Below are 95076 nucleotides of genomic sequence, written 5' to 3'. Positions count from 1 at the left end.
GGCCTTCTCCGCGGAGTCCCGGTAGGGGAGGTCGCGCTCGGCGAGCCACTCCGACACCCACCTCGCCGCCTCGGCGAGGTGGGCCAGCAGGAGTGAATGACCCCTGCCTTGATCGGAGGGGCTACGGGAGCGGGAGGATGTGGCGGAGGGCTTCGACGGCGTCGGGGGCGCCGTCGGCGGTGAGGGTGGTGCGGGCGCCGCGGCCGTAGACGAAGAGGACCAGCTCGCCCGGCTCGCCGGTGAGGCGGACGGTGGGGGCGCCGGCGGGGCCGACGGTGAGGGAGCGGCCGTCGGGGCGCTCCAGGACGAGGCGGACGGGGGAGCGGCGGCCGGCCTCGAAGCGGGCGATCATCGGCAGGCGGCGCCAGAGCGCGTCGGCGCGGCCGGGCGGCACCGGGCGGGCGGTCCACTCCTCGCCCGCGCGCGCGACGTCCTCGGCGTGCACGAAGTACTCGACGGTGTTGGCGGCCTCGTCCGCGCCGGGCAGGGCGAACAGGGAGAGCAGCGGCGGGCCGGCGCGGAACGTGCGCACCAACTCCTCGTACGGGCGCCCGGCGTAGTCGTCCTGCACCCGCCGGGTCCAGTCGGCGAGCGCGCCGATCCGGATGCCGGCCGCCGCGTCGGCCCGGCGCTCGCGGATCACCAGGTGGGCGGCGAGGTCCCGGGTGGTCCACCCGGCGCAGAGGGTGGGGGCGTCAGGCCCGGCGGCGGCCAGGAGTTCGGCGAGACGGTGGCGCTCGGCGAGGGCGTGGTTCGACATGCCGCCAGCCTACGGCGTGGACAGGTCAGCGCAGGGCGCCGGTGAGCTTGGGCCCGCCCTGCTTGTTGCTGAGGGTCAGGGTGCAGGTGTAGTCCCGCCAGCCCTGCTGGTAGTTGGTGCCGGCGGGGCCGAACTGGCGCCCGTAGTACGTCTTTCCGTCGTTCTGGCGGGCCTTGGCGGCGGCCTCGGCCTCCTTGCAGCCCTCCCGCATGGCGAGCGCGATCGGGATCTCGCCGGCCAGTCCGTCGGCCAGTTTGAGGTCGGCGATGACCTGGCCGTCGTGCTCGCCGGTGCAGGGGCGTTCCTCGGCCTTGGTGATCACCGGGCTCAGCTGCGGGTGGTCGAAGCAGGCGCCGACCGGGAAGAAGGCGTACGGCGGGGTCTTCGTCGGGGCGGGGGTCGGTGTCGGGGTGGGCGTGGGGGTCGGGGTGGCCGTGGGGGTGGGCGGGGGCGGCGCGGCGGCGGCGGGCTTCCGCTCCTCCGGCCAGAGCAGGACGGTGGCCACCACCGCGAGCAGCACGGCCAGGACCGCCGCGACGGTGAGGACCAGGCCCCGGGACGGGCGGGATTCGGCGGCTGCGGGCGGCTGCTGCTCGGAGGTCATGGCCACGAGGATGGCCCACCGGGGGCCCGCCCGGCAGGAGGTTGGCCGAAATCGTCCCGGTACCGAGCGTCCGCGTGCCGTCGGATAGGCTCCCGGCGGCACGACACGAGTCCCGGGAGCTGGGAATGCGCGTCGGAATCACCGGTCACCAGGGTCTGTCGGGCGGCATCACGGAGATGCTGGTCCGCGGGGACCTCTGGCAGCTGGTCACCACCTTCGGCCCGTACGAACTGGTCGTCGTCAGTTGCGTCGAGGAGGGGCCGGAGAGCTGGTTCGCCCGCTCCGTCCTGGAGCACGGCGGCAAACTGGAGGTGATCGTCCCCGCGAGCGCCCCCGCGGTCGGCCGTGCCGACGACGGGCACCGGGCCACCCGGCTGCGCCTGTTGAACGAGGCCAACGCCGTCCACCGGCTGGCCGCCGTGGAGCGCGGCGGACTCGGCGACGACACCGGGCGCGCCCTGGTCGGCATGATCGACGAGCTGATCGCGGTCTGGGACGGCGAACCCGGCGGCGAACCCGCCCGGATCGCCGGACTGGCCGAGGCCGCCGGGCTGTTCGTCCACCGGATCTGGCCGTCCGGCTGCGAACGCGAGGCGTCGTAGGGCGTGTCCGGCAGGTGTCGGGGGCCGGTCCGGCACGTGCCGGGGGCCGGGTCCGGACTGCAACAATGGCCCCATGTCCACCACACCCGCCGCCCCCGGCACCACCGCCCTGGCCCCCGAGATCGCCGCCCGCCTCAAGCGGACCGAGGACGGCCTGCTCCCGGCCATCGCGCAGCAGTACGACACCGGTGAGGTGCTGATGCTCGGCTGGATGGACGACGAGGCGCTGCACCGCACGCTCACCACCGGCCGCTGCACCTACTGGAGCCGCAGCCGCAGCGAGTACTGGGTGAAGGGCGACACCTCCGGCCACGTCCAGGCGGTCAAGTCGGTGGCGCTGGACTGCGACGGCGACACGCTGCTGGTCAGGGTCGACCAGACCGGCGCGGCCTGCCACACCGGGGACCGCACCTGCTTCGACGCCGACGTGCTCCCGCTCTCCTGAACCTCGCGTCCCCCCGACCGAACCCCGCGTCCCCCGACCCCGACCGGAACTCCAGAAGGTGCCGCCCGCCATGGAACTCGAAGCCTTCCGCAAGCTCGCCGTCGACACCCGGGTCATCCCGGTCACCCGCAGGCTCCTCGCGGACGGTCTCACCCCGATCGGCCTGTACCGCAGCCTCGCCGCCGAGCGACCCGGCACCTTCCTGCTGGAGTCCGCCGAGCAGGGGCGCAGCTGGTCGCGCTACTCCTTCGTCGGCGTGCGCAGCGCCGCCGTGCTCACCGCCGGCCCGGACGGCGACGCCCGCTGGCTGGGCACCCCGCCGGTCGGCATCCCCACCACGGGGGACCCGCTGCAGGTGCTGCGCGCCGCCCTGGAGGCGCTGCACACCCCGCGGCACACCGACGACGGCCTGCCGCCGCTCACCGGCGGCCTGGTCGGCTACCTCGGCTACGACGTGGTCCGCCGGCTGGAGAAGCTGCCCGACCTCAACCCGGACGACCTGAAGCTGCCCGAGCTGACCATGCTGCTCGCCACCGACCTCGCCGTGCTCGACCACGCCGACGGCACGGTGCTGCTGATCGCCAACGCCGTCAACCACAACGACCTGGCCAGCGGCGTGGACGAGGCCCACGCGGACGCGGTGGCCCGGCTCGACGCCATGGAGGCCGACCTGCTCAAGCCGGTCGACCCGGGCCTGGCCACCTTCACCCCCTCCGGCCCCGGCGAGGCCCGCTCCCCGTTCGGCGGCGCGCCGTACCGGGCGGCCGTCGAGGAGGTCAAGGAGCGGATCCGGGCCGGCGAGGCCTTCCAGGTCGTCCCCTCGCAGCGCTTCGAGGCCCCCTGCCCGGCCTCCGCGCTGGACGTCTACCGCGTCCTGCGCACCACCAACCCCAGCCCGTACATGTACCTGTTCCGCTTCCCCGGGCCGGACGGCGGTGCCGAGGGCGGCTTCGACGTGGTCGGCTCCAGCCCGGAGGCGCTGGTCAAGGTCACCGAGGGCGAGGCGATGCTGCACCCGATCGCCGGCACCCGGCACCGCGGCGCCACCCCGCACGAGGACGCGGCGCTGGCCGCCGAGCTGCTCGCCGACCCCAAGGAGCGGGCCGAGCACCTGATGCTGGTCGACCTCGGCCGCAACGACCTGGGGCGGGTCTGTGAGCCGGGCAGCGTGGAGGTGGTCGACTTCATGCAGATCGAGCGCTACAGCCACGTGATGCACATCGTCTCCACCGTCACCGGCACGGTCGCACCCGGGCGGACCGCCTTCGACGTGCTGACCGCCTGCTTCCCCGCCGGCACCCTCTCCGGTGCGCCCAAGCCGCGGGCGATGCGGATCATCGAGGAGCTGGAGCCCACCCGCCGCGGCCTCTACGGCGGCTGCGTCGGCTACCTGGACTTCGCCGGGGACTCCGACACCGCGATCGCCATCCGCACCGCCGTGCTGCGCGACGGCACCGCCTACGTGCAGGCCGGGGCGGGTGTCGTCGCCGACTCCGACCCGCACGGGGAGGACACCGAGTGCCGCAACAAGGCGGCCGCCGTGCTGCGGGCCGTCGCCACCGCCAATACGCTGCGGACGCCGGAGATGTCGTAGGACGCCGCAACCGTCGAGGGGCGTCGAGAGAGGCGGCCGGGATGACCGAGGAGCCGCAGGGCGGGCCGGGGCGCGCGGCCCTGCACAGTGCCGCCGCCCAGATCGGCGAACAGCTGGCGGGCCGCGGCCGGGTGCTGCGCGGGGTGGTGGTCGACGCCCCGGGGGCGTCCGGCGGCGGCCTCACCGCCGACCTGGCCGTCGTCGCCCCGGACGCCCGGCCCGACGACCGCGGCCGCCACCCGGGCGCCGGTGTCGAGGCGGTGCTGGAGGCGGCCGGGCCGCACCCGGCCGGGACGGCACGGGCGTACGCGCTCGGCGGGATCCCGCTGTACGTGGTGGTCGACACGGCGGCCGCGGTCTGCACCGTGCACACCGCGCCGTCCGCCGACGGCGCCTACCGGGAGGCCGAGCGGGTGCCGTTCGGCAACGACCTGTTCCTGCCGCTCGGCGGGCGCACGGTCGTGCTGCGCACCGACGAGTTCCCGACCGGGCCGCCCACCCCGGGTTCGGTGTGACGCGTCGGGCGGGGGATAGTGGACGGGTGACCGCTCCTGACCAGACCCCCGCCCCCGCCGCCCCGGCCCCCTCCGCGGGCCGCCGGACGCTCGGCGTGATGCTGCTGCTGACCGTGCTGAGCGCCGTCCTGGTGCTGACCGCCGTCGGCCGGGTCTGGGCGGAGGGCCGGGCCGGCACCCTGGCGGTGTCCGTCACCGGCGGCGCGATCTCCGAACTGCCCGGCGGGCTGGCCCTGGTGGGCCTCGCGGCGGCCGTGGCGGTGTTCGCGGTGCGCGGCGCAGGCCGGCTCGCGGTGGGCGCGCTGACCCTGCTGGCGGGTCTCGGCGCGGCCGCCGCCTCCGCCGCGGGCGCCGGCGACACCGCCGCGCTGGACGCCGAGGCGGCCCGCAAGCTGGCCCTGACCGGCTCGGCGGCCACCGGGGTCGGCCACACCGGCTGGCCGTGGGTGGCCCTGGTCGGCGGACTGCTGCTGGCCGTCGCCGGGCTGCTCACCCTCCGCTACGGCCGCGGCTGGCCGGCGATGGGCAGCCGGTACGAGGCGCCGACCCGCAAGGCCCCGGCGCGGAGCGAGACCCCGGCGGACCTGTGGAAGGCCCTGGACCGCGGCGAGGACCCGACGTCCGGCTGACCGGCACGCGTGTGACGCGATAGACCCGGCACCCGCTTTGGGGAGCCGGTGTGTGGCCCGGCACAATGGAGGTCGTCAACCCGCCGGCGGCCCCGCAGGCCCGGCCGGGCCCCGAGAGGCTAGGAGCACCATCAGATGGCAGCAGCAGCACACGGTCACACCCCCGCCGCCTGGACCGGCGTGACCATCTCCTTCATCGGTTCCGGGATCGCGGGGGTCGCGATGATCCTCCCGTCGGTGCTGCTGGTCTGGGCCGGCCTGGCGGTCGTCCTGGCCGGTGGCGTGGTCGGCAAGGCCATGTCGATGGCGGGCATGGGCAAGCAGCCCAGCACCAACGTCTACGCCTCGCGCGAGGAGCAGGCCGAGGCCCACGCGGCCCGCGCCGCCCTCGCCGCCGCCACCGCCTGACGACGGACCTTCCGCGGACGACGGAACGGCGGGCGCGGCGCGCCCGCCGTTCCGTTCCGTCCGGGCCCGACACGGGCACAATCGGGGCGTGAACGCCGCCCCCACCGCCTCCGCCCCGCCGCCCGTCCTGCGCCGGCTGGGCCCGCCGCTGGCCGCGCTGGCGGCGGTGGCCGTCCCCACCGCCTTCGTCGCCGTGGTGGACCCGAACTCCCCCGGGCACTACCCCGACTGCCCGTTCCTGACCGCCACCGGCTGGTGGTGCCCCGGCTGCGGGGGGCTGCGCTGCGTGCACGCGCTGACCCACGGCGACCTGACCGGAGCCCTGCACGACAACGCGGTGGCCGTGCTGCTCCTCGGCGTGCTGGCGCTGCTCTGGCTGCGCTGGGGCTGGGCCGCGCTGACCGGCGGCCCGCGCCCCCGGCTCGTGGTCGGCGGCCGGCGCTGGGTGCTGATCGCGCTGCTGGTCCTGGTGTTCACCGTGGTGCGCAACCTGCCGGTCGGCGCGGGACTGGCCCCGCCGCTGGTCTGAGCGGCGGGCACCGGTCCACATGGTGGGCCGGTGATCGGTCCACTCGATCCACCGGGGGCTTCGAGGACCGGTGGACGTCCGGTGAAACCGCAGTTGAGAGCCGCTCCAGGGGGCGTCCGGTCCGCGAGACGCGCCCCGGGCGGATGCGCCCCGCGCCCCCCGGTGCCGATACCATCGAAGAGCCACCGGGTCCGTCCCGGTCGGCTCGTCGCTAGCGAACTAGCAGAAATGATGGGGGCACTTCGCGTGAGCGAGCGATGGGGGTACCTCCAGCCGCAGGCTGGGGGAGAGCGAACCATTGACAGGTGCGTGTTGCGCGCAGCGCCTGCCGAGCGAAGCGAGGTGGGCGCATGAGTGTGCTCGACACGATCATCGAGGGGGTCCGCGAGGACCTCGCCGAACGCCAGGCCCGGGTCTCCCTGGACGAGCTCAAGGAGCGCGCCGCCAAGGCCCCCGAGGCCAAGGACGGCGTCGCCGCCCTGAAGGGCGACGGGGTCCGGGTGATCTGCGAGGTGAAGCGCTCCAGCCCGTCCAAGGGCGCGCTGGCCGCGATCGCCGACCCGGCCGCACTGGCGGGCGACTACGCGGCCGGCGGAGCCGCCGCGATCAGCGTGCTGACCGAGCAGCGCCGCTTCGGCGGGTCGCTGGCCGACCTGGACGCCGTCCGCGCCGCGGTGGACACCCCGCTGCTGCGCAAGGACTTCATCGTCACCGCGTACCAGCTGTGGGAGGCTCGGGCGCACGGCGCCGACCTCGCGCTGCTGATCGTCGCCGCCCTCGAGCAGCCGGCCCTGGTGTCGCTGATCGAGCGCGCCGAGTCGATCGGCCTCACCCCGCTGGTCGAGGTGCACGACGAGGAGGAGATCAAGCGCGCGGTGGACGCCGGGGCGCGGATCATCGGCGTCAACGCCCGCAACCTCAAGACCCTCGAGGTGGACCGCAACACCTTCGGCAACGTGGTCCACGCCATCCCGGACAGCGTCGTCAAGGTCGCCGAGTCCGGCGTGCGCGGCCCGCTGGACGTGATCTCCTACGCCAACCTGGGCGCCGACGCGGTGCTCGTGGGCGAGTCCCTGGTGACCGGCAAGGACCCGCGCGCCGCGGTCGCCGACCTGGTCGCCGCCGGGGCCCACCCCGCCGTCCGGCACAAGGACTGACCGGCCGACATGAAGATCGCCACCCGCCTCGCCCCCGGTTGCCGCCCGCGCGGCTGCCGCGCGCCCGCACGCCGGGTGCTGGGGCGGCGGGTGCGGTACGTGATCGGCTGCGAGCCCGGGCAGGTGCCGGGCCGCCGATGGCGGCGGACGTTCGGCCGGTCCCGGCCAGAAGACGTCACTGTCGTCATCTCCCCCTAAGGACTTCCACCATGTCCGACAAGTCCGCGAAGGACTACCTCCCCGGCGCCCAGGTGCCGGACGCCCGGGGCTACTTCGGCGCCTACGGCGGCCGTTTCATCCCGGAGGCGCTGGTCGCCGCCGTCGAGCAGGTCGCCGAGGAGTACGAGAAGGCCAAGTCCGACCCGGCCTTCACCGCCGAGCTGGACGCCCTGCTCAAGGACTACACCGGCCGGCCGAGCCCGCTGACCGACGTGCACCGCTTCTCCGCCGAGGCGGGCGGCGCGCGCGTCCTGCTCAAGCGCGAGGACCTCAACCACACCGGCTCGCACAAGATCAACAACGTGCTGGGCCAGGCCCTCCTCACCCGGCGGATGGGCAAGACCCGGATCATCGCCGAGACCGGCGCCGGCCAGCACGGCGTGGCCACCGCGACCGCCTGCGCGCTGTTCGGCTTCGACTGCACCATCTACATGGGCGAGGTCGACACCCAGCGCCAGGCGCTGAACGTCGCCCGGATGCGGATGCTGGGCGCCGAGGTGGTGTCCGTCACCTCCGGCAGCCGCACCCTCAAGGACGCCATCAACGAGGCGTTCCGCGACTGGGTCGCCAACGTGGACTCCACCCACTACCTGTTCGGCACCGTCGCCGGCCCGCACCCCTTCCCGATGATGGTCCGCGACTTCCACCGGGTCATCGGCGTCGAGGCGCGCCAGCAGGTCCTCGACCGCACCGGGCGGCTGCCCGACGCCGTCGTCGCCTGCGTCGGCGGCGGCTCCAACGCGATGGGCATCTTCCACGAGTTCATCCCCGACGCCGGCGTGCGCCTGATCGGCTGCGAGGCCGCCGGCGAGGGCGCCGAGACCCCCCGGCACGCCGCCACCCTCACCAAGGGCGACCCCGGCGTGCTGCACGGCTCGCGCACCTACGTCCTGCAGGACGAGGACGGCCAGACCATCGAGTCGCACTCCATCTCGGCCGGCCTCGACTACCCGGGCGTCGGCCCGGAGCACGCCTGGCTGAAGGACTCCGGCCGGGCCGAGTACCGCCCCGTCACCGACGACGCCGCCATGCAGGCGCTGCGGCTGCTGTCCCGCACCGAGGGCATCATCCCGGCCATCGAGAGCGCCCACGCGCTCGCCGGGGCCCTCGAACTGGGCCGTGAACTCGGGCCCGAGGCCACCATCCTGGTCTCGCTCTCCGGGCGCGGCGACAAGGACATGCACACCGCGGCCGAGTACTTCGGCCTGTACGACGAGCCGGCCGGCGACGCGGCCCACGACTCGGCCCACGGGGGTAAGTGACCATGGCATCGAAGCTCAGCGGCATCCTGGCCGCCGCCAAGGCGGAGAACCGCGCCGCGCTGATCGGCTACCTGCCGGCCGGCTTCCCGACCGTCGACGGCGGCATCCGGGCGGTCAACGCCCTGATCGAGGGCGGCTGCGACGTCGTCGAAGTCGGCCTGCCGCACTCCGACCCGGTCCTGGACGGCGCCGTCATCCAGACCGCCGACGACATCGCGCTGCGCGGCGGCGTGCGGATCAAGGACGTGCTGCGCACCGTCCAGGAGGTCGCCACCGCGCACCCCGAGGCGGCGGTGCTGGTGATGACGTACTGGAACCCGGTCGAGCGCTACGGCACCGCGCGCTTCGCCGCCGACCTCGCCGCCGCGGGCGGCGTCGGCTGCATCCTGCCCGACCTGCCGGTCGAGGAGTCCGAGGAGTGGCGCAAGGCGGCGGAGGAGCACGGCCTGGACACCGTGTTCGTGGTCGCCCCGAGCAGCAAGGACCACCGCCTGGCCGAGGTCACCGCGGCCGGCAGCGGCTTCGTCTACGCCGCCGCCGTGATGGGCGTGACCGGCACCCGCACCCAGGTCGGCTCGCTCGCCGAGGACCTGGTCGCCCGCACCCGGGCCACCACCGACCTCCCGGTCTGCGTGGGCCTCGGGGTCTCCACCGCGGAGCAGGCCGCCGAGGTGGCGGGCTTCGCGGACGGCGTGATCGTGGGCTCCGCGTTCGTGAAGCGGATCCTGGAGGCCGGGGACGACGAGGCGGCCGCGCTGGACGCGGTGCGCGCCGTCGCGGGCGACCTGGCGGCGGGCGTCCGCCGGCGCTGACCCGCACCCGCACCACCCGACGGCCCGCCACCCCCCTCGCGCAGGGGGGTGGCGGGCCGTCGCCCTTCGTGGCCCGCACCCGGACCGCCCGGGGGACGGGTGGCGGGCGTGCGGCGCAGCGGTGCGGCCCCGAACGGGTGAACAGCGCCGGGGACACGCATCAGGCGGGGTTGACCGGCGTTGAGTGGAGGGACGAGTGCACGGGCGACGTGCACGAGGTCGCCGAGCGAACGAAGGGGTGAGCCGGTGCCGGGTCTCCATCGGGCCGTTCTGCTGCGCGCGGCGGCCGCCGCGCTGGCCCTCGGCGCCGCCGTCGGGGCGCACACCGAGGTGGGGCAGGCGCTGGCCAAGCGCGGCGCCGAACGGGCCGTGCGGGACGCGCACGCCTGCGCGGAGGCAGCCCGGTGGGACGCCGCCGAACGGGCCGCCCGCCCGCACCACGCGGGCCGGGCCGACCCGACCGACCCGGTCCGCCCGCCCGGCTGCCACCGGCTCTGAGGCGCGCCGGGCGCCGCCGGACGGGGAACGGGTGTTCGCCGAATACGGACACACCGTCATCAGCCGTCACTCGTCCGGCTTAATTCCTGAATATGGAGGAACCACCCCTCGTCCCTTACGGTTCGTCAGGAAGTGAACGAGTTTCCCAAGGGGGGTTCCCTGATGGCCGGCCCGGCAGCGCAGCCCGGCGACTCGGCGCCCGCACCGGCGGCGCGGCCGTCGGATCCGGCCTGGAGCCTGTGGCTGGGCACCGCCGCCAGGCTCGGCCTCGCGGTGGTCTGGGGCTGGGCGGGCCTCGCCAAGATCGCCGACCCGGCGGAGGCCGCCCAGGCCGTCCGCGCCTACGAGATCCTGCCCGAAGGCCTGGTCAAACCGGTCGGCTACGCCCTGCCCTTCCTGGAGCTGGCGCTCGCCCTGCTGCTGGTGATCGGCCTCGGCGTGCGGATCGTCGCCGGCGTCTCCGCGGTGCTGCTGCTCGCCTTCATCGCCGGGATCGTCTCCGCCTGGGCGCGCGGCATCTCGATCGACTGCGGCTGCTTCGGCGGCGGCGGGCACGTCGACGCCTCGCAGACCGAGTACCTGCAGGAGATCCTGCGCGACACCGGCTTCCTGCTGCTCGCCGGGTGGCTGCTGTGGCGGCCCCGCACCAAGTTCTCGGCGGACGGCTGGCTCGCGAGCTGACCGGCCGGCCCCGCCGCACCCCGACCACCCCACCCCACGAAGGCCCTCCGACTGTGGATGTCAAGGCAATGAGCGAGAAGAACCGAGAAGGCAAGCGCACCGCCCGCGAGCGGATGCAGGCGCAGCGGGCGGCCGAGGAGGCCGCGTCCCGGCGGAAGAAGAAGCTGATCGTGGGCGGCGTGGTGCTCGCGGTGATCGCCGCCGCCGTGGTCACCGGCGTCGTGGTGCAGAACCAGCGCTCCAAGCCGGAGACCCCGACGGCCGCCCCCGCCGGGACCATCGGCGACAAGAACCTGGTCATCCCGGTCGGCTCGGCCAACGCCCCGTCCGTCCTCACCGTCTACGAGGACCCGCGCTGCCCGGCCTGCGGCATCTTCGAGCGCGAGTTCTCGCCGACCGTCGACCAGCTCGAGGACGCCGGCAAGATCTCCACCAACTACCACATCGTGTCGTTCATCGACCGGGCCGTCCCCGGCAAGGGCTCCAAGACCGCGGCCAACGCGCTGGCCTGCGCCCAGGACGCCGGGCACTTCCGGGACTACCACGACGTGCTCTACCGCAACCAGCCGGACGAGACCAGCGACGCCTTCGGGGACAAGGCCGTCCTGCTCAACCTCGCCAAGCAGGTCAACGGCCTCGACACCCCCGCCTTCCAGGCCTGCGTCAACGACAACAAGTTCGGCGGGTGGGTCTCCTCGGTGCAGCAGGACTTCGACAAGTCCAGCTACAAGTCGACCCCGACCGTGCTGCTCAACGGCCAGCCGATCTACCCCAAGAACGGCTCCGAGGAGATCACCCCGGCCAACCTGACGAAGTGGGTCGACGCCGCCAACCAGGGCAAGCAGCTCGGCACCCCCGGCTCCAACGGGCAGACTCCGGCGCCCACCAGCACCGCGTCGGAGGCCAACAACCCGTCCCCCAACGCCGGCTGAGCTCCGGAGCCGGTCCGGCCGCTCCCGCCCGGGCGCACCGGATCCACCGGACGGGCTCCACTCCGCCGGGCGCAGCCGCCGCTCCCTCCCCGTCCGGAGGGGGCGGCGGCGTCGTCGCGTGGCCCGTTGTTCGGTTTCTGTGACCCCGGGGGTGTCCGGCGGGGGCCGCGGACCCTGTAGCGTCGGAACCGCCATGGATATCGCCTACATTCCCAGCCCGTCGCGGGGCGTCCTGTACCTCGGACCCGTCCCGCTGCGCGCCTACGCCTTCTGCATCATCCTCGGTGTCGTCGTGGCCGTCTGGCTCGGCAGCAAGCGCTGGGTCGCCCGGGGCGGTGCCAAGCACACGGTCGGCGACATCGCCGTCTGGGCCGTGCCCTTCGGCCTGGTCGGCGGCCGGCTCTACCACGTGATCACCGACCACCAGCTGTACTTCGACGAGGGCAAGAACCCCTGGAACGCCTTCAAGATCTGGGAGGGCGGCCTCGGGATCTGGGGCGCGATCGCGCTGGGCGCGGTCGGCGCCTGGATCGGCGCCCGCCGCCGGGGCGTGCCGCTGCCCGCCTACGCCGACGCCATCGCGCCGGGCATCGCGCTCGCGCAGGCGCTGGGCCGCTGGGGCAACTACTTCAACCAGGAGCTGTACGGCCGCCCGACCACGCTGCCGTGGGGCCTGGAGATCGACAAGACGCTGCCCGGCGGTGAGGTCGTCAAGGGCGTCTACCACCCGACCTTCCTCTACGAGTCGATCTGGTGCGTCGCCGTCGCGCTGCTGGTGATCTGGGCGGACCGCCGCTTCACCCTGGGCCACGGGCGGGCGTTCGCGCTGTACGTGGCCGCGTACACGGTGGGCCGGTTCTGGACGGAGTGGCTGCGGATCGACGAGGCGCACGTCTACTTCGGCCTGCGGCTGAACGACTGGACCTCGATCCTGGTGTTCCTGGGCGCCGTGGCGTACCTGGTGATCGTCGGGAAGAAGCGGCCCGGCCGGGAGGACCCGGCCACCATCGACCCGGCCGCGCACGAGTCGGAGCCGGAGGCCGCCGAGGCCGCGGACGGGGCCGGCAAGGCCCGCACCGGGGCGGACGAGGAGCCGGCCGACCGGGCGCCGGAGGGTGCCGCCGGGAGGAAACCGTCCCGGTCCGTGGACGGCGAGGAGGCCGGGGAACCGGCCGGCGGAGCCGCCGACGCCACCGGCAAGGACGCCAAGAACCTGACCTGACCTGGGACTTCACCCCGGACCGGCCGCCCCCGCGATGCTCGCGGAGGGCGGCCGTCGCGGTGTTCGGACAGCCTTACTTTGCTGGAAGTGCCCAGGTCAGGGCGGCTACGTTCAAGACAGACGACTTGAACGGAGGGGACGACCGTGAGCGCGACCACCCTGGAGCCCGAGGCCGGGCAGCACCCCCGCATACCCGCGGCGGACCACCACCGGGACGTGAACGGCGGCTGGCTGCGGCCCGCCGTGTTCGGCGCGATGGACGGCCTGGTCTCCAACTTCGCCCTGATGACCGGTGTGGTCGGCGGCGCGGCGTCCAACGGCACGGTCGTGCTGACCGGGCTCGCCGGGCTGGCGGCCGGTGCCTGCTCGATGGCGGCGGGGGAGTACACCTCGGTCGCCTCGCAGGCCGAGCTGGTCCAGGCGGAGATCGAGGTCGAGCGGCTGGAGCTGAGCCGCAACCCGCACGGCGAGCTGGCCGAGCTGGCGCAGCTGTACGTCTCCCGCGGGGTGGAGCCGGAGCTGGCCCACGAGGTCGCCCGGCAGCTGTCGGCCAATCCGGACCAGGCCCTGGAGGTCCACGCCCGGGAGGAGCTGGGCGTCGACCCCAACGACCTGCCGTCGCCGTGGGTGGCCGCCGGGTCCTCGTTCGTCTGCTTCGCGGTGGGTGCGCTGCTGCCGCTGCTGCCGTACCTGCTGGGGGCGACCTCGCTGGTGCCCGCGCTGCTGCTGTCGGCGGCGGGGCTGTTCCTGTGCGGCGCGGTGGTGGCCCGGGTGACGGCGCGCAGCTGGTGGTTCAGCGGGCTGCGGCAGCTGGTGCTGGGCGGGGCGGCGGCGGGGGTGACGTACCTGCTGGGGTGGCTGATCGGCGGCCACGTCGGCTGACCGGGCGGGCCCGCCGACCGGACGGCCGGACGGCCGGACGGCCGGACGGCCGGACCGGAGGGCGGGCCGGGGTGGTGGGGGAGCTCTGTGCGATGCCACAGCGGAGTGCATGACTATGCTGGTCAATGCGTGACGTTCCACACATGGATCCCCGGTACCGCCTGGCCTAGTCTCATCATCCGAGCTCAGGAACCGTGGATTCGCATCCGCGGGCAGAGCCTCGGGATGGAATCGCAGGACGCCATGATCGTCCTGTGTGGCGATCGGGTTTCGCCCCTGTTTCAGGCGGCCGACCGCCGGGCACAATCGTCGGGACGTGCACCGTGGCACGTCCCCCCATTGCCCCCTTGACCTGCGGATCCGTCCGCCATGTGGACCGGATATTCCACTTCCCGGGATCTTGGGCATCATGTAACTTGCACGAAATCGCATCAGGGCCAGCGTCGTCCCTCCTTGCACCACACCGCCGAAAGACGACGACGGGAGAGCCGATGCTGTCTGCATCCATGCACTCCGCCAACGAGCCCCAGGCCGGCGCCTCCCGCCGGCCGTACGCGCTCGTTCCGGATGCGCGACCTACCGCTCAGGGCCTGTACGACCCGCGAAACGAGCACGACGCCTGCGGCGTCGGTTTCGTCGCCACGCTGACCGGCATCGCCGACCACACCATCGTCGAGCAGGCGCTGACCGTCCTGCGCAACCTGGAGCACCGCGGCGCCACCGGCGCCGAGCCCGACTCCGGCGACGGCGCGGGCATCCTCACCCAGGTCCCGGACGCCTTCCTGCGCGGCAAGGTCGACTTCGACCTCCCCGCCGCCGGCGCCTACGCCGTCGGCATCGCCTTCCTGCCCGACCAGGACGACGAGGCCGCCGCCGCCGTCGCGCAGATCGAGGGCATCGCCGCCGAGGAGGGCTTCACCGTCCTCGGCTGGCGCGACGTCCCGGTCACCCCCGACCTGCTCGGCGCCACCGCCCGCTCGGTCATGCCCCGCTTCCGGCAGCTCTTCCTCGGCAAGGACGGCCAGGCCGGCATCGAGCTGGACCGCACCGCCTTCGTCGTCCGCAAGCGCGCCGAGCGCGAGGCCGGGGTCTACTTCCCGTCGCTGTCCGCGCGCACCATCGTCTACAAGGGCATGCTGACCACCGGCCAGCTGGAGCCCTTCTTCCCCGACCTGTCGGACCGCTCCTACGCCTCCGCCATCGGCCTGGTGCACTCGCGCTTCTCCACCAACACCTTCCCGAGCTGGCCGCTCGCCCACCCGTACCGCTTCGTCGCCCACAACGGCGAGATCAACACGGTCAAGGGCAACCGCAACTGGATGAGCGCCCGCGAGTCCCAGCTCGCCACCGACCTGATCCCCGCCAACAGCAAGGGGCAGGGCCTGGAGCGGATCTTCCCGGTCTGCACCCCGGACCACTCCGACTCGGCCTCCTTCGACGAGGTCCTGGAGCTGCTCCACCTCGGCGGCCGCTCGCTCCCGCACTCGGTGCTGATGATGATCCCGGAGGCGTGGGAGAACCACGCCACCATGGACCCGGCCCGCCGCGCGTTCTACCAGTACCACTCCAACCTGATGGAGCCCTGGGACGGCCCGGCCTGCGTCACCTTCACCGACGGCACCCAGGTCGGCGCCGTGCTCGACCGCAACGGCCTGCGCCCGGCCCGCTACTGGATCACCGAGGACGGCCTGGTCGTCCTCTCCTCCGAGGTCGGCGTGCTCGACATCGAGCAGGAGAAGGTCGCCAAGAAGGGCCGCCTGCAGCCCGGCCGGATGTTCCTCGTCGACACCGCCGAGGGCCGCATCGTCGAGGACGAGGAGATCAAGTCCGCCCTCGCCGCCGAGCACCCCTACGCGGACTGGGTCGCCGCCGGGCAGATCCAGCTCGCCAAGCTGCCCGAGCGCGAGCACATCGCCCACACCCACGCCTCGGTCACCCGCCGCCAGCAGACCTTCGGGTACACCGAGGAGGAGCTGCGCGTCATCCTCGCGCCGATGGCCAAGACCGGCGCCGAGGCGCTCGGCTCGATGGGCACCGACTCGCCGATCGCCGCGCTCAGCGAGAAGCCCCGTCTGCTCTTCGACTACTTCGTCCAGCTCTTCGCGCAGGTCACCAACCCGCCGCTGGACGCCATCCGCGAGGAGCTCGTCACCTCGCTGCTCAGCAACCTCGGCCCCGAGGGCAACCTGCTGGCCGCCGAGGCCGCCTCCTGCCGCTCCGTCGGCATCACCTTCCCGGTGATCGACAACGACGAGCTGGCCAAGCTCGTCCACATCAACGCCGACGGCGACCAGCCCGGCCTCAAGGCCGTCACGCTCTCCGGCCTGTACAAGGTCGGTGCCGGCGGCGCGGGCCTGGCCGCCCGGCTGACCGCGATCGCCGCCGAGGCCGACGCCGCGATCGCCGACGGCGCCCGGATCATCGTGCTCTCCGACCGGCACTCCGACGCCGAGCACGCCCCGATCCCCTCGCTGCTGCTCACCTCCGCGATCCACCACCACCTCATCCGCACCAAGCAGCGCACCCAGGTGTCGCTGCTGGTCGAGGCCGGTGACGTCCGCGAGGTGCACCACGTCGCGCTGCTGATCGGCTACGGCGCCGGCGCGGTCAACCCGTACCTGGCCATGGAGTCCGTCGAGGACCTCGTCGCCCAGGGCGTGTTCATCCAGGGCGTCGAGCCCGAGAAGGCCATCAAGAACCTGATCAAGGCGCTCGGCAAGGGCGTGCTCAAGGTCATGTCCAAGATGGGCATCTCCACCGTCGCCTCCTACCGCGGCGCCCAGGTCTTCGAGGCCATCGGCCTCTCCCAGGACCTGGTGGCCGGCTACTTCGCCGGCACCACCACCAAGCTCGGCGGCATCGGCCTGGACGAGATCGCCAAGGAGACCGCCGCCCGCCACGCCAAGGCCTACCCGGCCTCCGGCATCCCCGCCGCGCACCGCGCGCTGGAGATCGGCGGCGAGTACCAGTGGCGCCGCGAGGGCGAGCCGCACCTGTTCGACCCGGACACCGTCTTCCGGCTGCAGCACTCCACCCGCAACCGCCGCTACGACATCTTCAAGCAGTACACGGACCGGGTGAACGAGCAGTCCACCCGCCTGATGACGCTGCGCGGCCTGTTCGAGCTGGACGCCCTCGGCCGGACCCCCGTCCCCGTGGAGGAGGTCGAGCCGGTCTCCGCGATCGTCAAGCGCTTCTCCACCGGCGCGATGTCCTACGGCTCCATCTCCCGCGAGGCCCACGAGACCCTCGCCATCGCGATGAACCGCCTCGGCGGCAAGTCCAACACCGGCGAGGGCGGCGAGGACCCGGACCGCCTGTACGACCCCGAGCGCCGCTCGGCGATCAAGCAGGTCGCCTCCGGCCGCTTCGGCGTCACCTCCGAGTACCTCGTCAACGCCGACGACATCCAGATCAAGATGGCCCAGGGCGCCAAGCCCGGCGAGGGCGGCCAGCTGCCCGGCCACAAGGTCTACCCGTGGGTCGCCAAGACCCGGCACTCCACCCCGGGTGTCGGTCTGATCTCGCCGCCGCCGCACCACGACATCTACTCGATCGAGGACCTGGCGCAGCTGATCCACGACCTCAAGAACGCCAACCCGGCGGCCCGCATCCACGTGAAGCTGGTCTCCGAGGTCGGCGTCGGAACGGTCGCCGCGGGCGTCTCCAAGGCGCACGCGGACGTCGTCCTCGTCTCCGGCCACGACGGCGGAACCGGCGCCTCCCCGCTCACCTCGCTCAAGCACGCCGGCGGCCCCTGGGAGCTCGGCCTCGCCGAGACCCAGCAGACCCTGCTGCTCAACGGCCTGCGCGACCGCATCGTCGTGCAGACCGACGGCCAGCTCAAGACCGGCCGCGACGTCGTCATCGCCGCGCTGCTCGGCGCGGAGGAGTTCGGCTTCGCCACCGCCCCGCTGGTCGTCTCCGGCTGCATCATGATGCGCGTCTGCCACCTGGACACCTGCCCGGTCGGCGTCGCCACCCAGAACCCGGTGCTGCGCGAGCGCTTCTCCGGCAAGCCCGAGTTCGTGGTCAACTTCTTCGAGTTCATCGCCGAGGAGGTCCGGGAGATCCTGGCCTCGCTGGGCTTCCGCTCGATCGAGGAGGCCGTCGGCCACGCCGAGCACATCAACGCCCAGGGCGCGATCGACCACTGGAAGGCCGCCGGGCTCGACCTGGCCCCGCTCTTCCACGTCCCCGCGCTCCCGGACGGCGCGGCGCGCCACTGCACCACCACCCAGGACCACGCCCTGGACAAGGCCCTGGACAACCAGCTGATCACGCTGGCCGAGGACGCCCTGGAGCGCGGCGACGCCGTCCGCATCCAGCTGCCGATCCGCAACGTCAACCGCACGGTCGGCACCATGCTCGGCCACGAGGTGACCAAGCGCTACCGCGGCGAGGGCCTGCCCGAGGGCACCATCGACGTGACCTTCACCGGCTCCGCCGGCCAGTCCTTCGGCGCCTTCGTGCCGCGCGGCGTGACCCTGCGCCTGGAGGGCGACGCCAACGACTACGTCGGCAAGGGCCTCTCCGGCGGCGTCGTGGTCGTCCGCCCCGCCCGCGACGCCGCGGCCATCGGCAACGACGCCCAGAACCACGTCATCGCCGGCAACACCATCGGCTACGGCGCCACCGCCGGGCGGATCCACCTGCGCGGCAAGGCCGGCGAGCGCTTCGCCGTCCGCAACTCCGGCGCCACCCTGGTCGTCGAGGGCGTCGGCGACCACGGCCTGGAGTACATGACCGGCGGCCGGGTCGTCATCCTCGGCGAGACCGGGCGCAACCTCGCGGCCGGCATGTCCGGCGGCATCGCCTACGTGCTGGACCTGCGCCCCGCGAACGTCAACGACGGACTGGTGGGCATCGAGGCCCCCGGCGCCGCCGACCGCGAATGGCTGCGCGAGACCGTGCAGCAGCACTACGAGGAGACCGGCTCCACCGTCGCCGCCGAACTCCTGGCCGACTGGGGCGGCGGGGTGTCCCGCTTCTCCAAGATCATGCCGACCGACTACAAGGCAGTGCTCGCCGCCAAGGACGCCGCTGAGCGCGATGGCCTCTCCGAGGCCGAGACCACTCGCAAGATGATGGAGGCGGCTAATGGCTGACCCCAAGGGCTTCCTGACCACGCCCAAGCAGCTGGCCGAGCGCCGTCCCGTGGACGTCCGTCTGCGGGACTGGAACGAGGTCTACGTCGAGCGCAGCCTCCTGCCGATCATCACCAAGCAGGCCGGCCGCTGCATGGACTGCGGCATCCCGTTCTGCCACAACGGCTGCCCGCTCGGGAACCTCATCCCCGAGTGGAACGACCTCGCCTACCGGGACGACTTCGTCGGCGCGATCGAGCGCCTCCACGCGACGAACAACTTCCCGGAGTTCACCGGCCGCCTCTGCCCGGCGCCCTGCGAGTCGGCCTGCGTGCTCGGCATCAACCAGGACGCGGTGACCATCAAGAACGTCGAGGTCACCATCATCGACAAGGCCTGGGACCGGGGCGGCGTCACCCCGCAGGTCCCCGAGCGCCTCTCCGGCAAGACCGTGGCCGTCGTCGGTTCCGGCCCGGCCGGCCTGGCCGCCGCCCAGCAGCTCACCCGGGCCGGGCACACCGTGGTGGTGTACGAGCGCGCCGACCGCATCGGCGGACTGCTGCGCTACGGCATCCCCGAGTTCAAGATGGAGAAGCGCCACATCAACCGCCGCATCGAGCAGATGCGCGCGGAGGGCACCCGCTTCCGCACCGGCGTCCACGTCGGCGAGGACATCACCGGCCAGCAGCTGCGCGAGCGCTTCGACGCCGTCGTCGTCGCCGCCGGCGCCACCACCGCCCGCGACCTGCCCGTCCCCGGGCGCGAGCTCAAGGGCGTCCACCAGGCCATGGAGTACCTGCCGCTGGCCAACAAGGTGCAGGAGGGCGACTTCGTCGAGTCGCCGATCAGCGCCAAGGGCAAGCACGTCGTCGTCATCGGCGGCGGCGACACCGGCGCCGACTGCGTCGGCACCGCCCACCGCCAGGGCGCGGCCTCCGTCACCCAGCTGGAGATCATGCCCCGCCCCGGCGAGGAGCGCCCCGGCCACCAGCCCTGGCCGACCATGCCGATGACCTACAAGGTCACCTCCGCGCACGAGGAGGGCGGCGAGCGGATCTACTCCGTCAACACCACCCGCTTCACCGGCGACGAGGACGGCAACGTCCAGGAGCTCCACCTCGTCGAGGTCGAGTTCAAGGACGGCAGGTTCGAGCCCGTCCCCGGCACCGAGCGGTCCATCCCGGCCCAGCTCGTCACCCTGGCCATGGGCTTCACCGGGACGGACGTGCGCAACGGCCTGGTCGAGCAGCTGGGAGTGGACCTCGACGCGCGCGGTAACATTGGCCGCGACGGCCGGTTCGCCACCAATGTCGATGGCGTGTACGTCTGCGGAGACGCCGGCCGTGGCCAGTCGCTGATCGTCTGGGCCATCGCGGAAGGCCGCTCGGCCGCCGCCGCCGTGGACAAGCACCTCGGAGGCAAGACCCCGCTGCCCGCCCCGATCCGGCCCACCGACCGCCCCCTGGTGGTCTGACGGCCCGACCGGCCATCCGGTCCCGACCGGTCCCCACCCGGTCCCGACCGACCCCCGAACGCCCGGCGCCGCATCGCCGGGAGCTCAACCCGCTGCCCCCGCCAGCGTCGCCGGGCCAACGCGGTCTCCTGGCGCCCGCCCTCTTCCCCGACCAGTTGGAGGGCGGGCGCCGTCGCGTTCCCGCACGCCGGTGCGCGGCGCTGCGCGCCCGGCGGGGTCCGCGCGTTCCGGTGGGTGGCGTTCCCGTACCCGGCAGGGTTCCCCGCGCCCCGGTCCGAAGCGCTCCGCGCCCGGCGCGCGGCGGACGGGCCGCCCCGCCGCGGGCGCCCCGCGCGAGGCGTCGCTAGCGGCTCCGCCGGTGTCAAGCAGCACCGGCGTTTCCAGGCATTTCCCAGCCACCAGGACTACCGTTGGCGCAGCCCGACGCCGCCCCGGACGGCGTCCCCGGACGGGCTGTTGCTCGTCGGTGCCAGGTGGCAGACTGCCGCCGACGGCCGGGGGGCTGCGCGAGCGCGGAGGTTGAGGCGATGAGCACGACTCAGGCAGGCGGAGGCGCCACGGTACGGCGGCTGATGCTCGGCTCCCAGCTGCGGAAGCTCCGCGAGGCCAGGGGCGTCAGTCGCGAGGAGGCCGGCTACTCGATCCGCGCCTCCGAGTCCAAGATCAGCCGGATGGAGCTCGGCCGGGTCGGCTTCAAGGAACGCGACGTCGCCGACCTGCTCACCCTCTACGGCGTCGACGCCGAACAGGAGCGCGCCACCGTCCTCGGCCTGGTCCGCGACGCCAACGCCACCTCCTGGTGGCACGAGTACGGCGACGTCCTGCCGCCCTGGTTCCAGAACTACGTCGGCCTGGAGGAGGCCGTCGCCGAGATCCGCAGCTACGAGGTCCAGTTCGTCCACGGGCTGCTGCAGACCCCCGACTACGCCCGGGCCGTCATCGCCGCCGGCGGCCACGTCACCGAGCCCGCCGAGATCGAACGCCGGGTCGAGGTCCGGCTCAGGCGCCAGGAACTGCTCACCGGCGACCACGCGCCCCGCCTGCTCGCCGTCCTCGACGAGGCCGCGCTGCGCCGCCCCTGGGGCGGGCCCGAGCTGATGCGCAACCAGATCGACCGGCTGCTGGAACTCGGCGAACTCCCCAACGTCCGGCTGCAGGTGCTGCCGCTCGGCTGCGCCGGGCTGAGCGCCGAGGGCGGCGCCTTCACCGTGCTCGGCTTCGCCGAACCCGAACTCGCCGACGTCGTCTACCTGGAGCAGTTCACCACCGCGCTCTACCTGGACAAACCCGCCGAGGTCAGCGAGTACCGGCACGCCATGGACGGCCTGGCCGCCGACAGCCTCAGCCCGGAGCTGACCCGCGAACTCCTGCACTCCGTACGCCAAGAGCTCTGACGCGCACGTACGATGATGCCTCATCAGGCCGGGCCGGAACGGCTCGTCCCCCGGGACACCCCGGACCGGCACGAGGGGCATCAGATGTCGTACTTCTCCGAGTTGGCGCTGCAGTACATCGACGGCGAGTGGCGCAGCGGTACCGGCTCCTGGGACATCGTCGACGTCGACCCCTACACCGGTGACAAGCTCGCCACCATCACCGTCGCCACCGTCGGAGAGGTCGACCGGGCCTACCGCGCCGCCGCCCGGGCCCAGCAGCAGTGGGCCGCGACCAACCCCTACACCCGCCGGCTCGTCTTCGAGCGGGTGCTGCGGCTGCTGGAGGAGCGCGAGGACGCGATCACCCTCGCCATCATGACCGAACTGGGCGGCACCGCCCTCAAGGCCGGCTTCGAGCTCTCCCTCGTCAAGGACGTGCTCCGGGACTGCCTGCAGCTCTCGCTCAGCCTGGAGGGGCGTCTGCTGCCCTCGACCGCGCCGGGCCGGGAGAACCGGCTCCACCGGCTGCCGGTCGGCGTGGTCGGCGTGATCAGCCCGTTCAACTTCCCGCTGTTCCTGGCGATCAAGGCGCTGGCGCCCGCCCTGGCCCTCGGCAACGGCGTCGTGCTCAAGCCGCACCAGGAGACCCCGGTGGTCGGCGGCACCCTGATCGCCAAGCTCTTCGAGGACGCCGGTCTGCCGCCCGGCCTGCTCAACGTCGTGGTCACCGACATCGCCGAGATCGGCGACGCGTTCCTCGAGCACCCGGTGCCCAAGGTCATCTCCTTCACCGGCTCCGACCGGATCGGCCGGCACGTCGCCACCGTCGCCGCCGCGCACTTCAAGCGGACCGTGCTCGAACTCGGCGGCAACAGCGCGCTGATCGTGCTCGACGACGCCGACCTCGACCTCGCCGTGTCCGCCGCCGTGTTCAGCCGCTTCGCCCACCAGGGCCAGGTCTGCATGGCCGCCAACCGGATCCTGGTCGACCGCGTCGTCGAGGCCGAGTTTACCGAGAAGTTCGTCGCCAGGGTCGCCGCGCTGACCGTCGGCGACCCCAAGGACCCGGCCACCCAGATCGGCCCGCTGATCAACCCCGTCCAGGCCGACGCCCTCACCGCCCAGGTCGACCAGTCCGTCGCAGCGGGCGCCACCGCCCTGCTGCGCGGCACCACCACCGGCAGCCTGATGGAGCCCGTGGTGCTCACCGGCCTCGCCGCGGACGATCCGATCCTCCGGCGCGAACTCTTCGGCCCCGTCGTCCTCGTGCTGCCCTTCGACGGCGAGGACGAGGCCGTCCGGATCGCCAACGACACCCCCTTCGGGCTCAGCGGCGCCGTGCACACCGCCGACGTCGAGCGCGGCGTGCGGATCGCGCACTGGATCGAGGCCGGCATGGTCCACGTCAACGGGGGCACCATCGCCGACGAGCCCGCGGTGCCGTTCGGCGGGGAGAAGAACTCCGGGGTCGGGCGGCTCAACGGGGAGTCGACGGTGGACGCGTTCACGACCGTGAAGTGGATCTCCGTCCAGCGCGAGCGGGCCGTGTTCCCGTTCTGACGGCTTCGCCGCGGCGCGCGGGCCGGGGGCGTCGCGTCCGGGGGTGGGCGGGTCCGGAGCGTCCGGTCCGGCAGTGGCCCGGGGTGGGTCGGGTCCGGGCCCGCAGCGGCCCGGGGTGCGGGTGGGGGTCAGGCGGCGCGGGCCTCCCGGCGGAAGCCGCCGGGCGCCTGGCCGAACTCCCGCTTGAACGCCTTCGCGAAGGCGTACTCCGAGCCGTACCCCGTCTGCGCCGCCACCGCCGTCAGCGGCGCCTCCGACTCGCGCAGCAGCCGGGCCGCCGTGGTCATCCGCCAGCGGGTCAGGTAGGCCATCGGCGGCTCGCCCACCATCGAGGTGAACCGGCGGGCGAACGCCGCCCGGGACAGCCCCGACCGGTCCGCCAGCGACTCCACCGTCCACGGCGAGGCCGGCGCCTCGTGGATCGCCGCCAGCGCCGGGGCCACCCCGGAGTCCCCGAGCGCGGCCGCCCAGCCCGCCGCCGACGCCGCCGGCTGGTCCTCGAACCAGGCCCGCAGGATGTAGAGCAGCAGCGAGTCGATCAGGGCCGGGACGATCCCCGCCGAGCCGATCCGCGGGTTCTCCAGCTCCGCGCCCAACAGCTCCACGGCGGCGGCGAGTTCGGGGTGCCGGCCGTGCCGGGTCGGCAGGTGGATCAGCGCGGGCAGCTGGCGGACCATGGGGTGCGGGCGGCCCTGGTCCAGGTGGTAGTTGCCGCACAGCAGGCTGGTGCGGGCACCGTCGCCGCCCAGGGTCACCGTGCCGATCGGCGCGCTGTCGTCCGCCGGGGCGGACTCGGCGCGCATCGGCGGGGTGTCCGGGTGGTCGGCGAGGACGTGGCCGCGGCCGTCCCGCAGGAACACCACGTCGCCCGGGCTGAGCGCCACCGGCGCGCCGCCGTCCGGGCCCAGGGGGAGCAGCCAGCACGTCCCGTACAGCACCACGTGGAACCCGGCGCCGGCCACCGGCGGCAGCCGCAGGGCCCACGGCGCGCGGCCCTCGGTGCGGACGGAGGCGGGGTGCGCCGTCCGCATCGAGCCCAGTGCCTCGGTCAGGATGTCCAACGCCCGCCCCCTGCGATCTCACTCAACGGTCAGCACGACCTTGCCCTGGACCGTACCCGACGCCACCAGCTCGTGCGCCCGGCCGGCCTCCTCCAGCGGGAAGGTCGCGGCCACGTGCGGGCGGATCCGGCCCTCCTCGACGAGGGCGGCGATCGCCTCCAACGAGGCGTAGTCCGGCTCCACCGAGACGCCCGCGAAGCGCCGCCCGGCGGCCTCGATCGCCGCGGCGAGCTCGGTGTTCCAGTGCTCCATGATGCTCACCAGCACCCCGCCGGGCTTCAGCACCTCCAGGGCGCGGACGTTCTCGGAGGAGGAGTCGAAGACCACGTCGACGTCCGAGACCAGCGCGGTGTAGTCGGCGGTCCGGTAGTCGATCACCTCGTCCGCGCCCAGCTCCCGGAGGAAGCCGTGCTTGGGCTCGCTCGCCAGCGCGATCACGTACGCCCCGCGGGCCTTGGCGATCTGCACGGCGAAGTGGCCGACACCGCCGGCCGCCCTGTGGATCAGCACCCGCGTGCCCGGGCCGACCCCGGCCGCGTCCACCAGGCCCTGCCAGGCGGTCAGCGCCGCCAGCGGCAGCGCCGCCGCCGACACGTGGTCCAGGCCCGCCGGCTTGCGGGCCACCTGGCGCGACGGCACCGCCACGTACTCGGCGTAGCCGGTCGCGGCCCGGGGGAAGAACGGCATCCCGAACACCTCGTCGCCGACCCGGAACCGGGCGCCGGCCCCGGCCTCCTCGACCACCCCGGAGACGTCCCAGCCCACCCCGAACGGCGGCTCGCCCAGCATCGGCAGCAGACCCGAACGCACCGCCACGTCCACCGGGTTCACCCCGCTGGCGCGCACCCGCACCAGCACCTCGCCGGACCGCGGCGTCGGCCGCTCCACCTCGGCCACCTCCAGGACCTCCGGACCGCCGAACGCCTTCTGCACCACCGCACGCATCGAACTCTCCCTACCGGTCATCACCGGCCCCCCGTGGGGCCGTTCTCGATGTCCCCAACGATAGGAAGATCGAACGAGCCGATGAATATCCTCCAGTCTCCGGAAGATGTCCGATCGTCTCGCCGGATGTTCGCTCCGGTGCCATCGGCGCAGCGGTCAGTCGGGATACCGGAGCAAGGCATCGGTCGCCAGCTCGAAACCGAACGGCTCCGGGATCGGCACCAGGTCGCCGAACTTCCCGGTCCACTGCTGGTGGTAGACGCCACCGGAGGGATCCGAGTAGAGCATGATCTCGCCGACGCGCGGGTCGATCACCAGGTACAGCGGGATGTCCATCAACGGGTAGTCGCGGACCTTGCCGACCAGGTCGTTCTCCGGGTTCGAGGGCGAGACGATCTCCACCGCGATCGCGGTCTGCTCGGCAGGCACCTTCGTCCCGCCCGATTCGAGGACGGAGAGGGGGATGTAGGTCAGGTCGGGGTTGCGCAGCTTGCCGACGTTCGGTGACGCGAGGTCGGTGTTCTCGCTCGGCATCATGTCGGCCGGTTCGTGCGCCTCGAACTGCTTGCGGACGAGCAGGAGGTTGCGCTGGTGGATCACCGACGGGCCGGCCATCATGATGATCTCGTCGCCGGAGATCTCGATCTTCCACCCGGCCGGAGGCGTCAGGCTCTGCGCGTACGCCAGCAACCGGGCGTGGCGCTCTGCGATCTGCGACTCGCTCATGGCGCCATTCTTCCACCGTGAACGGACACGAAGGCCGCCGGCGCGGGACGAGCGAATCCCGCGCCGACGGCCTTCGTGGATCGTGCTACTAGAACACCGGCTGGCCGGCGCGGACCAGGCGCCAGGAGTTCGTGAAGAAGTCCGCCGGGTCGATGACGCCCTTGGCCTTCACCCAGGCGATCATCGTGTTGCGGATCTCGTCGGAGTTCGACCAGACCAGCTTCGCCTTCGCCACGTGCGGGAAGTTGCCGCCGCCGTTGGCGCGGTAGTTGTTGACCGCCAGGACGAACTCGGCGGCCGGGTCGATCGGCTTGCCCTGGAACGACAGGTTGACGATCCGCTGGCCCTTCGGCTGCGCGACGTCGATGTCGTAGCTCAGCCCGTAGACCGAGTCGTAGTTGTAGTCCGGCGTGGCCTCCGCGCCGGTCAGCGCGTCCTTGTCGACCGGAGCGCCCGGGGCGAGCTGGTTGTAGTACTTCGCCGAGAACTCCAGGTAGTCCTTCAGCTGCGCACCCGTCAGGACGCGCGCCTCCAGGGTGTTCTCGTAGATGTACAGGCCGGCCGCGTCGCGCAGCTTGACCTGGCCCGCCGGGATCACCGCGGTCCGGTTGAACGGCGCCGCCTGCGCCAGCACCGGCAGGCCGGCGTACTGCCCGCCCGCCAGCGCCGCCTTCACCGCGTCCGCCTGCACCCGGCCGATCAGGTCGATGATCGGGGTCGCCCGGAACCGCGACTCGGCGATCGACAGCTCCGTCTTGCAGGTGCCGATCTGCTGGTTGACGTACGCCACGACCTTCTTGTGCTGCTCGGTGAGCGCGTTGACGATCTCCGGGTCCTCCGGCACGGTGTTGGAGTTCAGCACCCGCGAGGAGACCGAGAGGACCTTCCACGCGCCGTCCGCGAACTCGACCTCGAAGTCGAAGCAGCTCAGCCGCTGGCCCCAGCACAGCGGCTCGGAGAGGACCACGGTCCTGCCGGTCTTCTTGTTGACGATCAGCCGCTGCGCCACCTCCTTGTGGGTGTGGCCCACCAGCACCGCGTCGATGTCGGCGACCGTCTCCGCCATCTCGCCGGAGGCGTCCTCGGGCCAGGGCAGCTGGTCGCCGTAGGTGGTCGCCTCGTCGATGCCGGAGTGCGCCGAGACGACGATCACGTCCGCGCCGGCCGCCTTCATCCGCGGCACGTACTTGGCCGCGGTCTCGACGATGCCCGGGAAGACCATCTGGCCGGAGACGTTGGCCTTGTCCCAGATCGCGATGCCCGGGTTGGTGAGGCCGAGGATGCCGACCTTCAGCGACCGGCCCTCGCCCAGGTGCAGCTCCTTGATGACGTACGGCTTGAAGGCCGGCTTCTCGTTCTTCGCGTGCAGCGCGTTGGCGCCCAGCAGCGGGAACTCCAGCTGGTCCTCGAAGGCCTTCACGGTGGGGATGCCGTAGTTGAACTCGTGGTTGCCGAGCGCGGCGGCGTCGTAGCCCATGAGGTTCATGGCGACGGCCATCGGGTGGTCGGGCACGTTGTCGCCGTCGGTGGCGATCGGCTCGATCCGGGCGTAGTAGTACGTCAGCTGGGTGCCCTGGATGATGTCACCGGAGTCGATCAGCAGGCAGCGGTCCCAGCCCTTCTCCTCGCGGACCTGGTTGGCCAGGGTGGAGATCTTGGCGAGGCCGACCTCGTTGTGCGCCTTGTCGGCGTAGACGGCGTCGGTGAAGTAGTCCCAGTTGAGCACCCGGCCGTGCAGGTCGGTGGTGCCCATGACGGTGAAGGCCTGCTTGCGGCTCTTGCGCTTGCCCTTGGCGGCCGCCGTGTCCGGCTCGGCGGCCGCGGCGGCGGGGGCGGCGGCGAGGGAGGCTCCACCGACCAGGGCGGCGCCGGCGGCGGTGGCGGCGGACCGGGTGACGAAGTCACGGCGGTTCAGGGGCATGGACGACTCTCCCGGGTGGGAACTGACGGCCGGATGGACCGTCAACTGGCGTGCTGAGGATGTGCGGATGGCGTCCGCGAGCGCATTGACGCGCGTAGAGGGACGCGCGTAGAAGTGTGCCGTGCGGGCCCCGGCGATGGATAGCCCTCCGACGTTTCCAACAGGTGAGATCTTGGCGACTCGTTCGTGACGGCGGTGGGCGGGGGGTGAGGTGGTAAGGGCCGTCACCGGAACGCCCCCGACGTCCCCCGCCCCCCGACGCCCCCTCAGCCCGGCTCGTCAGCCCAGCTCGGCGGAGAGCCGCCGCACCTCGCGGCCCAGCTCCGCCTCCGGATCCGGCCCGTCCGCCCCCGCCCACGGCCGCCAGGCCAGCGCCCGCAGGTAGCCCGCCACCGCCACCGGCAGCCCGAACCGGACGATCCCGTCCGCCACCGGCCCCGGCCCCGCCGACCGCAGCGCCTCCAGCAGCCGGTCCACCCCCGCCGAGGCCGGCACCACCACCGTGTCCAGGTACGCCGCCAACGCCACCAGCTCCGGATCCGGCACCGGGGCCGCGACCGGAGCCGGGACCGATCCGGCGCCGGAGGCCGACACCGCCCCGGAACCCTCCGCCGGCTCCGCGGGCGCCGGACGCGGCCGCGGCGCCGAGCCCGTCGGCATCGGCGGCACCTTCGGCACCGGAGGCACCACGACCCGGCGCGCCCCCGGCGTCAACAGCGCACCCGCCCCGTACAGCCCCGCCACCACCCCCGGCCACCACACCCCGCCCAGCCCCGCGAAGTGCAGCCCCAGCCCCACCGCGCCCGCCCCGCAGCCGACCAGGTTCCGGGTCGACTCCAGGTACGCCAGCGCCCGGCGGAGGAACCCGTCACTGGTAGCCACGGATCTCCTCGAACACCCCGTCCAGCGACCCCGACCCGTCGAACAGCTTCCCACCGCTCACGTCCGCGATCCCCTGCAACTGGCCCACCGCCGCCTCCCCGAACCTGATCGGGAACACCGGGATCGCCCGCTGCGCCGGCGACAGCCCCGCGTGGAAGCGCTGGAAGTCGTCCGCCGTCGCCCCCTCGTTGCTCTCCCCGTCCGTCATCAGCACGATCGACGTGAACCGGTCGTCCCCCGCCGCCGACTGCTGCCGCGCGATCACCCGGTACGCCTCCTCCAACGAGGCGTACAGCGCCGTACCCCCCGACGCCGACAACGACTGCACGTCCGCGTCGATCGCCGCCAGCTCCGCCTGCGGACCGGGCTGGCTCCCCGACGCCGGCACCGCGTGCGTCCGCGCCCACTTCACGGTCGACGCGAACGACAGCAGCGTCACCTCCTCGCGGTCCCGGAACCGGCGCACCCCCCGCGTGTCGTCCGCCCCCGTCAACCGGCTCAGCGCCGCCTTCAGCGACGCGATCCGCGGACCCTCCATCGAACCCGAGGTGTCCAGCACGTACACCGTCCGCGACGGCCGCCGCAGCTCGTTCTGGTACGAGGCCAACAGCCCGTCCGCCACCGCCCGGCTCCCCGGGAACGGCAGCTCCCGCCGCCGGTCCGACGGCAGACCCGCGGCCGGCGCCACCCCCGGCGCCACCGGACGGCGCAGCGTCACCTCGGAGATCCGCTTCTGCACGTCCTCCTTCAGCAGGTACGCCGTCAGCCGCTGGAACGAGTCGCGCTCCCGCTGCGCCGACGAGGACAGCAACGACAGCGGGTAGTCCGCCGACACCACCCCGTCCACCGGCCGGACCACCGTCAGCTGCTGCTCCTTCGGCAGCGACCGGTTCACCGACAACAGCACCGACTCGTAGTTCACCAGCGCCCCCACCTTCCCCGGCTCCGCCCGGGAGTAGGCCTGCGCCAACCACCCCGAGGACCCCGACGTCAGCTTCTGCCCGGCGAAGAACCGCTTCAGCTGCGGCGTGGCCTTCTGCACGTCCGCCTCGCTCAGCGCCGACCCGGCGCCGGAGAACGCCGCCGCCACCGCCACCAGCGTCGAGAAGCCCGAGTTCGACCGGGTCGGGTCCGACATCCCGTACGACAGCCGGCCCGCCGCCGCCGCGTCCCCCACCTGTGCCCAGGAGACCTTCGAGCCGTCCCCCCAACCGAGCTCGTCCAGGACCGACGACCGCACCCCCACCGCCACCGGCGACACCATCACCGGCGTCTCCGACAGCACCTTCGACTTCCCGGCGTCGTCCAGCCGCAGGTACTGGTTCGACGGGAACCACACCGCGTCGTACTTGCCGTCCGCCCGGCCCGAGGACACCGCGTCCGCACCGTCCAGCGAACCCGTCCAGGAGAACTGGACCGTCACCCCGGTCGCCTTCCGCGCCTCCTCCAGCACCGGCGCCAGATCCTGCAGCTCACTGCCGGCCAGCACCCGCAGCACCCCCGGCTGCGCCGTCGCCGCCGGCGGATCGGACGGCTTCGGAGCGGGCGGACGCTCCCCGCCCGAGGACGTGCACCCGGTGGCCGCCAACAGGGCCGCCACCGCGGCCGCCAACCAACTTCGCCTGTGCATACGGAAGTTCACTGGGCCTTCCCCTTGGCAGCCTTGATCAGCCTGGTCAGGACATCGGGCACCGGCACCGGCGGCTGATTCACCTTCGCCGCCGCCAGGTTCGGCGCCAGCGCCGGGCTCCTGCCCTTCACCAGCGCCGCGAAGGCATCCGGATCGTCCTGCGGACGGAACCCGTACTGCGCCTCCAGGCGGCGCAGCTCGGCGTTGTCGTGCAACTGCGCGGCCAGCTTCCGGCCCGCCGCGGTGCGGCCGACGATCGTGTGGTCGGTGTAGATCGTGGTGTCCGGGTACAGCACCACCATGTCCCCGGTCTGCTCGCCCTTGAGCACCATCGCGGCCGCCTGGGACTCGTAGGCCAGCACCAGCGGGCTCCCCACCCCCGCCAGGAAGGCCTTGAACGGCTCGTCGCTGCTGCTCTTCTGCCCGCCCTGGACGGCCGTGGCCGTCCGCAGCAGGTCCTTCGTCGCGTCGATGCCCGACTGGTCGAACACCACCTGGCGGTTGTTCGCCAGGTACGACAACAGGGCGATGTGCAGCGCCCCCGACGAGGAGGACTCCGGGTCCGTCGTGGTCAGGAACACCGGACCGCGCAGCTCGGCGTGCTCCGCCGAGCCCTTCAGGTCCGACCAGGTGCGGCCCGCCTTCAGCGCGGCCACGTAGGCGTCCATCCGGAACGTCCACAGCCCCGTCGCCTGGTCCAGCGTCGCCAGGTCGTTCTGCTTCAGCACGTCCGCCACCGGGCGGTGCGCGAGGATCACCAGCGGCGAGTAGAACGGCTGGACCGGCACCTCCTTGATCCCCCACTCCTGGCGGAGCTTGTCCGCCGGCGGCTGGCTCGCCGGGAACGCGAAGTCCTTCGCGTCACCGTCCATCAACCAGGACCCGATGCTCTCCGCGTTCACCTTCAGACCCTGCCTGGCCAACTCGTCGACCACCCGCTGGTCCTGGAAGAAGTCGCGCTTCTCCGAGCCGATCAGACCGGACACGGTGACCGGATCCCCGCCGCCCGGATCGTCCCCCGGAACCAGCGCGTACGTCACCCCGCCCAGCAGGACCAGCGCCGCCAGCACCCCCACCGCACGTCTCATACCGAACGCTCCCCTCGTCCGCCCCGCCGACCGGGTGGACACCCGGGGGTGACGAGCGTCCCGCCGGGCGGGGAGCGGCGGCCGAAGCCACGGTGAACCGGGAGTGAACACCCCTTCACGGAATCGCATCGGCACGCCCCGCGGCCGGAGCGCCCCCGACGGCCCCTCGCACACCGGTCCGAGGGCGTGTCAGATTGTTCAACTCTCCTTACCGCAAAGGTCATCCCGCGGTTCGGACCCGCCTCGTGGTTACGCGCCGGTAATGCCTAGTCTCAGCACTATGCGCCGAGCAAAAATCGTCTGCACCCTCGGGCCGGCCACCGACTCGTACGACCAGATCAAAACCCTGGTCGACGCCGGAATGGACATCGCCCGCCTCAACCTCAGCCACGGCTCCCACGTCGAACACGAGGAGCGCTACCGCCGCGTCCGCAAAGCCGCCGACGAGACCGGCCGCAGCGTCGGCGTCCTCGTCGACCTTCAAGGCCCGAAGATCCGGCTCGACACCTTCGCCCACGGCCCCGTACTTCTCGAACGCGGCGACGAGTTCACGATCTCCACCGACAACGGCGTCGTCGGGGACAAGGACATCTGCGGCACCACCTACCCCGGCCTCGCCGAGGACGTCACCCCCGGCGAACTCATCCTCGTCGACGACGGCCGCGTCACCCTCGAAGTCGCCGAGGTCGACGGACCCCGCGTCCGCTGCCTCGTCCTCGAAGGCGGCCTCGTCTCCGACCACAAGGGCCTCAACCTCCCCGGCGTCGCCGTCTCCGTCCCCGCGCTCAGCGACAAGGACGTCGCCGACCTGCGGTGGGCGCTGCGCACCGGCGCGGACCTCGTCGCGCTGTCCTTCGTCCGCAGCGGACGCGACATCGAGGACGTCCACCGGATCATGGCCGAGGAGGGGCGTCACGTCCCCGTCATCGCCAAGATCGAGAAGCCGCAGGCCGTGGAGAACCTCGAATCCATCGTCGACGCCTTCGACGGCATCATGGTGGCCCGCGGCGACCTGGGCGTGGAGATGCCCCTCGAACAGGTCCCGCTCGTCCAGAAGCGCGCCGTCAAGCTCGCCAGGCGCAACGCCAAGCCGGTCATCGTCGCCACCCAGATGCTCGACTCGATGATCAACGCCTCCCGCCCCACCCGCGCCGAGGCCTCCGACGTCGCCAACGCCGTCCTCGACGGCACCGACGCGGTGATGCTCTCCGGCGAGACCTCCGTCGGCAAGTACCCCGTCGAGACCGTCCGGACCATGGGCCGCATCATCGAGGCCGCCGAGAACGACGTCCTCGCCGAGGGCCTCCCCCCGCTCACCGCCGGCAACAAGCCCCGCACCCAGGGCGGCGCCGTCGCCCGGGCCGCCGCCGAGATCGGCGACTTCCTGCACGCCAAGTACCTCATCGCGTTCACCCAGTCCGGCGACACCGCCCGCCGCCTCACCCGCTACCGCTCGCCCATCCCCGTCCTCGCCTTCACCTACGAACCCGCCGTCCGCAGCCAACTCGCCCTCACCTGGGGCGTCGAGACCTTCCTCGGCCCCTTCGCCCCGACGACCGACCAGATGGTCGAACAGGTCGACGCCGCGCTGCTCTCGCTGGGGCGGTGCCAGAAGGGCGACATCGTCGTCATCACCGCCGGCTCCCCACCCGGCCTCGCCGGCTCCACCAACCTCGTCCGCGTCCACCACGTCGGGGCCCTGGACAACTGACCGGCACCGGCCACCGACGGCGGCGCGGCACCCCCGTGCCGCCGTCAGTGCTTGGGGCCGATGTGGGCGTCCATGAGGGCCACGGAGGCCTTGCGGGCGACGGAGATGTTGATCTGGCCGGTGGAGCGGGGGACCGAGGCCTTCCATTCGACGCCGACGGCGTCGAGGGTGGCGGTGAAGAGGCCGATGATGTCGGTCGAGGTGTTGGCGAAGAAGTACCGCGGGTACTCGTGGCGGCGGACGACGCCGTTGACGGTACGGGTCGCCCAGTTGGTGATCCTGCAGCCGTCCGAGTGGATCAGGCCGCGGAGGAACTCCCAGGGGTGGGCGTCGACGATCTCCTGCTGCCACGGCTCCAGGGCTATGGTGCGCTGGTGCTTCTTGCCGGGGCCGTGCTGGGGGAAGTGGCAGGTCAGGTGGTTCGAGTAGAGCTTGACGTCATGGCAGCCGGCCCGCCGGACCCGGCAGGGCCTGTTCCTCGGGAAGACCAGACGCAGGGAGGCCTCGACGGAGTCCATGATGCCGGGCCACTTGTCGTCGCAGCTGATCTGGATGCTCTGAGTCCTGCGGTACTCGTTGGCGGGCAGGATGTGACCGTCCCCGAGGTAGAGGCCCAGGAGGTGGGCGTACGCGGGGAGGTCCAGCTGGTCCCCGTAGCAGTGCGGGCACGTGGAGCGGGCGCGTCCCGGCAGCGTGCCGTGTTTGGCGCGATCCCGGTGCTTCCACCAGGAGACGGTGCCCTGCGGTACGCGGAGACGGCGGGACACCTCGGCATTGGTCAAGCCTCGACGGAGAAGGTGCACAGCCTGTTCGCGCACGGATTGGTTTCCCATGTGGATCACCATGGGGTGCTTCGTGCCGGGGAGTGGGCGCCTTTGTGGCGATCCACTAGATCAGGTGAATTTCCTGCAGCCTGGGAATACAAGGAATTTCTGGTGCCGAGTGTGGGATTCGAACCCACACGCCCTTTCGGACAATCGCTTTTGAGGCGATCGTGTCTGCCCTTCCACCAACCCGGCAAGATTGCGCCTGTGAAGGATACCCCGTGAGCGCTGTCGGGCGCAGCTAGGTACCCTCGTGCATGCAGTACCCCGCCGGAACTAGGAGCCCCGTGAGCACCGCCGACGAGCAGGCACAGCCGCTTGAGACCGATACGCCCCAGATCACCCGGATCGTGATCGCCGAGGACGAGGCGCTGATCCGCCTCGACCTCAAGGAGATGCTCGAGGAGGAGGGGTACACCGTCGTCGGCGAGGCCGGGGACGGGGCGACGGCGGTGCGGCTCGTCGAGGAGCTGCAGCCGGACCTCGCGATCTTCGACGTGAAGATGCCGGTGCTGGACGGGCTCTCCGCCGCCGAGCAGATCCACGAGAAGCACCTGGCGCCGGTCCTGATGCTGACGGCGTTCTCGCAGCGGGAGCTGGTGGACCGGGCCCGGGACGCGGGCGCGATGGCGTACATCGTGAAGCCGTTCTCCAAGGCGGACCTGGTGCCGGCCATCGAGATGGCGGTGTCGCGGTACACCGAGATGCGGGCGCTGGAGAAGGAGATCGGCGATCTCACCCAGCGGCTGGAGACCCGGAAGCTGGTGGACCGGGCGAAGGGCGTGCTGCAGACGAAGTTCGGGCTGACCGAGCCGGCCGCGTTCCGCTGGATCCAGAAGACGTCGATGGACCGCCGGATGACGATGGCCGCGGTGGCCGAGGCGGTCATCGAGGAGGGCGAGGCCCAGGACCGCAAGAAGGCGGAGGAGGACGCGTCCGAGTAGGACGCCTCCGAGTGGGTGTGGACAACGGGGAGGGCCCGGCGGATCGTGATCCGCCGGGCCCTTCGCCGTGCCGGGGCTCAGTCCTCGCCGAGGTAGGCCTTGCGGACGGACTCGTCGTGGAGGAGGTCCGCCCCGGTGCCGGAGAGGACGATGCGGCCGGTCTCCATGACGTAGCCGCGGTCGGAGAGGGAGAGCGCGGCCTGGGCGTTCTGCTCGACGAGCAGGATGGTCGTCCCGTCGCCCTTGAGCTCGACGATGGTGGCCATGATCTTCTGCATCATCAGCGGCGACAGGCCCATGGAGGGCTCGTCGAGCATGAGCAGCTTGGGCTGGGACATCAGGGCGCGGCCCATGGCGAGCATCTGCTGCTCGCCGCCGGAGAGGGTGCCGGCGGCCTGGCGGCGGCGTTCGCCGAGGATGGGGAAGAGGGTGTAGGCCCGTTCGACGTCGGCGGCGATGCCGGCGGTGTCGGTCCGCAGGAAGGCCCCGAGGAGGAGGTTCTCCTCGATGGTCATGCGGGGGAAGATGTGCCGCCCCTCGGGGGAGTGGGCGAGCCCGAGGGAGACGATCTTGTGGGCGGGGACGGTGGAGAGGTCCTGGCCGTCGAAGGTGATGCGTCCGGCGGTGGGCTTGAGGAGGCCGGAGAGGGTGCGCAGGGTGGTGGTCTTGCCGGCGCCGTTGGTGCCGATGAGGGTGGTGACCTCGCCCTGGTTCACGGTGAAGCTGATGCCCTTGACGGCTTCGATCTTGCCGTAGGAGACGCGGAGGTCTTCGACCTCGAGGAGCGCGGTCACGGGGTGTCCTCCGGTGCTGCGGTGGTGCCTTCGAGCGGGGCGCCGAGGTAGGCGGTGATGACGCGTTCGTCGTTCTGGACGGTCTCGCGGTCACCCTCGACGATCTTCTGGCCCTGGACGAGCACGGCGGTGCGGTCGCAGAGGTTGAAGATGAAGCGCATGTCGTGCTCGATGACGAGGATGGAGATGCCGCGGTCGCGGATGGCGAAGACGAGTTCCTCGGCGGCGCGGGTCTCCTGGGGGTTCATGCCGGCGGTGGGTTCGTCGAGCAGCAGGAGGCCGGGGTCGGAGGCGAGGGCGCGGGCGATCTCGAGCTTGCGCTGCTCGCCGTAGGGGAGGTTGCGGGCGAGGTGGTCGGCCTTGTCCGCGAGGCCGGTGAAGGCGAGGAGCTCCATGGCCTTCTCGCGGCTCTCGGCTTCGGCCCGGTGGTAGGCGGGGCCGCGCAGGATGGCCGAGAAGATGCCCTCCTTGGTGCGGCTGTGGCGGCCGACGAGCACGTTCTCCAGGACGGTCATGTTGGCGAAGAGCCGGATGTTCTGGAAGGTGCGGGCGATGCCGGCCTGGGTGACGAGGTGGGGCTTGGGCGGCAGGAGGGTGTCGCGGTAGCGGACGGCGCCCTCGGTGGGGACGTAGAGGCCGGTGAGGCAGTTGAAGAAGGTGGTCTTGCCGGCGCCGTTGGGGCCGATGAGGCCGATGATCTCGCCCTCGCGGACGGTGAGGCTGACGTCGTTGACGGCGGTGAGGCCGCCGAAGCGCATGGTGACGCCGGTGACTTCGAGCAGGGGTGCGGCGGTGGTGGTCATCTGGGTGGTCACGCCCCTGCCTTGGTGAGTGCGACGTCGTCGCCGGTGGACTGGGCGGGGATGGCGGCCTCGTGGAACTCCAGTCGGCTGCGGCGGTTGGGGATGAGGCCCTCGGGGCGGACGCGCATGAGGACGATGAGGGCGGCGCCGAAGGCGAGCAGCTGGTAGTCGGAGAGGAACTCCAGCTTCTTGGGGATGAGGAAGAGGAGGGTGGCGCCGGCGAGGGGTCCGCTGATGGTGCCCATGCCGCCGAGGATGACGGCGGCGAGCAGGAAGGCGGAGTTCGGCGGCAGCGCCTCGGCGAAGGTGTACTGGTCCGGGGTGACGGTGTAGCTGACGTGGGCCTGGACGGTGCCGGCGAGGCCGGCGAGGCAGGCGCCGAGGGCGAAGGCGAGGAGCTTGAGGCGGAAGCCGTTGATGCCCATGGCCTCGGCGGCGGTCTCGTCCTCGCGGATGGCGACCCAGGCGCGGCCGATGCGGGAGTTGCCGACCCGGGCGAAGACGAGCACGACCAGGGCGGTGACGAGGAGCATCAGCAGGTAGTAGTTGGAGAAGCGGCCGAGTTCGATGCCGGCGACGGTGTGGGGCTTGCCGAGGTCGAAGCCGAAGATCTCCAGGTCCGGGATGCGGGGGATGCCGTTGGAGCCGTTGGTGATCTTGGGGCCGGTGGTGCCGTTCAGGTTGAGCATGGTGATGCGGAAGATCTCGCCGAACCCGAGGGTGACGATGGCGAGGTAGTCGCCGCGCAGCCGCAGGGTCGGGGCGCCGATGAGGACGCCGAAGACCATGGAGACGGCGGCGCCGGTGAGCATCGCGGCCCAGAACGGGAACTGGACGTGGATGGGCGAGGCGGGGGAGCCGGAGACCAGGGCGGCGGCGTAGGCGCCGACGCCGAGGAAGGCGACGTACCCGAGGTCGAGCAGACCGGCGAGGCCGACGACGATGTTGAGGCCGAGGGCGACGGTGGCGAAGATCAGGATGTTGGTGGCGACCGAGGTGTACTGGTCGCTGGTCTGGGTGAACGGGAAGCTGGCCGCGGCGGCGAAGGCGGCGCCCGTGGTGACCGGCCGGTACTTCACGGTGAGGGCGCGCAGCCGGGCGATCAGGCCGGCCTTGGCGAGGGCGGCGACGACCAGGCCGGCGAGCAGCAGGTAGCCGGTGAAGAGCTCGCCGTACTCGGTGTCGATGCCGAAGGTGATCGCGAAGAGCCCGATGCCGAAGGCGGCGACGATGACCAGGATCTCGACCCAGGAGGGGAGTTGGCGGGCCGCGGGGAGCGGGCGCTCGACGGTGCCCAGGCGCAGCCGGCTGTTGGCGAGGTGTCCGAGCTGGAGGAGCAGGACGGCGCCGGTGGCGATGGCGAGGGCGCCGGCGAGGGCGGTCATCACCGGGGCGACGGGCTTGTCGCCGGGGATGGCGTGGGCGGCGAACCAGCCGACGGGGGCGGCGGGGACGAGCAGGAAGAGGCGCTTGTCCAGGACGCGCAGCGGCACGTGGGTGCGGCGGTCCAGGGGGAGGCCGAGGGCGCCGACGACGGAGAGGATGCCGCCGGCGGCGAGGACCCAGCCGCCGGGTTCGAGGTTGGCGAGGCCGCCGAGTTCGACGGAGATCGCGGTGACGGAGAAGGCGCTGATGGCGAGGGCGCCGGTGGCCGCGTAGAGGACGGCGTTGTTGCTGCCGCTGGGGGCGGCCCAGCGCAGGCCGGGGACGCCCTGGGTGGCGAGGAGCAGGGCGAGGGTGAGCAGTCCTGCGGTGAGGGCGAGCCACTGGAGGCCGGCGGGGGAGCCGGTGTAGGTGAGGTCGCCGGGGAAGTCCGGGGTCCAGGTCCAGGAGAGGGCGGCGGAGGCCGCGGTGGCGAGGGCGCCGAGGCCGGTGAGCGCGGTGGCGGCACGGGCCGGGAGGGGGATGACCGGGGTGGTTTCGGTGCTGGTGGTGGTCATGGTGGTCACGCCCTGTCCGCGACGCGCTCGCCGAGCAGGCCCTGGGGCCGGACGAGGAGCACGAGGATGAGGAGTACGAAGGCCCAGACGTCCTTCCAGGCACCGCCGCCGAAGAGGTGCATGCCGGGGAGGTGCTGGATGTAGCCGGTGGCGAGGCTCTCGGCGAGGCCGAGGGCGACGCCGCCGAGCATGGCTCCGTAGATGTTGCCGATGCCGCCGAGGACGGCGGCGGTGAAGGCCTTGAGGCCGAGCAGGAAGCCCATGCGGAAGTCGACCTGGCCGCTGCGCAGGCCGTAGGCGATGGCGGCGACGGCGGCGAACGCGGCGCCGATGGCGAAGGCCATGACGATGATGCGGTCGGTGTCGATGCCCATGAGCTTGGCGGTGTCGGGGTCCTGGCTGGTGGCCTGCATGGCGCGGCCGGAGCGGGTGCGGGTGACGAACCAGCCGAGGGCGAGCATGCACAGCGGGGCGGCGATGATCAGGAAGAGGTCGCTGCGCTGCACGGTGATGGAACCGAGGCTGAAGGGGTCGCCGGGGATCTTGGGGAAGACCCGGGCCTTCTTGGCGTCGGGGTAGAAGGAGAAGACGAGCTGCTGCAGGAAGATGGAGAGCCCGATGGCGGTGATGAGCGGGGCGAGTCGGGGGGCGTTGCGCAGGGGCCGGTAGGCGAAGCGCTCGGCGGCGACGGCGGTGAGGGTGGAGACCAGGATGCCGGCGATCAGCATCAGCGGTAGGGCCAGCCAGAGGGTGGTGCCGCCGGGGAGGGCGAGGTAGGCGGTCAGGGCGCCGAAGCCGCCGACCATGACGATCTCGCCGTGGGCGAAGTTGATGAGCTGGACGATGCCGTAGACCATCGTGTAGCCGATCGCGACGAGCCCGTAGAGGGCTCCGAGGATCAGGCCGTTGGCCAGCTGCTGCGGTAGGTCGTGCACCGCTGGGCCTCCGTTGTGCGTTCGGGGGTGTCCGCGTGGGTGGTGGATGTGGGGGCGCGCGGGGGCACTCGTGGCGCCCCCGCGCGCTGTGGTGCTGGTGTGTGTCCGGGTGGCCGGTGGGCCGGCCCTCGGTGGGCCGGCCCGGGGCGGGTCAGCCCTTGAAGGTGCCGGACTTCTCCACGGCCCACTTGCCGTCCTTGACGGTGTAGACGGTGAGCTGCTTGTTGGTGGTGTCGCCGAACTCGTCGAAGGAGACGGTGCCGGTGACGCCGTTGAAGGAGACCTTCTGGACGGCGTCGACGACGGCGGCGCGCGGGTTGGCGGGGAGCTTGCCGTTGTTGGCGCTGACGACGTTCTTCACGGCCTGGATGATGGCCCAGGCGCTGTCGTAGGAGTAGCCGCCGTAGGTCTCGTAGGCGTCCTTGTAGCCGCCGGCCTTGTAGTCGGAGATGAACTTGGCGGCGGTGGGGAGCTGCTCGACGGGCAGGCCGACGGCGGTGGCGAAGTCGCCCTGGCTCTTGGGGTTGAGCTTGATGAAGTCGCCGCTCTGGATGCCGTCGCCACCCATCAGGGGGATGTTGACGCCGGCCTCCTTGAGCTGGAGGGAGAGCGGGCCGGCCGCGGGGTACTCGCCGCCGTAGTAGACGGCCTCGGCACCGGAGCTCTTGACCTTGGTGACGATGGCGGAGAAGTCGCGGTCGTCGGGGTTGACGTGCTCCTCGCCGACGATGGTGCCGCCCTGCTTGGTGAACTCGCCCTTGAAGGTGGCGGCGAGGCCGGCGCCGTAGGTCTTCTGGTCGTCGATGAGGAAGACCTTGGTCTTCTTGGCGTCCTGGAAGAGGTACTGGGCGGCGAACGGGCCCTGGACGGCGTCGGTGGTGGAGGTGCGGAAGTAGGACTTGAAGGGGCGCTTCTTGTCGCCGGTGGCCCACTTCTCGCCCTGGCTGAGGGCGACGCCGGTGTTGGCGGGGGAGACCTCGGCGAGGTTGGCGTCGTTGAAGATCTGCTGCATCGACTGGGCGACGCTGGAGTTGAGCGGGCCGACGACGCCGAGCACGCTGCTGTCGGCGACGAGCTGGGTGGCGTTCTGCTGGCCGGGGGCGGGCTTGGCGGTGTCGTCGAGGGCCTTGATCTGGAACTTGACCCCGGGGACCTCGTTGGACTCGTTGGCCTTCTTGACGGCGAGGTCCACGGAGTTGCGGATGCCGAGGCCGAGGGCGGAGAGGTCGCCGGTGAGCGGCGCGTCGACACCGATGGTGACGGTGGTGGAGCCGCCGCCGGTGGCGCCCCCGTCGCCGGACTTCTTCTCGTCGCGGGAGCCGCAGGCGCTCAGGCTGAGGGCGCCGATGACGGCAATGCTCACGACAACTGCTGCACGATGACGCACGGGGGTCCCCTTCGGTTCAGGAGGCGCCGCGCCTGAGTGGCGGGAGCCGGGGTGCGCGGAGGGCCTGGCCCAATCCGGTGGCGCGGTGACTGGCCGTGACTCTAGATGCCGTTGGGCGGCTCGGGCAGTGGTGCGGCGAGGCTGTGATTCTCTTGTTATGAGCACACGTAGCAGTTGTCTCAGCATGTGGTCGTTTCGGCCCGGCCGACCCAGTGATATCGGGCAGGTAAGGGCTGATCGGGCCATGTAAGGCCCAGAAATGGGGGTCACGGCTGGCTGCGTCGATAATCGGACATGAGTGTCCGATGTGCGTGTTCCGACCGTGCACGTCCGGAATCCGGACATCAGGGGCGCGGTGAAGGGGTTCCGTGGTATTCGCGAGCCGCGGAACCGGCCGGCGCTTGGATTTCAAACTTATTACGCAGCGTTACAAAAATGGTATATCTGCGCGGAGCCCGCCGACCGCCCCCGGACATGCCGCCGCCCCCTTGTCTGGACCAACGCCTGCCCAGCAGGGCGGACGGTCAAACAAGGGGGCGGCCAAGGGATGTGACGGACGGTCGGCCCGGCTGGGCGGGGCCGATCCGGGGTCAGAGGTCGCGCAGCATGCAGGTCAGCCGGCAGCTGGTGATCCGCTTGCCGGTGTCGTCGGTGATCGCGATCTCGTAGGTGGCGGCGGTGCGCCCCTTGAACACGGCCGTCGCGACCCCGGTGACCAGCCCGGAGGTGGCCGAGCGGTGGTGGGTGGCGTTGAGGTCCACGCCGACCGCGTACCGGCCGGGGCCGGCGTGCAGCATCGCGCCGATCGAGCCCAGCGTCTCGGCCAGGGCGGCGGACGCCCCGCCGTGCAGCAGGCCGTACGGCTGCTGGTTGCCCTCCACGGGCATGGTGCCGACGACCCGGTCGCCGGAGGCCTCCACGATCCGGATGCCGAGCTTCTCGCCGAGGTGGCCGCCGGAGAAGGTGCCCGGATCGACGCCGAGCTTGGCGAAGTGATCCAGCACGTCCTGCGGGACCTTCAGGACGGGTGCCGCGTCGGGGGCCGCTTCGGTCATGGGGGAGCTCCTGCCGTTCGGGGGTCGCGTCGTCGTGCTGCCTGTGATCGTACGACCGTCCTACTCGGGGGTAGCGGCGACGCCGGGCTGGCGTGGCGGCTCCGGCGCCCGTGCGGTGCCGCTGCTCCGGCCCGGTCGGCGCGGCGGCCTCGGCGCCCGGTCGGCGCGGCCGTTCCGGCCCGGTCGGTGCGGCGCCCCTTTTGTCGGTGCCGGGCCATAGGATCGGTGGCCGGTAGTGGAATCGGCAGGAACGGACGTTGACGTGGCTACGCAGAGTACGGACAAGGGCGCGACGGGTGGCGGCGGGGCCGGCCCGCGGCCCCGGCTGATGCTGCTCGACGGGCACTCGATGGCCTACCGGGCCTTCTACGCCCTGCCCGTGGAGAACTTCAACACCTCCACCGGCCAGCCCACCAACGCGGTCTACGGCTTCGCGTCGATGCTCGCCAACACCGTCCGCGACGAGCAGCCCACCCACCTCGCCGTCGCCTTCGACCTCTCCCGGCAGACCTTCCGCTCCGTCGAGTTCCCCGACTACAAGGCCAACCGCGCCAAGACCCCCGACGAGTTCCGCAGCCAGGTCGGCCTGATCGGCGAACTCCTCGACGCCATGAACGTCCCCCGGATCACCGCCGAGGGCTTCGAGGCCGACGACATCATCGCCACCCTGGCCACCGCGGCCGAGGCGGCCGGCTACGACGTCGACATCGTCACCGGGGACCGCGACTCCCTCCAGCTGGTCACCGAGCACGTCACCGTGCTCTACCCGACCAAGGGCGTCTCCGAACTCACCCGCTACACCCCGGAGAAGGTCGCCGAGAAGTACGGGGTCACCCCGCGCCAGTACCCCGACCTCGCGGCCCTGCGCGGCGACCCGTCCGACAACCTGCCCGGAATCCCCGGCGTCGGCGAGAAGACCGCCGCCAAGTGGGTCAACCAGTTCGGGTCCTTCGACGAACTGGTCTCCCGCGCCGACGAGGTGAAGGGCAAGATCGGCGAGAAGCTGCGCGACAACCTCGACTCGGTCAAGCGCAACCGCGTCCTCACCGAGCTGGTCCGCGACGTCGAACTCCCGCTCGGCGTCGCCGACCTGGCCCGCTCGGCGTTCGACCGGGACGCCGTCGGCACTCTCATGGAGTCCCTCGAGTTCCGCAACGCCAACTTCCGCGACCGCGTCTTCGGCATCGACCCGACCACCGGCGCCGAGGAGGCCGCGGCCGAGCTCGCCCCCGGCGTCGAGGTCGACGGCGAACTGCTCACCGACCCGGGCACCCTGGCCGCCTGGCTGCGCGAGCACGCCGCCGACGGCAAGACCCCGGTCGCCCTGGCCGCCGTCTACCAGTGGGCGCTCGGCGCCGGCGAGGTCACCGAGATCGCCCTCGCCGCGGGCGAGACGGCCGCCTGGTTCGACCCGGCCCTGCTCGCCGAGGAGGACGAGCGGGCCCTCGCCGGCTGGCTCGCCGACCCGGCCGCCCCCAAGGCCCTGCACATCGCCAAGCAGGTCATGCGCGCCTTCGCCGAGCGCGGCTGGACCATCGAGGGCGTCGTCGCCGACACCGCGCTCGCCGCCTACCTGGAGAAGCCCGGCCGCCGCACCTTCACCCTGGAGGTGCTCGCCGAGGAGTACCTGGCCCGCTCGCTCACCCCGGCGCCCGCCACCGAGAGCGGTCAACTCGCCTTCGACGCCCCCGAGGAGGACCCGACCGCGGGCGCCCAGGCGCTGATGCTCCAGGCCCGCGCCGTCCTCGACCTCGCCGCGCTCTTCGACACCCGCCTCGGCGAGGTCGGCGCCACCGGCCTGCTGCGCGACATGGAACTGCCCATCGCCGCCCTGCTCGCCCGCATGGAGCGCTACGGCATCGCCGCCGACCGCGAGTGGCTCACCGGGCTGGAGGCCCAGTTCGCCGCCGAGATCCAGCGCGTGGTCGAGGAGGCGCACGCCGCCGCCGGGCACGAGTTCAACCTCGGCTCGCCCAAACAGCTCCAGGAGATCCTCTTCGGCGAGCTCGCCCTCCCCAAGACCAAGAAGATCAAGACCGGCTACACCACCGACGCCGACGCGCTCACCTGGCTCGCCACCCAGACCGACAACGAACTCCCGGTCATCCTGCTGCGCCACCGCGACCAGGCCAAGCTGCGCACCACCGTCGAGGGCCTGCTCAAGACCGTCTCGCCCAAGGGCCGCATCCACACCACCTTCAACCAGATGGTCGCCGCCACCGGCAGGCTCTCCTCGCAGGACCCGAACCTGCAGAACATCCCCGTCCGCACCGAGGAGGGCCGCGCCATCCGACGCGCCTTCGTGGTCGGCGCGGGCTACGAGTCGCTGCTCACCGCGGACTACTCGCAGATCGAGCTGCGGATCATGGCGCACCTCTCCGAGGACGAGGCCCTGATCGAGGCCTTCGCCACCGGCGAGGACCTGCACACCACCGTCGCCTCCCAGGTCTTCGAGGTCCCGGGCGACGCGGTGGACGCCGAGATGCGCCGCAAGATCAAGGCGATGTCCTACGGCCTCGCCTACGGCCTCTCCGCCTACGGGCTCTCCCAGCAGCTCAGCATCAAGCCCGCCGAGGCCCAGGGCCTCATGGACACCTACTTCGAGCGCTTCGGCGGCGTCCGCGACTACCTGCGCCGGGTCGTCGACGAGGCCCGCGCCACCGGCTACACCGAGACCCTCCTGGGCCGGCGCCGCTACCTGCCGGACCTCAACAGCGACAACCGCCAGCGCCGCGAGATGGCCGAGCGGATGGCCCTCAACGCCCCCATCCAGGGCTCGGCCGCCGACATCGTCAAGATCGCCATGCTCCGGGTCGACGACGCCCTGCGCGCGGCCGGACTCACCTCCCGGATGCTGCTCCAGGTGCACGACGAAATCGTCCTGGAGCTCGCACCGGGCGAGCGCGAGCAGGTCGAGGCGATCGTCCGCGAGCAGATGGCCGGCGCCTACCCGCTGCGCGCCCCGCTGGACGTCTCGGTCGGCGTCGGCGCCAACTGGGAGGCCGCCGCGCACTGAGGCGCGCCGCGCATGGCGACGGGCCGCGTACTGACGCGCTCCGCGCAAGGAGACGGGCCCGGGCACCGGTCGTGCCCGGGCCCGTCGCCGTCCGTGCCGGTGGCCCGTCGGGTCCGTGGGGAATTGGACCGTGCGGCGGGTCAATCTCGTACTAGCGTAGGCGCAATGACAACGGGATCCCCTTCGACCGACCAGACCGTCTCCCTGGCCGAGGCGCCGATGCGTCAGGCCCGCAACTCCGCCGCCTTCTGGGCCGCGACCGGCCGAGCCCGGGGGCACGAGGTGATCCGGCGCCGCGGATTCCTCGCGGTCGACGGCGACGAGCGCGCCGGCCTGCGGATCCTGATCCAGGAGCCCGACCTCGACCCGGGCGAACTGGCCGAGCTGAGCGAGCTGGCCCGCCGGGCCACGGGCCAGGTGTACGCCGAGGATCCGTACAGCGCGACCGACCTGAACCACCTGGGCATGCGCAACTGGCAGATGCCGGTCATGCTGCGCCTGCCCGGGCCCGTCGGCGCACCGGCGCTGGACGTCCTCCGGGTACGGCGGCCCGAGGACCTCCAGGCGGCCGAGCGGGTCGTGATCGAGGGCTTCGAGCTGACCGGGTTCGAGCCCCACCGCCCGGGCGAGCTGTTCCCGATGGACCTGATCGGGCAGCCGGGCGTGGACGTGTTCGTCGCCTCGATCGACGGCGAGGCTGCGGGAGCCTGCGTCAGCGTCGTGGACGACGGTGTCGGCAGCCACTACTGGGTCGCCACCGCGTCGGCGTTCCGGTCGCGCGGCGTGGGGCGGGCCGTCATGCTCGGTGCCCTCGCCCACCTGGCGGACCTGCCGCTCACGCTCACCGCGTCGAAGCTGGGCCGCCCGCTGTACGAGTCGCTGGGCTACGCCGTCGCGTCGCCTTCGACCTGGTGGGCCTCTCCCGCGGCGGACGCGTAGCGGTCGGACCCACCGGCCTGGCGGTACCCGGGCTGCACGGGAAGTCGGCGGGGCCGACTTCCCGTGCAGCCTGATCGGTCGGACGATGTACCGCTCGGGTGGGATGCCGCGCTCCCGGGCGGCCTCGAACGGGCCGGAGGTCATCCCCGCCACGGCCGGGGCCGGCCCCCTGGGGCTGATGAAACGTCAGACACGTTGATCGCCGCCCGCATTGGCCGCGTCGGGACTCTGGTCGGTCCTGGTCGGCAGCCCTACGCTCCTGGTATGGCTCTGGATGGCGTCCTGCGCACCGGCCCCGCCTCGACCGACATCGTCCTGCGCGAGGGCGGCGGCACCCGGCGCACTGTGCTGCTGCACTGCCTGACGGCCGTCAGGAACGCGCTGATGGTGCCGGTGGCCCTCATCGTGCCGACCTTCCTGGCGGCGTTCTTCCTGTGGCTCCTCGACGCGGCCGGAGGCACCGTCGCCACGGTGGTCGGGGTGATCGCGGGGGTCGAGTACCTGCTTGCCGTCCCGGCGCTGGCCTGGATGGAAGTGAGCGCCGTCCACCGGATCGAGTTCGCCCCGCCCGAGGCGGCGGAGCGCTACCGGCTGGTTCGGGCCGGGCGCGCCGGCGACTGGCGGCCGCTGACCGAGCTGCCCGCCGTTCGGCTGGATCGCAGCATCACCGAGCCCTACGAGGGCGATCGCGCGCCGGCCGAGGAGACGCTCCTCGGCCGGCTGGACTTCACCGGTGGGCAGGTGGAGTGGAAGGCGCCCGCCGGCACCGACGCGGCGCTCCTGCAGGAGGCCCTGACCGCGCTGCTCGGCCCCGCCGGCGTCGAGGTCGTACTGACCACCAAGCGCAGCGTGCGGCCCAAGCCCTCGCCGGCGTCCTCCTCGCCGTGGATCTCCGGAGGATCGGGCTCGGCGAACGCGGGCGGCTGCTGAGCTGCTCGGGGCGGGCGGGCGTAGCGGTGCCGGGCGGCCTTGAACCGGGCCGGTGACGCGAAGTCACCGTGGGGGCGCTCCGTAATCGCCGGGCCGGTAGCGAAGTTGACCCTTCAAAGGTGCGGGGAAGGGCGAGCGGCAGGCTGGTGACAGCGGAAGGTTCGTGCGCGTAGCGTGGAAGGAGCTGGTCGGCAAGGGACCGACCCGACGGCGGCCGCGTGTACCCAGGGGACGCGACGGCCCCGGTCCCTGCGACTGAGGAGGCCGCATGTCCAGGGAAATGCTCTTCTACCGGGCCGACGACGGCCTGATAGCGACGGCAAGGCTCGGCACCGACGGCATCTTCGCCGAGCTTGCCGACGGAAAGCTCGCCCCGAACTGGACGCACATCGTGCCGGTGGGCCGGGAGTTGCTGTTCTACCGTGCCGGCGACGGCGTGATCTCCACGGGCCGGCTCGACACCGAGGGAATCTTCGCCGAGTTGGCCGAGGGCGGTCTGAACCCGGACTGGACCAGCATCACCGTGCTGACCGCCTGAGATCCGGCACCACCTCCGCCCGCTGAGGCCCCGACCGGTGAAGCTCCGCGGGCCGACACCCGGACCGCGCAGGAAGTCGGGTGGACCGACTTCCTGCGCGGCGAGTCCAGGGCGACGCTCCCGTCGCCGAGGCGGTGCGCGCCGGGGGCGGTCGAGTAGTCGGTGCCGGTGCCGACTTTCGAGGACCCGGTGGTGAGGGTGGCGGGGACCTCGAAGACGCCGAGGGCTTCGAGGAGTTCGCCGGTGTCGGCCTCGGAGTCGGGGCGGGGGTCGGCGAGGAGGGCGTCGAAGCAGTCGTCGAGGCGGATGACGGTTTCGGCGGGCGGGATGTCGAGGGCGAGGCAGACGGCCCGCGCTGCGGGGAGCGGCTGGCGCGAGCGACGGGCGAGGAGGGCGTAGGCCTCGGCGGGGGTGGAGCCGCGGGCGAGGGCGTGCCGGGCGAGGGTGAGGAGGGGAAGCTGCATCGCGGGCGCACCTTCAGGCGGTGACGAGGGAGAGGGCGGGGGACGGGGCGATGAGCGTCCAGACGAACTTGCCGACGCCGCCCGAGCGGGGGCAGCAACCCCAGCGTTCGGCCAGCTCGTTGACGAGGAGGAGGCCACGCCCGTGCTCGTCGTCGGGGGTGGCGGAGTGGACGGAGGGCCGGCCGGCGCCGGCGTCGTGGACTTCGAGGCGGAGGCGGTCGCCGATGACGGCGAACCGGACCTCGATCAGGCGGTCGGGTGGGGCGTCGGAGTGCTGGACGGCGTTGGCGAAGAGTTCGCCGAGCAGGAGCTCGGCGACGTCGGCGTAGCGGTCGCCGGATGGGAGGGCGGCGAGGTACGCCCGGAGGAGGTGCCGGGCGAGGGGCGTGGAGGCGGCACGGGGGTCGAGGCGCGCGGCGAAGGTGCGGGGGCGGCGGGTGGTGAGCATGGGGGGGACCTCGTAGGGGCGGAAAGGGGCGTGAGAAGGGGGGCGTGATGTCACGCTACGCATCCATAGGATCGCGTTCCGGTATCAATGATCGGCCGTCGGAGCTACGGTGACGACCAAATCGAGGTGCGGAGACCCGCAGCACCTGAGGGGAACTGGGATGTCACATCGGCGACTGGATAACGGGCTCACCTCGAGTCCGGCGGTGATGTTCGGTGAAGCGCTCCGTTTTGCGCGCGAGCAGGCCGGCCTCAAGCAGGAGGAGCTGGCTGCACTCCTCCACTGTCATCGGACGGTGATCACCCGGTATGAGGGCGGCAAGCGGCCCATGGATCGGGACATGGTCGAGAGAGCCGACGAATTCCTCGCCATGGGAGGCCTGTTGGTACGGCTTTGGGAGCGAGTGGACTGGCATGCGGATGTCGAGCACCCGGACTGGTTCCAGAAGTACGTCGAGCTGGAAGAGGAGGCCGTGGGGGTGCGGGTCCTCCAGTACATGCGCATGAACGGTCTGCTGCAGTGCGAGGAGTACGCCTATGAGATCTTCCGTCTCGGTGATGCCCGGAACAACCCGCAGTGGTTGTCCGAACGGGTGACGGCTCGACTGAGTCGGCAGGATCGCTTCCTGGCCGAGCATGGGCCGTCAATGATCGTGATCCTCCACGAGAGTGCGATCCGAACCGTCATTGGTGGACCAGGTGTCATGAGAAGGCAGATGGAGCACCTTCTGTCTGTGGGGGAGCGGACGAACGTGGCTATTCAGGTGGCGCCATTCGCGTTGAGGGCTCGGAAGTTGCCCAGTACGTCCGTGATTCTGCTTGAGATGCCTGATGGGAAGGAGTGGGTCTACTCGGAGAGCCTGTACCGAGGGCACTTCAGTGATGCTCCCGCGGTCGTGCAGGAGAGTCGCCGGGACTTCGACCTCGTCCGGGGGGCTGTACTCTCGATGGACGACTCCCACGCCCTTATCGCCGAAGCGATGGAGGAATATCGATATGCAGAACGCCGAGCTGAGCGGGGCGTTGTGGCGCAAGAGCAGCTACAGCGGGGACAACGCGGGCGAGTGCATCGAGGTGGCCCCAGGGTTCCCAGGCCTCATTCCCGTGCGTGACTCCAAGGATCCTCACGGCCCCGCGCTCGTCTTCCCCGCCGACGCGTGGCAGTCGTTCGTGGCCGCCGTCCGCTGTGGTGAGTTCGGCGACGTGTGACGCGCCCTGCCGGCAGCAGAGGACCCCGCTACCCACCCGTGGGTAGCGGGGTCCTCTGCTGCTACTTCCTCGGGTTGGTGCGTTTGGTGGGTTCCGCGGTGGTCGGGTCCTCGGGCCAGGGGTGGCGGGGGTAGCGGCCCCTGAGGTCTGCTCTGACGGCTTGGTAGCCGTTGCGCCAGAAGCCCTCCAGATCGCCGGTGACCGCTGCCGGGCGGCCGGCGGGGGAGAGCAGCTGCACGGTGAGTGGTACTCGGCCGCCGGCGAGGGCCGGGGCCGCCTTCCAGCCGAACAGTTCCTGCAACTTGACGGCCAACACGGGGCGTTCGGTGCCGTAGTCGACCCGTATCTTCGACCCGCTGGGCACGGTGATGCGCTCGGGGGCCAGCTCGTCCAGCCGCCCGGCCTGTCCGCTCGCCCAGGGGAGCAGGCGCTGGAGGGCTGCCGTCGTGTCGATCCTCGCGAGGTCGGCGCGGCGGCGGGCGCGGGAGAGCTCGGGTTCCAGCCACTCTTCGGCGCGTTCCAGAAGCGCGGCGTCGGAGACGTCCGGCCACGGGTCGCCGATGGCCGTGTGGAGGAAGGCGAGGCGTTCCCGGAGGTTGGACGAGAAGGTCAGCAGGGTGCTCACGCCCTCGCGCGCGAGGCCTTCGAGGATGGCGGCCCGCACGAGCGCGACCTCGGGCCGGTTGAGCGGCTTCTCGGCGAGTTCGATCGCGCCGAGGGACTCCACCCGTCGGGAGACGACTTCACCTCGCCGGGTGTCCCAGTGGACCTCCTCGCGGGAGCCGAGCAGGGCCGCCCCTGCCTGCCGAGCGGTGGGCTCGTCCAGTGCCGCCGCGTGCAGCACCCGCGCGGAGTGCGCGCCGGCCGGGCGGTCGGCGACCGCGACGGCGAGCCACGGCACGGCGCCGAGGCGGGTGCCCGGGGCCAGTTCGGCCGCCGTCCCCGACGCCATCAGGTACGGGCTGCGCTCGCCGGGCGCGGGCCGCTCGACCCGCGCCCTGGCGATCCGCTCCGGGAACGCCAGGGCGACGACGAGCCCGACGGCGGTCGCGTCGTCGAGCGCGGTGGCGGGCTCGTCGTCGGCCGCCCGCTGCAGCCGGCGGACTTCGTCGCGCCAGCGCCCGGCGTAGGGGTCGCGCGCCGAGCGCACCGCCCGCCAGACCGCCCCGAGGTCGTCCCCGAGCGCCCGCGGCGGCTCCTCCGACAGCAGGGCGACGACTTCGGCCGCCCGACGGGCGCCCACGGCGGGAGCTCCGTCGACGAGTGCCCGCCCCAGTCGGGGGTGCAGCCCGGTGCGGGCGAGCCGGACGCCGCGCTTCGTCGCCCGGCCGTCGGCGAAGACGGCGCCGAGGGCCTGCAGCGTCTCCCGGGCGGCAGCCATCGCTCCGGCGGGCGGGGCGTCGGGCAGGGCGAGCCCGGTGGCGTCCGGGTCGCCCCAGCAGGCGGCCTGGAGCGCGAACGACGTCAGGTCGGCGAGGGCGATCTCGGGCGTCGGGAACCGTGCGGCGCGGGCGTCCTCCGCCTCGTGCCAGCACCGGTAGACCGTGCCCGGGGCCTCGCGCCCCGCACGCCCCGCCCGCTGGCGGGCCGCCGCGAGCGAGGCGCGGACGGTGACCAGGGCGGCCAGCCCCCGGGCGTGGTCGGTGCGCGGTTCGCGGGCGAGCCCGGCGTCGACCACGACCCGGACGCCGGGCACGGTGAGGGAGGACTCGGCGACGGCGGTGGCGAGCACCACCCGCCGGGAATCGGAAGGCGTCAGCGCCGCGTCCTGCACGTCCTGCGGCGCGCGCCCGTGCAGTTGCAGCACCTCGGCGCCGACGGAGCCCAACTGCCCGGCGACGCGGGCGATCTCGCCGACGCCGGGCAGGAAGCAGAGCACGTCGCCCTCCCGCTCGACCAGCGCCCGTCGCACGACGGCCGCGACGTGGTCGAGCAGCGCGAAGTCCACCCGGGTGCCGTGCGCGGGCCGGACGGCGCGCGGTGGCGGAGCCCAGACCACGTCCACCGGGTGGGAGACGCCGTGCGCCTCCACCACCGGGGCGCCGCCGAGCAGCTCGGCCCAGGCCTCGGTGTCGGAGGTGGCCGAGGCGCAGACCACTCCCAGGTCGGGCCGCAGCGCCGCCCGGACGTCGAGCAGGAAGGCGAGCGCGGTGTCGGCGTCCAGGTGCCGTTCGTGGCACTCGTCCAGCACGACCACGTCCACGCCGGGCAGTTCCTGGTCGCGCTGGAGCCGCTGCAGGAGCACGCCGGTGGTGACCACCTCGACGACGGTGTCCGGCCCGACCCGGCGCTCGCCGCGCACGGTGTAGCCGACCTCGCGGCCCACGGACGAGCCGAGCAGCCAGGCCATCCGCCGGGCGGCGGCCCGGACGGCGAGCCGGCGCGGTTCGGCGACCAGGACGCGCCGGACGGGCCGGCCGTCGGAGAGCAGCCCGGCCAGGGCGAGCGGCACCAGCGTGGTCTTGCCGGTGCCGGGCGGCGCGGCGAGCACGGCGGTGCCGGTGCCGTCCAGTGCCTCGTGCAGGGCGGGCAGGGCGGTGCGGACCGGAAGGTCGCGCCAGGCGGCCCCCGCCGATCGGTCGGGCAGCAAGCCGGCTCAGCCCCGCTCGGTCACGAAGACCGCGGTGCCGGGGATCAGCCGGCCGCGCAGCGGGGACCAGCCGCCCCACTCCTGCTCCAGGCCGGCCGGCCACTCGGGCTCGACCAGGTCGACCAGCCGGAAGCCGGCGGCGACGAGTTCGCGGACCCGGTCGCCGAGGGTGCGGTGGTGCTCGACGTAGGTGGCGCGGCCCTGCTCGTCCTCCTCCACGTACGGGGTGCGGTCGAAGTAGGAGGCCACCGCGGTGAGGCCCTCGACGCCGGGCTCGTCGGGGAAGGCCCAGCGGATCGGGTGGGTCACCGAGAACACCCAGCGGCCGCCGGGGCGCAGCACGCGGTGCACCTCGCGCATCAGGGCGGCGGTGTCGGCGCTGAACGGGACGGCGCCGTAGGCGGAGCAGGCGAGGTCGAAGGAGGCGTCGGCGAAGGGGAGCACGGCGGCGTCGGCCTGGACGACCGCGACGGGGGCGGCGCCGCGGCCGAGGTCGATGCGGCGGGAGTGCTGGAGCTGGCGGTGGGAGATGTCCAGGGCGACGGGGCGGGCGCCGCGGCCGGCGAGCCAGCGGGAGCACTGGGCGGCGCCGGCGCCGAGTTCGAGGACGTCCTTGCCGGTGACCTCGCCGAGCAGCCGGGCGTCGGCCTCGTCGAGGCCCTCGGGGCACCAGGTGAAGCGGTCGTCGCCGAGGAACTCGCCGTGTTCGTCCTGGTACTCGTCGGCGTTGCGGTCCCACCAGTGCCGGCTGGCCCGGCTGCTCTCCCCGCTGCCGGCCTCGCGCCGTACCGCGTCGTCGCCGTCGGCGTCAAGATCGTGGAGCTCGGACTGGGGGGTGGTGGCCACGGTGATAATGCCCATCGCGTAGGGTGTGGGTGCGGAAGCGCCGCTGCCGCGACCGGGCCCGTCAGGGTCCGGATCCTGGCGGTGGCATCCGGGGAAGGGCTCCCTGCGGGCGCCACCGTGAGGTGCGCAATCGGAGGATATGGCCTGATCCGTACCGGGCTCCACCGTCTTGCCGTTCTTGGCGTTGACCGTGCCTGGCCGTCCCCGTATGCTACAAGTTGCGCTGCGGGCCTGCGCGCCTCGGACGGAGCAGGTCGCGCTCGCATTCTGTCGAAGACCCCCACGGTCGCAAGACGGACGCCGGTTCTCGCCTATGGCGGGAAGTCCGGTGGGCCGCGTCTTGGGCTGTCCGGGTGTTCGGTGGGAGCGATACGGGCCCTCCGCGTGGCATTACCTACGACTTCATGTCCGTACCGGAGCCCTTTTCCTAATGACGAGCCCCACCGACTCCTCCATCAGCACCACCCCGCAGGTCGCGGTCAACGACATCGGCGACGCCGAGGCGTTCCTCGCCGCCATCGACGAGACCATCAAGTACTTCAACGATGGCGACATCGTCGAGGGCGTCATCGTGAAGGTCGACCGTGACGAGGTGCTCCTCGACATCGGTTACAAGACCGAGGGCGTCATCCCGTCCCGCGAGCTCTCGATCAAGCACGACGTCGACCCCCACGAGGTCGTCGCCGTCGGTGACAACATCGAGGCCCTGGTTCTCCAGAAGGAGGACAAGGAGGGTCGTCTCATCCTGTCCAAGAAGCGCGCTCAGTACGAGCGTGCCTGGGGCACGATCGAGAAGATCAAGGAAGAGGACGGCATCGTCACCGGTACCGTCATCGAGGTCGTCAAGGGTGGTCTCATCCTCGACATCGGCCTCCGCGGCTTCCTCCCGGCCTCGCTCGTCGAGATGCGTCGCGTCCGCGACCTCCAGCCCTACGTGGGCAAGGAGCTCGAGGCCAAGATCATCGAGCTGGACAAGAACCGCAACAACGTGGTCCTGTCCCGCCGTGCCTGGCTGGAGCAGACCCAGAGCGAGGTCCGCCAGACCTTCCTCACCACCCTGCAGAAGGGCCAGGTGCGCTCCGGCGTCGTCTCCTCGATCGTCAACTTCGGTGCCTTCGTGGACCTGGGTGGCGTCGACGGCCTGGTGCACGTCTCCGAGCTGTCCTGGAAGCACATCGACCACCCGTCCGAGGTCGTCGAGGTCGGCCAGGAGGTCACCGTCGAGGTTCTCGACGTGGACATGGACCGCGAGCGCGTCTCCCTGTCGCTGAAGGCGACCCAGGAGGACCCGTGGCAGCAGTTCGCCCGTACGCACCAGATCGGTCAGGTCGTCCCGGGTAAGGTCACCAAGCTGGTTCCGTTCGGTGCGTTCGTCCGCGTGGACGAGGGCATCGAGGGTCTGGTCCACATCTCCGAGCTGGCCGAGCGCCACGTGGAGATCCCGGAGCAGGTCGTCCAGGTCGGCGACGAGATCTTCGTCAAGGTCATCGACATCGACCTCGAGCGCCGCCGCATCAGCCTGTCGCTGAAGCAGGCCAACGAGGCCCTGGGTGCCAACCCGGCCGAGGTCGAGTTCGACCCGACCCTGTACGGCATGGCCGCCTCGTACGACGACCAGGGCAACTACATCTACCCGGAGGGCTTCGACCCCGAGGCGAACGACTGGCTGCCCGGCTTCGAGAAGCAGCGCGAGGAGTGGGAGCGCCAGTACGCCGAGGCGCAGTCCCGCTTCGAGCAGCACCAGGCCCAGGTCATCAAGAGCCGTGAGGCCGACGCGGAGGCCGCTGCCGAGGGTGGCGACGCCGTCGCCGCCGCCGCCGGTGGCTCCTACTCGTCCTCCAGCGACGAGGGCTCGGGCGCCCTGGCCTCGGACGAGGCCCTGGCCGCCCTGCGCGAGAAGCTGGCCGGCGGCCAGAGCTGAAGCTCTGATCCGCTGCCAGTCCCTGGCGCGTAGTTGAACGGTGGGCCCCACCCGGAGAGATCCGGGTGGGGCCCATTGTTTTTCCCGTTCACTTATTTGTCCCTTATCTCATGGATTTTTGTGATAAGGGGCTCATGGGGTGGCTATGGGTGTTTCCGGGGTGAGCACCTACCTTGGGAGGAGTTGCCCGATGGGTCGCTCACCCGGCCCCGCACGCTAGGCACCCCCTGCACATGCGCCGTAGCACCGCAGTGACTCCTCCCCCCGCGACGTCCGCCGACCACCAGGTCCGCGGGCGCCTCGCCGCCCTCGGCCGGTTCTGCTTCCGGCACCGGCGGTGGGTCCTCGGTTTCTGGGCCGTCATCCTGGTCATAGGGGTGCTGATCGGCGGGCGGGTCTTCGAGGGCTCGGTGGCCGGGGCCTCCTCCGCCACCGCCGAGGGCGACCGCGGCAACGCGGTGGTCGCCGCGGCCGATCCGGCCAAGGGCACCGTCACCGCCGTCGTGGACGGCAAACCGGTCGACGATCCGGCGGTGCGGGCGGCCGTCGAGAAGGCGACCGCCGAGATCACCGCGCTGCCCGGCGTCTCCTCCGCGCTCGACGCCTACGGCACCGGCCCGGCCCCGGCCGCGCTGCGCTCCGCCGACGGCACCGCGAGCCTGGTCTCCGTACGGATGGCCGACACCAGCACCTCCGCGCAGACCGACGCCGTGACCCAGCGGCTCGCGGCGCTCGACGGTGAGAGCGGAGCCCACGTCACGGTCGGCGGGGACCTGGTGCTGCAGGACGAGGTCAAGACGCAGACCGAGAAGGACACCCGCTTCGGCGAGATGGTGACCCTCCCGCTCACCCTGGTCGTGATGGTGCTGGTCTTCGGCGGCCTCGCGGCGGCCTCGCTGCCGGTGATCGGCGCGGTCGCCTCGGTGGGCGGCGCCCTGCTGGCCATGTTCGGCTTCAGCAAGATCATGGACATCGACACCAGTGTGCTGCCGATCGCCACGGTGCTGGGGCTCGGGCTCTCCATCGACTACGCGCTGCTCATGGTGAATCGTTTCCGCGAGGAACGGGGCCACGGAGCCGGCATCGCCGCCGCCGTCGAACGCACCGCCGCCACCGCCGGACGCACCGTCGCCTTCTCCGGGCTCACCGTCGCCGTCGCGCTCTCCGGCCTGTTCGTCTTCACCAGCCCGGTGCTGGGGGCGGTCGCCGCGGCCGGGGTGAGCGTGGTGGTGATCGCCGTCGCGGCCGCACTGACCCTCGTCCCCGCGCTGCTCGGCTTCGCCGGCTCACGGATCAAGACGCCCGCCGCACCCGTCCCGGACGAGGGCTTCTTCAGCCGCACCGTCCGCCGGGTCCGCAAGCGCGCGGTGCTCGTCGCCCTCGCCTGCGTCGCGGTGCTGATGGCCGCCGGCGCGCCCTTCCTGCACGCCGACATGCGCAACTCCGGCGCCGCCGTACTGCCCGCCTCCTCGGCCGGCCGGCAGGTCGCCGACACCGTCGACCAGCGGTTCCCGCAGGCCTCCGCCGCGCCGATCACCGTCGTCGTCGAGGGCGGCGCCACCGTCGCCCAGGCCTACGCGGACGACGTCGTCGCCAAGCTGCCCGGGGTGAGCGGGGTACGGGCGGTGACCCCGGTGAGCGACTCCGTCTCCACCGTCGACGTGCTCGTGCACGGCGACCCGCAGGGCGGCGAGGCCAAGAAGGTCGTCCAGGAGCTGCGGGACCACCGCGGCGGGCTGAAGACCTACGTCACCGGCGGTGCGGCCTCCGTGGTCGACTTCAAGAACGAGCTGATGTCGCGCGGCCCCTGGGCCCTCGGCCTGGTCGCGGCGGGCACGCTGGTGCTGCTCTTCCTGATGACCGGCTCGGTGGTCATGCCGGTCAAGGCGCTGCTGATGAACCTGCTCTCGCTGGGCGCCTCGCTCGGCGCGCTCACCCTGGTGTTCCAGGACGGCTACTTCAGCGGACTGCTCGGCTTCAGCCCCACCGGCGGCCTGGAGACCTTCATCCCGGTGCTGGTCTTCGCCTTCGCGTTCGGGCTCTCGATGGACTACGAGGTGTTCCTGCTCGCCCGGATCAAGGAGCTGCGGGACAAGGGGTACGGCTGCGCCGAGTCGGTGGAGCTGGGCGTCCAGCGCAGCGGCCGGATCATCACCTCGGCCGCCCTGCTGATGGTCATCGTCTTCGCGGGCTTCGCGCTCGGGGACATGCTCATGGTGAAGCAGATGGGCATCGCCCTGGCCGTCGCCGTCGCCGTGGACGCCACCCTGGTGCGCTGTCTGCTGGTGCCCGCCGCGATGAGCCTGTTCGGCGAGTTCAACTGGTGGGCGCCCGCACCGCTGCGCCGACTGCACCGGCGCTTCGGGCTGAGCGAGCACGTCGACCTGCCGGACATCGCGCCGGCGACCCTTCCGGCGCAGCGCCCGGCCGCGGCGCAGTCGCCGGTGGAGCGGGAGCGGGCGGAGCGCGAGCCGGCGGACGGGAAGCCGGTGGACCGGGAGCCAGCGGACCGGGAGCCCGTGGAGCTCGTGGAGCGCGTGGAGCTGGCGGGGGCCGTCAAGCCCTGACCGGGCCCCGGGGGGCGCCCGCCCGCGGTCGGTGCGGTCAGTGCAGACGGGCGAGGAGGTCGACGGCGGTGCGCAGCCGGTCGCGCTCCTCGGGGGTGAGCCGGGCCTCGATGGCGGCGGCGATCCGGGCCTCGCGGCGGGCGCGCTGGTCGAGCAGGGCGGCCCGGCCGGGCCCGGTGACGGCGACCAGCAGCTTGCGGCCGTCGGTGGGGTGCGGCTGCTGGGCGACCAGGCCGGCATCGGTGAGCAGGGCGACGGTGCGGGCCATCGACTGGTGGCGCACGCGCTGGCGGGCGGCGAGTTCGGCGACGGTGTAGGAGCGCTCGTCGCGGACCAGCAGGCCGAGGACGCCGGCCTGGTTCTGCGGCAGGGCGTCGTCCGGGCGCAGGGAGCGGACCAGCTCGCCGACGGCGGTGCGCAGGTCGGCGGCGAGTTCGAGGGTCTCGGGTGCCGGGGCCGCGGGGACGGGGGCGTCGGGGGCTGGGGCGGGGGTGTCCATGGGAGAAGCCTATCGAAGAAGTGTGCAGCAAAACTGTGCAGCCTTGCTGTATTCTTTTCTGCATGAAGATCACCAAGTTCGGACACGCCTGCATACGCCTGGAGCACGACGGCACCACCGTCCTCGTCGACCCGGGGGCGTTCAGCGACCCCGCGGCCCTGGCCGGGGCCGGCGCCGTGCTGATCACCCACGAGCACATGGACCACTTCGAGGAGTCCCGGCTGCGGGCCGCACTGGAGGCCGACCCGACACTGCGGGTGTGGACCAACGCCGCGGTGGCCGCCCAGCTGGAGGGCGTGCGGAGCAGGGTCTCGGTGGTCGGCGAGGGCGACGCCTTCGAGGTCGGCGGCATCGGGGTGAGCGTGCACGGCGAGTGGCACGCCGTGATCCACCCGGACATCCCCCGGGTGAAGAACATCGGCTTCCTGTTCGACGGCCGGCTCTTCCACCCCGGCGACGCCTTCACCGTGCCGCCGCACGCCGTGGACACCCTGCTGCTGCCGCTCGCGGCGCCGTGGAGCAAGGCCTCCGAGGTGATCGACTACGTCCGGGAGGCCGGCCCGCGCCGCGCGGTGCCGGTGCACGACGCGACGCTCAGTCCGATCGGCCACGCGGTGCAGACCCGGCTGCTCGGGCCGGACGGGCCGGGGGTCGCCGGCGCCGAACTGCGCGTCCTCGGCGAGGGCGAGAGCCTGGACCTCGGCTGACGGCGGCGGCCGGGCGCCGGTAGCCTGGCGCCATGCTGAAGATCGGACTGACGGGTGGCATCGGGGCGGGCAAGAGCGAGGTGTCCCGGCTGTTCGCCGCCCGCGGCGCGGTGATCGTGGACTCCGACGTGATCGCCCGCGAGGTGGTCGCGCCGGGGACGGCCGGACTGGCCGCCGTGGTGGCCGAGTTCGGGCCCGACGTGCTGCGGCCCGACGGCGCGCTGGACCGCCCGGCCCTCGGGGCGGTCGTCTTCGCCGACCCGGACCGGCTGCGCGCGCTGAACGCCGTCGTCCACCCGCTGGTGCGCGCCCGCTCCGCCGAACTGGAGGCCGCCGCCGCCCCGGACGCGGTGGTGGTGCACGACGTGCCGCTGCTCGCCGAGAACGGGCTGGCGCCGCTGTACGACCTGGTCGTGGTGGTCGACGCCGCGGACGAGGTGCGCGTCGAGCGGCTGGTGGAGCTGCGCGGGATGACCGAGGAGGAGGCCCGGGCCCGGATGGCGGCCCAGGCCTCGCGGGCGGACCGGCTGGCGATCGCCGACGTGGTGATCGACAACGGCGGGCCGCTGGACGCCCTGGAGGCCCGGGTCGAGGAGGTCTGGGCGGAGCTGGCCGCGCGCGCCGCGGCCTGACCTCCGGCCGGGGCACAGCGGTCGGGGCGCGGCGGTCGGGCGTAGTAGCCGGGGGCTCAGTGGCCGGGAACAGCCTGGAACTCGCCCTTCCGGGACGGGATCATGGACGAATGGATGATCGTTTCTCTCCCGGGCCGCCGACTTCCGCGCCGCCGACTTCCGCACCCTCGTCACCCGTGCTGCCGTCGCCTGCCTCCTCGTCACCCGTGCCGTCGCCCGCCGCACCGGCGCTCCTCGCTCCGCCGGCCGTCGTGAGACTCCCGCAGTACGCCCGCGCCGACCAGGACGAGATCCTCGGCCCCGGCGACGACCCGTACGGCGTCGCCCACACCGGGCTGACCTTCCTGCCCAAGGACGTCCACTTCGGCATCCGGGCCGCCGACGGCCGGCTGATCGCCCACACCGGCCTGCTGCCGCTGCCGCTCACCGTGGGCGGCACCGACCTGGTCGTGATCGGCGTCGGCGGGGTCTGCGTGGCCCCCGACCGGCGCGGTGGCGGCCTGGCCGGCGTCGTCGTCGGGGCCGCCCTCGACCACGCCCGCGAGCTCGGCCACCGGCACGCCCTGCTGTTCTGCCGCCCGCCGCTGGCCGCCTTCTACCGCGGACTGGGATTCCGGGAGGTCGCCGAGGAGGTGACGGTGGAACAGCCCGGGGGGCGGCTGGCGGTGATGCCGCTGCGCACCATGTGGGCGCCGCTGGCGGCGGGTGCCGGATGGCCGGAGGGGCCGGTGCGGCTGCGCTCGCTGCCGATGTGACACCGTGCCCGGGCCGCCGGGGAGCGCCCCCCGGCGCACCCGACGGCCCGGCGGCCGTCCTGCGACGGCCGCGTCATGTGCACCCTGCGGCGGTTTCGCAGTGGTGGTGCTGCCGTGACGGTCCACGCCGCGGCCGTCACACCGCGGCCGGCGCCCCCGCCGCGTGCGCGACGGCGGCCGCGGCCAGCGCCCGGATCATGGCGTGCGGCCGGCTGCCGTCGCCGGACAGCTCCGGCTGGAACAGCGAGGCCAGGAAGAACGGGTGGTCCGGCAGCTCCAGGACGCGCGTCTCGCCGCTGTCGTCCGCGCCGCTGAACAGCAGTCCGTGCGTCCGCAGCCGCTCCAGGTAGTCCGCGTTCAGGCCGTAGTTGCAGTGGTAGCGCTCCTGGGTGCGGGTGGTGCCGAGGACCCGCTCGGCGAGCGTGCCGGGGGTGATCGCGACGGCGCCCTCGTGCCCGACCAGGGAACAGGCGAGCGGGACGATGACCTGCTCGTCCCCCTGCGGGTGCTCCTCGCCGTGGACGACCCCGGCGAGGCCGCAGACGTTCTGCGCGAACTCCAGCACCGCGTGCTGGAAGCCGGCACAGGTGCCGAGGAACGGGATGCCGCGCTCGCGGGCCGTCCGGACGGCGGCCAGTGCGCCCGCCTCGCTGCGGTAGGGGCTGCCGGGGAGCAGCCAGATCGCGTCGAAGCCGGCCAGTGCGCCGGGTGCCGCGGCCTCCTCGGTCGGGATCCAGTAGGCGTCCAGGACGAGCCGGTCGCGTTCGGCGAGGGCGTCGAGCAGGCCGGGGACGCGGGCGTGCGAGCGGACGGCGGGGGAGCGGTCGCCGACCAGGGCGATCCGGGGGGTCAGGTACGTCATGCCGCTATCCTGACGCCGCACCCGAGATCAGCGCCAACGATGATTTCTTACCCATCGATCAGAAGAGTTGATGACCGCCGTGGATCCGCAGCAGCTGCGCACCTTCGTCACCGTCGCCCGGCTCGGCTCCTTCTCGGAGGCGGCGCGCGAACTCGGCTACACGCAGTCCGCGGTCTCGCAGCAGATCGCCGCCCTGGAGGCCGACCTCGGGGCGGGCCTGCTCGACCGGCGTCCGGTCCGCCCCACCGGAGCCGGCCGGCGGCTGCTGGAGCACGCGGCGCCGCTGCTGGTCCGGCTCGACGCGGCGCGCGCCGACGTCGCGCGCCTGGCCGGCGCCCCGAGCGCCCGGCTCGTGCTCGGAGCCACCCCGCTGGCGGTCGGGGCGGAGCTGGGGCGCGTGCTCGGCGAGGTGCGCCGGGCCCATCCGGGCGTCGACCTCGTCGTGCGGGTCCTCGCCCAGGACGTGCTGCCCGCCCAGGTCGCCACCGGCGAGGTCGATCTCGCCCTGGTCGACGGCCTGGCCGCGCCCAGCGACCCGCTGCCGCTGCCCGACGTCGGCCCGCTCGGCACCGTCGCCGTCGACGAGCGGCCCGTCGCCGTCGCCCTGCCGGCCGGGCACCCGCTGGCCGGCCGCGCCGGCGTCGCCCTCGCCGACCTCAGCGCCGCCCGCTGGCTGGACGCCCCCGACCTCACCCCCACCGCGGACCGGCTGCGCGCCGCGGCCGGCGTCGACGGCTTCCGGCCGGCCACCCGCTACCGGGGCACCGACGTGCACGGGCTGCTGGCCCTGGTCGCCACCGGGCACGGGCTCACCCTGCTGCCGGCCCCGGTCCTCGCCGGGGCGGCCGGCGTCGCCTCCGCGCCGATCGCCGCCCCGCGGCTGGTGCACCGCACCGAACTCGTCCACGGCAGCCTGCCGGAAGGGCCGGCGGCGCTGCTGGCGCGGCTGCTGGTCGGGTAACGGGTGGGTGGGCGCCGTGGGTGGGTGGACGCCGCGGGCGCCGTTGTGGAGGCGGGCGCACCAGGCGTTCACGTCCCGGGCCTGACGGCGGTCGCCTCCGCGGTGCTGTCATGGGCGCATCCGCCCGGCGGGAGGCCGGGCCGGCCCAGGAGAGAACGCCCTCATGATGCTCCGTCAGCGCCTCACCGTCGTCGCCGCGTCGACCGCCCTCGCCGCCGCCGGGCTCGCCGCCGGCACCGCGCAGGCCGCCCCCGCGAAGGCGGCACCGGTCAAGACCCGCCCGCTCGCGGCGAGTTGTTCGCAGGCCTACCTGCCGCTGCCCGACCCGTCCTGCACCCCGGGCGCCTACAACCCGGACGTCACCCAGGCCACCATCGGCCGGACCATCTGCGTCTCCGGCTGGACCGCCACCGTCCGCCCGCCGACGAGCTACACCAACGCCCTGAAGACCCAGCAGATCGCCCAGTACGGCTTCTCGGACACCAACCCGTCCGACTACGAGGAGGACCACTTCGTCCCGCTCGAGCTCGGCGGCGCCCCGCGCGACCCGCGCAACCTGTGGCCCGAGCCGCGCTACGGCAGCCAGACGGCCACCGGCAAGGACGGCGTCGAGACGAAGCTCAAGAACGCGGTGTGCAACGGCCGGGTGACCCTCGCCGCGGCCCGCAGCGCGATCGCGAGCGACTGGACCACGGCGCTCGGGCGGCTGGGGCTGTGACCGGCTGAACGAGTGCCGCCCGGGCCGTCCGGTCCCCTGTGCCGGACGGGCCGGGCGGCCGTCTGTGGGTGGTGCTGGACTACGGGGACCGCTCGAACCCCCGGGGCTCCGGGTGCTCGCGGTGCTCCCGGAGCCCCGGGTGCGCCCCGGGCGTCACTGGTGCCCGTCGCACCCCGGCAGGGCCTCGCAGAGCGGTGCCGTCATGCCGGTGCCGACGTACCGGTCCTCGGGGGCCTTCCAGGCGTCCTTGGGCTGGGCGCCGCCCTTGGTGGTCGCCCAGACGGACAGCTCGCTGACGAAGCCGCCGTCGGTGACCACGTACTCGTGCAGCGTGGCGGTCGAGCCGTCCGGCTGAGGGACGGTCAGCACGGCGGCGAAGTACGGCGCGCCGTCCGCGCTCACGACCTTCACGGTGGCGCCGGGGGTGGTCCTGGCGCAGCCCTTGAGGGCGTCCACGAGGTGCGCGTCCGCCAGGTTGGTGAGCTGCTTGGTGCCGCTGCTGTGGGTCGGGTCCCCGTGGGAGAGCACGGTCTGCTGGGCCGTCCAGCGGTCGCCGCCGAACCCGACCGAGGCCTTCGCGGCGACGCCGGTGAACAGCCCCTCGTCGTCCTTGGCGGGCACGGCGCGGCACAGCTCCATGCCCTTGAAGGCGACCGCGCCGGTCACGGGCTTGGCGTTGGCGGCCAGTGGCGCGTAGTGGTACGTCTCGTCCATCGGGACGCTCTTGGTGTCCATCCAGGCCGCGGCCGGGATGCCCTTGTCGGCGCCGCCGGCGGCGGGCTTGGTCGCGCCGGGGGTGGCCGCGCCGGTGGCGGCGGCGGAGGGTGCCGCGGAGGTGGGCGCGGGCGCGGCGGTCCGGCCCGCGTCCTGGCCGCTGGTGTCCGGTCCGCAGGCGCTGAGCGCTCCCAGGCAGACGAGTGCCGCCACGGCGGTGGCGGCCGGTCCGGTGCTACGCAACTGACGATTCCCCAAGTGTCCGGTGTGGTGGATCGGGGTCGGGCGCGCGGTGGGCGCGGGCCGCGTGTGCGCGGTGCCGGCCTTCCGTCCTCGCCGCCCGGCCGACCCGCGGTCGCGGGCACTCGGCATGGCTCTTCCTTCCCCCGTGGTTCCCGCCGTCCGGCCCCCTGGCTCCGCCGCGCACCTCTGGTCTGAGGGGCGGTCAGGGTCGGCTGTGTCGACGGCGGTCGAAACTTATGCCACCGGGCCGCCGGGAGCAAAGCGGGATTGCGGCGGGTGGCCCGCGGCTCCCGGCGGTTGCAGCGGGATGGTGGTGAACATGTGTGCGGGCGTGTCGGAAGCCATGGTCGCGCTGCGGTGGCCGAAATGGGCATGCCAGGCGGTGCGTTGACCGCCCGGACGGCGCCCCGGCGGGGATCCCCGCTGCCCGGGGCGGGTCCCGCGCGCCGTCCGGGCCATCGGCCGGGCGGCGCGCGGGCGGCCCGGACGGGGCGCCGGGCGGCTCCGGCACCAAGGCTTCCCCAGGGCGGCGCCGCCGCCGTGGCACGGTGGTCAGGCGCGGGTGCCGGGGACGCCGAGCTGCTGGGCCAGCCAGGGCAGGGCCCGGGCGAAGGTCGCGGCGCCGGTCTGCCAGCTGTGCTTGCCGGAGCCGACGGCGGTGGTGGTGCGGATGCCGTCCTTGCGCGCCGCCGCGTCGAGGGCCCGGGCGGACTCGATCTGGGCGTGTTCCTCGTCGCCCTGCCCGAAGTAGCCGGAGACGCCCTGGTAGCGGGGGTGGTGGGCGAGGACGGTCAGCGGGTCGTGGGCCGCCCAGGCCGCGGCGTCGCCGCCGTACAGTTCCTGGACGGTGTGGTCCCGGTCCCCGATGTACGGCCCCCGGTCGCCCGAGAAGTCGCCGAAGTGCGTGAAGACGTCGGGGTGTTCGACCGTCAGGTCGACGGCGCAGGTGCCGCCCATCGACCAGCCGGCGACGCCCCACCTGTGCGGGTCGGTGGCGGCGTTGAAGGTCTTCTGGACGAACGGCGGGACGTCCTTGAGCAGGTGGCTCTCGGCCCTGCCGTGCGGGCCGTCCACGCACTCGGTGTCCACCCGGAACCCGCCGGTGGCGTCGACGAAGACCAGGATCGGGGCGAACCCGTTGTGGTGGGCGGCGAAGTCGTCCACGGTGCGCACCGCGTTGCCGGAGCGGACCCAGTTGTCGGGGGCCGCGAACTCGCCGCCGATCATCTCCAGCACCGGCAGCTTCGGCCGGTTCTGGCTGCGGAACCACGCGGGCGGCAGGTAGACCAGCTCCTGGCGGTGGGCGAAGCCGCTCGCCGTGTCCGGGATGTCGACCTGGACGATCCGGCCGGTCGTGGTCCTGCCGTGGATCGAGCCGAGCTCGGCGAGCGTGACCTGCTGCGGCAGCGGCTGCCCGGTCAGTTCGCCGACGGCGTCCTGGAGGGTCGGGTAGTAGCCGGTGGCCGCGTTGACGCTGTTCGCGGCACAGAACAGCGCCAGCAGCGCGGCCGGCGGCGCCAGCGCCCGCCGCCACCAGCGGGCGCCGCGCCAGCCGAAGCCGAGCACGCTGAGCGCCGCGACGGCCACGCCGCCCCACAGCCACACCCCGAACGGGACGGGGTCGGTGATGCCGGAGAGCGTGAGCACGCCGGCGGCCGCGAGCGCGGTGAGGGCCAGCGCCGCCCCCAGGGCGATCGGGCCCCGCCTCCGCCGCCAGGCCCGGTCCCGCCACCCCAGGGCGGCCAGGAACAGGGCGAGGGCCGCGGCCTGGACCGTCCACGGGAACCAGCCGCCGAGCAGGGAGACGTTCATCCGGCGGAGGCTAGGCGCGCAGGATGAGAAGCGGATGAAAGGCTGGTAGGACGCTGGAAGAGGGCTGTGAGGAGAACGGGGATGCCGAACAGCGGCGAGTCGGCCTCCTGGGCCGCCATCGGGCGGACCTCGACGGCGGTGAAGTCGGCGAAGAGCGCCCGCAGTTCGTCCGCGGAGTAGGCCAGGCCGCCCTCCAGCCCGCCGAGGCGGTAGAGCTCCTCGTCGGGGCGCTCGGAGCCCATCGCGCCGGCCGCGAAGGCGGTGACGGCGAAGTGCCCGCCCGGGGCGAGGACGCGGTCGAGCAGGGCCAGGTAGCTGATCCTGCGGTGCGGCGGGAGGTGGTGCAGACAGCCCGAGTCGTAGACCAGGTCGTACCGGGCGTGCGGGAGTTCGACGTCGAAGATGCCGCCGCGGTGGAACCGCGGACGCCGCGCCGTGCCGGCCCCGGAGGCGCGCTCCTCGGCCCAGGCGATCGCGGTGGGCGAGAGGTCGACGGCGTCCACGTCGAAGCCGAGCGAGGCGAGGTGGATCGCGTTGCGGCCCGGCCCGCAGCCGAGGTCCAGCGCCCGCCCCGGGGAGAGCAGGCCGCGGTCGAGGTAGGAGACCAGGTTCTCGTCCGGCTTGGGGGCGAAGAACGGGCGGTCGGCGGAGCGGTCGGCGTAGAAGCCGTCCCACCAGGCGGCGGCCCCGTCCGTCCAGCGGTCGGCGGCCGGCGGGAAGAGCCGGTCGAGCAGGTCGAGAACGTCCTCGGTGGTGCGGATGCTGCGGTTCATGAGGTCGAGCGTAGTGATCGCGGACGGCCGCCGACAGGGTCGTCACCGCAGGTGGGAAGGGGTGGGGCGGGGGCTGCGGCAGGGGCTGGGCGGGGGTCGGCCGGGGGGTGCCGGGGCGGGGGCGGCGGGGCGGCGGCGGGGGTGTGGCGGCCCGTCAGGAGGCCTTTGCGAGCGGCCCCGGGAGGCGCTGCGGGGGCGCCCGGATCACGGTTGGGGCACGGTCCGCGGGGCGGGCCCGCAGACCGCGCCGGGGCCGCGCCGGGGCCGTCGCGGCGGGTGCGGCGCGGGGCCGCGCGGGCGGCACGGTGCCCGCCGCCGCGGGCCGGCCGGCCTCAGCCGGCGAAGCGCTCGCGCAGGGCCGCCAGGCCGGAGGTGAACACGCCGTGCACCCGGCCGGCGGCGGCCTCGCGGTGCTCGGGCGCCACGTCGTAGCGGGCCGTCCACTCGACGAAGCTGGCGCGGAGCTCGGTGATCTCGGTGACCCGCAGGGTGGCCCGGTAGCGGTCCAGTTCGAAGGTGCCGTCGGGGAAGCCGTAGGTGTAGCTGCGGGCCTCCTCGTCGTAGGCGAGCAGGGTCTCGCGCAGCATGACGCCCTCGAACCCGAAGACCCGGACCGACCCGATCGTGTTGCCGGTCAGCTCGTTGCCGAGCCGGCTCTCCGGCAGGTGCGGGTGCCAGCCGCCGAGGCCGTGGAAGTCCCGCACCAGGGCCCAGACCCGCTCCGCGGGGGCCTCCACCACCGTGCTGACCTTGGTTCCCGCCATGGGTGCCGCCGCCTTTCGTGACGTGCCGTTCGGACGGTTGCCATCCTCGGCCCGGCGGGCGGCGGACGCCAGCAGGCGGGCCGGACGGCTGCCGGCCTGACCCCGGCCGTTGTGGGAACCGCCTCGACCGGCGGCCCGTTGGGTTCCTCATGAACGATGAACGGATCTCCCTGGGCCCCGTCACCGAAGCCGAACTGCCCCTCTTCGAAGCGCTGCTGGCCGACCCGCAGGCGCTCGGCGAGTACCAGTGGTTCGGCTGGCGGGACCCGGGCCGCTTCCGGCGCCGCTGGCTGGAGAACGGCCTGCTGGGGGACGACCAGTCGGTGCTCGCGGTGCTGTCCGGCGGCGGGTTCGCCGGCTTCGTCGCCTGGCGGCGCAAGGGCTCGGTCGGCCTGGCGTCCTGCTGGAACATCGGGGCCCAGCTGCGGCCCGAGGCACGCGGGCGCGGCATCGGCACCGAGGCCCAACGCCTGCTCGCGGACTACCTGTTCGCGCACACCCCGGTGATGCGGCTGGAGGCCGACACCGAGGACACCAACCTCGCCGAGCAGCGGGCGCTGGAGAAGTGCGGCTTCACCCGTGAGGGCGTCCGGCGCAGCGCGACGTTCCGGGACGGCGCCTGGCGGGACGTCGTCCGCTACAGCCTGCTGCGCACCGACCCCCGGCCCTGAGAGTCCCTAGCGGCCGGGGTCGGGGGCGGGGGCCGGTGCGGTGTCCGTGCCGGGGGTGAGCAGGTAGCGGGCGCCGGGGCCGGCCTCGCCGGCGCGGTCGGCGGCGTTGTAGAGGGAGCAGCGGGAGAGCGACAGGCAGCCGCAGCCGATGCAGCCGCTGAGCTTGGCCTTGAGACGCTCCAGTTCGGCGATCTGCTCGTCGATGCGGCTCTGCCAGGACGCGGCCACGAGGTCCCACTCGTTGCCGCTGGGGGCGGGGCGCTCGGGGAGCCGGTCCAGGGCGACGCGCGCCTCGTCGAGGGAGAGGCCGACCCGCTGGGCGGCGCGGACGAAGGCGATCCGGCGCAGCGTGCCGCGGGTGTAGCGGCGCTGGCCGCCGGAGGTGCGGGTGGCGTGGATGAGGCCGAGGCTCTCGTAGTAGCGCAGGGCGGAGGCGGCGAGGCCGCTGCGGTGGGCGAGCTGCCCGATGGTGAGCAGGTCGTTGCGGTGCGGCCCGGGGGCGCGGCCGTGGTCGGGTGTCGCCGTCATGGACGCCCACTGTAGCCGCTTGACCTCAAGTCGGCTTGAAGTTGCACCATCGTGGTCATGACGACGAACGCGACCGCGGTCAGCACCCGTTTCGAGGACCTGCCGGGCCTGATGGGCCTGATGACCGGCGACGAGAAGCACGGGCCCGCCGCCACCTCCACCCTGGACGCCCTCTGGGTGCTGTACGACCGGGTGCTGCGGGTCACCCCGGACCGCGCCGAGGCGCCCGACCGCGACCGCTTCCTGCTCTCCAAGGGCCACGGCCCGATGGCCTACTACGCGGTGCTGGCGGCCAAGGGCTTCGTCGATCCGGCGGTGCTGGCGGGCTTCGGCGGCTACGACTCCCCGCTCGGCCACCACCCGGACCGGCTGCTCGTCCCCGGGGTGGAGATCGCCTCCGGCTCGCTGGGCCACGGGCTGCCGCTGGGCGTCGGCACCGCGCTGGGCCTGCGGGCGCAGGGGCTGGCCGATCCGGCGGTGTGGGTGCTGGTCGGCGACGCCGAGTTCGACGAGGGCTCCAACCACGAGGCGGTGGCGTTCGCCGGCGCGTACGGGCTGGACCGGCTGCACGTGGTGGTGATCGACAACTCCTCGGCCACGCACGGCTGGCAGGGCGGGATCGCGGCCCGGTTCGCGGCCGAGGGCTGGTCCACCCGGACGGTGGACGGCCGTGACCACGAGGCGCTGTACGAGGCCTTCACCGTCGAACACCCCGGCCGCCCGCACGCGGTGGTCGCCCGGGTCGAGCCCAAGGACTCCTGAGCCCGGCCAGGCCCCGGCACCGAGCACCGACAGGCCGGAGCACAGACCGAGCGCCGGAGCACCGACAGCCGGAGCACAGACCGAGCGCCGGAGCACCGACCGGCACACCAGGACGCACACCGTGAAAGGCACCACCCTGATGGAAACCATGCGCGACCGCTTCATCGACGTCACCTCCCGGCTGCTGGACGAGGACCCGCGACTGGCCCTGGTGCTCGCCGACATCACCGCCGCCTCCTTCGGTCCGGCCCGGGAGCGGCACCCCGACCGGGTGGTCAACGTCGGCATCCGCGAGCAGCTGCTGATCGGCGCGGCCGGCGGCCTGGCGCTGACCGGGATGCGTCCGATCGCCCACACCTTCGCGAGCTTCCTGATCGAGCGGCCCTTCGAGCAGGTCAAGCTGGACCTGGTGCACCAGGGCGTCGGCGCCGTGCTGGTCAGCGCGGCCGGCTCCTACGACTGGCCGGCCGGCGGCCGCACCCACATGTCGCCGGGCGACGTCGCCCTGCTGGACACCCTGCCGGACTGGACGGTCCACGTGCCCGGCCACCCGGACGAGGCCGAGCAGTTGCTGCGCCACGCCGCCGCGGACGGCGACCGCAACGTCTACGTCCGGCTGTCCGCGCACCGCAACGCGGCCGCCGTGCCGGTGGAGGCGGGGCGGTTCACCACCGTGCGGAGCGGTTCGCGCGGGGTGGTGCTCGCGGTCGGGCCGATGCTGGACGGGGTGCTGGCGGCCACCGAGGGGCTGGACGTCACGGTCCTGTACGCGGCGACGGTGCGCCCCTTCGACGCGGCCGGGCTGCGCGCGGCGGTGGGGGAGCGGGCCGACGTGGTGCTGGTCGAGCCGTACCTGGCGGGCACCTCGTCGAACGAGGCGCACGCGGCGCTGGCCGACCGGGCGCACCGGGTGCTGGGTCTGGGCGTGCCGCGGGAGGAGCACCGGCACTACGGCTCGATCGAGGAGCACCTGGCCGCCTACGGGCTGGACGCGGCCTCGCTGCGGGAGCGGATCGGCACCTTCCTCTGGTGACCCGGGCGGTCGCGCGCGGTGCCGGGCCGGGGGTGACCCGGGCGGTCGCGCCGCGGCGCCGGGCCGCTCAGACCGCCACGACGGCGACGGAGTCCGCCGCGAGCCGGACCGCGGAGCCGTCGAGCCGGGCCGGTCCGAAGGCCGCGACGACCTCCCGCCCGGCCGCCCCCAGCGGCACCGCGGCCTCGGCGGTGCCGAGGTTGACCGCGATCCGGTACGGCCCGCGGTGCACCACCAGCCAGCGCGTCGCCTCGTCGTGGGTGACCCGGACGGCGCCGAGGTCCGGGTCGGACAGTTCCGGACGGTCGCGCCGCAGCGCGATCAACGTCCGGTACCAGTCGAGGAGTTCGGAGTGCGGCGCGCGCCGGGGTTCGGTCCAGTCGAGGACGGAGCGCAGTACCGTGGCGGGCTCCTGAGGGTCCGGGACGGCCTCGGCGGCCCAGCCGTGCTCGGCGAACTCCCGCCGCCGGCCCTGCCGGACGGCCTCGGCGAGCTGCGGGTCGGTGTGGTCGGTGAAGTACTGCCAGGGGGTGGCCGCGCCCCACTCCTCGCCCATGAACAGCATCGGGGTGAACGGCGAGGTGAGCACGAGGGCGGCGCCGCAGGCGAGCCGGCCGGGCGGGAGGGCGCTGGAGAGGCGGTCGCCCAGCGCCCGGTTGCCGATCTGGTCGTGGGTCTGGAGGTAGCCGAGCAGCCGGTGCCCGCCCTCGGGCGGGAAGGGCCGGCCGTGGTGGCGGCCGCGGAAGCTCGACCAGGTGCCGTCGTGGAAGTAGCCCCTGGTGAGGGTCTTGGCAACGGCGGCGAGCGGCCGGCGGGCGAAGTCGCCGTAGTATCCCTGGGATTCGCCGGTGAGCGCGCAGTGCAGGGCGTGGTGGAGGTCGTCGCTCCACTGGGCGGTGAGGCCGTGGCCGCCGTGTTCGCGGGCGGCGGTGGTGCGCGGGCTGTTGAGGTCGGACTCGGCGATCAGGAACAGCGGGCGGTTGGTGGCGACGGCCAGCCTGTCGACCTCGTGGGAGAGTTCCTCGAGGAAGTGGACGGCGCGGTCGTCGGCGAGGGCGTGCACGGCGTCCAGCCGCAGGCCGTCGATCCGGTAGTCGCGCAGCCAGGCCAGGGCGCTGCCGATCAGGTAGCGGCGCACCTCGTCGGAGCCGGGGGCGTCCAGGTTGACCGCCGCCCCCCAGGGCGTGTGGTGCCGCTCGGTGAAGTACGGCCCGTAGGCGGGCAGGTGGTTGCCGGACGGGCCGAGGTGGTTGTGGACGACGTCCAGGACCACGCCGAGGCCCTTGCGGTGGGCGGCGTCGACGAAGCGCTTCAGCCCCTCGGGCCCGCCGTAGGGCTCGTGCACGGCCCACGGCGCGACCCCGTCGTAGCCCCAGCCGTGCCGGCCGGGGAACGGGCAGACCGGCATCAGCTCGACGAAGTCGACGCCCAACCCGACGAGGTGGTCGAGGTGTTCGGCGGCGGCCTCGAAGGTGCCGCGGGCGGTGAAGGTGCCGATGTGCAGCTCGTACAGCACCGCTCCGGGCAGCGGGCGGCCGCGCCAGCCCGTCCGGGACCAGTGGAACGCGGCGTGGTCGACCCGGCGGCTGGGGCCGTCGGGGCCGTGCGGCTGCCGGGGCGAGCGGGGGTCGGGCCGCGGCGGACCGCCGTCGAGGCGGAAGGCGTAGTCGCCGTCCGGCGCCTCGCCGGACCACCAGCCGTCGCGGTCCGCGTCGGGCGCCAGCGGGTGGTCCGTGCCGTCGACCCGGACGTCGACGCGGTCGGTGGCGAAGGGGGCCCAGACCTCGTACTGGTTCACGCGCTCTCCGTCGGGTCGGTGGTCGCGGTGGAGGCCGCCCCGGGCGCGGCGGGCCGGGTCAGCAGCGCCACCGGGTGGGCGGCCAGCAGCTCGGCGACCGGGACCGGCCCGGCCGGGTGGGGCCGGCCGGTCAGCCGGTCCGTCCAGGGACCGCCCGCCGGCAGCTCCAGGGCGGTGGTGCGCCAGCCGCCGGAGCGCTCCAGCCCGTACGGGAGCCGGGTGACGGCGGTGATCACGTCCTCGCCGCGGGCGAAGGCGAGCAGGTGGTCGGCGGCGGGCCCGGTGGCGGCCAGCGGCCGGTAGCGGCCGAGCGGGCGGGCGCGGCGCAGGTGCAGGGCGGTGGTGGTGAGGTGCAGCTTCTCGCGGGCGAGGTCGCCGGGGCGGGGGGTGGCCGAGTCGGTGAGCCGGACGGCGAGCGCGCCGAGGTCGACGGCGCGCCGGTTGTCCGGGTCGACGAGGGTGTACAGCGGCTCCTCGCTGCCCTGGTAGAGGTCGGGCACGCCGGGGACGGTGAGGTGCAGCAGCGCGGCGGAGAGCGTGTTGGCGCGGGCGTACGGGGCGATGGCGTGCACCTTGCCCTCGATCCGGGGGAGCAGCCCGGCGTTGGCGTACACGGCGCGGGCGCGGGCCTCGACGTCCTGCTCGTAGCGGGGGTCGGGGGCGGTCCAGGAGGTGCGCAGCTTGGCCTCGCGGGCGGCCTTGAGCAGGGCGGCGACCAGCCGGTCGGGGTCGATCGGCCAGGCCGCGACGAGGGTGTGCCAGAGCAGCCAGTCGCCGTCCCGGTCGGGGCCGGGCCCGGCGGCGGTGGACCAGGCGGCGGCCTCGGCCGCCCAGGCCCCGGGCTGCTCGGCGAGGACGGCGAGGCGGGCGCGGGCGTCGGCGCTGCGCTTGGTGTCGTGGGTGGACAGCACCGTCATACTGCCCGGCCAGTGCTGTTCCAGGTCGCGGCACCAGGCGTGGAAGTCGGCCGGGCGCAGCCCCGGCCGGGCGGGTTCGCCGCCGACCTCGTTGAGGCCGGGCAACGCGTTCCAGCGGTAGAACGCGGTGTCCTCGACGCCCTTGGCCGCCACCGCGGCGGCGGTCTGCGCGAAGCGCTCGCAGAACTCGTCGTGCTCGGGCCCGCGGCCGGCCGTGCCGAGGGCCAGCGCGGCGACCAGCCGGTCGGTCGGGTCGGCCGAGCCGTCCAGCGCGGCCCGCAGCCCGGCCTCGGCGGCCGCCGGGACGGGCTCTCCGGGCCGCGCGTAGGGCCGGTACCCGGGGTAGCCGGTGAGCAGCCGGCGCACGGAGTCGCGCAGCTGCCAGGGTGCGTGGTCGGCGTGCGCCGGGTCGGCGGCGCCGATCCGCAGCGCGGTGCGCACCAGCCGGTCGACCTCGGCGGCCAGCTCGCCCCGCGGGCCGGTCATGTCGGCCCGGCCGCGCCGGGCGGCGGCGACGGCCGGGTGCGGGTCGGCGCAGGGTTCGCCGGCGGCGGTGGTGTCGGCGGCGCCGCTGACGAAGGCGGGGTAGGCCCCGGCCAGCCGGCAGGCGCCCGCGTGGTCGGTGAGCACGCCGTCGATGCGGCGCAGCGCGTCGTAGCCGGTGGTGCCCGCGCAGGGCCAGTCGGCGGGCAGCCGTTCGTCGCCGGTGAGGATCTTCTCGACCACGGTGTAGGCCCCGCCGGTGGCCTCGGCGAGGCGGCGCAGGTAGCCGCGCGGGTCGGCGAGTCCGTCGGGGTGGTCGATCCGGAAGCCGTCCAGGACGCCGTCGGCGTGCAGCCGCAGCAGGACGGCGTGGGTGGCGGCGAAGACCTCGGGCTCCTCGACCCGGACGGCGATCAGCTCGTTGACGGTGAAGAACCGGCGGTAGTTGAGCTCGGTGCGGGCCAGCCGCCACCAGGCGAGCCGGTACCACTGGCGGGCGAGCAGCTCGGGCAGGGGCAGGCCCTCGGTGCCGGGGCGCAGCGGCAGCTCGTGGTCGTGGTAGCGCAGCACCGGGCCGTCGACGGCCAGCTGGTCCAGGACGGCGCCGAGCCGGTCGCCGAGCAGCGGCAGCAGCACCCGGCCGCGCCCGGGGGCGTCGGCGGGGCCGGGCTGGGCGGTCCAGTCGATGTCGAACCAGGGCGCGTAGGGGGAGTCGGGGCCGTCCCGCAGCACCTCCCAGAGCGGCCGGTTGAGCCGTTCGGGGACGGGCACGGCCATGTGGTTGGGGACGACGTCGGCGATCAGCCGCAGGCCGTGCCGGTGGGCGGCGGCGGCCAGCGCGCGCAGTGCGCCCTCGCCGCCGAGCTGTTCGCTGATCCGGCCGTGGTCGACGGTGTCGTAGCCGTGGGTGGAGCCGGGGGCGGCCTCCAGCAGCGGGGACAGGTGCAGGTGGGAGACGCCGAGGGCGGCGAGGTAGGGGACGGCGGCGGTGGCGTCGTGCAGGGTGAAGCCGGGCTGGAGCTGGAGCCGGTAGGTGGACGTCGGGACGGTGGCGGCCGGGCGGGGCTGCGCGGGCTCGGCGGCGGAGGTCATAGGTCCATGAGTACCCGGGGGAGCCCGCCGCCAAGACCCGTTGCTGACCCGAACAGGTGACCGGGCCCGGTCACGCGGGCCGCTGCAGCACCATCAGCGAGCGGTCGGTGAGCCACAGGGTGTCGCCGGCCTTGACCCGGGCGCCGGTGCCCGGGGCGGGCAGCCGGGGCTGCGCGGTGTCGACCACCACCTGCCACTCCTGCCCGTGGTCGGCGGGGACGGTGAACTCCAGCGGTTCGAAGTGCGCGTTGAACATCAGCAGGAAGGAGTCGTCGACGATCCGCCCGCCGCGCCGGTCGGGTTCGGAGATGGCGTAGCCGTTGAGGAAGACGGTCAGCGACTTGGCGTAGCTGGCGCCCCAGTTGCGCTTGGTCATCTCCTCCCCGCCGGGGGTGAACCAGGCGATGTCGGTGAGGTCGTCGTGCCCGCCGGTGGTGGCGGGCGCCCCCGCGCCCGGCCGGCCGGAGACGGGGCGCCCGTGGAAGAAGCGCCGCCGGCGGAACACCGGGTGGTCGCGCCGCAGCCAGATCATGCCCTGGGTGAACTCCAGCAGCCGGGCCTGCGGGCCGTCGTCCTGCGGCCAGTGCACCCAGGAGATCTCGTTGTCCTGGCAGTAGGTGTTGTTGTTGCCCTGCTGGGTGCGGCCGAGCTCGTCGCCGTGGGAGAGCATCGGCACGCCCTGGGAGAGCATCAGGGTGGCGATGAAGTTGCGCTGCTGGCGGGCTCTGAGGTCCTCGACGGCAGGGTCGGTGCTGGGGCCCTCGGTGCCGCAGTTCCAGGAGCGGTTGAAGGACTCGCCGTCGCGGTTGTCCTCGCCGTTGGCCTGGTTGCGCTTGTCGTTGTAGGAGACCAGGTCGCGCAGGGTGAAGCCGTCGTGGCAGGTGACGAAGTTGATGGAGGCGATGGGGCGGCGGCCGTCGTCCTGGTAGAGGTCGGAGGAGCCGGTGAGGCGGGAGCCGAACTCGGCGAGGGTGGCGTTCTCGCCGCGCCACAGGTCGCGCACGGTGTCGCGGTACATGCCGTTCCACTCCGTCCACAGCGGCGGGAAGTTGCCGACCTGGTAGCCGCCCTCGCCGAGGTCCCAGGGCTCGGCGATCAGCTTGGCCTGGGAGACCACCGGGTCCTGCTGGACGAGGTCGAAGAAGGAGGAGAGCCGGTCGACCTCGTGGAACTGCCGTGCCAGGGTGGCGGCGAGGTCGAAGCGGAAGCCGTCGACGTGCATCTCGGTGACCCAGTAGCGCAGCGAGTCCATGATCAGCTGGAGCACGTGCGGGCTGCGCATCAGCAGGCTGTTGCCGGTGCCGGTGGTGTCCTCGTAGAAGCGCTGGTCCCGGGCGAGACGGTAGTAGGAGACGTTGTCCAGGCCGCGCAGCGAGAGCGTCGGCCCGAGGTGGTTGCCCTCGGCGGTGTGGTTGTAGACGACGTCCAGGATCACCTCGATCCCGGCCGCGTGCAGCGCCTTGACCATCGACTTGAACTCCTGCACCTGCTGGCCGCGGTCGCCGTTGGAGGAGTACGAGGAGTGCGGGGCGAAGAAGCCGATGGTGTTGTAGCCCCAGTAGTTGGACAGGCCCAGGTCGCGCAGCCGGTGGTCGCGGACGAACTGGTGCACCGGCATCAGCTCGATCGCGGTGACGCCGAGCTTGGCCAGGTGCTCGATCACCGCCGGGTGGGCCAGGCCGGCGTAGGTGCCGCGGATCTCCTCGGGGATGCCCGGGTGCAGCTGGGTGAGGCCCTTGACGTGGGCCTCGTAGATGACGGTGCGGTGGTAGTCGGTGCGCGGCGGGTGGTCGGTGCCCCAGTCGAAGTACGGGTTGATGACCACCGAGTGCATGGTGTGCGGGGCCGAGTCGAGGTCGTTGCGGCGCTCGGGGGCGCCGAAGTGGTAGCCGTAGACGGCCTCGTCCCAGTCGATGGTGCCGCTCATCGCCTTGGCGTACGGGTCCAGCAGCAGTTTGGCGCTGTTGTGCCGCAGGCCCAGGCCGGGGTTGTAGGGGCCGTGGACGCGGAAGCCGTAGCGCTGGCCCGGCTGCACGCCGGGGAGGTAGGCGTGCCGGACGAAGGCGTCCGTCTCGCGCAGTTCGACGGCGGTCTCCGAGCCGTCCTCGCCGATCAGGCACAGCTCGATGCGGTCGGCGCTCTCGGAGAACACCGCGAAGTTGGTGCCGGCCCCGTCGTAGGTGGCACCGAGGGGGTAGGGCTTACCCGGCCAGACCTGCATGAGTCCTCAACTTCCTTGCCGCTGACTGAAACTGACAGGTAGTCCGACAATCTGCCCCGGACCCGGACGCTCTCTTCCCGGCCGGGCGGCCGGGCATGTGCGGCGCCCGTGCGCCGTGACGCACGGCACAGTGCGCATACTCCCCGAGCCTTCCCCCGGCGGCCGGGACATGTGATCCCGGTTCGCCCGAACGGGTGTCCGGCGGCCATTCCTGTGAAGAGTGGGCCTGGTGGTGGCCCCGGGCCCGGTGGGCCATCCGGCTGCGCACCGCTCGCGGCGGGCAGTACCCTTGATCGTCCGGCCGCCCCGGGCCGGTGGCGGTCCATCAGCCGATCGGGGCCAGAAGGCAGCAGCAGACCAGATGAGGTGGCGCATGGTGTTCCCCGCCGGCGGCCGCGGCTCGGAGCCCGGCGGCCCCGACCGGGGCGGCGCCCGCAGCGAGGCGCCCACGGTCGTCATGCGCCCCACCTCCACCGGCCGCGCCCTGGTGCCCGCCCAGGGCGGCCCGGTCGAGGTCCCCGCCCTCGCCTGGTCCGTCGCCGAGTGGGAGGACGCCTACCAGCGGGTACGGCTGTCCGGCCGCGCCTACGTCTGGCTCAACCTCGTCGAACAGCGGCTGCGCTCCCTCGTCGACGAGGTCCTGCACCCCATCTACGCCCCCGCCCACGGCGAGGACTGGGTCACCGCGGCCGCCGGCCCCGCCGGCGAGGAGTGGGCCCACCGGGCCGGCGCCGTCCGCGAGATCAGCCGCCGCAAGGGCTACCTGCTCGACCCGGCCGACGACGACCCGCTGGTCTTCCTCACCCTGCCCCAGCTGCGCGAGCTGATGGTCCAGCACTGGCCCTGCTTCGAGCCCTACCTGGCCGACCGGCGCGAGATCGAACTCGCCCTGGACGAGCTGGAGGTGGCCCGGCACGTGGTCTCCCGCAACCGGGTGCTCACCCCGACCGTCCTCGCCCAGACCGAACGCGCCGCCGCCCGCCTGCTCGCCGTCCTCGACGGCGGCGCCGGCGGGGTGCCCGCCGACGTCGTCGAGTCCCTCGTCGCCGGCCGCTACGCCGACGTCGTCGCCGTCCACGCCGACCGGGTCCGCCTCCAGCGCGACCTGCCCGTCGAGGACCTCCTGGACGGCGCCCGGCGGCTCGACGCGCTCGGCATCGGCCTCGGCATGCTCTGCCAGAACTACACCGGCAAACGGCTCGTCCGGCTGGCCGGCGAGGGCTGCCGGGTCCGGCTGCTCTTCCTCAACCCGGCGAGCAGCGCCGTCCGCCGGCGCGAACGCGAACTCGGCCTCGGGCGCAACGAGTTGTCCCGGTCCATCGAGATGAACATCATGCACGTGCGCCGGGTCCGGGCCCGGCTGCGCGACCAGGGCGGCTTCGAGATCCGGGTCTTCGACGAGACCCCGCGCTTCACCGCCTACCTGGTCGAGGGCCCGCGCCCGGCCGGCCAGATCGGCGGCCGCCGCCAGACCCGCGACCTCGGCGTCATCCAGCCCTACCTGCGCCGCTCCCGCGGCATGGAGTCCCCCGCCCTGGTCCTGCGCGGCGGCGCCGGCCAGCAGCCCGGCGGCACCGAGGCGGGGCTGCTGGAGGTCTACCGCGAGGAGTTCGAGGGCGTCTGGGGCGACTCCCGGCCCGTCTCCTGAGGACGCCGCCCGCCGGGTGGCCCCCGGTCGGGGCGGTGCGGGCCGTGGTGGGCGGAGCCCCCGTGCCGATCACGGGGGACGACGGCGGCGCACCGCGTCTCGAGGACGTGCACCGCCCCTGAGGAACCGGCCCGGCGGCCGTCCACGCGCTCAGGGGCCCCACGCGGCCTCCGCCCCGTCCACGGTGGTGTCGGCCGCTGCGGCCTCGGTGTGCGAGTGCGTGGTCCGGGGCGCGCGGTCGCCCGTGCGGTCGTGTGCCCAACCACACCGTGCGTCGCCGCCGTTGGGGCCCCCGGACGCGGTCCGGGGCCGGCCGCGGCCGCTCGTGCGCCGCCCCCGCCGGACCGGCCGCGGCCCCACCCAGCGGCCGGGTTGTCGGTGGGGCGGGTGATGATAGGGGCTGATTCGAGCGGCCGGACGGAAGGACACACCCCTATGAGCTGGTGGCAGCAGCCACTGGTCGGCTTCGACCTGGAGACCACGGGCACCGACCCGGCCGTGGACCGCATCGTCACGGCCGCGCTCGTGGACACCGTCGGGGCCCGCCGGGTGGGGGCCGCGCACTGGCTGCTCGATCCCGGGGTCCCGATCCCGGCGGAAGCGGAGGCGATCCACGGCATCGGCGACGACGTGGCCCGCGGCAAGGGCCGGCCGGCCGCGGAGGCGGTGGAGGAGATAGCCGCCGCGCTCTGCGAGCGGCTCGCCGCCGGGCACCCGGTGGTCGCCTTCAACGCCCCCTTCGACTTGTCGCTGCTCGACGCCGAGCTGCGCCGGCACGGGCTGACGCCGCTCGCGGAGCGCCTCGGCGGGCCGGTCGGCCCGGTGCTGGACGCCCTGGTCGTCGACCGCGCCGTGGACAGGTACCGCAAGGGCTCGCGCACCCTGCAGCGGGTCTGCGAGGTGTACGGCGTGGAGCTGACCGACGCGCACGAGGCCGGCAGCGACGCGCTGGCCGCCGTCCGGGTCGCGGTCGCGCTCGCCGAGCGCTACCGCGCCGAGGTCGGCGACGTCCCGGCGGCCGAGCTGCACCAGCGGCAGATCGGCTGGTACCGGGAGTGGGCCGAGGGCCTGCAGGAGTGGCTGCGCCGCGGCAAGGACCCACAGGCCGTGGTGGATCCGCGGTGGCCGATGAGATGACCGCCGCCGCCGGAGCGCGCGGGCGGTGGTGCCGTCCGGGCCTCCGGGCCGAGTGGCCGATGGCCGAGTGGTCGGTCCGTGGTCCCCGTGCCCCGCGGCCGGGCCCGCCGCCGGAGGGCGCGCCGGGTGCGGGCCGGGCTCCGGCGTTGTTCCGCGCCGCGGTGGCCGGGCGCGGCGCGGCCGTCGGCTCCGCTAGGCGGCCGGGAAGTCGAAGGTGTAGCCCTGGGCCACCAGCCAGGGCAGCAGCTGCTTGAGCGCGGCGATGGTCTGGCTGCGGTCGCCGCCGCCGTCGTGCATCAGGATCACGCCGCCGGGCTTCAGCTGGTTCTGCACGGTGGAGACGATGGCGGGCACGCCGGGGCGCGACCAGTCGCGCGGGTCGACCGACCAGCCCAGCGAGGACATCCCCAGGCCCGCGGTGATCTGCTCGTTGTCGGCGTTGAACCCGCCGCCGGGGGCGCGGAACCAGGTCACCTGGGTGCCGGGGCCGCCGGCCTGGACGATCATGTCCTTGGCGGCGGAGATCTCGTAGGCGGCCTTGTCGTGGGGGAGCTTCGCGAACGGCTGCGGGTGGTGGACGCTGTGGTCGCAGAGCCGGTGGCCGGCCGCGAGGACGCGCTTGACCAGGGCCGGGTTGGCGGCGGCGTTCTGGCCGATCTCGCAGAAGGTGGCCTTGGCGTGGTACTGCGCGAGCAGGTCGAGGATCTGCCCGGTGGCGGGGCCGGGGCCGTCGTCGAAGGTGAGTGCCACGGTGCGGCCGCCGGAGGCGGTGGAGGACAGGACGGTGCCGGGCTTGGCGTGGCCGGGGGCCCCGGGCGCGGACGCGGTGGGGGCCGGCGGTGCGGGGGTGGCCGGGTGGGAGGAGTCGGCCGGCACGGCGGGGACGGCGCTGGGCGCTCCGGTCGCCGGTCCTGCCGGTGACCCCGTCGTCGATCCCGTCGTCGATCCGGTCGGGGAGCCCGTCGGGGATCCGGCCGGGGTGCCCGGCTGCTTGGACGTGCGCGGCTTCGGGGTGGCCGGCGGGGCGGCGGGGGAGCCGGCCACGGCGTCGGAGCCGGGGGTGGGCGCGATGGTCCCGGCCGGGGTCCCGGTCGGCGCGCCGGTGTCCGGGGTGATGGTGATCGGCGGCCGGGTGGCCGGGCTGCCGCCGGCCTGCGACTGGAGCGCCCCGTTCGCGGTGCCGCACGCGGCCAGGCCCAGGGCGGCGGCCACCACGACGCAGCCCGCGAACAGCCGCCGGCGGCGGGCCGTGCGGGTCGGGAGGGTGGCTTCGCGGGGGGCGGGCTGGGGCATGGCGGCGGCTCCGGTTGGCGCAGAGGGGTGCATGGACGGGGGCCGATCCCTCGGTCAGGATGACTGTCCGATAGGACGCCGATCGTACGTGCCCCGGTTGCGCGCCGGACCGGACCGCCGTAGGAGTCTTCTCACACCGGCCCGGGTTGGCACCCCACCCGTCCGGCGGTTATCCGGCGCCCCTCGCGCCCCGTCCGCCCCCGCGTCAGAAGGGGTACCAGCGCACCCCGGTGGCCCCCTCCCGCAGCGACTCGACCCGGCGCCGGAACTCCGCCAGCGCGGCCGGGTTCCCGGGCGCCTGCTGGGCGACCCAGGAGGCGCTGGCCGTCTCCCGCGCCCCGCGCAGCACCGCGAAGCCGGGCCAGTCCCGCACGTCCCAGCCGTACGCCGCGGTGAACGCCCGGTACTCCTCCCCGGGCACGCCGTACCGGTCGTGGCTGAGCGCGAGGACCACCAGGTCGTGCTCCCGCAGGTCGTGCGAGACGGTCTCCAGGTCGAGCAGGACGGGCCCGTCCGGGCCGACGTGGACGTTGCGCGGCAGCGCGTCGCCGTGGATCACCCCGGGCTGCAGGTGCGGGGAGAGGTCGGGGAGGGCGGCGGCGAAGGCGTCCCGGCGGCGGCGCAGGAAGTCGACGTCGGCCGGATCGACGTGGCCCTCGGCGCCGGCGAGCCAGCGCTCGACCGGGGCCAGCAGGTCGCGCCGGCCGAGCGGCAGCGGAGGCGCCGGGAGCCGGTGCAGGGCGCGCAGCAGCGGGGCGAGGTCCGCGGGCCGGGCGGGTCGCACGGCGGGGGCGAGCCGGTACCAGAAGGTGACCGGATGGCCGTCGGCGAGCTGCGGCCCGGGCGGGAGCTCCCGGTGGGGGCGCACCACCGGGACGCCCTGCCCGGCGAGCCAGTGGGCGACGGCGAGTTCGCGCCGCGCCCGCTCCTGCAGCTCGGGGCCGCGGCCGACCTTGGCGACGACGGCCGGGTCGCCGAGGTCGAAGACCGCGTTCTCGCCGAGCGCGAGCAGCCGGGCGTCGTCGGGGCCGGGCAGGCCGGCGGACGCGCAGGCCCGGGCGAGCAGCAGCCGGGCGCGGCCCTCGTCGAAGGGGATCATGGGGTGCTCCGTTGTGCCGGCGTTCATCCGGAGGCCTCCGGGTCGTGATCATCATGACGCACCGGTGCCGGGCCCCGCGGGCTGCGGGGTCCGGCACCGGTGCGTGGCGGCCGGCGGGCCGGCGCGGGTGGTACGGGTGGTACGGCGGCGGGACGGGCGGGACGGGCGCCGGGGCTCAGACCTCGATCCGGCGGTGCCGCGCGCCCTGCGGGGCCGGGGCGGGCAGCCCGCCGTCCGGCGCGGGGCCGGAGCCGGGACCGACCGGTGGGGCGGACCCGAACGGCGCGGTGGAACCGCCGTGCGGGGTGTCGCCGGCACCGGCCGGCGGGGCCGCCTCGCCGTGCGAGAGGTCCGGCAGCCAGTGCAGGCAGCGCGGCAGGTACCAGTTGCGCTCGCCGAGCAGGCTCATCACGGAGGGCAGCAGCACGGCCCGGATCACCGTCGCGTCGATCAGGACGGCGACGGCGAGGCCGACGCCCATCTGCTTCATCGCCTGCATGGAGAGCGTGCCGAAGACCGCGAACACCGCCACCATGATCACCGCGGCGCTGGTGACCACCCCGGCCGTGGAGCGGATGCCGTGGGCGATCGCGGCCCGGGTGGGCAGGCCGCGGTCGCGGCCCTCCTTGATCCGGGAGACCACGAACACGTGGTAGTCCATCGAGAGGCCGAAGAGGATCACGAAGAGGAACAGCGGCACCCAGGACTCGACCGCCCCGACCCCGGCGGTGCCCAGCAGCGAGGCGCCCACGCCGTGCTGGAAGACCAGGGTCAGCACCCCGTACGCGGCGCCCACCGAGAGCAGGTTGAGCACGACGGCGGTGGCGGCGACGGCCAGCGAGCGGAAGGAGGTGAGCATCAGCAGGAAGGCGAAGGCGACCACGAAGCCGAACACCAGCGGCATCGAGCCGGTCATCCGGGCGTTGAAGTCGTACGAGCCGGCGGTCTGCCCGGTGACCGGGGCCTCGGTGCCGGGCACCCGCAGGACGGTGGCCGGCACCAGGTCCTCGCGCAGGGTCCGCAGCGCCTCGTTGCTGGTGGCGTCGTTGCCGGTGCCGTTGAGCGGGACGTCGACGGTGGCGATGCCGTGCTCCGCGTGCACGGTGACGTCCACCGGTCCGTGCATCCGGCCGCTGGCCAGGGCCCGCGCCCTGAGGTCGGCCAGGGCGGCGGTCATCGCGGGGGAGGTGATGTCGGCGGCCTTGACGACGACGGTCGCGGGGGAGGGGCTGCCGGGGAAGGCGGCCTCGATCCGCTGCGCCGCGGTCACCAGGGCGTTGCCGCGGGGCAGTTGCTGCTGGAAGGTCAGGTTGGCGGTGTGCATGGTGAGCAGCGGCGCGGCCAGCGCGAGCAGGAAGGCGCCGGAGAGCAGGGTGGCGGCGAGCGGGCGGCGCAGCACGGGGGTCAGCACGGCGTTCCAGAACCGGCCGCCGGTGTGCGCGGTGTCCCGGCGGCGGAGCCTGCCGAGCAGCGGCACCCGGCCGCGCTCGACCCTGTCGCCGAGCAGGGAGAGCAGGGCGGGCAGCACGGTGAGCGAGCCGAGCACGGCGGTGACGACGACCACGATGGTGGCGAAGGCCATGGCCCGGAAGTCGGCGATCCCGGTGAGGAACATGCCGGCCATGGCGACGACCACGGTGACACCGGAGACCAGCACGGCCCGGCCGCTGGTGGCGGCGGCGACGGCCAGCGCGGTGTGCGGGTCGCGGCCGGCGGCCCGTTCCTCGCGTTCGCGGCGCAGGTAGAACAGGCAGTAGTCGACGCCTACGGCGAGGCCGACCAGCAGCATGACCGAGCTGGCGTCGTTGCTGGTGTGCAGCAGGCCGCTGGTCAGCGCGACCAGTCCGCCGGCCGCGACGAAGGCGGTGAGCGCGAGCACCACCGGCAGCACGGCGGCGACCAGGGCGCCGAAGGCGACCAGCAGGATGCCGAGGGCGAGCGGCACGGCCGTCCACTCGGCGCGCGCGAAGTCGTCGGCGAACTGGTCCTGGATCCACTTGCCGGAGCTGGCGTCGCCGAGCTCGACGACGGTGAGGTCGGGGTGCTGCCGCTGCACGGCCGCGACGGCGTCCAGGACGGCGGGGACGTCGGCGAGCGCCCGGTCGTGGTCGCCGTCGAGCGTGAGCTGGACGAGGACGGAACGGCCGTCCGCGGAGACCGCCCCGGTGTCGGCGGGGGAGCGGACCGCGGTGACCTTGCCGGTGGCCCGGACGGCGCTCGTCACCTGGTCGACGACGGCCCGGAAGCCGGGGTCGTCGGCCTTGCGGGTGGCGCTCTGGACCAGGACGTTCTCGGTGGCGGGGCTCTTGAGGCCGGCCTCGTCGAGGAGCCTGGCGGCGCGGGAGACCTGGCCGGGCATGGCCTCGGACTCGGTGACCTGCGTGCTGCCGTGCAGTCCGCCGAGGACGGCGGCGAGCACGACGAAGAGCAGCCAGCCGAAGACGGCGGTCTTCCTGTGCCGGGCGCTCCAGGCGCCGATGGCGGCGGCCGTGCCGGATCTGGTCGTCATGGTGGGTCCCCCCGGGGAGTGCGGCGGTCGTCGCCGGCGCGGTGGTGCCGGACCGGCCCGTGGTGGCCGCCGGATCGCGGGCGCCGGTGCGGTCCGGCGCCGCAACAGACAGTAGGGAAACGGCCGTTGACCAGGTATCCGGCTGGCGGGTGAGCCCGCCCGGGGGCCTTCCTCGGGGGCGGGGTGGGGTTTTCCCTACCGTCCTACCCTGATGTCTCCTCCCCGGGGGTAGGGGGTGGGATCCACCCTGAGGGGGAGCTGTCTCCACCCGGAGCACGAGGTCAAGAGGGGTCCGTTCGGGAGAGACTGGGTCGGGGCCGGTTCGGGGCGGCCCGACGGGGGTTGGAACACGGGGGCTCCTTGCCGGTCGGCAAGCACGTGCTCGTAGGATGACGCCCAGACCTACTTACCTGCCGACCGGCTAGGGAGCGTCGACGAGCGTCTCCCGCCGGTCCTGCCGTCGCCCGGCGTCCCGTCCCCCAAGGGCTGCGGTGAACCATGCCCAGGAGGCATCGAGCATGTTCCACCGACTAGGACAATTCGTCGTCCGCCGCGCGTGGTGGGTGATCATCGCGTGGGTGGTCGGGATGATCGCCGTCGTCGCCACGGCGCCGAAGGTCAGCTCCCAGACCGACGAGGCCGCCTTCCTCCCCAAGCACTACGAGTCCATCCAGGCCATGCAGGTGCAGGAGCGGGCCTTCCCGTCCGCCTTCACCCCGTCCGCGCTCGCCCTGTTCGAGCGCAGCGACGGTGGCGCGCTCACCGACGGCGACAAGGCCGCGATGGGCAAGCTCGTCGACGACATGACCGCCAAGAAGATCGACGGCGTCGCGAAGATCGTCCCGCCGAGCGACCAGTTCGGCTTCTCGCCGGACCGCAAGTACGCGATGGCCATGATCGAGGTCGACAAGGCCAAGCAGCAGGACCAGAACCAGATCGCGGACGTGGCCAAGGCCATCCGCGACGAGGGCAAGTCGCTCGCCGGCAGCACCGAGCTGAAGTTCCAGCTCGGCGGCCCCGCCGCGCAGGCCCTCGACCAGAAGGACGCCTCCGGCTCGGCCGAGGGCATCATCACCATGGCCACCCTGCTGCTGGTCATCCTGATCGTCGGCATCATCTTCCGCAGCGTCCTGGCCGGCCTGCTGCCGATCCTGGTCTCGCTGGTGGTCGCGCTGCCCGCCTCCATGGGCATGATCAACTACGCCACCAAGGCGTTCGACCTCAAGAGCACACCGGTGCTGATGGCGATCCTGATCGTCGTCGTGCTCGGCGTCGGCACCGACTACTTCCTGTTCCTCGCCTTCCGCTACCGCGAGCGGCTGCGGGCCGGCGACGACCGCAAGGACGCCGTGGTCAACGCGGTCGGCCGGGTCGGCGAGGCGATCGCCTCCGCCGCCGGCGCCGTCACCATCGCCTTCGCCGCGCTGATCCTCTCCAGCCTCGGCATGTTCCAGGCCCTCGGCCCGGCGCTGGCCATCGCGGTGGTCGTCACCGCCCTGGCCGCGCTCACCCTGGCCCCGGCGCTGCTCGCCGTCATCCCCGCCCGCGCCGTCTTCTGGCCCGGCAAGAAGTGGATGAACGAGCCGAGCACCGCGCGCTTCACCGCGCTCGGCCGTGTCGTCCAGAAGCGTCCGGCGCTGGTCGCCGCCTCCTCCGGCGCCGTCCTGATCGCCCTGTCCGTCGGCGCGCTGAGCTACAACGGCCTGTTCGACATGGCCGGCAGCTCCATGCCCAAGGACAAGGAGTCGATGGTCGTCCAGGACAAGATGGCCACCGGCTTCTCCGCCGGCGCCGCCGACCCGAGCCAGGTCTACCTGAGCAGCACCGGGGGCGCGAAGCTCGACCCGGCCTCCTTCCAGGCCTACGCCGACAAGCTCCAGGGCGTCACCGGGGTCTCCAAGGTCTACGTGCCGAGCGCCGAGGCCAAGAGCGTCAGCGCCGACGGCACCACCGCCCAGTTCACCGTCATGCTCAAGGACGCGCCCGCCAGCAACGAGGCGATCGACGCCGTCACCGCGCTGCGCGAGGTCGCCCACGGCCAGGCCCCGGCCGGCACCGAGGCCAAGGTCGCCGGCCTCACCTCGGTGTACAAGGACATCAACCTGGCGATGACCCACGACTACAAGCTGGTCTTCCCGATCGCCGGGCTGCTGATCCTGCTCATCCTGGCGCTCCAGCTGCGCAGCGTGGTCGCCCCCTGGTACCTGATGGCCTCGGTGGGCCTCGGCTTCAGCGCCACGCTGGGTGCCACCACGCTGCTCTTCCAGAAGATCGGCCACGAGACCGGCCTGATGTTCATGATGCCGATCCTGATCTACCTCTTCGTGGTGGCGATCGGGACGGACTACAACATCCTGATCATCGCCCGACTGCGCGAGGAGGCCCGCGAGGGCCGCAGCCCGCGCGAGGCGGCCCGCGAGGCGCTGCGCCACGGCGGTCCGACCGTCGCCGCGGCCGGGTTCATCCTGGCGGCCTCGTTCGGGACGTTCATGCTCGCGGGCAACACCTTCATGATGGAGTTCGGCTTCGCGATGGCCTTCGGCATCATCCTGGCGGCCTTCGTGATGGCGATGTTCTTCACCCCGTCGCTCACCGCGCTGATCGGCAACGCCGCGTGGTGGCCCGGTCACGGCGCGACCCCGGGCCACGGCCACGGCCAGGGCGGCCGCCCCGCTCCGGTGGCGGGCTCGCACGGTGTGCCGGAGCCGGCCGGCCGGCGCTGACCGGTTCGTCCGGAAACAGGCGGCGCCCCGCTTCGGCGGGGCGCCGCCTGCCCCTTTCCCGGCGCCGCCAAACGTGATCTGTCGGGCAGAAAAGTCCCCGGTCAATCGGGGTGCCGCCGTGCTACAGTCGACTCAGTTGCAGTTTTGGTTCCCATGAACGTATGTGTGCGCCTGCTGGTTCCAACCAACAGGCGCATTTGTTTTGTCCGGTGTTTCAGTCTCCGGATGGGGATCGCGGCTACTCCGGGGTCCACACGGTGTGGATCCCTGATGCCCCAGTTTTAGAGGAGACGGTTATGGCTACCGGCACCGTGAAGTGGTTCAACAGCGAGAAGGGCTTCGGCTTCATCGAGCAGGCCGAGGGTGGCCCGGACGTGTTCGCCCACTACTCGAACATCCAGGCGAACGGCTTCCGTGAGCTGCTCGAGGGCCAGCAGGTCGAGTTCGACGTGACCCAGGGCCAGAAGGGCCCGCAGGCCGAGAACATCCGCGTCATCGGCTGACGTCAGCCTCCGCGCTGACTCGCGATATCGCGAAGCGGGGGCCCGCACCACTCGGTGCGGGCCCTCGCCCATGCCGCCGTACGGCCGGGGCGGCGAACTCCAATCCGACGGCCGACCAGCCCCCGACACCGGGGCTGTAGACCTCCGGACGGAGACCCCTTGACCACCCCTGCCCACCCCCCGCGCGACCGCGCCGCCCGCACCGCCGACCGCGGTGCCGACCAGGCCCGCCGCACCGAGCGCCCGCGCCGCGGCGAGAACGCCGACCGCGCCCGCCGCGGCGACAACCCGCGCGCCACCGGCGCCGACCGCTCGCGCAAGCCGCGCAGCCGCGCCGGCGCCCCCCGCACCACCACGCCCGAGGCCGCCGACTTCACCGTCGTCGAGGGCACCCCGGCCCGGCCCCCGGCGGCCACCTTCGCCGAGCTCGAACTGCCCAAGGGCATCCTCGCCGCGCTCACCCGCGAAGGCGTCACCGAGCCCTTCCCGATCCAGGGCGCCACGCTGCCCGACTCGATCGCCGGCCGCGACGTGCTCGGCCGCGGCCGCACCGGTTCCGGCAAGACCCTCGCCTTCGGCCTGCCGCTGCTGGCCCGCACCGCCGGCAAGCGCGCCGTCGGCCGCTACCCGCTGGCGCTCGTTCTGGTCCCCACCCGCGAGCTGGCCCAGCAGGTCACCGAGGCGCTCACCCCGTACGCCACCGCCGTCAACCTGCGGATCACCACCGTCGTCGGCGGCATGTCCATCGGGCGGCAGTCCAACGCGGTGCGGCGCGGCACCGAGGTCCTGGTCGCCACCCCGGGCCGGCTGGACGACCTGATCGGCCGCGGTGACGTCAACCTCTCCGACGTCGCCGTCACCGTCCTCGACGAGGCCGACCAGATGGCCGACATGGGCTTCCTGCCACAGGTCAGCAAGCTGCTGGAGCAGGTCGCCGAGGGCGGGCAGCGGATGCTGTTCTCCGCGACCCTGGACCGCAACGTCGACCGCCTGGTCAAGCGCTTCCTCACCGACCCGGTGACCCACTCGGTCGACCCCTCGGCCGGCGCGGTCACCACCATGGACCACCACGTCCTCCAGCTGGACCCGGCCGACAAGGCGTCCACCACCGCGCACATCGCCTCCCGCGACGGCCGCGTGATCATGTTCGTGCACACCAAGCACGGCGCCGACCGGCTCGCCAAGCAGCTGCTCGCCAACGGCGTCAAGGCCGCGGCCCTGCACGGCGGCAAGTCCCAGCCGCAGCGCAACCGGGTCCTGGACCAGTTCCGCGACGGCAACGTCACCGCGCTGATCGCCACCAACGTCGCCGCGCGAGGCATCCACATCGAGGGCCTCGACCTCGTCGTCAACGTCGACCCTCCGGTCGACCACAAGGACTACCTGCACCGCGGCGGCCGCACCGCCCGGGCCGGCGAGTCCGGCACCGTCGTCACCCTCGTGCTGCCCGAGCAGCGCCGCGAGGTCAACCGGCTGATGACGGTCGCGGGCATCCGCCCCACCGTCACCAAGGTCCGCCCCGGCGACGCCGACCTCGCCAAGATCACCGGCGCCCGCACCCCCAGCGGCGTCGCGGTCACCCTCGCCGTCCCGGTCGTCGCCGCCCCTGCGGCCGACAAGCCCGCCGAGGGCCGGACCGGCGCCCCGCGCCGCCGCGCCGGCAAGCGCTCCGGGCTGCCCACCGACGTCGACATGAACGGCAACCCGCGCCGCCCCCGCCCCAAGCAGCGGATGGGCGCCGCCGCCCAGGGCGACCGCCCGCAGGCCGCCGGGTTCATCGGCCGCTCCTCCGGCCGCGCCAAGCCCGGCAGCGGCGCCAAGAGCGGCTCCAACTACGGCACCGGCCGCCAGCGGCGCAAGTTCGACTGACGCAGCCCGTGGACGGACACCGGCCCGGCACCCCCGCAGTACGGGGGTGCCGGGCCGGTGGCGTTCCGGCGGGGCGGTGCCGGTGCCCGCGCGGGGTGCCGGTGCCGGCGCCGGTGCGGGTGGCAGTGCCCGCGCGGGTGGCGGCGGTGCCCGCGCCCACGAACGACCCGCCGACCGGCGCCCGTCCGGGCCGCCCCCGCCGGAAACCGCCGGTCGCCGCACCGCGGCCGCTCAGCAGCGGTGCGACCGGCAGTTCCGGCGAGCTGCCGGTTGACGCCCGGTACCGCTTCCCCGAGGCTTCACGAGCCCCGCACATTCCGCACGGAACTGTCACGGGCCAAGCCGAACAAGCCGACTGACGAACAGTCATCCACGAAGGGGACCGGTTCCATGCGCCGCACCACCGCCCTGCTCGCCTCCTCCCTGATCGCCGGCGCCGCCGCGCTCTTCGCTCCGGCCACCGCCGCCCAGGCGGCCCCGTCCTGCACGGTCTACGCCGGCCCGTGGAACGCCGTCGGCACCTGCACCGGCCTCGACCCGATGCAGACCTGGGCCGTCACGGCCAGCTGTCAGTACTGGAACGCCGACCACACCATGCAGCTCTTCCGCCCGGCCTTCGGCGGCTTCGGGATGGGCGACGGCAGCGTCTCGGCGAGCTGCATGGTCGGCGACGCCGTCTGGTTCCCGCGCGTCGTCCTCGGCGCCACGCCCCCCGCCGGTCCGACCGGCCAGATCACCGGCTACGCGAGCAAGTGCGTGGACGTGAAGGGCGCGAACGCCGGCAACGGCACCCCCGTGCAGATCTACGACTGCAACGGCAGCGTCGCCCAGAAGTGGCGGATCGGCGTCGACGGCACCGTCCGCGCCCTCGGCAAGTGCCTGGACATCAAGGGCGGCGGCACCGGCAACGCCACCCTCGCCCAGCTCTACGACTGCAACGGCACCGGCGCCCAGCAGTGGCAGGCCCGCCCCGACGGCTCGCTCCTCAACCCGCAGTCCGGCCGCTGCCTGGACGACCTCGGGTTCTCCACCACCAACGGCAACCAGCTGGGCATCTGGGACTGCAACGGCGCCGCCAACCAGAAGTGGAACCTGCCCGTCTGATCCGGGCGCCCCGCGCGGGGCGGCGCGGCCGACGCTCCTGCGGCCCCTCCGGGGAGCCGTCGGCCGCACCGCCTCAGGGGCGCTCCGCCGCCGCGCGGTAGCGGCCCGGGGTGAGCCCCGCGTGCCGCTTGAAGGCGTGCGAGAACGCGAACGGCGAGCCGTAGCCGACCTTCCGCGCCACGGCCGGCAGCGGCTGGTCGGTCTCGCGCAGCAGCCGCGCCGCCGTGGTCATCCGCCACCACGTCAGATAGCCGATGGGCGGCTGCCCGGTGAGCGCGGTGAACCTGCGGGCCAGCGTCGCCCGCGACAGCCCGACCCGGGCCGCCAGGTCCTCCACCCGCCAGGGCCGGGTCAGGTCGGAGTGGATCGCCTCCAACGCGGCCGCCACCTCGCGGTCCCGCAGTGCCAGCGGCCACCCCTCCTGCACGTTCCCGTCGAGCCAGGCCCGCACCAGGTACACCAGCAGCAGGTCGAGCAGCCCCGAGACCGCCGCGTCCCGGCCCGGCCGGGCCCCGGAGGCCTCCGCGGCCAGCAGCTCGATCGCCGCGCGCAGCTCCGGGTGGCGGCCGAGCCGGGCCGGGACGTGCACCACCTCCGGCAGGCCGGCCAGCACCGGGTGCGCGCGGGTGCGGTCCAGCCGGTACTTGCCGCACAGGAAGTCGGCGGCGCCGTCCGGGGCGTCCGCCCCGTCGACGAGCGTGCCGAACGGCGCCGGGCCCGTGACCCGCGGCGAGTCGGACAGCGCGTGCGCGCCGCCGTGCGGCACCAGGACCGCGTCCCCCGCCTCCAGCCGGGTCGGCTCGCCGTGCTCGGGGACCAGCCAGCCGGCGCCGCGCAGCAGGACGTGGAACCCGGCCCCGTCGTAGGGCTCGAACCGCTGGCACCACGGCCCGAGGACCCGCAGCCGGTCGGAGGAGGGCCGCCCGGTGCGCATGGCCGCGATCGCGTCGCTCAGTACGTCCACCGGCTCATCGTACGGGCCGGGTGGCGAGACGATCGCGCAATCATACGAGCCGATCGGGCATCGGAACGCTCGCCCGCCCGACCTAACGTGGAGTCATGCAGACCTTCCACCTCGGCGAGATCGAGGTCACCAAGATCGTCGAACTCCAGGGCCCGTTCGCGCCCGCCCGCACCGTCGTCCCGGGCTCGCCCCCCGAGCTCTGGCGGGACAACGCCGCCTGGCTGGCCCCCGACCACTGGAACCCCGCGGACGACCACCTCGTCGGAGCGGTCCAGACCTGGATCCTGCACTGCGCCGACAAGGTCGTCCTCGTCGACACCGGCGTCGGCAACGACCGCGACCGGCCCCAGGCCCCGCTCTTCAGCGGCCTCGAGGGCGACTTCCTCGACCGGCTCGCCGCCGCCGGCGTCCGGCCTCAGGACGTGGACTTCGTCGTCAACACCCACGTCCACTACGACCACGTCGGCTGGAACACCCGGCTGGAGAACGGCGCGTGGACGCCGACGTTCCCCAACGCCACCTACCTGATCCCGCTCGCCGACCAGCGCCACTTCGACCCCCGCAACGCCCACCGGCGCCCCGCCGCCCGGAACGAGCAGGAGCGGGCCGCCCGGGCCGGCGACGAGCTCGTCTACACCGACAGCATCGCCCCCGTGCTCGGCCAGGCCGTGCTCTGGGAGGGCACCCACCGCATCGACGCCGCCCTCACCCTCGAGGCCGCCCCCGGCCACACCCCCGGATCCGCCGTCCTGCGGGTGCGGTCCGGGACGGACCGCGCCGTGTTCGTCGGCGACCTGATGCACAGCCCCGTGCAGATCCTCGACCCCAGCCACAGCAGCTGCTTCTGCGAGGCCCCGCAGCAGGCCGCCGCCACCCGGCGCAGCGTGCTCGAACGCGCCGCCGACGACCGCGAACTCGTCGTGCCCGCGCACTTCGCCGGCGCCGGCGCGGCCGAGGTCCGGCGCGAGGGCAGCCGCTTCGCGATCACCGGCTGGGCCCCGGCGGCCTGATCCGCGCCCGGGCCGGTGATGCCGCGGGCGGGTGGTCCAGCGGGTGGCCGGGTGGTCGAGCGGTCGGCCAGCCGGTCGGCCAGCCGTCCGGGCGGGTTCAGGCGGACAGCGCCGCCGGCGCCGGGACCGCCGCCCGCGCGGCCGCCCGCGCCCCGTCGTAGCGCTCCAGCAGCAGCTCCGCCACCTCGGGGGCGGCTCCCAGCACCCCGGCGACCAGGTCGGCACCCGCCGCGTCCGCCGCGATGCGGTCGGGCAGCAGCCCCGGTGCCAGCAGGTACGGCGAGACGGCGGTGCGCACGGCCCCGGCCGCGCGCAGGGCCGCCAGCGCCGCGGGCACGCGCGGACCGGAGGCCGAGGCGTACGCCACCTCGACGCCGGCCCAGCCCCGGGTGCGGCGCCACCGGTCGGCCACCGCGCGGGTCGCCGCGTCGGCCGCCGGGTCCGAGGAACCCGCGGCCGCCAGCACCAGTCCGGTCCGGGCCCGGACGGCCGCGGAGCCCACGTCCAGTCCCGCCTCGGCGAGCCGCCGCTCCAGGGCGGCGAGCAGCAGCGGGGAGGGCCCGAGCACGTCCGCCACCGGCAGCCCGGAACCGGCGGCCCGCAGCGCGCCCGGGACGTCGTGCTTGGCGTGGAAGGCCCGGTTGAGCAGCAGCGGGACCGCCACCGCCGCCCCGAGCCGCCCGACCACCTGGGGGATCCGCGGGGCGCAGTGGTCCAGGTAGGCGGTGGCGACCTCCAGGCCGGGCCGCCGCGCCCGCACCCGCTCGACGAGCGCGGCCACGGTCGCGGCGTGCCGCGGGTCGCGGCTACCGTGCGCGATCAGGAGCAGGGCGGGCGTCATCGGTCGTCACCTCACTTGGCGGCGGCCAGCAGGCCGCGGTTGCGCAGCACCCGGCGCTCGACCGGGGTGAACACCAGCAGTTCGATGGCGATGCCAACGAACAGGATCAGGACGATGCCGAGCAGCACCCCGGACATGTCGGAGAACTCGCGCTGGTTCTCCAGGTACCGGCCGAGGCCGAGGCCCAGGTCGGGGGAGGAGGCCACCAGCTCGGCGGCCATCAGCGAGCGCCAGGAGAAGGCCCAGCCCTGCTTGAGGCCGGCCAGGTAGCCGGGCAGCGCGGCCGGGATGAGCACGTGCCGGGCGCCGGTCAGGCCGGTGGCGCCGATGGTGCGGCCGGCCCGCAGGAACAGCGGCGGCACCTGGTCGATGCCGGCCACCAGGCCGTTGGCGATCGACGGGACGGCGCCGAGCAGGATCACCGCGTACATCATCCGGTCGTTGATGCCGAGCCAGATGACCGCGGCCGGCACCCAGGCGACCGAGGGCAGCGACTGCAGGCCCTGCAGCACCGGCCCGATCGCGGTGCGCACCGGGCGCACCCGGGCCACGACCAGCCCGATCGGGGTGCCGATGACGACGGCCAGCAGGAAGCCGGACAGGCCGCGCCAGACGCTGGTCCAGATGATGGAGAACAGGGTGCCCTGGTACCAGAGGTCCTGGGCGGAGTGCCACACGTCGGCCGGACTGGGCAGCTTGTAGGCGGAGGTGAGGTGCAGGCTGTACGCGCCCTGCCACAGTGCCAGCACCACCAGCACGCCGATCAGCGGCGGCAGTGCCTTGGCCCGCAGCGCCTCGCCGAGCGAGCCGCGCTGGGCGGAGACGGCGTCCAGGGCGTCGAGGCCGGCGCCGACGTCCGCGGTGTCGGTGGGGGCGGCCCGGTCGGCCGGGGTCCGGTCGGTCTTGTCCAGGACCGGAGTGGTGTCAGTGCTGGCCATGGCGACGGATCTCCCCACGCAGTTCTTCGGTGATCTCGATGGACAGGTCGGCGACGCCCGCGGACTCGATCCGGCGGGGTTGCGGCAGGTCGATCCGCCACTCGCGGGCGACCCGGCCCGGGCGGGAGGAGAGCAGCACGACGCGCTGGGCGAGCCGCACCGCCTCGCGCACGTTGTGGGTGACGAACAGGACGGACAGCTGCCGTTCGGCCCAGATCCGGGTGATCTCGTCGTGCAGCACGTCGCGGGTGATGGCGTCGAGCGCGGCGAAGGGCTCGTCCATCAGCAGCACCTTGCTGCCCTGGGCGAGGGCGCGGGCCATCGCGACGCGCTGGCGCATGCCGCCGGACAGCTCGTGCACCCGCTTGCCGTAGGAGCCCTTGAGGCGGACGAGTTCCAGCAGGCGCTCGGCCTCGGCGCGGCGTTCGGCGCGCGGGACGCCGGCGAGCTTGAGGGCGAGCTCGATGTTGCGTCCGGCGGTGAGCCAGGGGAACAGCGCGTGCTCCTGGAACATCAGGGCCGGGCGGCCGCCAGGCACCTCGATGCTGCCCGCGGTGGGCCGGTCGAGGCCGGCCACCAGGTTGAGCAGGGTGGACTTGCCGCAGCCGGAGGCGCCGAGCAGGGTGACGAACTCGCCGGGCGCGACGTCGAGGGTGATGTCGTCCAGGACGGGGGTCTGCGCGCCAGGGCGGCCGAAGGACTTGTGCACGTGCGAGATCCGGACGGCGGGCGTGTCGACGGGGGCGTCGGTGCCGGCGGCGTCCGCCGAGGTGGTCAGTGCCGGGGTCATCCGGGCACCTCCTGCGTGAGTGGTCTGGCGGGTTCGGGGCCGGGGCCCGGCCCCGCCCGTCCCGGTGGGCATCGATCGTGGATCGACCGGGCGGGCGGGGGTCCGGACCGCGGAGTCGGGGAGCGGGACTCGGTGCTGCCCGGCGCTACTTGGCGCCGAGCCCGGCGTCCGCCACGGGGCTCTGGCCCTTCTCCTTGAGCACCTTGTTGAGCAGGGTGAGGTCGTAGATGCCGTTCAGGTTCGGCTTCTTGAGGAGGCCGGCGGTGACGGCGTGGTCGGCTTCGGCCTGGAGGGTGCCGGCGAGGGGGTCGTCGAGGAAGTCGATGTCGGCCCAGGCGGGGT

General features: G+C 73.5%; 81 protein-coding genes, 1 tRNA gene and 1 pseudogene. 45 read left to right on the top strand and 38 right to left on the bottom strand.

The genetic code is table 11. From position 1 onward, the window contains the following. Positions 1-121 precede the first annotated feature (121 nt). Positions 122-760, bottom strand: coding sequence for a TIGR03085 family metal-binding protein (locus AB0N04_RS27475; protein WP_360212484.1), 639 nt, complete (start codon positions 758-760; stop codon positions 122-124). A 25-nt stretch (positions 761-785) separates the two neighbouring features. Next, complete coding sequence (locus tag AB0N04_RS27470) at positions 786-1364, bottom strand: hypothetical protein (RefSeq protein WP_360212482.1); 579 nt, start codon at positions 1362-1364, stop codon at positions 786-788. Between the two features lie 125 nt (positions 1365-1489). Here AB0N04_RS27470 and AB0N04_RS27465 point away from each other — a divergent pair, with 125 nt between their 5' ends. From AB0N04_RS27465 to AB0N04_RS27375, 19 genes are all read left to right on the top strand, one after another. After that, entirely contained in the window at positions 1490-1966 is a 477-nt protein-coding gene (locus AB0N04_RS27465) for a hypothetical protein (protein WP_360212480.1), read from the top strand. Positions 1967-2039: 73 nt separating this feature from the next. After that, positions 2040-2411 carry a phosphoribosyl-AMP cyclohydrolase gene (gene hisI, locus AB0N04_RS27460; protein WP_360212478.1) on the top strand — a complete coding sequence of 124 codons (372 nt, stop codon included), beginning with the start codon at positions 2040-2042 and terminating at the stop codon, positions 2409-2411. Between the two features lie 70 nt (positions 2412-2481). After that, positions 2482-4005 (top strand): anthranilate synthase component I, encoded by a 1524-nt coding sequence (locus tag AB0N04_RS27455; RefSeq protein WP_360212476.1) that lies wholly within the window; start codon positions 2482-2484, stop codon positions 4003-4005. Positions 4006-4046: 41 nt separating this feature from the next. Next, entirely contained in the window at positions 4047-4520 is a 474-nt protein-coding gene (locus AB0N04_RS27450) for a hypothetical protein (protein ID WP_360212474.1), read from the top strand. Between the two features lie 26 nt (positions 4521-4546). Next, a complete protein-coding gene (locus tag AB0N04_RS27445; RefSeq protein WP_360212472.1) occupies positions 4547-5149 on the top strand; it encodes a TIGR02234 family membrane protein in 603 nt (200 codons plus the stop codon). A 135-nt stretch (positions 5150-5284) separates the two neighbouring features. Next, positions 5285-5557 carry an HGxxPAAW family protein gene (locus tag AB0N04_RS27440; RefSeq protein WP_360212470.1) on the top strand — a complete coding sequence of 91 codons (273 nt, stop codon included), beginning with the start codon at positions 5285-5287 and terminating at the stop codon, positions 5555-5557. An 88-nt stretch (positions 5558-5645) separates the two neighbouring features. After that, positions 5646-6086 (top strand): DUF2752 domain-containing protein, encoded by a 441-nt coding sequence (locus AB0N04_RS27435; protein WP_360212468.1) that lies wholly within the window; start codon positions 5646-5648, stop codon positions 6084-6086. Positions 6087-6436: 350 nt separating this feature from the next. After that, positions 6437-7243 (top strand): indole-3-glycerol phosphate synthase TrpC, encoded by an 807-nt coding sequence (trpC, locus tag AB0N04_RS27430; protein ID WP_360212466.1) that lies wholly within the window; start codon positions 6437-6439, stop codon positions 7241-7243. 209 nt (positions 7244-7452) lie between these two features. Then, positions 7453-8724 carry a tryptophan synthase subunit beta gene (gene trpB, locus AB0N04_RS27425; protein WP_360212465.1) on the top strand — a complete coding sequence of 424 codons (1272 nt, stop codon included), beginning with the start codon at positions 7453-7455 and terminating at the stop codon, positions 8722-8724. 2 nt (positions 8725-8726) lie between these two features. After that, positions 8727-9536 (top strand): tryptophan synthase subunit alpha, encoded by an 810-nt coding sequence (gene trpA, locus AB0N04_RS27420; RefSeq protein ID WP_360212463.1) that lies wholly within the window; start codon positions 8727-8729, stop codon positions 9534-9536. Between the two features lie 246 nt (positions 9537-9782). After that, positions 9783-10034 (top strand): hypothetical protein, encoded by a 252-nt coding sequence (locus AB0N04_RS27415; protein WP_360212461.1) that lies wholly within the window; start codon positions 9783-9785, stop codon positions 10032-10034. 162 nt (positions 10035-10196) lie between these two features. Further along, positions 10197-10715: a MauE/DoxX family redox-associated membrane protein gene (locus tag AB0N04_RS27410; protein WP_360212459.1), complete on the top strand. Its 519-nt coding sequence runs from the start codon at positions 10197-10199 to the stop codon at positions 10713-10715. Between the two features lie 68 nt (positions 10716-10783). Continuing rightward, positions 10784-11647 (top strand): thioredoxin domain-containing protein, encoded by an 864-nt coding sequence (locus tag AB0N04_RS27405; RefSeq protein WP_360212457.1) that lies wholly within the window; start codon positions 10784-10786, stop codon positions 11645-11647. A 193-nt stretch (positions 11648-11840) separates the two neighbouring features. Further along, positions 11841-12869 carry a prolipoprotein diacylglyceryl transferase gene (gene lgt / locus AB0N04_RS27400; RefSeq protein WP_360212456.1) on the top strand — a complete coding sequence of 343 codons (1029 nt, stop codon included), beginning with the start codon at positions 11841-11843 and terminating at the stop codon, positions 12867-12869. 159 nt (positions 12870-13028) lie between these two features. After that, positions 13029-13751 (top strand): VIT1/CCC1 transporter family protein, encoded by a 723-nt coding sequence (locus tag AB0N04_RS27395; protein ID WP_360212499.1) that lies wholly within the window; start codon positions 13029-13031, stop codon positions 13749-13751. A 506-nt stretch (positions 13752-14257) separates the two neighbouring features. Further along, a complete protein-coding gene (gene gltB / locus AB0N04_RS27390) occupies positions 14258-18859 on the top strand; it encodes a glutamate synthase large subunit (RefSeq protein ID WP_360212498.1) in 4602 nt (1533 codons plus the stop codon). Further along, on the top strand, positions 18852-20312 hold the full coding sequence (locus tag AB0N04_RS27385; protein WP_360212454.1) for a glutamate synthase subunit beta: 1461 nt from the start codon (positions 18852-18854) through the stop codon (positions 20310-20312). Before gltB ends, AB0N04_RS27385 begins: the two co-directional genes overlap by 8 nt. Positions 20313-20839: 527 nt before the next feature. Continuing rightward, positions 20840-21706: a helix-turn-helix transcriptional regulator gene (locus tag AB0N04_RS27380; protein ID WP_360212452.1), complete on the top strand. Its 867-nt coding sequence runs from the start codon at positions 20840-20842 to the stop codon at positions 21704-21706. An 84-nt stretch (positions 21707-21790) separates the two neighbouring features. Then, the gene (locus tag AB0N04_RS27375; protein WP_360212450.1) at positions 21791-23248 is read left to right on the top strand and encodes an aldehyde dehydrogenase family protein; all 1458 of its coding nucleotides are present in this window, start codon (positions 21791-21793) and stop codon (positions 23246-23248) included. 128 nt (positions 23249-23376) lie between these two features. On the opposite strand, the gene AB0N04_RS27370 is transcribed toward AB0N04_RS27375, so the two are convergent. The 7 genes from AB0N04_RS27370 to AB0N04_RS27340 all read right to left on the bottom strand — a co-directional run bounded on the left by AB0N04_RS27370 (position 23377) and on the right by AB0N04_RS27340 (position 31501). Continuing rightward, a complete protein-coding gene (locus AB0N04_RS27370) occupies positions 23377-24309 on the bottom strand; it encodes an AraC family transcriptional regulator (protein WP_360212448.1) in 933 nt (310 codons plus the stop codon). Positions 24310-24327: 18 nt separating this feature from the next. Continuing rightward, on the bottom strand, positions 24328-25254 hold the full coding sequence (locus AB0N04_RS27365; RefSeq protein WP_360212446.1) for an NADP-dependent oxidoreductase: 927 nt from the start codon (positions 25252-25254) through the stop codon (positions 24328-24330). Positions 25255-25410: 156 nt separating this feature from the next. Next, on the bottom strand, positions 25411-25980 hold the full coding sequence (locus AB0N04_RS27360; protein ID WP_360212444.1) for a Uma2 family endonuclease: 570 nt from the start codon (positions 25978-25980) through the stop codon (positions 25411-25413). Positions 25981-26068: 88 nt separating this feature from the next. Continuing rightward, positions 26069-27901, bottom strand: a complete 1833-nt coding sequence (locus AB0N04_RS27355; protein WP_360212442.1) for a 5'-nucleotidase C-terminal domain-containing protein — start codon at positions 27899-27901, stop codon at positions 26069-26071. Positions 27902-28180: 279 nt separating this feature from the next. Further along, on the bottom strand, positions 28181-28783 hold the full coding sequence (locus tag AB0N04_RS27350) for a hypothetical protein (protein WP_360212441.1): 603 nt from the start codon (positions 28781-28783) through the stop codon (positions 28181-28183). Further along, positions 28770-30413, bottom strand: a complete 1644-nt coding sequence (locus AB0N04_RS27345) for a VWA domain-containing protein (protein ID WP_360212439.1) — start codon at positions 30411-30413, stop codon at positions 28770-28772. The genes AB0N04_RS27350 and AB0N04_RS27345 overlap by 14 nt, the downstream gene beginning before the upstream one ends. An 8-nt stretch (positions 30414-30421) precedes the next feature. Further along, positions 30422-31501, bottom strand: coding sequence for a hypothetical protein (locus tag AB0N04_RS27340; RefSeq protein ID WP_360212437.1), 1080 nt, complete (start codon positions 31499-31501; stop codon positions 30422-30424). Between the two features lie 280 nt (positions 31502-31781). On the opposite strand from AB0N04_RS27340, the gene pyk reads away from it, so the two are divergent. After that, entirely contained in the window at positions 31782-33212 is a 1431-nt protein-coding gene (gene pyk / locus AB0N04_RS27335) for a pyruvate kinase (RefSeq protein WP_360212435.1), read from the top strand. A 44-nt stretch (positions 33213-33256) separates the two neighbouring features. On the opposite strand, the gene AB0N04_RS27330 is transcribed toward pyk, so the two are convergent. Together AB0N04_RS27330 and AB0N04_RS27325 are read right to left on the bottom strand one after the other, a co-directional pair. Next, positions 33257-34045 carry a helix-turn-helix domain-containing protein gene (locus AB0N04_RS27330; protein ID WP_360212433.1) on the bottom strand — a complete coding sequence of 263 codons (789 nt, stop codon included), beginning with the start codon at positions 34043-34045 and terminating at the stop codon, positions 33257-33259. Positions 34046-34145: 100 nt separating this feature from the next. Then, positions 34146-34231: transfer RNA gene (locus tag AB0N04_RS27325), tRNA-Leu, on the bottom strand. Between the two features lie 92 nt (positions 34232-34323). Between AB0N04_RS27325 and AB0N04_RS27320 the strand changes: the two genes are divergently transcribed. Beyond that, positions 34324-34980, top strand: a complete 657-nt coding sequence (locus tag AB0N04_RS27320; protein WP_360212431.1) for a response regulator — start codon at positions 34324-34326, stop codon at positions 34978-34980. Between the two features lie 77 nt (positions 34981-35057). On the opposite strand, the gene AB0N04_RS27315 is transcribed toward AB0N04_RS27320, so the two are convergent. From AB0N04_RS27315 to AB0N04_RS27290, 6 genes are all read right to left on the bottom strand, one after another. After that, positions 35058-35774, bottom strand: coding sequence for an ABC transporter ATP-binding protein (locus tag AB0N04_RS27315; protein ID WP_360212429.1), 717 nt, complete (start codon positions 35772-35774; stop codon positions 35058-35060). Then, positions 35771-36577, bottom strand: coding sequence for an ABC transporter ATP-binding protein (locus AB0N04_RS27310; RefSeq protein WP_360212496.1), 807 nt, complete (start codon positions 36575-36577; stop codon positions 35771-35773). The genes AB0N04_RS27315 and AB0N04_RS27310 overlap by 4 nt, the downstream gene beginning before the upstream one ends. Before the next feature lie 8 nt (positions 36578-36585). After that, complete coding sequence (locus tag AB0N04_RS27305) at positions 36586-38517, bottom strand: branched-chain amino acid ABC transporter permease (RefSeq protein WP_360212494.1); 1932 nt, start codon at positions 38515-38517, stop codon at positions 36586-36588. A 5-nt stretch (positions 38518-38522) separates the two neighbouring features. Beyond that, positions 38523-39452, bottom strand: coding sequence for a branched-chain amino acid ABC transporter permease (locus AB0N04_RS27300; protein ID WP_360212427.1), 930 nt, complete (start codon positions 39450-39452; stop codon positions 38523-38525). Between the two features lie 151 nt (positions 39453-39603). Then, positions 39604-40839: a branched-chain amino acid ABC transporter substrate-binding protein gene (locus AB0N04_RS27295; protein WP_360212426.1), complete on the bottom strand. Its 1236-nt coding sequence runs from the start codon at positions 40837-40839 to the stop codon at positions 39604-39606. Positions 40840-41429: 590 nt separating this feature from the next. Further along, a complete protein-coding gene (locus AB0N04_RS27290; protein ID WP_360212424.1) occupies positions 41430-41894 on the bottom strand; it encodes a hotdog fold thioesterase in 465 nt (154 codons plus the stop codon). A gap of 328 nt (positions 41895-42222) precedes the next feature. Between AB0N04_RS27290 and polA the strand changes: the two genes are divergently transcribed. From polA to AB0N04_RS27265, 5 genes are all read left to right on the top strand, one after another. Next, positions 42223-44910 carry a DNA polymerase I gene (gene polA, locus AB0N04_RS27285; RefSeq protein WP_360212492.1) on the top strand — a complete coding sequence of 896 codons (2688 nt, stop codon included), beginning with the start codon at positions 42223-42225 and terminating at the stop codon, positions 44908-44910. Positions 44911-45075: 165 nt separating this feature from the next. Further along, positions 45076-45849, top strand: coding sequence for a GNAT family N-acetyltransferase (locus AB0N04_RS27280; protein ID WP_360212422.1), 774 nt, complete (start codon positions 45076-45078; stop codon positions 45847-45849). Positions 45850-46113: 264 nt separating this feature from the next. Beyond that, positions 46114-46779 (top strand): hypothetical protein, encoded by a 666-nt coding sequence (locus tag AB0N04_RS27275; protein ID WP_360212420.1) that lies wholly within the window; start codon positions 46114-46116, stop codon positions 46777-46779. A 268-nt stretch (positions 46780-47047) separates the two neighbouring features. Next, positions 47048-47317 carry a hypothetical protein gene (locus AB0N04_RS27270; protein ID WP_360212418.1) on the top strand — a complete coding sequence of 90 codons (270 nt, stop codon included), beginning with the start codon at positions 47048-47050 and terminating at the stop codon, positions 47315-47317. An 80-nt stretch (positions 47318-47397) separates the two neighbouring features. Then, positions 47398-47805: a hypothetical protein gene (locus tag AB0N04_RS27265; RefSeq protein WP_360212416.1), complete on the top strand. Its 408-nt coding sequence runs from the start codon at positions 47398-47400 to the stop codon at positions 47803-47805. On the opposite strand, the gene AB0N04_RS27260 is transcribed toward AB0N04_RS27265, so the two are convergent. Further along, positions 47795-48229 carry an ATP-binding protein gene (locus AB0N04_RS27260; RefSeq protein ID WP_360212414.1) on the bottom strand — a complete coding sequence of 145 codons (435 nt, stop codon included), beginning with the start codon at positions 48227-48229 and terminating at the stop codon, positions 47795-47797. The two genes, AB0N04_RS27265 and AB0N04_RS27260, sit on opposite strands and share 11 nt — an antisense overlap. 208 nt (positions 48230-48437) lie before the next feature. On the opposite strand from AB0N04_RS27260, the gene AB0N04_RS27255 reads away from it, so the two are divergent. Further along, positions 48438-49340 (top strand): helix-turn-helix transcriptional regulator, encoded by a 903-nt coding sequence (locus AB0N04_RS27255; RefSeq protein WP_360212490.1) that lies wholly within the window; start codon positions 48438-48440, stop codon positions 49338-49340. Then, positions 49303-49437, top strand: coding sequence for a DUF397 domain-containing protein (locus AB0N04_RS27250; protein ID WP_360212412.1), 135 nt, complete (start codon positions 49303-49305; stop codon positions 49435-49437). Before AB0N04_RS27255 ends, AB0N04_RS27250 begins: the two co-directional genes overlap by 38 nt. 61 nt (positions 49438-49498) lie before the next feature. On the opposite strand, the gene hrpB is transcribed toward AB0N04_RS27250, so the two are convergent. Beyond that, complete coding sequence (gene hrpB, locus AB0N04_RS27245) at positions 49499-52027, bottom strand: ATP-dependent helicase HrpB (RefSeq protein ID WP_360212410.1); 2529 nt, start codon at positions 52025-52027, stop codon at positions 49499-49501. A 6-nt stretch (positions 52028-52033) separates the two neighbouring features. Further along, the gene (locus AB0N04_RS27240; RefSeq protein WP_360212408.1) at positions 52034-52888 is read right to left on the bottom strand and encodes a class I SAM-dependent methyltransferase; all 855 of its coding nucleotides are present in this window, start codon (positions 52886-52888) and stop codon (positions 52034-52036) included. A 415-nt stretch (positions 52889-53303) separates the two neighbouring features. Here AB0N04_RS27240 and rpsA point away from each other — a divergent pair, with 415 nt between their 5' ends. Both rpsA and AB0N04_RS27230 read left to right on the top strand, forming a co-directional pair. Next, positions 53304-54794, top strand: a complete 1491-nt coding sequence (rpsA, locus tag AB0N04_RS27235; RefSeq protein ID WP_360212406.1) for a 30S ribosomal protein S1 — start codon at positions 53304-53306, stop codon at positions 54792-54794. Between the two features lie 251 nt (positions 54795-55045). Continuing rightward, on the top strand, positions 55046-57361 hold the full coding sequence (locus tag AB0N04_RS27230; RefSeq protein ID WP_360212404.1) for an MMPL family transporter: 2316 nt from the start codon (positions 55046-55048) through the stop codon (positions 57359-57361). A gap of 37 nt (positions 57362-57398) precedes the next feature. Here AB0N04_RS27230 and AB0N04_RS27225 read toward each other — a convergent pair whose 3' ends face one another. Continuing rightward, positions 57399-57860: a MarR family transcriptional regulator gene (locus AB0N04_RS27225; protein WP_360212402.1), complete on the bottom strand. Its 462-nt coding sequence runs from the start codon at positions 57858-57860 to the stop codon at positions 57399-57401. 62 nt (positions 57861-57922) lie between these two features. On the opposite strand from AB0N04_RS27225, the gene AB0N04_RS27220 reads away from it, so the two are divergent. The 3 genes from AB0N04_RS27220 (at position 57923) to AB0N04_RS27210 (ending at position 59954) form a co-directional block, all read left to right on the top strand. After that, positions 57923-58567 (top strand): MBL fold metallo-hydrolase, encoded by a 645-nt coding sequence (locus tag AB0N04_RS27220; RefSeq protein ID WP_360212400.1) that lies wholly within the window; start codon positions 57923-57925, stop codon positions 58565-58567. Positions 58568-58599: 32 nt separating this feature from the next. After that, positions 58600-59199 (top strand): dephospho-CoA kinase, encoded by a 600-nt coding sequence (gene coaE / locus AB0N04_RS27215; RefSeq protein ID WP_360212398.1) that lies wholly within the window; start codon positions 58600-58602, stop codon positions 59197-59199. Between the two features lie 251 nt (positions 59200-59450). Continuing rightward, positions 59451-59954 (top strand): GNAT family N-acetyltransferase, encoded by a 504-nt coding sequence (locus AB0N04_RS27210; RefSeq protein ID WP_360212396.1) that lies wholly within the window; start codon positions 59451-59453, stop codon positions 59952-59954. 136 nt (positions 59955-60090) lie between these two features. Here the strand turns inward: AB0N04_RS27210 and AB0N04_RS27205 are convergent, their stop codons facing one another. After that, positions 60091-60816 carry a hypothetical protein gene (locus tag AB0N04_RS27205; RefSeq protein ID WP_360212394.1) on the bottom strand — a complete coding sequence of 242 codons (726 nt, stop codon included), beginning with the start codon at positions 60814-60816 and terminating at the stop codon, positions 60091-60093. A 79-nt stretch (positions 60817-60895) separates the two neighbouring features. On the opposite strand from AB0N04_RS27205, the gene AB0N04_RS27200 reads away from it, so the two are divergent. Together AB0N04_RS27200 and AB0N04_RS27195 are read left to right on the top strand one after the other, a co-directional pair. After that, entirely contained in the window at positions 60896-61777 is an 882-nt protein-coding gene (locus tag AB0N04_RS27200) for a LysR family transcriptional regulator (protein WP_360212488.1), read from the top strand. A 163-nt stretch (positions 61778-61940) separates the two neighbouring features. Further along, positions 61941-62495, top strand: coding sequence for a hypothetical protein (locus AB0N04_RS27195; RefSeq protein ID WP_360212392.1), 555 nt, complete (start codon positions 61941-61943; stop codon positions 62493-62495). Positions 62496-62648: 153 nt separating this feature from the next. Here AB0N04_RS27195 and AB0N04_RS27190 read toward each other — a convergent pair whose 3' ends face one another. The 4 genes from AB0N04_RS27190 to AB0N04_RS27175 form a co-directional block, all read right to left on the bottom strand. Next, positions 62649-63452 carry a hypothetical protein gene (locus tag AB0N04_RS27190; RefSeq protein ID WP_360212390.1) on the bottom strand — a complete coding sequence of 268 codons (804 nt, stop codon included), beginning with the start codon at positions 63450-63452 and terminating at the stop codon, positions 62649-62651. 552 nt (positions 63453-64004) lie between these two features. Then, positions 64005-65264: an alpha/beta hydrolase-fold protein gene (locus AB0N04_RS27185; protein WP_360212388.1), complete on the bottom strand. Its 1260-nt coding sequence runs from the start codon at positions 65262-65264 to the stop codon at positions 64005-64007. After that, positions 65261-66037 carry a class I SAM-dependent methyltransferase gene (locus AB0N04_RS27180; RefSeq protein WP_360212386.1) on the bottom strand — a complete coding sequence of 259 codons (777 nt, stop codon included), beginning with the start codon at positions 66035-66037 and terminating at the stop codon, positions 65261-65263. The genes AB0N04_RS27185 and AB0N04_RS27180 overlap by 4 nt, the downstream gene beginning before the upstream one ends. 332 nt (positions 66038-66369) lie before the next feature. Further along, complete coding sequence (locus tag AB0N04_RS27175) at positions 66370-66801, bottom strand: SRPBCC family protein (RefSeq protein WP_360212384.1); 432 nt, start codon at positions 66799-66801, stop codon at positions 66370-66372. A gap of 149 nt (positions 66802-66950) precedes the next feature. On the opposite strand from AB0N04_RS27175, the gene AB0N04_RS27170 reads away from it, so the two are divergent. After that, on the top strand, positions 66951-67472 hold the full coding sequence (locus AB0N04_RS27170; protein ID WP_360212382.1) for a GNAT family protein: 522 nt from the start codon (positions 66951-66953) through the stop codon (positions 67470-67472). 6 nt (positions 67473-67478) lie between these two features. Here the strand turns inward: AB0N04_RS27170 and soxR are convergent, their stop codons facing one another. Then, positions 67479-68000, bottom strand: coding sequence for a redox-sensitive transcriptional activator SoxR (gene soxR / locus AB0N04_RS27165; RefSeq protein ID WP_360212380.1), 522 nt, complete (start codon positions 67998-68000; stop codon positions 67479-67481). 57 nt (positions 68001-68057) lie between these two features. Between soxR and AB0N04_RS27160 the strand changes: the two genes are divergently transcribed. Both AB0N04_RS27160 and AB0N04_RS27155 read left to right on the top strand, forming a co-directional pair. Beyond that, positions 68058-68762: a transketolase gene (locus tag AB0N04_RS27160; protein ID WP_360212378.1), complete on the top strand. Its 705-nt coding sequence runs from the start codon at positions 68058-68060 to the stop codon at positions 68760-68762. Positions 68763-68901: 139 nt separating this feature from the next. Beyond that, the gene (locus AB0N04_RS27155; RefSeq protein ID WP_360212486.1) at positions 68902-69795 is read left to right on the top strand and encodes a transketolase C-terminal domain-containing protein; all 894 of its coding nucleotides are present in this window, start codon (positions 68902-68904) and stop codon (positions 69793-69795) included. A gap of 67 nt (positions 69796-69862) precedes the next feature. On the opposite strand, the gene treZ is transcribed toward AB0N04_RS27155, so the two are convergent. The 3 genes from treZ to glgX all read right to left on the bottom strand — a co-directional run bounded on the left by treZ (position 69863) and on the right by glgX (position 76306). After that, positions 69863-71593, bottom strand: a complete 1731-nt coding sequence (gene treZ, locus AB0N04_RS27150) for a malto-oligosyltrehalose trehalohydrolase (protein ID WP_360212376.1) — start codon at positions 71591-71593, stop codon at positions 69863-69865. Then, positions 71590-74085 carry a malto-oligosyltrehalose synthase gene (gene treY, locus AB0N04_RS27145; protein ID WP_360212374.1) on the bottom strand — a complete coding sequence of 832 codons (2496 nt, stop codon included), beginning with the start codon at positions 74083-74085 and terminating at the stop codon, positions 71590-71592. The genes treZ and treY overlap by 4 nt, the downstream gene beginning before the upstream one ends. Before the next feature lie 70 nt (positions 74086-74155). Next, the gene (glgX, locus tag AB0N04_RS27140; RefSeq protein WP_360212372.1) at positions 74156-76306 is read right to left on the bottom strand and encodes a glycogen debranching protein GlgX; all 2151 of its coding nucleotides are present in this window, start codon (positions 76304-76306) and stop codon (positions 74156-74158) included. 373 nt (positions 76307-76679) lie between these two features. Between glgX and AB0N04_RS27135 the strand changes: the two genes are divergently transcribed. Both AB0N04_RS27135 and AB0N04_RS27130 read left to right on the top strand, forming a co-directional pair. Beyond that, complete coding sequence (locus tag AB0N04_RS27135; RefSeq protein ID WP_360212370.1) at positions 76680-77954, top strand: SAV2148 family HEPN domain-containing protein; 1275 nt, start codon at positions 76680-76682, stop codon at positions 77952-77954. Between the two features lie 435 nt (positions 77955-78389). Beyond that, the gene (locus AB0N04_RS27130; RefSeq protein ID WP_360212368.1) at positions 78390-79091 is read left to right on the top strand and encodes an exonuclease domain-containing protein; all 702 of its coding nucleotides are present in this window, start codon (positions 78390-78392) and stop codon (positions 79089-79091) included. A 192-nt stretch (positions 79092-79283) separates the two neighbouring features. Here AB0N04_RS27130 and AB0N04_RS27125 read toward each other — a convergent pair whose 3' ends face one another. The 3 genes from AB0N04_RS27125 to AB0N04_RS27115 form a co-directional block, all read right to left on the bottom strand. Next, positions 79284-80384, bottom strand: a complete 1101-nt coding sequence (locus tag AB0N04_RS27125) for a polysaccharide deacetylase family protein (protein WP_360212366.1) — start codon at positions 80382-80384, stop codon at positions 79284-79286. Between the two features lie 205 nt (positions 80385-80589). Further along, the gene (locus AB0N04_RS27120; RefSeq protein ID WP_360212364.1) at positions 80590-81483 is read right to left on the bottom strand and encodes an aminoglycoside phosphotransferase family protein; all 894 of its coding nucleotides are present in this window, start codon (positions 81481-81483) and stop codon (positions 80590-80592) included. 175 nt (positions 81484-81658) lie between these two features. Then, positions 81659-83992: an MMPL family transporter gene (locus AB0N04_RS27115; protein ID WP_360212362.1), complete on the bottom strand. Its 2334-nt coding sequence runs from the start codon at positions 83990-83992 to the stop codon at positions 81659-81661. A 587-nt stretch (positions 83993-84579) separates the two neighbouring features. On the opposite strand from AB0N04_RS27115, the gene AB0N04_RS27110 reads away from it, so the two are divergent. The 4 genes from AB0N04_RS27110 to AB0N04_RS27095 all read left to right on the top strand — a co-directional run bounded on the left by AB0N04_RS27110 (position 84580) and on the right by AB0N04_RS27095 (position 90191). Further along, the gene (locus AB0N04_RS27110) at positions 84580-86715 is read left to right on the top strand and encodes an MMPL family transporter (protein WP_363365459.1); all 2136 of its coding nucleotides are present in this window, start codon (positions 84580-84582) and stop codon (positions 86713-86715) included. Positions 86716-87011: 296 nt separating this feature from the next. Then, complete coding sequence (locus tag AB0N04_RS27105; protein WP_360212358.1) at positions 87012-87218, top strand: cold-shock protein; 207 nt, start codon at positions 87012-87014, stop codon at positions 87216-87218. Positions 87219-87377: 159 nt separating this feature from the next. Further along, complete coding sequence (locus AB0N04_RS27100) at positions 87378-89087, top strand: DEAD/DEAH box helicase (RefSeq protein ID WP_360212357.1); 1710 nt, start codon at positions 87378-87380, stop codon at positions 89085-89087. A 390-nt stretch (positions 89088-89477) separates the two neighbouring features. Then, positions 89478-90191 carry a ricin-type beta-trefoil lectin domain protein gene (locus AB0N04_RS27095; RefSeq protein ID WP_360212355.1) on the top strand — a complete coding sequence of 238 codons (714 nt, stop codon included), beginning with the start codon at positions 89478-89480 and terminating at the stop codon, positions 90189-90191. 73 nt (positions 90192-90264) lie between these two features. Here AB0N04_RS27095 and AB0N04_RS27090 read toward each other — a convergent pair whose 3' ends face one another. Then, positions 90265-91155 carry an AraC family transcriptional regulator gene (locus AB0N04_RS27090; protein ID WP_360212353.1) on the bottom strand — a complete coding sequence of 297 codons (891 nt, stop codon included), beginning with the start codon at positions 91153-91155 and terminating at the stop codon, positions 90265-90267. A 95-nt stretch (positions 91156-91250) separates the two neighbouring features. Between AB0N04_RS27090 and AB0N04_RS27085 the strand changes: the two genes are divergently transcribed. Further along, positions 91251-92165 (top strand): MBL fold metallo-hydrolase, encoded by a 915-nt coding sequence (locus AB0N04_RS27085; RefSeq protein WP_360212351.1) that lies wholly within the window; start codon positions 91251-91253, stop codon positions 92163-92165. Positions 92166-92262: 97 nt separating this feature from the next. On the opposite strand, the gene AB0N04_RS27080 is transcribed toward AB0N04_RS27085, so the two are convergent. The 4 genes and pseudogenes from AB0N04_RS27080 to AB0N04_RS27065 form a co-directional block, all read right to left on the bottom strand. Next, the gene (locus AB0N04_RS27080; protein WP_360212349.1) at positions 92263-93006 is read right to left on the bottom strand and encodes a sirohydrochlorin chelatase; all 744 of its coding nucleotides are present in this window, start codon (positions 93004-93006) and stop codon (positions 92263-92265) included. Positions 93007-93017: 11 nt separating this feature from the next. Beyond that, complete coding sequence (locus tag AB0N04_RS27075; RefSeq protein WP_360212348.1) at positions 93018-93944, bottom strand: ABC transporter permease; 927 nt, start codon at positions 93942-93944, stop codon at positions 93018-93020. After that, positions 93931-94734 (bottom strand): ABC transporter ATP-binding protein, encoded by an 804-nt coding sequence (locus AB0N04_RS27070; RefSeq protein WP_360212346.1) that lies wholly within the window; start codon positions 94732-94734, stop codon positions 93931-93933. The genes AB0N04_RS27075 and AB0N04_RS27070 overlap by 14 nt, the downstream gene beginning before the upstream one ends. Positions 94735-94879: 145 nt before the next feature. After that, positions 94880-95076, bottom strand: a pseudogene (locus AB0N04_RS27065) (sulfate ABC transporter substrate-binding protein); the annotation flags it as partial.

This window comes from Kitasatospora sp. NPDC051702, assembly GCF_040681575.1.
Lineage (GTDB): Bacteria > Actinomycetota > Actinomycetes > Streptomycetales > Streptomycetaceae > Kitasatospora.
Note: the sequence above shows the minus strand (reverse complement) of the source record. Positions and strands in the feature narration are given on the sequence as shown.

What these genes read in the sequence shown, in the direction of transcription:
- AB0N04_RS27455 (WP_360212476.1), top strand. Translation starts at nt 2,482, where the DNA reads ATGGAACTCGAAGCCTTCCGCAAGCTCGCCGTCGACACCCGGGTCATC.
- AB0N04_RS27070 (WP_360212346.1), bottom strand. Translation starts at nt 94,734, where the DNA reads ATGACCCCGGCACTGACCACCTCGGCGGACGCCGCCGGCACCGACGCC.
- AB0N04_RS27080 (WP_360212349.1), bottom strand. Translation starts at nt 93,006, where the DNA reads ATGACGCCCGCCCTGCTCCTGATCGCGCACGGTAGCCGCGACCCGCGG.
- AB0N04_RS27180 (WP_360212386.1), bottom strand. Translation starts at nt 66,037, where the DNA reads ATGAACCGCAGCATCCGCACCACCGAGGACGTTCTCGACCTGCTCGAC.
- AB0N04_RS27120 (WP_360212364.1), bottom strand. Translation starts at nt 81,483, where the DNA reads ATGATCCCCTTCGACGAGGGCCGCGCCCGGCTGCTGCTCGCCCGGGCC.
- AB0N04_RS27405 (WP_360212457.1), top strand. Translation starts at nt 10,784, where the DNA reads ATGAGCGAGAAGAACCGAGAAGGCAAGCGCACCGCCCGCGAGCGGATG.
- AB0N04_RS27105 (WP_360212358.1), top strand. Translation starts at nt 87,012, where the DNA reads ATGGCTACCGGCACCGTGAAGTGGTTCAACAGCGAGAAGGGCTTCGGC.
- rpsA (WP_360212406.1), top strand. Translation starts at nt 53,304, where the DNA reads ATGACGAGCCCCACCGACTCCTCCATCAGCACCACCCCGCAGGTCGCG.
- AB0N04_RS27255 (WP_360212490.1), top strand. Translation starts at nt 48,438, where the DNA reads ATGTTCGGTGAAGCGCTCCGTTTTGCGCGCGAGCAGGCCGGCCTCAAG.
- polA (WP_360212492.1), top strand. Translation starts at nt 42,223, where the DNA reads ATGCTGCTCGACGGGCACTCGATGGCCTACCGGGCCTTCTACGCCCTG.
- AB0N04_RS27365 (WP_360212446.1), bottom strand. Translation starts at nt 25,254, where the DNA reads ATGCGTGCGGTGGTGCAGAAGGCGTTCGGCGGTCCGGAGGTCCTGGAG.
- AB0N04_RS27375 (WP_360212450.1), top strand. Translation starts at nt 21,791, where the DNA reads ATGTCGTACTTCTCCGAGTTGGCGCTGCAGTACATCGACGGCGAGTGG.
- AB0N04_RS27155 (WP_360212486.1), top strand. Translation starts at nt 68,902, where the DNA reads ATGGAAACCATGCGCGACCGCTTCATCGACGTCACCTCCCGGCTGCTG.
- coaE (WP_360212398.1), top strand. Translation starts at nt 58,600, where the DNA reads ATGCTGAAGATCGGACTGACGGGTGGCATCGGGGCGGGCAAGAGCGAG.
- trpB (WP_360212465.1), top strand. Translation starts at nt 7,453, where the DNA reads ATGTCCGACAAGTCCGCGAAGGACTACCTCCCCGGCGCCCAGGTGCCG.
- AB0N04_RS27095 (WP_360212355.1), top strand. Translation starts at nt 89,478, where the DNA reads ATGCGCCGCACCACCGCCCTGCTCGCCTCCTCCCTGATCGCCGGCGCC.
- AB0N04_RS27125 (WP_360212366.1), bottom strand. Translation starts at nt 80,384, where the DNA reads ATGCCCCAGCCCGCCCCCCGCGAAGCCACCCTCCCGACCCGCACGGCC.
- AB0N04_RS27240 (WP_360212408.1), bottom strand. Translation starts at nt 52,888, where the DNA reads ATGGGCATTATCACCGTGGCCACCACCCCCCAGTCCGAGCTCCACGAT.
- AB0N04_RS27185 (WP_360212388.1), bottom strand. Translation starts at nt 65,264, where the DNA reads ATGAACGTCTCCCTGCTCGGCGGCTGGTTCCCGTGGACGGTCCAGGCC.
- AB0N04_RS27340 (WP_360212437.1), bottom strand. Translation starts at nt 31,501, where the DNA reads ATGAGACGTGCGGTGGGGGTGCTGGCGGCGCTGGTCCTGCTGGGCGGG.
- AB0N04_RS27330 (WP_360212433.1), bottom strand. Translation starts at nt 34,045, where the DNA reads ATGGGAAACCAATCCGTGCGCGAACAGGCTGTGCACCTTCTCCGTCGA.
- AB0N04_RS27450 (WP_360212474.1), top strand. Translation starts at nt 4,047, where the DNA reads ATGACCGAGGAGCCGCAGGGCGGGCCGGGGCGCGCGGCCCTGCACAGT.
- treY (WP_360212374.1), bottom strand. Translation starts at nt 74,085, where the DNA reads ATGACCTCCGCCGCCGAGCCCGCGCAGCCCCGCCCGGCCGCCACCGTC.
- AB0N04_RS27225 (WP_360212402.1), bottom strand. Translation starts at nt 57,860, where the DNA reads ATGGACACCCCCGCCCCAGCCCCCGACGCCCCCGTCCCCGCGGCCCCG.
- AB0N04_RS27410 (WP_360212459.1), top strand. Translation starts at nt 10,197, where the DNA reads ATGGCCGGCCCGGCAGCGCAGCCCGGCGACTCGGCGCCCGCACCGGCG.
- gltB (WP_360212498.1), top strand. Translation starts at nt 14,258, where the DNA reads ATGCACTCCGCCAACGAGCCCCAGGCCGGCGCCTCCCGCCGGCCGTAC.
- AB0N04_RS27075 (WP_360212348.1), bottom strand. Translation starts at nt 93,944, where the DNA reads ATGGCCAGCACTGACACCACTCCGGTCCTGGACAAGACCGACCGGACC.
- AB0N04_RS27260 (WP_360212414.1), bottom strand. Translation starts at nt 48,229, where the DNA reads ATGCTCACCACCCGCCGCCCCCGCACCTTCGCCGCGCGCCTCGACCCC.
- AB0N04_RS27385 (WP_360212454.1), top strand. Translation starts at nt 18,852, where the DNA reads ATGGCTGACCCCAAGGGCTTCCTGACCACGCCCAAGCAGCTGGCCGAG.
- glgX (WP_360212372.1), bottom strand. Translation starts at nt 76,306, where the DNA reads ATGCAGGTCTGGCCGGGTAAGCCCTACCCCCTCGGTGCCACCTACGAC.
- AB0N04_RS27380 (WP_360212452.1), top strand. Translation starts at nt 20,840, where the DNA reads ATGAGCACGACTCAGGCAGGCGGAGGCGCCACGGTACGGCGGCTGATG.
- AB0N04_RS27130 (WP_360212368.1), top strand. Translation starts at nt 78,390, where the DNA reads ATGAGCTGGTGGCAGCAGCCACTGGTCGGCTTCGACCTGGAGACCACG.
- AB0N04_RS27345 (WP_360212439.1), bottom strand. Translation starts at nt 30,413, where the DNA reads ATGCACAGGCGAAGTTGGTTGGCGGCCGCGGTGGCGGCCCTGTTGGCG.
- AB0N04_RS27205 (WP_360212394.1), bottom strand. Translation starts at nt 60,816, where the DNA reads ATGACGTACCTGACCCCCCGGATCGCCCTGGTCGGCGACCGCTCCCCC.
- trpC (WP_360212466.1), top strand. Translation starts at nt 6,437, where the DNA reads ATGAGTGTGCTCGACACGATCATCGAGGGGGTCCGCGAGGACCTCGCC.
- AB0N04_RS27220 (WP_360212400.1), top strand. Translation starts at nt 57,923, where the DNA reads ATGAAGATCACCAAGTTCGGACACGCCTGCATACGCCTGGAGCACGAC.
- AB0N04_RS27135 (WP_360212370.1), top strand. Translation starts at nt 76,680, where the DNA reads ATGGTGTTCCCCGCCGGCGGCCGCGGCTCGGAGCCCGGCGGCCCCGAC.
- AB0N04_RS27275 (WP_360212420.1), top strand. Translation starts at nt 46,114, where the DNA reads ATGGCTCTGGATGGCGTCCTGCGCACCGGCCCCGCCTCGACCGACATC.
- AB0N04_RS27305 (WP_360212494.1), bottom strand. Translation starts at nt 38,517, where the DNA reads ATGACCACCACCAGCACCGAAACCACCCCGGTCATCCCCCTCCCGGCC.
- AB0N04_RS27470 (WP_360212482.1), bottom strand. Translation starts at nt 1,364, where the DNA reads ATGACCTCCGAGCAGCAGCCGCCCGCAGCCGCCGAATCCCGCCCGTCC.
- AB0N04_RS27475 (WP_360212484.1), bottom strand. Translation starts at nt 760, where the DNA reads ATGTCGAACCACGCCCTCGCCGAGCGCCACCGTCTCGCCGAACTCCTG.
- hisI (WP_360212478.1), top strand. Translation starts at nt 2,040, where the DNA reads ATGTCCACCACACCCGCCGCCCCCGGCACCACCGCCCTGGCCCCCGAG.
- AB0N04_RS27195 (WP_360212392.1), top strand. Translation starts at nt 61,941, where the DNA reads ATGATGCTCCGTCAGCGCCTCACCGTCGTCGCCGCGTCGACCGCCCTC.
- AB0N04_RS27290 (WP_360212424.1), bottom strand. Translation starts at nt 41,894, where the DNA reads ATGACCGAAGCGGCCCCCGACGCGGCACCCGTCCTGAAGGTCCCGCAG.
- AB0N04_RS27270 (WP_360212418.1), top strand. Translation starts at nt 47,048, where the DNA reads ATGTCCAGGGAAATGCTCTTCTACCGGGCCGACGACGGCCTGATAGCG.
- AB0N04_RS27280 (WP_360212422.1), top strand. Translation starts at nt 45,076, where the DNA reads ATGACAACGGGATCCCCTTCGACCGACCAGACCGTCTCCCTGGCCGAG.
- AB0N04_RS27440 (WP_360212470.1), top strand. Translation starts at nt 5,285, where the DNA reads ATGGCAGCAGCAGCACACGGTCACACCCCCGCCGCCTGGACCGGCGTG.
- trpA (WP_360212463.1), top strand. Translation starts at nt 8,727, where the DNA reads ATGGCATCGAAGCTCAGCGGCATCCTGGCCGCCGCCAAGGCGGAGAAC.
- AB0N04_RS27085 (WP_360212351.1), top strand. Translation starts at nt 91,251, where the DNA reads ATGCAGACCTTCCACCTCGGCGAGATCGAGGTCACCAAGATCGTCGAA.
- lgt (WP_360212456.1), top strand. Translation starts at nt 11,841, where the DNA reads ATGGATATCGCCTACATTCCCAGCCCGTCGCGGGGCGTCCTGTACCTC.
- AB0N04_RS27115 (WP_360212362.1), bottom strand. Translation starts at nt 83,992, where the DNA reads ATGACGACCAGATCCGGCACGGCCGCCGCCATCGGCGCCTGGAGCGCC.
- AB0N04_RS27465 (WP_360212480.1), top strand. Translation starts at nt 1,490, where the DNA reads ATGCGCGTCGGAATCACCGGTCACCAGGGTCTGTCGGGCGGCATCACG.
- AB0N04_RS27310 (WP_360212496.1), bottom strand. Translation starts at nt 36,577, where the DNA reads ATGACCACCACCGCCGCACCCCTGCTCGAAGTCACCGGCGTCACCATG.
- AB0N04_RS27175 (WP_360212384.1), bottom strand. Translation starts at nt 66,801, where the DNA reads ATGGCGGGAACCAAGGTCAGCACGGTGGTGGAGGCCCCCGCGGAGCGG.
- AB0N04_RS27355 (WP_360212442.1), bottom strand. Translation starts at nt 27,901, where the DNA reads ATGCCCCTGAACCGCCGTGACTTCGTCACCCGGTCCGCCGCCACCGCC.
- AB0N04_RS27110 (WP_363365459.1), top strand. Translation starts at nt 84,580, where the DNA reads ATGATCGCCGTCGTCGCCACGGCGCCGAAGGTCAGCTCCCAGACCGAC.
- soxR (WP_360212380.1), bottom strand. Translation starts at nt 68,000, where the DNA reads ATGACGGCGACACCCGACCACGGCCGCGCCCCCGGGCCGCACCGCAAC.
- pyk (WP_360212435.1), top strand. Translation starts at nt 31,782, where the DNA reads ATGCGCCGAGCAAAAATCGTCTGCACCCTCGGGCCGGCCACCGACTCG.
- AB0N04_RS27170 (WP_360212382.1), top strand. Translation starts at nt 66,951, where the DNA reads ATGAACGATGAACGGATCTCCCTGGGCCCCGTCACCGAAGCCGAACTG.
- AB0N04_RS27160 (WP_360212378.1), top strand. Translation starts at nt 68,058, where the DNA reads ATGACGACGAACGCGACCGCGGTCAGCACCCGTTTCGAGGACCTGCCG.
- AB0N04_RS27360 (WP_360212444.1), bottom strand. Translation starts at nt 25,980, where the DNA reads ATGAGCGAGTCGCAGATCGCAGAGCGCCACGCCCGGTTGCTGGCGTAC.